The sequence below is a fragment of the Carnobacterium sp. ISL-102 genome (genome assembly GCF_018612935.1).
In the GTDB taxonomy this organism is placed as follows: domain Bacteria; phylum Bacillota; class Bacilli; order Lactobacillales; family Carnobacteriaceae; genus Carnobacterium_B; species Carnobacterium_B alterfunditum.
This window is the reverse complement of the sequence record NZ_JAGGRF010000003.1, coordinates 152,771-268,113: the sequence shown is the minus strand read 5'-3', so window position 1 is coordinate 268,113 and position 115,343 is coordinate 152,771. Positions and strand designations below refer to the sequence as shown.

The 115,343-nt window shown below is 35.1% G+C and carries 102 protein-coding genes, 1 other RNA gene, 1 pseudogene and 1 riboswitch (1 of these 105 cut by a window edge); of the genes and pseudogenes, 93 read left to right on the top strand and 11 right to left on the bottom strand.

The features are described from left to right. From dnaE to J7E16_RS02760, 24 genes are all read left to right on the top strand, one after another. Positions 1-1,247: the end of a DNA polymerase III subunit alpha gene (gene dnaE, locus J7E16_RS02875; RefSeq protein WP_214888461.1), read on the top strand. 2,092 nt of this gene lie to the left of the window's left edge; only the last 1,247 of its 3,339 coding nucleotides appear in the window; its start codon lies beyond the left edge, outside the window; its stop codon occupies positions 1,245-1,247. Positions 1,248-1,459: 212 nt separating this feature from the next. Continuing rightward, positions 1,460-2,422 carry a 6-phosphofructokinase gene (pfkA, locus tag J7E16_RS02870; RefSeq protein WP_214888457.1) on the top strand — a complete coding sequence of 321 codons (963 nt, stop codon included), beginning with the start codon at positions 1,460-1,462 and terminating at the stop codon, positions 2,420-2,422. A gap of 56 nt (positions 2,423-2,478) precedes the next feature. Continuing rightward, entirely contained in the window at positions 2,479-4,236 is a 1,758-nt protein-coding gene (pyk, locus tag J7E16_RS02865) for a pyruvate kinase (RefSeq protein ID WP_214888454.1), read from the top strand. Between the two features lie 234 nt (positions 4,237-4,470). Beyond that, positions 4,471-5,355, top strand: coding sequence for a CvfB family protein (locus J7E16_RS02860; RefSeq protein ID WP_214888451.1), 885 nt, complete (start codon positions 4,471-4,473; stop codon positions 5,353-5,355). 108 nt (positions 5,356-5,463) lie between these two features. Beyond that, positions 5,464-6,354, top strand: a complete 891-nt coding sequence (gene xerD / locus J7E16_RS02855; protein WP_214888447.1) for a site-specific tyrosine recombinase XerD — start codon at positions 5,464-5,466, stop codon at positions 6,352-6,354. A 92-nt stretch (positions 6,355-6,446) separates the two neighbouring features. Further along, a complete protein-coding gene (gene deoB, locus J7E16_RS02850) occupies positions 6,447-7,616 on the top strand; it encodes a phosphopentomutase (protein ID WP_214888444.1) in 1,170 nt (389 codons plus the stop codon). A 28-nt stretch (positions 7,617-7,644) separates the two neighbouring features. Then, entirely contained in the window at positions 7,645-8,466 is an 822-nt protein-coding gene (locus tag J7E16_RS02845) for a purine-nucleoside phosphorylase (RefSeq protein WP_214888441.1), read from the top strand. Positions 8,467-8,693: 227 nt separating this feature from the next. Continuing rightward, positions 8,694-10,007, top strand: a complete 1,314-nt coding sequence (gene lysA / locus J7E16_RS02840) for a diaminopimelate decarboxylase (RefSeq protein WP_214888438.1) — start codon at positions 8,694-8,696, stop codon at positions 10,005-10,007. Positions 10,008-10,068: 61 nt separating this feature from the next. Next, the gene (locus J7E16_RS02835) at positions 10,069-10,476 is read left to right on the top strand and encodes a GNAT family N-acetyltransferase (protein WP_214888435.1); all 408 of its coding nucleotides are present in this window, start codon (positions 10,069-10,071) and stop codon (positions 10,474-10,476) included. Next, positions 10,477-11,241: a segregation/condensation protein A gene (locus J7E16_RS02830; protein WP_214888433.1), complete on the top strand. Its 765-nt coding sequence runs from the start codon at positions 10,477-10,479 to the stop codon at positions 11,239-11,241. A gap of 1 nt (position 11,242) precedes the next feature. Continuing rightward, positions 11,243-11,821 (top strand): SMC-Scp complex subunit ScpB, encoded by a 579-nt coding sequence (gene scpB, locus J7E16_RS02825; RefSeq protein WP_214888431.1) that lies wholly within the window; start codon positions 11,243-11,245, stop codon positions 11,819-11,821. Positions 11,822-11,846: 25 nt separating this feature from the next. After that, complete coding sequence (locus tag J7E16_RS02820) at positions 11,847-12,581, top strand: pseudouridine synthase (RefSeq protein WP_034548525.1); 735 nt, start codon at positions 11,847-11,849, stop codon at positions 12,579-12,581. Between the two features lie 243 nt (positions 12,582-12,824). Next, positions 12,825-13,550: a response regulator transcription factor gene (locus J7E16_RS02815; protein ID WP_214888429.1), complete on the top strand. Its 726-nt coding sequence runs from the start codon at positions 12,825-12,827 to the stop codon at positions 13,548-13,550. 8 nt (positions 13,551-13,558) lie between these two features. Next, positions 13,559-15,355: a sensor histidine kinase gene (locus J7E16_RS02810; RefSeq protein WP_214888427.1), complete on the top strand. Its 1,797-nt coding sequence runs from the start codon at positions 13,559-13,561 to the stop codon at positions 15,353-15,355. Between the two features lie 80 nt (positions 15,356-15,435). After that, positions 15,436-15,559, top strand: a riboswitch (FMN riboswitch). A 140-nt stretch (positions 15,560-15,699) separates the two neighbouring features. Next, complete coding sequence (locus J7E16_RS02805; protein WP_214888425.1) at positions 15,700-16,281, top strand: ECF transporter S component; 582 nt, start codon at positions 15,700-15,702, stop codon at positions 16,279-16,281. A 275-nt stretch (positions 16,282-16,556) separates the two neighbouring features. Next, positions 16,557-17,627 carry a YpbB family protein gene (locus tag J7E16_RS02800; RefSeq protein ID WP_214888423.1) on the top strand — a complete coding sequence of 357 codons (1,071 nt, stop codon included), beginning with the start codon at positions 16,557-16,559 and terminating at the stop codon, positions 17,625-17,627. Further along, positions 17,620-19,065: a RecQ family ATP-dependent DNA helicase gene (locus tag J7E16_RS02795; RefSeq protein ID WP_214888420.1), complete on the top strand. Its 1,446-nt coding sequence runs from the start codon at positions 17,620-17,622 to the stop codon at positions 19,063-19,065. The genes J7E16_RS02800 and J7E16_RS02795 overlap by 8 nt, the downstream gene beginning before the upstream one ends. Positions 19,066-19,129: 64 nt before the next feature. Next, positions 19,130-19,771 carry a LysM peptidoglycan-binding domain-containing protein gene (locus J7E16_RS02790; protein WP_214888417.1) on the top strand — a complete coding sequence of 214 codons (642 nt, stop codon included), beginning with the start codon at positions 19,130-19,132 and terminating at the stop codon, positions 19,769-19,771. Positions 19,772-19,860: 89 nt separating this feature from the next. Further along, positions 19,861-20,538, top strand: coding sequence for a (d)CMP kinase (gene cmk / locus J7E16_RS02785; protein WP_214888414.1), 678 nt, complete (start codon positions 19,861-19,863; stop codon positions 20,536-20,538). A gap of 103 nt (positions 20,539-20,641) precedes the next feature. Then, positions 20,642-21,862, top strand: coding sequence for a 30S ribosomal protein S1 (gene rpsA / locus J7E16_RS02780; RefSeq protein WP_214888412.1), 1,221 nt, complete (start codon positions 20,642-20,644; stop codon positions 21,860-21,862). Between the two features lie 189 nt (positions 21,863-22,051). Beyond that, positions 22,052-23,365 (top strand): ribosome biogenesis GTPase Der, encoded by a 1,314-nt coding sequence (der, locus tag J7E16_RS02775; RefSeq protein WP_034548536.1) that lies wholly within the window; start codon positions 22,052-22,054, stop codon positions 23,363-23,365. 283 nt (positions 23,366-23,648) lie between these two features. Next, entirely contained in the window at positions 23,649-23,924 is a 276-nt protein-coding gene (hbs, locus tag J7E16_RS02770; protein WP_013710665.1) for a non-specific DNA-binding protein Hbs, read from the top strand. A 140-nt stretch (positions 23,925-24,064) separates the two neighbouring features. Beyond that, positions 24,065-25,330: a tetratricopeptide repeat protein gene (locus tag J7E16_RS02765; RefSeq protein ID WP_214888410.1), complete on the top strand. Its 1,266-nt coding sequence runs from the start codon at positions 24,065-24,067 to the stop codon at positions 25,328-25,330. A gap of 47 nt (positions 25,331-25,377) precedes the next feature. Beyond that, positions 25,378-25,953: a ReoY family proteolytic degradation factor gene (locus J7E16_RS02760; protein WP_034548539.1), complete on the top strand. Its 576-nt coding sequence runs from the start codon at positions 25,378-25,380 to the stop codon at positions 25,951-25,953. A 52-nt stretch (positions 25,954-26,005) separates the two neighbouring features. Here the strand turns inward: J7E16_RS02760 and J7E16_RS02755 are convergent, their stop codons facing one another. Further along, the gene (locus tag J7E16_RS02755) at positions 26,006-26,896 is read right to left on the bottom strand and encodes a YitT family protein (protein WP_214888407.1); all 891 of its coding nucleotides are present in this window, start codon (positions 26,894-26,896) and stop codon (positions 26,006-26,008) included. 215 nt (positions 26,897-27,111) lie between these two features. On the opposite strand from J7E16_RS02755, the gene dapB reads away from it, so the two are divergent. The 9 genes from dapB to nth all read left to right on the top strand — a co-directional run bounded on the left by dapB (position 27,112) and on the right by nth (position 37,118). Continuing rightward, a complete protein-coding gene (dapB, locus tag J7E16_RS02750) occupies positions 27,112-27,903 on the top strand; it encodes a 4-hydroxy-tetrahydrodipicolinate reductase (protein ID WP_214888405.1) in 792 nt (263 codons plus the stop codon). Next, a complete protein-coding gene (locus J7E16_RS02745; protein WP_214888403.1) occupies positions 27,900-29,105 on the top strand; it encodes a CCA tRNA nucleotidyltransferase in 1,206 nt (401 codons plus the stop codon). Before dapB ends, J7E16_RS02745 begins: the two co-directional genes overlap by 4 nt. 103 nt (positions 29,106-29,208) lie before the next feature. Continuing rightward, on the top strand, positions 29,209-29,811 hold the full coding sequence (locus J7E16_RS02740; protein WP_214888400.1) for a nitroreductase family protein: 603 nt from the start codon (positions 29,209-29,211) through the stop codon (positions 29,809-29,811). A 210-nt stretch (positions 29,812-30,021) separates the two neighbouring features. Then, the gene (locus J7E16_RS02735; RefSeq protein WP_034548547.1) at positions 30,022-30,498 is read left to right on the top strand and encodes a hypothetical protein; all 477 of its coding nucleotides are present in this window, start codon (positions 30,022-30,024) and stop codon (positions 30,496-30,498) included. Positions 30,499-30,630: 132 nt separating this feature from the next. Further along, on the top strand, positions 30,631-33,441 hold the full coding sequence (dinG, locus tag J7E16_RS02730) for an ATP-dependent DNA helicase DinG (protein WP_214888397.1): 2,811 nt from the start codon (positions 30,631-30,633) through the stop codon (positions 33,439-33,441). Positions 33,442-33,562: 121 nt separating this feature from the next. Next, entirely contained in the window at positions 33,563-34,039 is a 477-nt protein-coding gene (locus J7E16_RS02725) for a cell wall elongation regulator TseB-like domain-containing protein (protein WP_214888394.1), read from the top strand. A 104-nt stretch (positions 34,040-34,143) separates the two neighbouring features. Next, positions 34,144-35,442: an asparagine--tRNA ligase gene (gene asnS, locus J7E16_RS02720; RefSeq protein ID WP_214888391.1), complete on the top strand. Its 1,299-nt coding sequence runs from the start codon at positions 34,144-34,146 to the stop codon at positions 35,440-35,442. Positions 35,443-35,748: 306 nt separating this feature from the next. Next, positions 35,749-36,465, top strand: a complete 717-nt coding sequence (locus tag J7E16_RS02715) for a DnaD domain-containing protein (RefSeq protein WP_214888388.1) — start codon at positions 35,749-35,751, stop codon at positions 36,463-36,465. Positions 36,466-36,479: 14 nt separating this feature from the next. Then, the gene (gene nth / locus J7E16_RS02710) at positions 36,480-37,118 is read left to right on the top strand and encodes an endonuclease III (protein WP_214888385.1); all 639 of its coding nucleotides are present in this window, start codon (positions 36,480-36,482) and stop codon (positions 37,116-37,118) included. Between the two features lie 260 nt (positions 37,119-37,378). On the opposite strand, the gene J7E16_RS02705 is transcribed toward nth, so the two are convergent. After that, positions 37,379-40,003, bottom strand: a complete 2,625-nt coding sequence (locus J7E16_RS02705; RefSeq protein WP_214888382.1) for a transglycosylase domain-containing protein — start codon at positions 40,001-40,003, stop codon at positions 37,379-37,381. Between the two features lie 79 nt (positions 40,004-40,082). Continuing rightward, positions 40,083-40,712, bottom strand: a complete 630-nt coding sequence (gene recU, locus J7E16_RS02700) for a Holliday junction resolvase RecU (protein WP_214888379.1) — start codon at positions 40,710-40,712, stop codon at positions 40,083-40,085. A gap of 71 nt (positions 40,713-40,783) precedes the next feature. On the opposite strand from recU, the gene J7E16_RS02695 reads away from it, so the two are divergent. From J7E16_RS02695 to J7E16_RS02680, 4 genes are all read left to right on the top strand, one after another. Further along, on the top strand, positions 40,784-41,329 hold the full coding sequence (locus tag J7E16_RS02695) for an SLOG family protein (protein WP_214888376.1): 546 nt from the start codon (positions 40,784-40,786) through the stop codon (positions 41,327-41,329). Between the two features lie 152 nt (positions 41,330-41,481). Then, positions 41,482-41,829 carry a cell division regulator GpsB gene (gpsB, locus tag J7E16_RS02690; RefSeq protein WP_034548561.1) on the top strand — a complete coding sequence of 116 codons (348 nt, stop codon included), beginning with the start codon at positions 41,482-41,484 and terminating at the stop codon, positions 41,827-41,829. A 58-nt stretch (positions 41,830-41,887) separates the two neighbouring features. Next, an RNA gene (gene rnpB / locus J7E16_RS02685) (RNase P RNA component class B) lies at positions 41,888-42,264 on the top strand. A gap of 92 nt (positions 42,265-42,356) precedes the next feature. Next, positions 42,357-43,502 carry a THUMP domain-containing class I SAM-dependent RNA methyltransferase gene (locus J7E16_RS02680; RefSeq protein ID WP_214888374.1) on the top strand — a complete coding sequence of 382 codons (1,146 nt, stop codon included), beginning with the start codon at positions 42,357-42,359 and terminating at the stop codon, positions 43,500-43,502. A gap of 43 nt (positions 43,503-43,545) precedes the next feature. Here J7E16_RS02680 and J7E16_RS02675 read toward each other — a convergent pair whose 3' ends face one another. Next, complete coding sequence (locus tag J7E16_RS02675) at positions 43,546-43,953, bottom strand: ribonuclease HI family protein (RefSeq protein WP_214888371.1); 408 nt, start codon at positions 43,951-43,953, stop codon at positions 43,546-43,548. Positions 43,954-44,043: 90 nt separating this feature from the next. Here J7E16_RS02675 and J7E16_RS02670 point away from each other — a divergent pair, with 90 nt between their 5' ends. After that, positions 44,044-44,472, top strand: coding sequence for an EbsA family protein (locus J7E16_RS02670; RefSeq protein WP_214888369.1), 429 nt, complete (start codon positions 44,044-44,046; stop codon positions 44,470-44,472). A 100-nt stretch (positions 44,473-44,572) separates the two neighbouring features. Here J7E16_RS02670 and J7E16_RS02665 read toward each other — a convergent pair whose 3' ends face one another. Then, on the bottom strand, positions 44,573-44,779 hold the full coding sequence (locus J7E16_RS02665) for a cold-shock protein (RefSeq protein ID WP_034548566.1): 207 nt from the start codon (positions 44,777-44,779) through the stop codon (positions 44,573-44,575). Positions 44,780-45,476: 697 nt separating this feature from the next. Here J7E16_RS02665 and J7E16_RS02660 point away from each other — a divergent pair. From J7E16_RS02660 to rnhB, 13 genes are all read left to right on the top strand, one after another. Next, the gene (locus tag J7E16_RS02660; protein WP_214888367.1) at positions 45,477-47,378 is read left to right on the top strand and encodes an ABC-F family ATP-binding cassette domain-containing protein; all 1,902 of its coding nucleotides are present in this window, start codon (positions 45,477-45,479) and stop codon (positions 47,376-47,378) included. 18 nt (positions 47,379-47,396) lie between these two features. Continuing rightward, the gene (locus tag J7E16_RS02655) at positions 47,397-48,344 is read left to right on the top strand and encodes a thymidylate synthase (protein ID WP_214888365.1); all 948 of its coding nucleotides are present in this window, start codon (positions 47,397-47,399) and stop codon (positions 48,342-48,344) included. A 26-nt stretch (positions 48,345-48,370) separates the two neighbouring features. Beyond that, entirely contained in the window at positions 48,371-48,865 is a 495-nt protein-coding gene (locus J7E16_RS02650) for a dihydrofolate reductase (RefSeq protein ID WP_214888363.1), read from the top strand. A gap of 95 nt (positions 48,866-48,960) precedes the next feature. Beyond that, positions 48,961-49,803: an SGNH/GDSL hydrolase family protein gene (locus tag J7E16_RS02645; RefSeq protein ID WP_214888361.1), complete on the top strand. Its 843-nt coding sequence runs from the start codon at positions 48,961-48,963 to the stop codon at positions 49,801-49,803. A gap of 33 nt (positions 49,804-49,836) precedes the next feature. Next, positions 49,837-50,445 carry a YpmS family protein gene (locus tag J7E16_RS02640; protein WP_214888359.1) on the top strand — a complete coding sequence of 203 codons (609 nt, stop codon included), beginning with the start codon at positions 49,837-49,839 and terminating at the stop codon, positions 50,443-50,445. Between the two features lie 30 nt (positions 50,446-50,475). Continuing rightward, complete coding sequence (msrA, locus tag J7E16_RS02635; RefSeq protein ID WP_214888357.1) at positions 50,476-50,991, top strand: peptide-methionine (S)-S-oxide reductase MsrA; 516 nt, start codon at positions 50,476-50,478, stop codon at positions 50,989-50,991. A gap of 4 nt (positions 50,992-50,995) precedes the next feature. Beyond that, positions 50,996-51,217, top strand: coding sequence for a YozE family protein (locus J7E16_RS02630; RefSeq protein WP_214888355.1), 222 nt, complete (start codon positions 50,996-50,998; stop codon positions 51,215-51,217). Positions 51,218-51,255: 38 nt separating this feature from the next. Further along, positions 51,256-51,963 (top strand): purine-nucleoside phosphorylase, encoded by a 708-nt coding sequence (gene deoD / locus J7E16_RS02625; protein ID WP_034548578.1) that lies wholly within the window; start codon positions 51,256-51,258, stop codon positions 51,961-51,963. 84 nt (positions 51,964-52,047) lie between these two features. Beyond that, a complete protein-coding gene (locus J7E16_RS02620) occupies positions 52,048-53,541 on the top strand; it encodes a S41 family peptidase (RefSeq protein ID WP_214888353.1) in 1,494 nt (497 codons plus the stop codon). A 158-nt stretch (positions 53,542-53,699) separates the two neighbouring features. Beyond that, positions 53,700-54,245, top strand: a complete 546-nt coding sequence (lepB, locus tag J7E16_RS02615; RefSeq protein ID WP_214888351.1) for a signal peptidase I — start codon at positions 53,700-53,702, stop codon at positions 54,243-54,245. 23 nt (positions 54,246-54,268) lie between these two features. Next, complete coding sequence (lepB, locus tag J7E16_RS02610) at positions 54,269-54,922, top strand: signal peptidase I (protein ID WP_214888349.1); 654 nt, start codon at positions 54,269-54,271, stop codon at positions 54,920-54,922. A 66-nt stretch (positions 54,923-54,988) separates the two neighbouring features. Then, the gene (gene ylqF, locus J7E16_RS02605) at positions 54,989-55,843 is read left to right on the top strand and encodes a ribosome biogenesis GTPase YlqF (RefSeq protein WP_034548584.1); all 855 of its coding nucleotides are present in this window, start codon (positions 54,989-54,991) and stop codon (positions 55,841-55,843) included. A 10-nt stretch (positions 55,844-55,853) separates the two neighbouring features. Then, positions 55,854-56,627 (top strand): ribonuclease HII, encoded by a 774-nt coding sequence (gene rnhB, locus J7E16_RS02600; RefSeq protein ID WP_214888347.1) that lies wholly within the window; start codon positions 55,854-55,856, stop codon positions 56,625-56,627. A gap of 77 nt (positions 56,628-56,704) precedes the next feature. On the opposite strand, the gene lexA is transcribed toward rnhB, so the two are convergent. Further along, positions 56,705-57,328, bottom strand: coding sequence for a transcriptional repressor LexA (lexA, locus tag J7E16_RS02595; RefSeq protein WP_034548586.1), 624 nt, complete (start codon positions 57,326-57,328; stop codon positions 56,705-56,707). Between the two features lie 164 nt (positions 57,329-57,492). Between lexA and J7E16_RS02590 the strand changes: the two genes are divergently transcribed. The 3 genes from J7E16_RS02590 (at position 57,493) to J7E16_RS02580 (ending at position 60,265) form a co-directional block, all read left to right on the top strand. Further along, complete coding sequence (locus J7E16_RS02590; protein ID WP_034548588.1) at positions 57,493-57,732, top strand: DUF896 family protein; 240 nt, start codon at positions 57,493-57,495, stop codon at positions 57,730-57,732. 130 nt (positions 57,733-57,862) lie between these two features. Further along, entirely contained in the window at positions 57,863-59,866 is a 2,004-nt protein-coding gene (gene tkt / locus J7E16_RS02585) for a transketolase (RefSeq protein WP_214888345.1), read from the top strand. 162 nt (positions 59,867-60,028) lie between these two features. Then, complete coding sequence (locus J7E16_RS02580) at positions 60,029-60,265, top strand: YneF family protein (protein WP_034548590.1); 237 nt, start codon at positions 60,029-60,031, stop codon at positions 60,263-60,265. Positions 60,266-60,754: 489 nt separating this feature from the next. On the opposite strand, the gene J7E16_RS02575 is transcribed toward J7E16_RS02580, so the two are convergent. Beyond that, positions 60,755-61,381: a lysophospholipid acyltransferase family protein gene (locus J7E16_RS02575; RefSeq protein ID WP_034549169.1), complete on the bottom strand. Its 627-nt coding sequence runs from the start codon at positions 61,379-61,381 to the stop codon at positions 60,755-60,757. Positions 61,382-61,649: 268 nt separating this feature from the next. Here J7E16_RS02575 and J7E16_RS02570 point away from each other — a divergent pair, with 268 nt between their 5' ends. The 29 genes from J7E16_RS02570 to J7E16_RS02430 all read left to right on the top strand — a co-directional run bounded on the left by J7E16_RS02570 (position 61,650) and on the right by J7E16_RS02430 (position 100,035). Then, the gene (locus J7E16_RS02570; RefSeq protein ID WP_214888343.1) at positions 61,650-64,877 is read left to right on the top strand and encodes a DEAD/DEAH box helicase; all 3,228 of its coding nucleotides are present in this window, start codon (positions 61,650-61,652) and stop codon (positions 64,875-64,877) included. A 187-nt stretch (positions 64,878-65,064) separates the two neighbouring features. Further along, positions 65,065-65,853: a 30S ribosomal protein S2 gene (rpsB, locus tag J7E16_RS02565; protein WP_034548592.1), complete on the top strand. Its 789-nt coding sequence runs from the start codon at positions 65,065-65,067 to the stop codon at positions 65,851-65,853. A 155-nt stretch (positions 65,854-66,008) separates the two neighbouring features. Next, positions 66,009-66,890, top strand: a complete 882-nt coding sequence (gene tsf, locus J7E16_RS02560) for a translation elongation factor Ts (RefSeq protein WP_034548593.1) — start codon at positions 66,009-66,011, stop codon at positions 66,888-66,890. 405 nt (positions 66,891-67,295) lie between these two features. Next, entirely contained in the window at positions 67,296-68,018 is a 723-nt protein-coding gene (pyrH, locus tag J7E16_RS02555; protein ID WP_034548595.1) for a UMP kinase, read from the top strand. A 2-nt stretch (positions 68,019-68,020) separates the two neighbouring features. After that, entirely contained in the window at positions 68,021-68,578 is a 558-nt protein-coding gene (gene frr, locus J7E16_RS02550; protein ID WP_214888340.1) for a ribosome recycling factor, read from the top strand. 577 nt (positions 68,579-69,155) lie between these two features. After that, a complete protein-coding gene (gene uppS / locus J7E16_RS02545) occupies positions 69,156-69,932 on the top strand; it encodes an undecaprenyl pyrophosphate synthase (RefSeq protein ID WP_214888337.1) in 777 nt (258 codons plus the stop codon). A 21-nt stretch (positions 69,933-69,953) separates the two neighbouring features. Next, positions 69,954-70,739, top strand: coding sequence for a phosphatidate cytidylyltransferase (locus tag J7E16_RS02540; protein WP_214888334.1), 786 nt, complete (start codon positions 69,954-69,956; stop codon positions 70,737-70,739). A 202-nt stretch (positions 70,740-70,941) separates the two neighbouring features. Beyond that, positions 70,942-72,213, top strand: a complete 1,272-nt coding sequence (gene rseP / locus J7E16_RS02535) for an RIP metalloprotease RseP (protein ID WP_353049853.1) — start codon at positions 70,942-70,944, stop codon at positions 72,211-72,213. Between the two features lie 57 nt (positions 72,214-72,270). Beyond that, entirely contained in the window at positions 72,271-73,977 is a 1,707-nt protein-coding gene (locus J7E16_RS02530) for a proline--tRNA ligase (RefSeq protein WP_214888328.1), read from the top strand. A 135-nt stretch (positions 73,978-74,112) separates the two neighbouring features. Continuing rightward, entirely contained in the window at positions 74,113-78,453 is a 4,341-nt protein-coding gene (locus tag J7E16_RS02525; protein WP_214888325.1) for a PolC-type DNA polymerase III, read from the top strand. A 203-nt stretch (positions 78,454-78,656) separates the two neighbouring features. After that, on the top strand, positions 78,657-79,130 hold the full coding sequence (rimP, locus tag J7E16_RS02520; protein WP_214888322.1) for a ribosome maturation factor RimP: 474 nt from the start codon (positions 78,657-78,659) through the stop codon (positions 79,128-79,130). A 35-nt stretch (positions 79,131-79,165) separates the two neighbouring features. Further along, on the top strand, positions 79,166-80,443 hold the full coding sequence (gene nusA, locus J7E16_RS02515) for a transcription termination factor NusA (RefSeq protein WP_214888319.1): 1,278 nt from the start codon (positions 79,166-79,168) through the stop codon (positions 80,441-80,443). A 15-nt stretch (positions 80,444-80,458) separates the two neighbouring features. Beyond that, positions 80,459-80,743, top strand: coding sequence for an RNase P modulator RnpM (gene rnpM / locus J7E16_RS02510; protein WP_214888317.1), 285 nt, complete (start codon positions 80,459-80,461; stop codon positions 80,741-80,743). Next, positions 80,740-81,045 (top strand): L7Ae/L30e/S12e/Gadd45 family ribosomal protein, encoded by a 306-nt coding sequence (locus J7E16_RS02505; RefSeq protein WP_051910489.1) that lies wholly within the window; start codon positions 80,740-80,742, stop codon positions 81,043-81,045. The genes rnpM and J7E16_RS02505 overlap by 4 nt, the downstream gene beginning before the upstream one ends. 15 nt (positions 81,046-81,060) lie before the next feature. After that, positions 81,061-83,385, top strand: coding sequence for a translation initiation factor IF-2 (gene infB / locus J7E16_RS02500; RefSeq protein WP_214888315.1), 2,325 nt, complete (start codon positions 81,061-81,063; stop codon positions 83,383-83,385). Between the two features lie 23 nt (positions 83,386-83,408). Further along, the gene (rbfA, locus tag J7E16_RS02495; protein WP_034548609.1) at positions 83,409-83,756 is read left to right on the top strand and encodes a 30S ribosome-binding factor RbfA; all 348 of its coding nucleotides are present in this window, start codon (positions 83,409-83,411) and stop codon (positions 83,754-83,756) included. 203 nt (positions 83,757-83,959) lie between these two features. Continuing rightward, the gene (locus tag J7E16_RS02490; protein ID WP_214888313.1) at positions 83,960-85,321 is read left to right on the top strand and encodes a LysM peptidoglycan-binding domain-containing protein; all 1,362 of its coding nucleotides are present in this window, start codon (positions 83,960-83,962) and stop codon (positions 85,319-85,321) included. Between the two features lie 132 nt (positions 85,322-85,453). Continuing rightward, positions 85,454-86,008, top strand: a complete 555-nt coding sequence (locus tag J7E16_RS02485; RefSeq protein WP_214888311.1) for a DUF421 domain-containing protein — start codon at positions 85,454-85,456, stop codon at positions 86,006-86,008. A 412-nt stretch (positions 86,009-86,420) separates the two neighbouring features. After that, positions 86,421-87,338 carry a tRNA pseudouridine(55) synthase TruB gene (truB, locus tag J7E16_RS02480; RefSeq protein ID WP_214888853.1) on the top strand — a complete coding sequence of 306 codons (918 nt, stop codon included), beginning with the start codon at positions 86,421-86,423 and terminating at the stop codon, positions 87,336-87,338. A gap of 15 nt (positions 87,339-87,353) precedes the next feature. Further along, entirely contained in the window at positions 87,354-88,316 is a 963-nt protein-coding gene (gene ribF, locus J7E16_RS02475) for a riboflavin biosynthesis protein RibF (protein WP_214888310.1), read from the top strand. Between the two features lie 276 nt (positions 88,317-88,592). Continuing rightward, entirely contained in the window at positions 88,593-89,807 is a 1,215-nt protein-coding gene (locus J7E16_RS02470; RefSeq protein WP_034548614.1) for an argininosuccinate synthase, read from the top strand. A gap of 25 nt (positions 89,808-89,832) precedes the next feature. Further along, positions 89,833-91,212, top strand: a complete 1,380-nt coding sequence (gene argH, locus J7E16_RS02465; RefSeq protein WP_214888308.1) for an argininosuccinate lyase — start codon at positions 89,833-89,835, stop codon at positions 91,210-91,212. Between the two features lie 287 nt (positions 91,213-91,499). After that, a complete protein-coding gene (gene hrcA, locus J7E16_RS02460; RefSeq protein WP_214888306.1) occupies positions 91,500-92,537 on the top strand; it encodes a heat-inducible transcriptional repressor HrcA in 1,038 nt (345 codons plus the stop codon). Positions 92,538-92,555: 18 nt separating this feature from the next. Then, a complete protein-coding gene (grpE, locus tag J7E16_RS02455; protein ID WP_214888303.1) occupies positions 92,556-93,119 on the top strand; it encodes a nucleotide exchange factor GrpE in 564 nt (187 codons plus the stop codon). A gap of 52 nt (positions 93,120-93,171) precedes the next feature. Then, positions 93,172-95,016, top strand: a complete 1,845-nt coding sequence (gene dnaK, locus J7E16_RS02450) for a molecular chaperone DnaK (RefSeq protein ID WP_214888300.1) — start codon at positions 93,172-93,174, stop codon at positions 95,014-95,016. Between the two features lie 132 nt (positions 95,017-95,148). After that, positions 95,149-96,309: a molecular chaperone DnaJ gene (gene dnaJ, locus J7E16_RS02445; protein WP_214888849.1), complete on the top strand. Its 1,161-nt coding sequence runs from the start codon at positions 95,149-95,151 to the stop codon at positions 96,307-96,309. Between the two features lie 443 nt (positions 96,310-96,752). Beyond that, positions 96,753-98,576, top strand: coding sequence for a translation elongation factor 4 (lepA, locus tag J7E16_RS02440; RefSeq protein ID WP_214888297.1), 1,824 nt, complete (start codon positions 96,753-96,755; stop codon positions 98,574-98,576). Between the two features lie 508 nt (positions 98,577-99,084). Then, positions 99,085-99,279 (top strand): hypothetical protein, encoded by a 195-nt coding sequence (locus tag J7E16_RS02435; protein ID WP_214888295.1) that lies wholly within the window; start codon positions 99,085-99,087, stop codon positions 99,277-99,279. Positions 99,280-99,891: 612 nt separating this feature from the next. Then, positions 99,892-100,035, top strand: coding sequence for a hypothetical protein (locus J7E16_RS02430; protein WP_034548628.1), 144 nt, complete (start codon positions 99,892-99,894; stop codon positions 100,033-100,035). 140 nt (positions 100,036-100,175) lie between these two features. Here the strand turns inward: J7E16_RS02430 and J7E16_RS02425 are convergent, their stop codons facing one another. From J7E16_RS02425 to J7E16_RS02415, 3 genes are read right to left on the bottom strand one after another with little or no spacing between them, the layout of a single operon-like run. Then, complete coding sequence (locus J7E16_RS02425; protein ID WP_214888292.1) at positions 100,176-100,487, bottom strand: single stranded DNA-binding domain-containing protein; 312 nt, start codon at positions 100,485-100,487, stop codon at positions 100,176-100,178. Between the two features lie 20 nt (positions 100,488-100,507). Next, positions 100,508-100,879, bottom strand: a complete 372-nt coding sequence (locus J7E16_RS02420) for a hypothetical protein (protein WP_214888289.1) — start codon at positions 100,877-100,879, stop codon at positions 100,508-100,510. Further along, positions 100,876-102,174 (bottom strand): Y-family DNA polymerase, encoded by a 1,299-nt coding sequence (locus J7E16_RS02415; RefSeq protein ID WP_214888287.1) that lies wholly within the window; start codon positions 102,172-102,174, stop codon positions 100,876-100,878. Before J7E16_RS02415 ends, J7E16_RS02420 begins: the two co-directional genes overlap by 4 nt. A gap of 343 nt (positions 102,175-102,517) precedes the next feature. On the opposite strand from J7E16_RS02415, the gene J7E16_RS02410 reads away from it, so the two are divergent. Genes J7E16_RS02410 through J7E16_RS02400 form a run of 3 tightly spaced genes read left to right on the top strand, consistent with a single transcriptional unit; the run spans position 102,518 to position 106,598 of the window. After that, positions 102,518-102,967, top strand: coding sequence for a MarR family winged helix-turn-helix transcriptional regulator (locus tag J7E16_RS02410; protein WP_251006032.1), 450 nt, complete (start codon positions 102,518-102,520; stop codon positions 102,965-102,967). Between the two features lie 18 nt (positions 102,968-102,985). Further along, positions 102,986-104,722 carry an ABC transporter ATP-binding protein gene (locus J7E16_RS02405; RefSeq protein WP_214888285.1) on the top strand — a complete coding sequence of 579 codons (1,737 nt, stop codon included), beginning with the start codon at positions 102,986-102,988 and terminating at the stop codon, positions 104,720-104,722. After that, on the top strand, positions 104,712-106,598 hold the full coding sequence (locus J7E16_RS02400; protein WP_214888284.1) for an ABC transporter ATP-binding protein: 1,887 nt from the start codon (positions 104,712-104,714) through the stop codon (positions 106,596-106,598). Before J7E16_RS02405 ends, J7E16_RS02400 begins: the two co-directional genes overlap by 11 nt. Positions 106,599-106,978: 380 nt before the next feature. On the opposite strand, the gene J7E16_RS02395 is transcribed toward J7E16_RS02400, so the two are convergent. After that, entirely contained in the window at positions 106,979-108,052 is a 1,074-nt protein-coding gene (locus tag J7E16_RS02395; protein ID WP_353049850.1) for a type I restriction endonuclease, read from the bottom strand. A gap of 282 nt (positions 108,053-108,334) precedes the next feature. Between J7E16_RS02395 and J7E16_RS02390 the strand changes: the two are divergent. The 7 genes and pseudogenes from J7E16_RS02390 (at position 108,335) to dtd (ending at position 115,094) form a co-directional block, all read left to right on the top strand. Beyond that, positions 108,335-108,970 (top strand): annotated as a pseudogene (locus J7E16_RS02390) (DNA-3-methyladenine glycosylase). After that, positions 108,967-109,464, top strand: coding sequence for a DUF3013 family protein (locus J7E16_RS02385; RefSeq protein ID WP_251006031.1), 498 nt, complete (start codon positions 108,967-108,969; stop codon positions 109,462-109,464). Before J7E16_RS02390 ends, J7E16_RS02385 begins: the two are co-directional and overlap by 4 nt. Positions 109,465-109,510: 46 nt before the next feature. Beyond that, the gene (prmA, locus tag J7E16_RS02380; RefSeq protein WP_214888282.1) at positions 109,511-110,464 is read left to right on the top strand and encodes a 50S ribosomal protein L11 methyltransferase; all 954 of its coding nucleotides are present in this window, start codon (positions 109,511-109,513) and stop codon (positions 110,462-110,464) included. Beyond that, positions 110,465-111,226 carry a 16S rRNA (uracil(1498)-N(3))-methyltransferase gene (locus J7E16_RS02375; RefSeq protein WP_214888280.1) on the top strand — a complete coding sequence of 254 codons (762 nt, stop codon included), beginning with the start codon at positions 110,465-110,467 and terminating at the stop codon, positions 111,224-111,226. It abuts the gene before it with no gap. A gap of 78 nt (positions 111,227-111,304) precedes the next feature. Beyond that, complete coding sequence (gene deoC / locus J7E16_RS02370; protein WP_034548644.1) at positions 111,305-111,955, top strand: deoxyribose-phosphate aldolase; 651 nt, start codon at positions 111,305-111,307, stop codon at positions 111,953-111,955. Between the two features lie 287 nt (positions 111,956-112,242). Then, positions 112,243-114,453, top strand: coding sequence for a RelA/SpoT family protein (locus tag J7E16_RS02365; RefSeq protein WP_214888278.1), 2,211 nt, complete (start codon positions 112,243-112,245; stop codon positions 114,451-114,453). Between the two features lie 194 nt (positions 114,454-114,647). Then, complete coding sequence (gene dtd, locus J7E16_RS02360) at positions 114,648-115,094, top strand: D-aminoacyl-tRNA deacylase (RefSeq protein ID WP_214888275.1); 447 nt, start codon at positions 114,648-114,650, stop codon at positions 115,092-115,094. Positions 115,095-115,343: the final 249 nt, after the last annotated feature.

Genomic DNA, 115,343 nt, shown 5'->3' with positions numbered 1-115,343 from the left:
ATTTTATCTCCGGTGCCGACAAACTTGGCTATACTGAAGAGGTGGTAAAGCAGGTCTATGATTACATCGAACGATTTGCAAATTATGGTTTCAACCGTTCCCATGCGGTTGCGTACTCTTTTATTGCCTACCAGATGGCCTATTTAAAAGCTCATTACCCTAATGCTTTTTTTGTAGCGTTATTGAATTCTGCTTTAAATAATTCGACTAAAATGAAGGAATACATCATTGAAGCAAAAAAAAGAACCATCAAAGTTCTTTCACCTGATATCAATGATAGCTTCAGCGGCTTTACACTAACTGGGAACAATATTTTGTTTGGATTCAATTCAATTAAAGGATTAAGAAGAGATATGATCGTCGAAATGATCCAAAAGCGAAAGAACGATGGAAATTATTTAGATTTGATCGATTTTCTTAAAAGAGTAGATAAAAAATGGTTGAAGCTTGAGTATATCAAACCGTTGATTTATGCTGGAGCATTTGATCGATTTGAGTATTCGCGAGGAACGCTCTTAGCTTCAGTTGAAGGAATCGTTCAAAGCATAAAAATGAGTGGGAATAATAGTGATTTGTTTGAATTATTAAAACCTAAATATGAATTTGCTCCGGATCTGACAATAGAAGAAAAGTTGGAAACAGAAGAGCAATATTTAGGCACCTATTTATCCGGTCATCCAACAGAAAAGTACGATCAACTCCGACAATGGAAACAAGTTGACTACATGAGTGAACTGACAGTTGGGAAAACAAGCAGAGTAATAGGAATGATAAAAAATGTTCACAAAATCCGAACAAAAAAAGGCGAATCGATGGCCTTTGTGACCATCAGCGATACTTCTGGAGATTGCTCACTCACCCTTTTTCCAATAAAATATCGTCAGTTTATTGATCTGCTTACAAATGGAACGATTGTATATGTATCGGGAAAAGTGGAGACGAAGCAGGAAGGACCGCCTCAAATGATTGTCAATCAAATGGATGACGCTGCTAAGATTGCTGACAACCATACAACTAAGAAATGTTTTATCCGGATACAGGCAGAACAAAATAATAATGAAACTTTAGGGCAGATGAAAAAGCTGATGATAAAATCAAAAGGGAATATTCCAGTTGTTTTATACTATATGCAAACGAATAAGAAAATTGTTTTAGCGGAAGAAAATTGGATCGAGGACACTACTGAACTTCTTGAACAATTAAAAAAACTTCTTGGAAAAGAAAATGTTGTGATCAAAAACAATTAAATATAATTATTTTTTCGCGAAATCCGATTTTTAAAAGGACAAAAAGTTATAAAAGTGGTAGAATAACAGGTGAGCTTATGTTAGCAGGTTAAAAAAAGAATATGTGTGCTAAATTATTAAGTGTAATGAGTAAAAGATTTTTTAGATAATGCTAGTTATGAATTGTTTAGAAAAGCTGTTTACTTTAATCTATTTTATGAGGTGAAGTCAATATGAAACGCATTGCTGTTTTAACAAGTGGTGGAGATGCTCCAGGAATGAATGCAGCTATTCGAGCTGTTGTACGTAAAGGTCTTTATGAAGGTATGGAAGTATATGGTATCAACTATGGCTATGCTGGTTTGGTAGCTGGGGATATACGCAAATTAACTCGTAAAGATGTAGGCGATAAGATTTCAAGAGGTGGAACTTTTCTTTATTCTGCTCGTTATCCTGAATTCGCTACTGAAGAAGGTCAATTAAAAGGTATTGAACAATTGAAAAAATTTGGGATCGAAGGTTTAGTCGTTATTGGCGGAGATGGTTCTTACATGGGTGCTGCAGCGTTGACCAGACATGGCTATCCAACAGTCGCTTTGCCAGGTACGATCGATAATGATATACCAGGTACTGATTTCTGTATCGGATTTGATACTGCTATTAATACAGTATTAGATTCTGTTGATAAGATACGTGATACGGCAACAAGCCATGTGCGTACTTTCATTATTGAAGTTATGGGACGTAATGCAGGAGATATCGCATTATGGACTGGTGTAGCAGGAGGAGCAGAACAAATTGTCATTCCTGACATAGACTTTAATATGGAAGAAATTGCTAATACGATTCAAAAAGGCCGTGAACGTGGTAAAAAACACAGCATCATTATCCTAGCTGAAGGCGTAATGAATGGGAACGAATTTGCAGAAGAATTATCAAAATTTGGAGATTATCAAGCCCGTGTTACTGTTTTAGGACATGTTCAACGTGGCGGTTCTCCAACAGCTCGCGACCGAGTTCTATCAAGTGTTTTTGGTGCTAGAGCTGTAGATCTATTAAAAGTTGGCAGAGGTGGCCTATGTGTAGGTATCGTGGACAATAAAATTGTTGAAAATGATATTATTGAAACTTTAAATACAAAAAAACACATGCCAGATGTCAGTTTATACAAATTAAATCAAGAAATATCTTATTAAATTGATTACAAACTTTAAAAATTGTAATAAAAAATGCTGTTAGGAGCGATAATAGAATGAAAAAAACAAAGATTGTATGTACGATTGGTCCAGCAAGTGAAAAAGTTGAACAATTGGTTCAAATGATAGATGCAGGTATGAACGTAGCCCGCTTAAACTTTTCACATGGGGACTTCGAAGAGCATGGTGCACGCATCATAAATATTCGTGAAGCTTCAAAACGTACTGGCAAAATGGTAGCTATTCTATTAGATACAAAAGGTCCTGAAATGCGTACACACAACATGAAAGATGGTCTTGTTGAATTTGAAACAGGAGACGTTGTTCGTATCTCAATGACAGAAGTTGAAGGAACAAGAGAAAAATTCTCAATCACTTATCCTGAATTGATCAATGATATAGAAGTAGGTACTCACATCTTACTAGATGATGGTTTAATAGATCTTGAAATAACAGAATTAGACCATACAAACAATGAAATTGTTGTTTTAGTTCAAAACCCAGGAACACTAAAAAATAAAAAAGGTGTTAACGTACCAGGCGTATCTGTGAATTTACCAGGAATTACTGATAAAGATGCTGCCGATATTCGTTTTGGTCTAAAAAATGATATTGATTATATTGCAGCAAGTTTTGTACGTCGCGCATCTGATGTATTAGAAATCACTCAAATTCTTGAAGAAGAAAACATGACACATGTTCAAATCATTCCTAAAATTGAAAACCAAGAAGGCGTAGATAACATCGACGAAATCTTGAAAGTTTCAAATGGAATAATGGTTGCACGTGGAGATTTAGGAGTTGAAATTCCTACAGAAGAAGTTCCTATCGTTCAAAAAGCACTTATCCAAAAATGTAATCAAGCTGGTAAACCAGTTATTACTGCTACACAAATGTTAGACTCAATGCAACAAAACCCACGTCCAACACGTGCCGAAGCAAGTGACGTAGCAAACGCTATTTTCGACGGAACAGATGCTATCATGCTTTCTGGAGAAACAGCTGCTGGAGATTACCCTATTGAAGCTGTACAAACTATGACTCGTATTGCTATACGTACTGAAGAAGCATTAGTAAATCAAGATGCTTTTGCATTAAAAGCATACAGCCAAACAGATATGACTGAAGCAATTGGTCAATCAGTAGGACACACTGCACGTAATTTAAATATCCAAACGATTGTTGCAGCTACTGAGTCTGGACATACTGCACGTATGATCGCAAAATACCGTCCAAAAGCTAATATCGTTGCTGTTACGTTTACAGAACGTCAAATGCGTGGTCTTGCATTAACTTGGGGAGCTTACCCAGTTGTTTCTGAAAAACCAGCTTCAACAGATGATATGTTCCATTTAGCAACTAAAATCGCTCAAGAAACTGGATTTGCAACTGCAGGAGATCTAATTATCATTACTGCTGGAGTACCAGTTGGCGAACGTGGCACAACTAACCTAATGAAGATCCAATTGATTGGAACTAAATTAGTTAGCGGACAAGGCGTTGGGACAGATGCTGTTATTGGTAAAGCAATTGTTGCAACAAGTGCTGAAGAAGCAAATAAAAATGCTGTTGAAGGTGGAATTTTAGTTGTGAAAACAACGGATAAAGACTACTTGCCAGCAATTGAAAAATCATCAGCTTTAGTAGTAGAACAAGGCGGCTTGACTAGTCATGCAGCTGTCATTGCGATTGCAATGAACATTCCTGTTATTGTGAATGTTGAAAATGCTACAACTCTTATTAAAAATGATGAATTGATCACTGTCGACTCACGTCGTGGAATCGTCTACCGTGGAGCAACAACAGCTATCTAATAGAACCTAAAATTTTAATGAACAAAACTCTCTTGAGGATTGATTTTGGATCTGATAGAGAGTTTTTTTTTTTTGATTAATTGAAAGTTCTAGTTTACATAAAAAATTATGGTAAACTTATAGTGGATTCTTTTCTACTTTCTTTTTATTCTTTGCTTTTTCGTATAAAATGGAGAGAATGGATCGATAAATCAAAAAAAGATGGCTATTTCTAAACTTATGGAGGAAAAAAATATGAATCAATCACTAGGAAAAATTATTACTGGACTTGTTACAGACGTAAATGACACCTCATTTTTTGTACAAAAAGATGGTGTAACGTATAAACTAACTAAAACTGAAGGAATGGATTATAAATTAGGTGATACTGTTGAAGGCTTTGCCTATATTTCTATGGATAAAGACTATATGTTGACACAAGAAATACCTAAAGTACAAGTAGGTTATTTCGCGTGGGGAACCGTTATAGATACTAGAAAAGATTTAGGCGTATTTGTTGATATTGGGTTGCCTGATAAAGAATTGGTTGTGTCACTTGACGAACTTCCTACAATTAAACATTTGTGGCCTAAAAAAGGTGACCGTTTACTGATAACTATTCGAGTAGACGATAAAGATCGTATGTGGGGAGAACTAGCTAGTGATGAAGTGTATCAATCGCTAGCAATAAAAGGAACAGAAGAATTGATCAATCAAAACATTAAAGGAACAGCTTATCGTTTGAAAGTCATTGGGACTTTCATTTTGACGGAAGATAATCAAATAGGCTTTGTTCATCCTTCAGAACGTAAAGATGAGCCTCGTTTAGGCGAAGTTGTATCTGGACGTGTTATTGGGGTAAGATCAGATGGTGTGATAAACGTCTCTTTAATGCCACGGGCTTATGAAGCTATTGGCGATGATGCAGCAATGCTGATGGCCATATTAGAACGAACGAAAACAGGTAGTTTTCCATATACCGATAAAAGTTCTCCAGATGATATTGCAGATCGCTTTGGAATCAGTAAAGGTCAATTTAAGCGTGCAATTGGGAATTTAATGAAACAACGTCTAATCGTGCAGGAAGATGGCGAAACAAAACTTGTTGAATCTTCAACTAAACTTGAAGAAGAAGAATAAAAATTTAATCATTCAATTATATGAAAGAAGGCAGTTCACAAAGTGTTCTTGCCTTCTTCTTTTTTTAAAAGAACATACTAATGATGATTTGATCAGAGGTGAAAGAATATGAATGAAGACGTTGAGGAGTATCTTCGTTTTCTTACCATTGAACGTGGCCTTTCAAAAAATACAATCGAAAGTTACAAGAGAGATATCAGCCAATACCTTGCTTTTATTTCAGAGAGTAAGATAACCGAATGGAGTCAAATCGATCGCTATGTCGTGCTGTCTTTTTTACAAAATTTAAAAGAACAAAAAAAATCTGCTGGGACTATTATTCGAATGGTCTCTTGTTTGAGACGGTTTCATCAATTTTTAAAACAAGAACAAATATCCAAAGGCGACCCTATGTTGCATATCGATACACCAAAGAAGGCTCAAAAATTACCAAAAGTGTTATCTATGAAAGAGGTCGATCGATTAATCGAAACGCCAAATACCGGTGAAACATTAGGTTTAAGAGATCGAGCAATGCTTGAAGTACTTTATGCAACTGGGCTTCGTGTTTCTGAACTAACGGACTTGAAATTGGATGATTTACACTTATCACTTGGACTGATCCAAACAATTGGTAAAGGAGATAAAGAAAGAATCATACCTTTAGGCGATATGGCAATTGAATGGATCGAAAAATATCGGCGGTATAGCCGGTCAAAATTAGAAAGAGAAGGTCAGCGTTCGCCTTATTTATTTCTTAACCATCATGGACGAAAATTGACCAGACAAGGCGTTTGGAAAAATTTGAAAATAATAGTAAAAAAAGCTGGGATAGAAAAAGAAGTGACACCCCATACTTTGCGGCATTCATTCGCCACACACTTGCTAGAAAATGGGGCTGATTTAAGAGTGGTGCAAGAGTTGTTAGGCCATTCAGATATCTCCACAACTCAAATTTATACACACATTACGAAACAAAGAATGTCTAGCGTTTACAAAACCTATCATCCTAGAGCTTGAAAATGGGCAGAATGCAGAGTTTTACTCGCTTTATTGTGTACTTTTTATTATAATGAAAATGTAGAAACCTATATTTAGGAGGATGAAAACGAATGTCATACAAAAGAGTGCATTTGATAGTTATGGATTCAGTTGGTATCGGGGAAGCTCCTGACGCTGATAAATTTAATGATTTAGGGAGCGACACACTTGGTCACATTGCTCAAGAAGTAGAGCTGACGATACCGCATCTTGAACAATTAGGGTTAGGAAATATCAAACCTTTAAAAGGTGTCCGCAGTGTTGTAGACAATTTAGGTTATTATACAAAACTTGAAGAAGTATCTGTTGGTAAAGATACTATGACTGGGCATTGGGAGATCATGGGGCTGAACATTCAAACACCATTCCGCGTCTTTCCCGACGGATTTCCAGATGAATTGTTGAAACAAATTGAAGACTTTTCTGGTCGCAAAATTGTAGGAAATAAACCTGCGAGCGGAACAGCCATTATTGACGAATATGGAAAACACCAATTAGAAACGGGAGATATAATCATCTATACTTCAGCAGATCCAGTTTTACAAATTGCTGCACATGAAGATGTGATCCCATTAGAGGAATTATACCGTATTTGTCAATTTGTAAGAGATATAACGAAAGACGATCCTTATATGATCGGCAGAATTATTGCGCGTCCATATGTTGGTGAACCAGGTAATTTCACAAGAACAAGCGGACGACACGATTATGCATTAGATCCTTTTGGTAAAACGGTATTGGATTACTTAAGTGAAGCTGGCAAAGACGTTATTGCAATCGGTAAAATCAATGATATTTATAATGGAGCAGGAATTACGGAGTCCGTGCGTACGGAACACAATATGGATGGCGTGGACAAGTTGTTAAGTGTCATGGATAAAGATTTTGAAGGTATCAGTTTTTTAAATCTAGTTGATTTTGATGCTAAGTTTGGACACCGCCGTGATGTCGTTGGGTATGCTCAAGCATTAGATGAATTTGATGCTCGTATTGAAGAAATCGTCGGTAAATTAAAAGAAGACGACTTATTATTGATCACAGCTGACCATGGAAATGATCCAACAGCTCCTGGAACAGATCATACAAGAGAATACGTTCCTTTACTCGCTTATTCTCCATCTATGAGAGGGCAGGGCGAAATATCTCAAGGGCATTTTGCAGATATTGGGGCTACCATTGCAAATAATTTCGGTGTTCAAGATACAGGTCTCGGTAAAAGCTTTTTAGAAGAATTGAAGTAAAAAAAGGATAAGCAACTGGAGGAAAATTATGACTATAACACTTTCAAAAAAAGTTGATGAGGCAAAAAGTTACATCATAGAAAATGGGGTCCAAGATATAGAAATTGGTTTGATTTTAGGATCAGGCCTGGGTGAGTTAGGAGAAGAGGTTGAAAATCCGATTGCTATTTCTTACAGCAAAATTCCTCATTTCCCAGTTTCTACAGTAGAAGGACATGCTGGACAACTAGTATATGGTACACTTGGTGGTAAAAAAGTACTAGCTATGCAAGGTCGTTTTCATTTTTATGAAGGCTATTCTTTGGAAGAGGTAACTTTTCCAGTTCGCGTAATGAAAGCTCTTGGTATTCATTCATTGATCGTTACGAATGCAGCTGGCGGCATCAACACTGATTTTACCCCAGGTGAATTAATGATGATCACGGATCAAATCAATTATACAGGAACAAATCCATTGATTGGTCTTAATGATGATTCAATGGGTCCGCGTTTTACAGATATGAGTCATGCGTATGATCCGGCTTACCAAAAAATCGTTCGTTTGGTGGCTAAAAATATGGCTATTGATTTAAAAGAGGGCGTATATATCGGGTTTTCTGGTCCGACGTATGAAACACCTGCTGAAATAAAAATGGTTCGATTATTTGGTGCTGATGCCGTGGGAATGTCTACCGTTCCTGAAGTTATTGTAGCAAAACATGCAGGTATGAGAGTGATCGGTATTTCATGTATTACCAATTTAGCAGCGGGGATGCAAGCTAATTTAAACCATAAGGAAGTTGTAGAAACAACACAACGCGTTAAACATACATTTAAAGCTCTAGTAAAAAATATTCTTTCAGAAATATGATCAATCATATATTAAAGAGAAACTGTGAAAAAGCTATGGTTTACTAGCCGTACTTTTAAATAGTTTCTCTTTTACTCATGATTCATTTTTAGGTTAATACAAATCGTATTTTCAAGGTATTTACGGGCACACACTTAAGGTGTAAGCCTATATTGAGAAAAGCATTTTTTTGTGTTAAAGTAAGTAAAGCAAAAAACAAGAGAACCTGAAATGGGGATAGCCGATTTATGGACAAAAGATTATTGACCGGGACAATGAAAATAAATAAAGCCAACCATTTAGAAATTGGGGGTATAGATACCGTTTCATTAGTTGAAAAATATGGAACACCCTTATATGTCTATGATGTTTCTCAAATTAAATACAAAGTTCGAACTTTCAAAAAGACTTTTCAAGATAGAAATATTGCTGCTCAAGTTGCCTATGCAAGCAAAGCCTTCTCTTGTTTAGCCATCTATCAATTGATGGCCAAGGAAGAGTTGTCTTTGGATGTAGTTTCTGGAGGAGAACTTTATACAGCGATCCAAGCAAATTATCCGAGAAAAAAAATACATTTTCATGGGAATAATAAATCCGATTCAGAAATTATTGCGGCGTTAGATTATGATATTGGCTGCTTTGTGGTCGATAATTTTCATGAATTAAAAAAATTAAATGAGTATACAATACAACGCAAACAAAAAGTATCGATTCTGTTACGGGTGACGCCTGGCGTTGAAGCTCATACCCATGATTATATAACCACTGGTCAGACCGATTCTAAATTTGGATTTGATTTAAATAACGGACAAGCACAACAAGCCTTACAATCAGCTTTGGAAATGCCATATATCGATACGATGGGTTTGCATTGCCACATTGGTTCACAAATTTTTGAAACTGACGGTTTTAGATTAGCTGTGGATAAGTTACTGACGGAGTCAAAAAAATGGCAAGAGCTGTTTGGCTTTCATTTGCGTGTTTTAAATGTCGGCGGCGGTTTTGGTATTAGGTATACAGCTGAAGATGAGCCATTGCCAATCGAGGATTATGTGAATAATTTGATTGATGAAGTTCAAATCGTTTCAGCAAATGTTCAACTGCCGATGCCTGAAATTTGGATCGAACCAGGACGTAGTTTAGTAGGGGATGCAGGGATTACTTTGTATCAAGTCGGTTCGCAAAAAGTAATCCCAGATGTTCGAAATTATTTGGCGATTGATGGGGGAATGACGGATAACATTAGGCCTGCCTTATACGATGCAAAATATACTGGTGTCTTAGCTAATCGTATGGAGGATAAAGTAGAAGAAACCTATTCTATTGCTGGAAAATGTTGCGAGTCTGGCGATATGTTGATATGGGATCTGCCGTTGCCAAAAGCAGATGATAAAGATATTTTGGCCGTTTTTAGTACCGGAGCCTATGGGTATGCTATGGCTAGTAATTACAATCGTATACCACGACCACCGGTAGTATTTGTTGAAAATGGGCAAGCTTTTTTAGCTATTAAGCGGGAAAGTTATGCAGACTTGATGAGATTAGAATGCTCTCTTTATTAAAGTAAATTAAGATAGGGGCTAACATCAAGCAGTTGCAAACTTATAGTACTAGGAGGATAATATGTTACTCGATTACAAAAATGATTATGAAAAAATTTCAATGGGTTTACTTTCATTTGATCCTGATTTAAAAGATTTTTCACGTTTGCAAGATGAGATGGATTGGTATCAAAGTAAAGAAAATCATAAACTTTATTTATGGAAAAGCGAAGAGACTGAAGATATCATAGCTGTAATAGGCGTAGAGATCGGAAACGATATGATATTGTTAAGACGCATCTCAATCAATCCTTCATTTAGAAATGAAGGAATCAGTTATAAAATTTCAGAGGCGTTAGAGCAACGGTACCCACAAAAAAAAGTAATGGGAACGTTGGAAACAGCATCTTTGATTATCAAATGGGAGCAAGAAAAAAGTAAAAAAAACGCACAGCAAAATTTAATAGCTGATGAAAAAGGCGAGGGTTAAATGTCATCCGACATAAATATAAAAATTGATGCATTTGAAGGACCACTAGATTTATTGTTGCAATTGATCAAGCATTTAGAAATTGATATTTATGACATTCCTATTGCTGAAGTGACTGCTCAATATTTAAATTATATTCGAGCTATGAAAGTATTGCAGTTAGATATTGCAGGTGACTATCTAGTTATGGCAGCTACTTTAATGGCAATTAAAAGTAAACTGCTACTGCCTAAGCAAGAAATAGAACTAAATCTAGAGGATGAAGGATTTTATGAATCTGGTGAGGATCCTAGAGATGCATTAGTAGAACAATTGTTGGAATATCGGAAATTTAAAACAGCAGCGGCGATATTAAAAGTAAGAGAAGAAGAAAGAAGTCAATACTTTTCCAAGGAGCCAGCTAATTTAGAGCTTTTACAAGAAAATGTTCCTCTAGAGCCACTTCAAATCAGTACGTTTGATTTAGTTGCTGCTTTTCAAGATATGTTTAATAAAAAAGCAAAAAAAGTACCTTTACAAACAAAAATCAAAGCAGAAGAAACATCTATTAATGAAAAGATGGATTTTATTATGGGAAAATTGAGAAGTGTAAAAAAAAATCAAGGTGTTTTATTTACGGGTCTTTTTGATACTCCAACAAAAAATGAGATGGTAACGACTTTCATGGCTTTACTTGAATTGATCAAAGAAAAAAATGTATTTATTCAGCAAAAAGTAACCTACGGAGATATTATCGTCTATCCATCAGAAACAGGTGATGAGTAGCATGGATGAATTAGCAACAATTGAAGCGCTCCTTTTCGTAGCTGGAGATGAAGGCCTCTCATTAGAAGAAATCTCTGTTTTACTGGAGTGTTCAACTCAAGAGGTTTATCAATTTCTTATGCAACTCCAAAAAGGATACGAAGATTCAACGTCCAGAGGATTAATGCTTCTCGAGATAGGGAATCAGTATCAATTAGCAACCAAAAAAGAGTATGCTGATGTCATAAAAAAATATGCGGTTTCACCGTTGACAACGAATCTTTCACAAGCCGCGTTAGAGACGCTTGCAATTGTTGCTTATAAGCAGCCTTTAACACGAATGGAGATCGATGAGATACGTGGTGTTCAAACAAGCGGAGCACTGCAAAAATTAACGCTCAGAGGTCTTGTTGAACCAAAGGGACGCGTAGAAGGTCCTGGAAGAGCTATTTTATACGGGACATCAGCGTATTTTATGGATTATTTTGGACTCAAAGATTTAAATGATTTACCTAAAATAACCGATTTAGAAACAGAAAATAATGAAAAAGAGTCCGATTTATTTTTTGAACGTTTTAACCAGCAATTTGAAAATGAATAAAAATAGAGTGTATTAAGGAGAAAATATGGAAAGATTACAGAAAGTTTTAGCACATGCCGGAGTAGCTTCACGACGTAAATCAGAGGAACTTATTTCTATGGGTCATGTTAAAGTAAATGGAAAAGTTGTTAAGGAAATGGGTATTCAAATTGGGAATTCTGATGTAGTGGAAGTCGATGGAGTACCAATTTATAGAGAAGAACCAGTTTATTTTTTATTGAATAAGCCTAGAAATATGATCACGGCAGTTTCAGATGATAAGGGACGTCCAGTAGTGACCGATTTGTTTACAAATATCGAGCAACGTATTTACCCAGTTGGGCGCTTAGACTATGATACAACAGGAGCGTTAATGTTGACAAATGACGGAGAACTTTCCCAATTGTTGATGCACCCTAAGCACCAAATAGATAAAACATATGTTGTTAAAGTAAAAGGCTTAGTAGACAAAAAATCACTGAATAGACTTGAAAAAGGTATTGTTATTGAAGGTAAAAAGACAGCACCAGCAAAAGCAAAAATCCTTTCATCAGATCGTACTAAGGATGTTACTATGGTGGAATTAACTATACATGAAGGCCGTAATAGACAAGTTAAAAATATGTTTCAAGTTATTGGACACCCAGTAGAAAAATTAAAAAGAGAGTCTTATGGTACGTTAACTTTAGATGGATTACAACCTGGTGAATGGCGTGAATTAAAAACGTTTGAAATCTATCAGTTACGTAATTCAGCAATACAAGAAGAGACAACTAAATAAATGAAAAAAACTTGGGAGCACTGAATCCAAGTTTTTTTTTTGAAATTTAAACAAAATAATGTTTATTTGAGTACACCGATAAGTGCTTTTTTATCTTACTAAAGGATTATTTTAAGAATGTTCCATATTTTAAGCATAGAATCATTTGAATTAGTTGAAAACTAGAACAATTGTTGTGTATACTAAGATTAGACTAGGCATCTTATAAGTAAGACCTAATGTAGAATAATGGGGTGTAAATAAATGGAAAATGAAGTTATATATCTGCTAGTAGTAGATGATGAGGATCGAATTCGCAGACTATTAAAGATGTACTTAGAAAGAGAAAATTATCTTGTCTTTGAAGCAGATAATGGAGAAGATGCCGTTAAAATGGCTTTAGAAAAAGATTATGATTTAATTTTGTTAGACTTGATGCTTCCTAAGATGGATGGGATCGAAGTGGCTGAAAAAATACGTGAAACTAAAAACACTCCTATTATGATGTTAACTGCTAAGGGAGAAGAGATAAGCCGTATAGAGGGATTTGAAGTTGGTGCGGATGATTACATTGTGAAGCCATTTAGTCCTAGAGAAGTTGTTTTAAGGGTATCGGCTATTTTAAAAAGAACACAAAGCAACAAGCCGAAAGAAAAAGCAAATCCAAATTTGATTGAAATGCCGCATTTTGAAATAGATGACCAATCTCACCGTGTGCTAGTAGATGGAAATCCAGTTAATTTAACGCCTAAAGAATATGATTTATTAGTTTATTTAGCACAATCCCCTGATCAGATTTTTGGAAGAGAGCAGTTATTGCGCGAAGTATGGAAATATGAATTCTTTGGCGATCTAAGAACGGTAGATACTCATATTAAACGACTGAGAGAAAAATTAACGAAATACTCAGAGCCAGCTGCCAAAATGATTGTAACCGTTTGGGGCCTGGGATATAAATTTAATTCTTTTCCAGAAGAATCTGAAAAGTAGGCAAAAATATGTTTAAACTAAGTAGTTTAGTTACGCGTACATGGCTGGCAACGATGTTAGCTATAGGTTTTTTTTTATTTACTGCCACGCAAGTATATGGAATAATTTATAAAAAAAATATAGAAGAAAATTATATGAACGATTTTGAAAGTTCAATTAACTCTCTAGTTAGTATTCTAGAAGAAGATCCAGGTTTTTTAATAGAAAATATCAACAAATCAAGAGCTTATGATCCTCACTTGTCTTTGATCGTGAAATTAGATGATAAACCCTTGATTTATTCTTCAAATATTTATTTGGAGGAACAATTAAATAACTTTAATCAAATCAAAGCAACTAGCAAGTTCGAAACTGCGCTAGCGAGTGATGAAAATTTTTTAATAGTAGATAAAACCAGTTTTAATGGAAAGATAAACACACCGTATATCTTAAAAAAACAAGATTTTAATTTTAATGATCAAGAGGGTCAGTTATATATTTATGGAGATTTGTCATTTTTAAACAGCACATATAGTAGAATGAAAACATGGTCAGCCATCAATGCTATTCTTTATATTATTATAGGTATTTTACTATTTTACTACCTCCAACGCAGGCTTGGAAAACCTTTAAAACAATTAAGAGATATAGCTTATGATTATGCTAAGAACGATTTCTCAAAACAAGCCCAATCGAATTATAAAGATGAATTAGCTCAATTGGCTTTAGCTATGAATAAAATGGGTAAGTCATTGGAAGTTACGGGAGCAGCAACTAGACAAGAGAAAGAATTATTGGAAAATATTGTGACCTCTATTTCTACCGGGGTGTTGTATTACAACCAAGATAAAACTTTATTAATGTCTAATCCACTTGGAGATGAGTTTTTACAACATTTATACCGATCAAATCAAGTAATGAAAACGGTTATACCTGAAGTGTTAGAGCATCGAATCGATTCTGTTATAAAATTTCCTGAAAAAGTAATTTATGAAAATAATATCGAAGAGTACTATTATAGAATAACCTTGATACCGCTTTTTGATGAAAATCTTGAAAGTGTACGTGGTGTATTAGTATCCATTCAAAATATAACAAAAGAAAAACGGCTTGATATTATGAGAAATGATTTTATAAATAATATTTCTCATGAATTGAGGACCCCTTTAGTTATGATACAAGGATATAGTGAGGCTATTTTAGATGATGTGGCTGAAACGCAAGAAGAAAAAAAAGAAATGGCTAAAATAATTGGAGAAGAATCGATTAGAATGAATCGGATGGTAAATGAAATGCTCGATAGTTCTAGAATGGAAGCCGGGTTTATCAAATTGACAAAAATGGATGTTTATTTTGAAGATTTTTTCAAAAACTTATTCACTCGGTTTGCTACTATGTCCGAAAAAAATAATATCCAAATGGAATTAAAGCTCGATTCAAATTTGAATTCATATTTTATGGATGAAGATAAAATGAATCAAGTGTTCGTAAATTTGATCAATAATGCTATCAGACATACTAGTTTGACAAAAAAAGAAAAGAAAAAAGTAGAAATTTGGGTACACTTAGATAAAATTATGGATGAAGTTTTAATTGAAGTCATCGATAATGGAACAGGAATTTTAGAAGAAGATATTCCTTATGTATTTGATCGTTTCTATAAAGCAGATAAATCTCGCATGGTAATGAAAGAGAATAAAACGGGAACAGGCATTGGGTTATCCATTGTAAAGAACATAGTAGAAGCGCATAATGGTTTTGTTGAAGTAAAAAGTGTGGTAAACGAACAGACAAAATTTATTATTCATTTACCTTATTTAGATTGATTTACTAATTAAAAGTAAATAGAATCATTGATTTTTATTCTTTTATGGTATACAATGAAAGTGTTAAAAAAAATATAAAGATTCGTCTTCAGGGGCAGGGTGTAATTCCCGACCGGTGGTAAAGTCCACGAACTAAATAGCATTATTTAGTTGAACTGGTTAAATTCCAGTACCGACAGTAAAGTCTGGATAAAGAAGATGGAGTTTATTTGAATAGGTATCATTGTTCAAGTGCTCTGTTTAGTTATCTACCTAAAGATAATTAGAACGAGCATTTTTATATTGTTTTTATTTAAATAAACTCAGAAATGCCTAGGCTGATGAATCCTTTTAGGAGGATTTTTATGCAAACTAGTAACACAAAAAAAATGGTGGGAATAGCTATGTTAGCCGCTTTTGCAACCATTTTGATTTCATTTGGTTTTCCAATAATTCCAGGAGTTACTTTTCTAAAAGTAGATTTTAGTGATATTCCTGTTTTGGTTGGTATGTTTTTATACGGTCCAGTTGGAGGGATAATGATCGCGTTTATTCGTTCATTGCTTCACTACATCCAAACGGGCGGTGATGCAGGATATCCGATTGGGGATACTGCAAGTTTTATCGCTTCGGTCGCTTATACGTTACCGATTTATTTGATCATGAAGTCTAAAATTCATGATACGAAAAATATTATCTTTGCAAATGTGATTGGAACTGCATCATTGACAATTATTCTATCATTTGTAAATTATTTCTTATTACTTCCTTTATACTTAAAAGTATTAAACTTTAGTGTAGGATCTATTAGTGATTATTTATTAATGGGTGTTATACCCTTTAATATAGTAAAAGGGGCAATAGTAAGCACAGTATTTATCTTACTCTTTGCAAAATTAAAAACTTGGTTATTCCGTAATCAAATGACAAAAGTTAGTTTTAAATAAAAAAAGAAACCGTAGAAATTGCGGTTTCTTTTTTTTTTTTTTGAAATATTGGCTGAATGATTTTTAGTATAAGTAGGTAAGTGTGCTCTATCATAGTTGATGACGTATTCATACTATTTGTCAAATAATCCAGCTATTTAACCTTTTCGTTATTAATATTTTTTTAAAATTAGAAAAGAATACCCTAAAAATAGTTATTTTTGGTATATTAGATTTAACAATATATATGTTTTACAATCAATTTTTTAAATGCAATCAGAATGTGGGTGGATATCTTGGAACAATCGCTATATATTCAGTATTTCTGTCTCTCATTATATTCTAAAAAGCATCCTGTTAAACCTTCAACGCTTTACCATATTTTAGTTGGAAAAAGAACAGCCTCGATTTTGTTTAAGGCTCATTCTTATCATGCGATAAACTTTTTTTCAATTTTCCCATATTTACAGCGTGAACAGTACGATGAAATGATGCAGCTTTTTATTAGCAAAGGATGGATAAAAGCAAAAAAAGCAGATGAGGATTTTTACCTTTGTGAGAAAGGAAAGAAAGAAATAGAAAGTTATTTTTCAAAACATTTTTACCCAACTCGTTTAAATCAATTAACTCAAGGGAAGGCTACCAAGGAATTTTGGAAAAAAATAATATTTTTGACCCAAGTTCTTTCGGAGTTACGGTATAAAAATAATCACTATTTACCAATTGAAAAAGAGTTTAAAACACAGCTTTGGGTAAAAAAATGGTTAAAAAGAAATCAATTAGAAAAACAAGAGCTTGCTATTTCTTATGGAAAAGAATGGATCCAAGTATTAAAAGAAATGGATACGATCGATGCCGAAATGATCGTATCACAATTAACAGGACATGAAAAAATTGGTAAAACAAGTACTCAATTAGCAGCCAAATATGGTATTGAGCCAATTGAAATAGCCTTTTTACTTCAAAATGCCATTATTCAGTTGATGGAAAAAGTTGCTGAAAATAAAGAAAAATACCCATTTTTTTATCTCGTTTATCAAGAATGTGTAGGGGATCGTTTCAGCAGTCTTAGTCAAAGTACTAAAATAACGGCCCATTATTTGGAAAAAGGACTTTCTGTTGAAAAAATTGCTGTGCAAAGGAAATTAAAGCTGAACACGATTTCAGAACACATTATTGAATTGGCTATTATTTTTCCAGATTTTAAGGTATCTAGTTTTATGCCTCAGGATGAGTATGAACGATTGAATGGACTATTTAATAGTCATGAAGAAATAACGTATGAGGAATTAACAAGCAGAATGCCATCTGCCCCCTTCTATTGGTACCGCTTAATTCAGGTTGAAAGGAGTCGTGTCCGTGGATAATAGAGAGCTCATAAAAAAAAATTTAGAGAACTATTTTGGCTATACCTCTTTTAGGGACGGGCAAGAAGAAGTGATTTTATCAGCTTTAGATGGTAATCATACATTGGTTATGCTGCCAACAGGGATGGGGAAATCCCTTTGTTATCAACTGACCGGATATTGTTTAGATGGTCTTGTGGTGATCGTTTCTCCCTTATTATCTTTGATGCAAGACCAAGTTGAACAATTAAAGTTGACCGGTGAAAAAAGAGTTGCTGCTATTAACAGCTTAATGGATGCACGTGAAAAAGAATGGGTGCTAAACCATTTATCTGATTATAAATTTATTTTTCTCTCACCAGAGATGCTCCAACAGGAATATGTCATGTCTTATCTTAAAAAAGTTTCCATTAGTCTTTTTACAATTGATGAAGCTCATTGCATTTCTCAGTGGGGATTAGATTTCAGACCTGATTATTCAGACTTAGGTATCATTCGTCAGCAACTAAACTTTCCTTTAACAATGGCTTTAACAGCTACAGCTACAGAACGGGTCAGAGAAGAAATTTTAACGTCTCTGCAGATAGATCATGAAAAAACAAAGCAAGTTATTTATTCCGTCGATCGGTCAAATATTGCTTTTTCTACTTTGATTTGTGATCATGATAAAAAACAACAATTAATAAATCAAATTCAAAAATTAAAGAAGCCGGGAATTATTTATTTTTCTAGTAAGAAGATAGCTGAAGAAGTTGCTGGATTGATTCGAAATAAAACGGCTATGGCCGCTGAAAGTTATCATTCAGATATAGCAGCGGAAGATAAAATTAAAATACAACAGCAATTTATTCATGATGAGATCGATATCATTTGCGCGACAAGTGCTTTTGGAATGGGAATAAATAAAAGTAATATTCGATTTGTGATCCATTTTCATTTGCCAGGCAGTCCAGAGGCTTATTTACAAGAGGTTGGAAGATGTGGTAGAGATGGAGAACCTAGTCTTGCACTTTTATTATACGAACCAGGAGATGGTATGATCCAACTCCGTTTACAAGAATATACTTTACCAACTATTGACATGTTAGAATATAGTTATAAAAAAGGTGAAGTATTAGAAGGCAGTTGCAGCCCTACGCAAAAGCAATTGATAGAAAATTATTTGAAATCTGATTTATCTGTTGAAGCAGCCAAAAATCAAGTGAAGAGCAGAACGATTTATAAACAGCAACAATTATATTACATGGTAGATTATGCTGAAACATCAAGCTGTAAGAGAGCTTTTCTTTTACACTATTTTAATGAAAAAGCAAGTGGAAAACCAACTCTCTGTTGTTCTAACTGCAATATGGAAATCAATGAATGTTATAAGGAAACTGATTTGAAACAAAAAAAAATAGCGGAAAAAGAAAAAAATCCAGAAGAGACCTTAAAGGAATTATTTTTAATTGGAAATTAATAAGACAACTCTATGTAAAAATGATACAATAATAGTGATTTTGGTTTAGGAGGAGTACTAAAAAATGAGTAAAAAAAATTCTAAAAATAACCCTAAAAAAGAAAATGCATGGAACCGTAAATTTGATGATGATGATAATTTTGTAGATGATAAGTTTTCTAGAACGGCAAGAAAAAAAGCTAAAAAAAGTGTGCATCCTGTTATAACCTCATTACTTATTTTTTTAGCATTGATCTTTATCTTACCAACATTGGCGTATTTTTGGTGGTCTAATGAAGATGCCGGAACCAATAAAACGCTTAGCTCTTCTGAAGAAAGAATGATTATTACCGAAAATAGCAGCAGTGAACTGAGCAGTTCAAAAGAATCTGAATCAGAATCAAAAGTAGAATCAGAAGCTTCATCTGAAAGTGATAGCGTCAAAGGGGATTCATCCGAGTCTGAGAGTGAAGCGACAAAAGTAGAAGAACCAGAGTCACAAGTGGCAGAAGAACCAATCATTGAGGAAATAGAAAGTATTGAAGAAGAACCCGAAACTGAACCAGAACCAGAAACAGAAGAAGCAACGAATACTTACACCGTTCAAGCAGGAGATAACTTTTATCGAATCGCGTTGGATCATAATATGACGACTGATGAATTAAAATCTTTAAACGGGGTGTCAGGTGATTCAATCAGTATAGGAACTGTTTTAAAAGTAAAATAGATATCATGTTAAGCCTTATTTCCATAATCAAAACGGAGGCTAGGGTAAACCTAGCCTTTTTAATATGAATAAGAAAGTAGGACGAAAAGTTGGAAAAGACAATAAGAATCGCAATTGACGGTCCGGCATCTGCTGGGAAAAGTACAGTTGCTAAAATAGTGGCAAAGGAATTGGGCTACATTTATTGCGATACTGGAGCGATGTACCGTGCGTTGACGCATCAAGCAATTGAAAAAAATATTGAAGTAACAGATGAAAAACGACTAGTAGAATTATTAAAAGAAATGACGATTTCCTTTGAGGCAAATGGAGATAGTCAAAAAGTATTTGTCAATGGTCAAGAAGTCACAGAAGCGATTCGCTTACCAAATGTAACAAATTTAGTTTCTGCTGTTTCAGCACATGGAGAAGTCAGAAGCGAATTAGTTAAACGCCAACAAGAAATAGCTGCACAGGGCAGAGTCGTTATGGACGGACGAGATATTGGGACGGCTGTATTGCCAACAGCAGAAGTTAAAATATTCCTTATAGCGAGTGTTGATGAACGTGCTCAAAGACGTTATACAGAAAATATGAGTAAAGGTATAACAACTCCATTGGAAGTTTTAAAGCAAGAGATAGCTGATCGGGATTACAAAGATTCTCATCGCGAGGTATCGCCGCTCATCCAAGCTGAAGATGCCATTCTTTTAGATACAACTAGTTTATCTATTGAACAAGTTGTTGAAAAAATTAGAGAAATGATTCATATTAAGCTTTCAAAATAGCGTTCTTTTTATTTTCTAAATCGTTTTTGTGGCAATATTTTTAAATATTGGTTAAAATATAAGGAGAAAGAATTTTATTGGCTAGTTATAGGAGGGCAAACATATGACGGAAAATGAAAAAAACCATGAAGTTGACGAACAAGAATCAATGATGGAAGCAATGGATAATGTTCAAGAAATTAATATTGGTGATACTGTCAGAGGTGAAATTTTAACTATTCAAGATAATAAACAAGCTATAGTCGGTATTATCGGTGGTGGGGTTGAAGGGGTCATTCCTAACAATGAATTATCAGCTGCACCATTTGAAAACGTTACAGATATTGTAAATGTTGGAGATATCGTTGACTTGGTAGTAATCAAAGAAATCAAAGAAAAAGAAAATGGCAGCTTTTTACTTTCTAAGCGTCGTGTTGATGCTAAGAAGGTTTGGGAAAAAATCCAGACGGAGTTTGATGAAGGATCAATTATTGAAGCGCCAGTTACAGAAGTAGTAAAAGGTGGTTTGGTGGTAGATGTCGGCGTTAGAGGATTTGTGCCTGCTTCTATGGTGGATGTCCATTTTGTAGAAGATTTTTCTAGTTACAAAGGACAAACCTTAAAATTTAAAATTGTTGAAATCGAACCAAGTGAAAACCGCTTGATCCTTTCTCATAAAGCGGTTGTTGAAGCTGAAAATGAAGAAAAGAAAAAAGATTTGTTGAGTCATTTGGTTGAAGGCGAAATTGTAAAAGGGGAAATTGCTCGTTTAACAAATTTCGGAGCATTTATTGACCTTGGTGGCATAGATGGACTTGTTCACATTTCGCAGATTGCGTATGAACATGTTAAAGATCCTGCAGATGTATTAACTGTTGGGAAAGAGATCGATGTTAAAGTTCTTTCTGTAAATGAAGAAGAAGGGCGTATTTCGCTCTCTATCAAAGATACACTACCTGGACCATGGGATGGTATTGAAGAACGTGCTGCAGTAGGTTCTGTTTTAAATGGCTTAGTTAAGCGTTTAACAAGCTTTGGAGCTTTTGTTGAAGTATTCCCAGGTGTTGAAGGACTCGTTCACATTTCGCAAATTTCACACAATCACATCGCAACACCGCATGAGATTTTAAGTGAAGGTGATGAAATTAAAGTGAAAGTCTTAGAAGTAAATCCAACAGATCAACGTCTGTCTTTAAGTATTAAAGCACTAGAAGAAAAGCCCAACCATTCGAAAGAAAAGCAAGAAGAAACGAACTACGATATGCCTGAAGAAGATACCGGGTTTACGTTAGGCGATATTCTTGGCGATCAACTATCTGATATCACAACAGATGAAGACAAGTAATTACGAATTTTAAAAAAGGGCATGCGAGCAATTTTTGTTCTCGTGTCCTTTTTTATGTGTTATTTAATAAAAATAAATCAAATAAATAAGGTATTTATGAGATTTTGCCTTATTCCTTAAGCAAAAGCTTGCATGTTTTAAGGTATTTCTATAAACTGACAAGAGAATAAAAAAAAGGAGGCAAAAACAATGGCAAAACCAGTTGTAGCCATCGTTGGTCGCCCTAACGTAGGAAAATCAACTATTTTTAATCGTATTGTTGGAGAACGTATCTCAATTGTAGAAGATGTATCAGGGGTAACTCGTGATCGTATTTATGCGCCAGCAGAATGGTTAGGGAAAGAATTTAATGTGATTGATACAGGCGGGATCGACTTAGGTGACGAACCATTTTTGGAACAAATAAAACATCAAGCTGAAATAGCTATGGATGAAGCAGATGTGATTATTTTTATCACAAGCGTAAAGGAACACATAACTGATGCGGATGAGAATGTAGCAAGAATTCTTCACCGTACAAAAAAACCAGTTTTGTTAGCAATAAATAAAGTAGATAATCCTGAAATGCGTAATGATATTTTTGACTTTTACGCTTTAGGATTAGGGGAACCTTTCCCAATTTCAGGAAGTCATGGTCTAGGAATTGGAGATCTATTAGATGCAGCTATTAGCCATTTTCCAGATGAATCAGAAGAAGAATATGATGATTCTGTTATAAAATTCAGTTTGATCGGCAGACCGAATGTTGGAAAATCATCTATTATAAATGCCATGTTGGGAGAAGACCGAGTAATCGTTTCAGCAATCCCTGGGACAACTCGTGACGCTATTGATACTAAGTTTATGGGTGAAGACGGTACTGAGTTTGTTATGATCGATACTGCTGGAATGCGAAAAAAAGGTAAAGTCTATGAAAACACTGAAAAATATAGTGTTTTAAGAGCTCTTAGAGCAATTGAGCGTTCAGATGTTGTCTTGTGTGTGTTGAATGCTGAAGAAGGTATCAGAGAGCAAGATAAGAAGGTTGCCGGGTACGCTCACGAAGCTGGAAAAGGGATCATCATTGTTGTAAATAAATGGGATACTCTTGATAAAGACAACCACACAATGAAAAAATTTGAAGAGCAAATTAGAAGCGAATTTTTATATTTGAGCTATGCACCAATTATTTTTGTATCAGCTTTAACGAAACAACGCCTAAATAAGCTCCCTGAGATCATTGAGCGAGTAAGTATGAATCAAAATCTACGCATTCAATCTGCTACTTTGAATGAAGTCATATTAGATGCAGTAGCTATGAACCCGACACCGACAGATAAAGGGAAAAGATTGCGTATTTATTATGCTACTCAAGTGGCAGTTAAGCCGCCAACTTTTGTTGTATTTGTAAATGAACCAGAAATGATGCATTTCTCTTATGCTCGTTTCTTAGAAAATCGTATTCGTGATGCCTTTACTTTTGAAGGAACACCTATTCATCTTATTATAAGAAGAAGAAAATAAGAGTGAAGAGTTATTAATAAACGGAGCATTTTAACATAACTCTTAAGGGGTTTCAAATAATTTTTTGAATATTTGAAAAATGCTTAAAAATATCGCTTAATGCATTGAAAATCATTGCAGTATCAGTATTTGTATGATATCTTTTTAAAAGAAATGTCATTTAGAACTACTAATTTTACATTTCGCAATAATTCATTTTTGGGCCACTCAAAAATGTCTAAATGATGTTTATTTGCTTATAAATAATGCATCAATTCTTCTTTCCGAGGGAGGTGAAATACACATGGCTAACAAAGCAGAATTAATCGAAAATGTTGCAACTTCAACAGGTCTTACTAAAAAAGATGCAACTTCAGCAGTAGATGCTGTTTTTGAATCAATTCAAACTTCATTAAGTGAAGGAGAAAAAGTTCAAATTATTGGTTTTGGTAACTTTGAAGTGCGCGATCGTGCTGCACGTAAAGGTCGTAACCCTCAAACAGGGGAAGAAATCCAAATTGCTGCAAGCAAAGTGCCTGCATTCAAACCAGGTAAAGCTCTTAAAGACGCAGTTAAATAAATCACAAATAAAAAAGAGCCAGTGCTTTGCACTAGCTCTTTTTTATTTGGATCGTAAACAAGCTGCTGTGGGTTTTAATCCTCTTAATGTATGGTAAAATGAAGCAAGTAGAAGATTATTAAATGAAAGAGGTTTTTGACATGTCATACGGACAAATGATGATTGATTCACTTAAAGAAAATCAATTAGATGAAGCGATGAATTATTTTGAAAAAGCTATAACTCAAGATACAGATGAAGAGCTCTATATTTTGGCTGATTCTCTATACCAACTCGGCTTTTTAAATGAAATAAAAAAAATAAATTTACACTTACTTGAAAAGTATCCTGAAGATGATGAATTGAGAGTAGGTCTGGCAGAAATAGCTATTGAAGCGAACGAATTAGAAACAGCGATGGATTGGTTAATAGAAGTTTCAGAAGAAAGTCCTGTTTATCCTCAATCTTTGCTTGTTTTAGCTGATTTGTATCAAGTTCAGGGTCTTTATGAAGTGAGTGAGCAAAAGCTTCTCAAAGCGAAGGAAATCGTACCTGATGAGAAGGTCATTGATTTTGCATTAGCAGAATTACATTTTTCAATGGGAAAATATGCTCAAGCGATTCATGGATACGAAGAATTGATGGCCCAAGGTCTTGCTGAATTTTCTGGAATCAATCTTGCAGCTCGTTGCGGTAGTTCTTATAGTTCTCTAGGTGATCTAGAACAAGCTATTTTATATCTAGAACAAAGTTTAGAAGAAAAGGAAAATATCGATGTATTATTTCAATTAGGATTTTCCTATTTGCAAGACAAACAATACCGTCGTTCAATCGAAACGTTGAATACACTAAAAGAATTAGATCCGAGTTATACAACTTTATATCCCTATTTAGCTAAAGGATTAGAAGAAGAAAATGAACTAGATAAGGCTTTAGAAGCTATTAAAGAAGGTTTGAGAGTCGACCAATACAATTATGAACTGTTTTATTATGGAGCTGATATAGCAATTAAATTAGAGAATGAGACGTTGGCAGAAAATTATTATTTAAATGCTATTCAACTTGCCCCGGAAAATTCAAGTATCCAGTTGGCCTACACTAACTTATTGTTGCAGCAAGAACGTTATGATGAAACAGTCGAGCTGATTCAAAAAATTCTGATCCAAAATGAAGTCGATCCTCAATTCTATTGGAATTTAGCTTTAGCAAATGAAGGATTGGAAGAATATCCTGCAGCAGGAACGGCTTATCAAAAAGCTTATCCAGCTCTTCGAGGAAATAAAGATTTCTTGAAATCGTATATCTATTTTCTACGAGAAGAAGGAGAGCGTATAGTTATCAAAGACGCAATAACTGATTATTTACTTCTGGAACCAGCAGATGCAGAAATATTAGAAATGCTAGAAGAAATTAATAGCAACTATTAATTTATTAAGTTATAATGAGAGAAAGGGTAAGACAAGGAGGTTTTTACATGAGCATCCAAATTTCTTTAGAAGCTAAAAAGATTTTTCTTAGCTGGTTTTTAGATAGACATCAATTGAAAAGAAGAGAATCTATGTGGATCCTAAACTACCTATTAAATCATGACATTGTATTAAATAAAGTCCATTTTGTTGAAGCTGCAGAAAAAACTCCAAGAGGTATGATGATGTCTACAACGGGGATGAGTAACGAACCTTTTCTATTTTATAAAAATGGGACAGTGTTTAGTGATCCGGAACAGGCTTTCCATGAAGTTAGATTAAATTGGCAAGAAGAGATGTATATTGAGTTGATTTTTTCAAATCCTTGGAAATCTGCCGAATATCTTACCGTATTAGAAGACAACCCTTATTTTAAATGGAATGAAACGATTAGCGAGAAACTCATTGAGGAAGTTGAACTAGCACTTGAAACTTTGTCATTAACTGAACGCAAACAGAACACATTACATCAAATCGATTTATCTTTAGAAGAAGAAGACCGAGAAAAATTTATTCAATTATCTAATCAATTAAAAAAAATTGAAGATGACTTAAAAAATGAACAAAAAAAGCCAAACCATTGATTTACACCCCAAAATTCAGAAGAATAATCGGTCTTTTGGGGTGTATTTTATATCAAAGGGTGGCTTTTTTTTTGAAAAGAGGTTGTTTAGGTTTAGGATCAAATGAAAATCCTTCACCTAAAACTTCGTGTACCGTCAAAAGAGAAAGAAAAGCCTTTGGATCCGTTTCGTGAATGATTCGTTTAGCTGTTACTATTTCATGACTGCCCAAGACACAATACAAAACTTTTTTTTCTTCTTTTGAATAAGCACCTTCGGCTTTAAAGAAAGTTACTCCTCGTTCCATCTCAAGCATAATATTTTCAGCTATCGTATCATTTTTATCTGAGATAATTAATAATCCTCTTGCGGCATAAGAACCATCTTGCATAAAGTCAACGATCTTAGAAAATACATAAGAAGCAAGCAACGTATACATCATATGAGGCAGGTCTATATAAGTAAGAGATAAGGTTAGAATGAAAACATCAAAGACCAGTAATGTTTTGCCCATCGAAATACCTTTTTTCTTTTCAAGAATTCGAGCAAGAATATCGCTCCCACCAGTTGTTCCACCAGAACGATAGATCATACCACTGCCTACTCCACCACACAAACCAGCTAATATTCCAGCTATGAAAAGATCATTATCGATATTGATTGCAATAGACGTTCTTTGCCAAATGTATAGAAAGAAAGATAACATGGTCGTTCCGTATATTGTATAGATCAATGAACGATTGCCTAATAATTTCCATCCAATCAAAATAGTTGGGATATTTAATAATAATGTAGAAAGTGCTGGGTCAATTTGAAACCAATACCTTAATAGAAGTGAAATCCCGGTCATACCACCTTCAGCTAATTCATTTGCAATGTTGATATACACTAATCCAAATGCATAAAGTGCACAGCCAATTGTTATAATAAATAAATCTTTTATTGCTATCTTTTCGTTTATCATACCGTCACTCCAGACTTTATTTACTTTATAAAGAATACATTTTTTTTTTTAAACAAGCAACAGGTCTTGCAACCTTCTCACTTTTTGGTAGACTTAGAGGGTAAGATACCGGTTAAATGAAGAGGTGGATAGTCATTTAGCCTAGGCGATCAATAAGGTAAAATAAAATAAAATTTAATTAGCGGTTGAGAAACCGATTGAGAGGAAATAATAAAATGATCAATATCGTAGTTGCAGGTTTTAAAGGTAAAATGGGTTTAACAGCCACAAAGATGGTAATAAAGAATGAAAAATTTACATTAGTGGGGGTATTTGACCCTCATTCTGTTGAAAAAAACTTAAATGAGATAAGTGAGTTTTCGAATACAGATGTACGTGTTTTTCAAGATAAAGAAGACTTGGTAAAAGAAGTTCAGGCAGATGTATGGATCGATTTCACTATTCCTGCAGTTGCTTTTCAAAATACTTATTTTGCTTTAGAACATGGGATTCGACCAGTGGTTGGCACAACTGGTTTTACAGAAAGTGAAGTAAAGGAAGTTCAGAAATTAGCACAAGAAAAAAAACTTGGTGGCTTGATTGCGCCTAATTTTGCAATCGGAGCTGTCTTAATGATGGAGTTTGCTGCTAAAGCATCTAAGTATTTTCCCGATGTTGAAATAACTGAAATGCACCATGATAACAAATTAGATGCGCCAAGCGGAACGGCAATAAAAACGGCTGAAATGATCTTTGCAGAACGTGGATATCATGCTCAAGGCAATCCAGAAGAAAAAGAAACAATCAAAGGGGCTCGTGGAGCAGATTACGAAGGCATGAAAATTCATAGTGTACGCTTACCTGGTCTGGTTGCTCATCAACAAGTTCAGTTTGGGAGTGTCGGTGAAGGTCTGTTGATTCGCCATGATTCATTTGATCGGTCTTCCTTTATGACGGGTGTTGCTTTGGGCTGTGAAAAGGTAATGTCATTAAATGAAATAGCCTATGGATTGGAAAATCTTTTATGATTTTTTTAGACCATCAGTTTAGACAAGCCTTACCGATTATTGATAAAATAAAAGAAGCAGGATTTGAAGCTTATTTTGTAGGTGGAAGTGTCCGTGATACGTTATTAAAAAAGACGATCAATGATGTGGATATTGCTACTAGTGCAAAACCAGATGAAATCAAGCTCATATTTCAAAAAACGATTGATGTAGGAATTGAACATGGGACTGTAATGGTTTTATGGAAAGATGAGTCCTATGAAATTACTACTTTTAGAACGGAATCAACGTATCAGGATTTTAGACGCCCGGATAACGTTGAGTTCGTCCGCTCATTAAAGGAAGACCTGAAACGTCGTGATTTTACCATTAATGCATTGGCAATGGATAGAGATGGTAAAATTATTGATTATTTTGATGGTCAGAATGATTTAGAAAATAAAATAATCAAAGCTGTTGGTATCCCGGAGGAACGTTTTTTTGAGGATGCATTGCGTATGATGCGTGGGGTACGTTTTGTTAGTCAGTTAGATTTTGATATGGATAGCAAAACAGAACTAGCCATCCAAAAAAATCATTCATTACTTGAAAAAATAGCTGTTGAGCGAATTCAAGTTGAGTTTATAAAGCTTTTATTAGGTAGCGGGAGAAAAAAAGCATTAGCATTATTTATTCAAACTAATTTATTTCGTTATTGCCCAGGACTGAAGCTTCATAAAAAAGAGTTAGAAGAATTGGCTAAACTAGACTGTGTGATCGATAATCGAATCATTGCTTGGACGTTGTTGATCCATTATCTAAATATACCAACGGAAGAAGCAGAATTATTTTTAAGAGAGTGGAAATGCTCAAAAAAAGAAATCAATTTAGTGAAATCAGCTCTATTTGCATTAAGACATCGTCTGAAAAATAACTTCAATCGCCAAGTCCTCTATCAGGTTGGACTACAAATAGCTTTGGATGTTGAGACCATGATGGAATGTCTAGGACGTCCAGTTGATTTTGATTCTATTCACTCGATATATGAAGAATTACCAATTTACAGCAAAAAAGAAATAAAGATAAACGGCAATGATTTAAAAGAAGTACTAAACAGAAAACCTGGCAAATGGCTAGGGGATTTGATGATCGAAATAGAGATGGCTATTTTAGTAGGAGATATACTTAATGAGAAACAAGCTATTTTTGATTGGGTTTCGCTCTATTACGAAGAAAAAGATTGAAAAATTGTTGCGGCGGTTAAAATAAGTAATAAAAAGGTTTACTAACTAAAAATAAGTTGTTATACTTAAAAAGTAAGTTATTTTTAAGGAGGAATTTTAAATTATGGAAAATCAATACACAAAATTATTAGAAGAACGCCGTTCAATTTATTCTTTAGGAAAGAATGTTTCTTTATCTGAAGATAAAATCGTTGGATTAGTAGCAAAAGCTGTTAAAGAAAGCCCATCATCATTTAATTCACAAACATCACGTGCAGTAATATTATTTGGAGCTGCTCATAATAAACTTTGGGATATTACTGAAGAAGCTTTACTTAAAGCAATTCCAGAAGGACAAGATCTAACTCCAACTAAAGAAAAATTAAATAGTTTCCGTGCTGCATTTGGAACAATTTTATTTTTTGAAGATACTAGTATTGTTAAAGCTTTACAAGAACAATTCGCGTTGTATGCAGATAACTTCCCTGTTTGGTCTGAACAATCTACTGGGATCGCACAACACTCTGTATGGACAGCATTAGCTATTGAAAATATTGGAGCAAGTTTGCAACATTACAACCCACTAATCGATAGTGCTGTTCAAAAAGAATGGAACCTTTCTGCAGACTGGAAATTAACTGGACAAATGCCTATTGGTTCTATTGAATCACAAGCTGGTGAAAAAGAATACATGGATGATGATACAAGAATTCTTGTATTTAAATAATATTAACCAACTAAAATCGAGCAATAACTAAATAAATAAAGGAATAGAAAAAATGGTGAATTTTCTATTCCTTTATTTATTTATCAGATTGTTAAAAAAATCACAAATTATAAACTTAATTATTTACATTCATTTATTTTATGGTAAAATGAATTTATCGAAAGAATCACAAACTTTTCGTTTAAGAAAAGTAAAAGGGGAGAATGTATAATGAAGAAAGAAGTTATGGCATTAAAAATAATGTTTAAAAATGGTGAAACTTGGACAATCAATAAAGGTTTTATAGGCGATTTATGGATCAAACAAATCTCAAAAAGTTTTGGACGAATTGGCGATAGTGATTTCCAAGAAATCTTCCCGTGTGAGTCTCTAAAAGTAGAAATTTTTCCAGAAGCAGATAAAACAAATTCAAGTGACATCAATCTTGGTGGTTTAGAAACAGGCATGTTTGAACGTGCAGTAAAAAATCCAGATATTGAAAAAATGGATATTTTATATAAAGACAGTGAAAAAACAAATTCTACAGATGTTATTGCTAAAGAGACTGTTTATTTCCCTTATGAAGCAATAGATTCTGATCGAATCGATAATGCTTATCAAAGTTCATTTATTTCTAAAGAAAATAAATTGTATATTGTGATTGATAAAAATAAAACAGCAGAAGAGATTTATAAAGAAAAACTTTAAGATTTTCTAATAGATATCAAACTCAAGAAAAATTGGAATCTATCTAATTTTTCTTGAGTTTTTTTGTTTTTTTTTAAGCTTCATAGTATGATGGTAAAGAGAATATTATGTCTAAAGAATTAGGTGAAGAGAGTGAAACATAAAGATACATACGCTGTGGTCGATATTGAAACGACGGGCGGTAACGTGGCCAGCGGAGATCGTATGATCCAATTTGGATGCGTGTTGATAGAAGACGATCAAATCGTTCATCGTTTTGCTACAAATATAAACCCTTTGATCAGTATCCCAAAGCAAATAGAGCATTTAACGGGTCTTTCAAATAAATCTGTAGCACTTGCGCCGTATTTTGAAGATATTGCAGCAACAATTTATAATTTATTAGATGGGTGCATTATAATTGCACACAACATCCAGTTTGATTATGTATTTCTTTCAGGTGAACTGCAAAGATGCGGGATGCCGCCATTGAAAAACAAAGGCATAGATACGGTTGAACTAGCACAAGTTCTATTGCCTACTGAATCTAGTTACCGACTAAATGATTTAGTCAGCAAATTTAATATTGAACACACTAATCCACATCAAGCAGATAGTGATGCAGCTGTTACAGCTGAACTTTTTCTTGTATTAAAACAGAAGTTAAAAGAATTGCCGTTAGTTACTGTAGAAAAAATGGTTGAACTATCAGAAAATCTTACAATGGAAACGACTTATTTTTTCAAAACGACTTTAACTGAAATGAAAAATAGACCTATACCGCTTTCTAAATTGCTTATGATAAAAAATGGGTTAGCTGTAAAAGTAAAACAACCGATCTTTGAGCAAAAAAATTACCGCGAGGATGCTCGTTATCCAGCGAATTTAGATCATAAAGAACAATTGTTTCAAACAAAACTGACAATCCGAAATCAACAAATAAAAATGATGGATGCTGTCTATGATTATTTTAGCAGCAATGAACCGAATCATTTTGCGATCGAAGCAGCAACAGGAGTTGGGAAAACATTAGGGTATTTACTGCCCTTAGCTTATATCGCAACAGTAGAAGATCCAGTAGTCATCAGCACATATACTACATTGCTGCAAAAACAATTATTAGATAAAGACATGGTTCAATTAAACACGATTTTGCCTTTCACAGTACAGGCTGCTATTTTGAAAAGTAAAAATCATTATATCCACTTAACTAAGTTTGAAGAAGCATTAAAGGATCCTGCAGACCAAAAAGTAGAAGTGATCTATAAAATGAAACTTTTAACTTGGTTGACTGAAACTGAAACAGGAGATTTAGATGAATTAAATTTAACTAATTATAACCATTTATTTTGGAATAAAATCAGGCATCGCGGTTGGTTGACTAAACCTGAAGAAGATCAATGGTATGACGAAGATTTTTATTTACATGCGCAACATAAAATCAAACATGCTAGTGTGATCATTACCAATCATTCTTTTTTATGCCATGATTTAAACCGTAAAGAAAAAGAATTACCAAGGATCGGAAAATTGATCGTTGATGAGGCACAACATTTGCCGGATGTAGCAATGGAAGCCTCAAGTGAAGTTTTTGGGTATTACCGGATGCAGCAGGTAATCAAACTGATTGGTCATGCTTCGGATGAAAAAAGCTTTTTAGGAAGAATCACTCAGTTAAGCCAACAGCTTTCTAAAATAGAACCTTCTCATATTGAAAATATGGAAATGAATCTTTTTTCTTTAGAAGATGAATTGACGGATTTCATTTATCAATTGCTGATCTATTGCAAAAATACAGCTGGTAGTGAGCTTTATCAACAAGAGCAGTTGGATATTCAATTTAATAGGGAAACGCAGTGGAACTTAACATTAAGGAAGTCTTCAAAAAAAGTTCTCGCATTGATGAATGAGATCAGCTATCTAGGATTTGAATTGGTTAACCAAGGATTAGATGAAAACCATCAGTTAACGCAACGAGAGCGTTATCTATTAGAAGATTTTTTTGATATGATCAAAATCTTTGAAGGCCAGAAAGATATTTTTTATGCTGTTTTTCAAGAAAATGAAGATAATGAAGTAACTTGGTTTTCATATAAAGAAAAAAGTCCTAAAAATAGCTTTATGATCAAGCGCTCAAAAGTAAATAGCAGTAAGTTTATAAAAGAAAATCTATTAGATAAAACAGCGTTGATTTTATATACAGGGGCTACATTAGAAATTAACGGTTCGTTTAGCTATTTTGAGACACAATTAGGGGAAGAAAATTTAAAGCAATTAATCATTGAATCGCCTTATGATTATAAAAAACAAGCAAGACTTTGGGTTCCTAAAGAACTGAGGCCAATCAAAGACCTATCAAGGAAAGACTATGTTCATATGATTGTTGAACAAGTAGAAAATATTATTAAAAATTCAGTAGAAAATACGATGGTTTTGTTTAATTCTTATGAGATACTTCAAGAAGTGTATTTTGCATTGCAACAAAAACCTTCAGCTTCTGGCCGAGAATTGTTGGCACAAGGATTTTCAGGAAGCCGTGAACGGATCCTAAAACGCTTTTTCAGATCTACAGGAGGCATTCTGCTAGGGGCAGACAGTTTTTGGGAGGGTGTCGACCTACCAGGGAAATCACTGAGTATTATTGTCATAACTCGTTTGCCATTTGAATCTCCAGATAGGCCATTTGTAAAAGTAAAACACCGTTACTTGGAACAGAAGCATTTAAATCCTTTTACAATCGACTCATTGCCAAAAGCTACCTTACGCTTAAAGCAAGGTTTCGGAAGGCTCATTCGTTCTGAGAATGATAAAGGTATAATGATCGTATTAGACAATCGACTGATCCAAACGAGTTACGGAAAACAAATTATAAGGTCACTTCCAAAAGGTTTGCCAATCGAAGAAGTAACTACAGAAAATATAGGTAAAAAATTGAAAAATTTTCTAAATGCAGCAGAGAAATAATACAACTGAAAAAAAATTATAATGAAAATTTTAGAAAAAAGAATGATTTTCTGTTATAATGAGCTATTGAAAGTAACAATAAAAAGGTCGCTAAAACAATAAATTATAAGTAGGGATACTCATGAAAAAAGGAATACTTATCACTTTAGCAGTTGTCATGTCTGTTGTGCTTGTATGTTCAATTACTCTTTTAACAATTAGCCAAAAGCCAATAAAAAAAGCCGAAAAAGAAACGATCATCATTGCGAAAGAGGCTGCGGGACTAGTAACAGTATCAGATTTTTACTGGTATAATCGTGATAAAACTTATTTTTCAGTTGTCGGAGCGAATAAAGACGATGAAGAAATTATGGTAATTGTTACTAAAGACGGTGGAGCTACAACTATTCTGAATCAGGATGAATTCATTACAGAACAACAAGCCAAAGAGTTGACGAGAGAAGCTAAAGGGTCTGTCGATATTCTTGAAGCTCGTATTGGTCTTGAAGGAGATATTCCTATCTGGGAGGTATCCTATAAAGAAGAGAATGGACGACTTGGTTATTATGTTTTGACCGCTAAATCAGGTGAATGGGTGAGTGATATCGAGAATATTTAAAGATTCTTGAAAAAGAATGATATATAGTCCTTTTTTCTTGTATAATAATTAGGGCAGTAAATAATGAGTGAACCATCAAAATTTATTTAAAGGAGTTTTAAACTGTGAATCATATTACAATTGTAGAATCCAAAAATCATGTTGGAGAAGAAGTAGAAATTGGAGCGTGGGTAGCTAATAAACGTTCAAGCGGAAAAATTGCATTTTTACAATTACGAGATGGCTCTGGATTTTTTCAAGGGATCGTTGTAAAAAGCGAAGTTGAGGAAGAAGTATTTCAATTAGCTAAATCATTAAATCAAGAAACGTCTATTCTTTTAACTGGTGTTATTCAAGAAGACAGCCGTTCAAAATTTGGTTATGAAATAGTTGTGAAAGCAATTAAAGTTATTGGAGAAAGTCATGATTATCCGATCACTCCAAAAGAACATGGAACAGAATTTTTAATGGATCATCGTCATTTGTGGTTGCGTTCTTCTAAACAACATGCCATTATGCATATTCGTAATGAACTTATTCTTGCTACTTATAATTTTTTCAATGAAGAAGGCTTCATTAAAGTTGATCCACCAATCTTAACAGCTAATGCTGCAGAAGATTCGACAGAATTATTTCATACACAATATTTTGATCAAGAGGCTTTTCTCTCACAAAGTGGTCAATTATATATGGAAGCAGCAGCAATGGCATTTGGAAAAGTCTTTTCTTTTGGCCCAACTTTTAGAGCCGAAAAATCAAAGACCCGTCGTCATTTAATTGAATTTTGGATGATTGAACCAGAAATGGCTTTCATGGATCACGAACAAAGTTTAGAAGTACAAGAAAAGTACGTAGCCTATATCATTCAAAGTGTCCTTGATAACTGTAGTGATGCTCTAGATGCATTAGAACGTGACAAAGAAGTACTAAAAAAATATACTGAATTGCCTTATCCTAGGATCTCATATGATGATGCTGTTAATTTATTGAATGAAAATGGATTTGATGACATCACTTGGGGAGATGATTTTGGTTCGCCCCATGAAACCTTTATTGCAACTCAATATGATAAACCAGTCTTTATCTTAAATTACCCTAAAGCAATAAAACCTTTTTATATGAAACCACATCCAGATCGTGATGATGTTGTACTGTGTGCGGATCTAATCGCTCCTGAAGGATATGGAGAAGTTATTGGCGGAAGCGAACGTGAAGTTGATTTTGAGGCTTTAACACAAAGAATTAAAGACTTCGGCTTAAAAGAAGAAGATTATGCATGGTATATGGATCTACGCAAATATGGTAGTGTGCCACATTCAGGTTTTGGTCTAGGATTAGAACGGGCTGTAACTTGGATTTGCGGGACTGAACATATCCGTGAATCGATTCCATTCCCACGTTTATTAAATCGTATTTATCCATAAAAAAAGTAGTGCAGCAACTTGAGCTTTTCTTAAGTTGCTGTTTTTTTAATCGTATCAGCGTCAGAGAAAAAATGCTTTTATTATGGTTGTATGATAGTTGGTGGTTGATTTATTAAAGCAATTTATAATTTTTTTAGAGGAACAGGAGTTGTTTATGACTTGGAAATCTGAAGGTTTAAAAACTTCAGACGATCTGTTCGACATCAATAAGCAGACTCGTCGATTCCAAAATGATTTTTAGGTTGCTACACCAACACGATTTATCAAATAACCTGTACTTAAAAGCAGCAAGGAGGATAAAATCGTATGAATAATCATCTTTTACAAAAATGGCTCAAAGCTGGGGATACAACTGTATCAAATATATTATTGACTCATTATAGAGAAGTTGGCTTAACCAGTGAACACTTAATTCTAGTTTTACAATTGAAATCATTTATTGACGTAGGAAATGATTTCCCAGACACAGAAATCATTTCAAAACGGATGCAAATTTCTTCTGCGGAGGTATTCCAACTGATCCATGACTTGATCAATAAAAAGTTGATCATAATTGAGACAGAAAAGAATGATGATGGGAAAACACGTGATAGTTACCGTCTAGATTTATTATGGGATAAATTGGGTTTAGTCATATCACAACAAGAAAATCAACAGCGTTTTGAAAAACAGCATTTATCGGAGCAAGAATTATTTCAATTGTTTGAAGCTGAGTTTGGCAGACCATTATCACCAATCGAAATTCAAACGATCGGTATGTGGTTGGATGACGATCATTATGCCATTGAATTAATTGAATTAGCTTTAAGAGAAGCTGTGTTGAACCAAGTATATAATTTAAAGTACGTTGACCGCATCTTGCTAAACTGGGAAAGAAAAAATATTCGAACGAAAGATCAAGTTGACAAAGAAGCAAATCGCCGAAGACAGGGGAATGCTAAGCCGACAACTTATTCAGTATCTAAAGAACAGACAACGAAAGTACCCTTGCATAATTGGTTGAATAATAATGATAATCCTTAATAAGGAGGAAAGTTATGCTATCTAAAAAACAAACGATACAGATGGTTGAAGCAATGGGTGAATTATTTCCTCAAGCTACCTGCGAACTGAACTATAAGAACGCTTTTGAATTATTGATCGCCGTTATGCTGAGTGCTCAAACGACAGATATTGCTGTCAATAAGCTCACTCCAGCACTCTTTGCAAAATACCCTACACCTGAAGCATTTAAAGATGCACCAGTAGAAGATATTATGGAACGACTTAGGACGATTGGCTTATACCGTAATAAAGCTAAATTCATTAAAGGATGTTGTCAAAAATTAATGGTTGAATTTAATGGGGAAGTTCCTCAGGAGCGTCATGAATTAGAATCTTTACCGGGAATAGGAAGGAAATCAGCAAATGTAGTCTTAAGCGAGGCATTTAATGTGCCTGCTATTGCTGTTGATACTCATGTTGAACGTGTAACTAAACGATTGGGTATTTGTCCACCAGATGCTACCGTTCGTGAAGTAGAAGAGATTTTAATGAAGCAATTGCCTAAAGATATGTGGCGTATTGCTCATCACTGGATCCTTTTTTTTGGGCGCTATCAGTGCATAGCAAGAAACCATGATCATAATATATGTCTCCAACTATTAAAAGAAAATAGCCCAATAAAAGTACAGTAAAAAAGCGGTTCTACATCAAATGGTGTGGATACTTCAAAAAAAATTCTTCTGGAATGGGCGTTATTTGCCCACAGTGCTTCATTGTAGGATACAATCAACCCTATTCCTCAATGAATTTTGGGTAGGTAATGCAATTAGATTAAGTCTATCAACACCAACTATTATACAGCCCAAAAAAGCAAGATGAGACGCGTCTAATGACGATATGTCTCATCTTGCTTTTTTGAATTTAAAATCTGAATTTCTAATAGGAGATGTTTTTATTCTGCTGGAGCAGAACTAGAAGCTTTTGATTTAGCAGTTGGAGCGCTGCTGTTTGGAGCAGAACTAGAACTACCGCTTGGGGCAGAGCTAGTACTTGAAGAACTTTCACTGCTTTCCTTTTCAGGTTCTTCCTCAACAGATTCTTCCTCTACTGGCTCTTCTTCAGGTTCTTCTTCAACAGGTTCTTCTTCAACAGATTCTTCCTCTTCAGGTTCTTCCTCTTCTTTAGGAGGAATGAGAACACTTATTGAATTAGCGGGACCAGTATCACCGTCAGCTTGTACAGCGAGAGTGATCGGAATTTCACCTGCAGGAGGACTTTGTATAATATATGAAAGATCATTAGTTGAATAAGACTCAGAGCCTACAGTCAAAATGTAAGAGATGCCTTTTTGTGAATAAGCATTCCATTTGATTGATAAAGCATCTGTCTCTTCATTGTAGGTAGCTGTTAATCCTGATGGAGCTTTTAATTCGATTGATTCTTCCTCATCTTTTTTACTTTCTTTTTCGGGAATTTTTGGTGCTACAGTAGTAGGTTCCGTTCCTTTAACAAATAATTCGTTAACAATTTTGTCTGTAGGAGTATCTGGACCTGCAAGTTTTGCAGGCATCGAGCCTTTTTCAACTGCAACTTCCACAACAGAACTTGGTTTTTTCCAGTCACTAGATTCAACAGATTCTGAAACGTACGACATCAATGCTTGATAGATTTGTTGAGGTAATAATCGTTCGCTGCCTGAATTGTCGATCGAATCATAATAGTTATCTTTTCCGACCCAAACAGATAAGGCATAGTTCGTTGTATAACCAGTATACCATTTGTCAGGTACGCCATTCTCTGGAATATTATGCTCTTGCTTTTTTTCATCCTCGTAGTTAGTCGTACCTGTTTTTCCAGCTTGTGGAATTCCATTTAATCCCACTCGAGCAGAATTATTTGAAGCGACATCTTTTAACATATCCGTGATCATATATGCTGTTGAATCAGCCATAGCTTTAGTAGATTCAGGTTGAAGATCGATTTCTTCACCATCTGCTAAAACGATTTTTGAAACGGTGTAGGGTTCAGTATACGTTCCACCGTTTGCAAAAGTAGCATAAGCACCAGATAATTCAACTGGAGTAATATTCCCAGTGAAACCATTTGACTGAACTAGACCATCTGATCCGGGGTTTAAAGTAGATGTATTTATTCCTAGATTTGTTAAAAATTCATTGACTTGATCTGTGGGTACGTCTTTATAAATCTTTGTTGTAGGAACATTACGTGAATCAACCAATGCTCGACGTAAGCTGATTTGACCTTCGTAGTTATTATCATAGTTATTGATCGGCGTTCCATCATCAAAGGTATAAGGTTCATCTACTACTTGTTCATAAGTCGAGTACTGTAAATATTCAATTGCCGGACCATAAGCAGATAATGGTTTGATATTCGATCCAACACTTCGTTTTAATTCAGTAGCGTAGTTTGTCCCTAATTGGACTTCTTGATTCCGTGCGCCGCCTAAAGCTTTTAGTTGGCCAGTATTGACGTCTACTAAAGAAACGCCGGTTTGAATATCTTCATCTTCAATTGTGACGTATTCATCAGAATTTACAACATCGTATAGGCGTTGTTGTGCATCCATATCTAAATTAGTGTGGATAGTCAATCCAGATGTATAGGGATCTAAATTTGTTTTTCTTTCAACTTCAGCTAGAACTTCTTTAACATAGGGGTCAAAAACAAGTTGATTCGTTTCTTCACCAGAATGTTTGACCAATCCTTCTGAGACATCGACTGATTTAGCTTCTTGGGCTTCTGAAGCAGTAATAGCTTCAGTCTCCAACATCATGTCTAAAACTAGATTGCGACGTTTTGTTGCATCTTTCGGATTGGTGATGGGGTTGTAGGCATTTGGAGCTTGTGGCATTCCAGCAAGCAATGCAGCTTCTGGTAAAGTTAATTCAGCTATCGGTTTACCAAAATAGTATTCGCTAGCAGTACCCATTCCATATTTATTGTCGGACATATATACTTTATTAATATAAAAAGTTAAAATTTGATCTTTAGAATAGTCTCGTTCTAATTGAAGGGATAACCACGCTTCTTGAGCCTTCCGTTTTAACGTTTGGTCTTCAGCACCTGTAGAGAAAACAGAAAGTTTAATTAATTGTTGGGTAATAGTACTTCCGCCTTCAGAAGCAAAACCATCTGTTACGTTTGCTACAACTGCACCAGCGATACGGATAGGGTCGATACCGATGTGAGTGTAAAAACGTTGATCTTCAATGGCGGTAATGGCGTTTTTTAAGACTTGAGGAACGTCATTCTCTGTGACTAATTCACGATCTTCACTAGCAAGAGTTAAAAATTCGTTTCCATCTGAATCAAGCAATGTTGAAGAGACCGTATCGGTCAATTCAGCTTCGGTTATTTCGGGTGCTGAGGAGACGTAATAAGCAAATAGACCCATACCTCCAATTAAAATTGCTCCAATTAAGATCAGTATTCCAATAAGTGATTTTTTCCAAATTGGAAGAGAGGATTTCTTATTTTTGCTCCTTTTTTTTGAATGGTTTGCCTTTTGCGTTTGTTTTTTTGACACACGTGACATTTCTTTTTTTTCTGGCATAATTAAATCTACTCCTTATTTCTCTTGTTGGATAAAAATTATAAACTAGTTCTTCCATAAATGAACGGAATAATTATTTTTATGTTGATTTATCCTTATTCTTAATAATTAAATAATCCACGATTTTTAGATATGGGACACGTGGCGATAATCCATAATACATTTCGTATCCTATTTTTTCAAGCTCTTTTAATGGAATCGATTTTCTTCCATCATTTTGTTGGTTATTCCAATAAACGAGTAACTGTTCTGCTTCTAATAAAAAAAGACGCTCACTTGTAGCAAAACGCATGATCACAAAACAAATGGCTTGTTGCTGGATACACTGCTGCATGTGGACAATTTGGTGTTCATGGAAATTTTTTAATGGAAAGGAAAGCTTGTTCTGTGTTTCTTTTGCCTCGAAATCCAAATAATGCCCTCGGTAAACGCCATTATAATCTGTTGTAGATGCATGTCTAAAGTAAGCTTCTTTAATAACGGCTGCACTTCTTTTAGGATAATCTACTTTGACGATCTGAACAGGGGTGGGCTTTTTATGGACAACAGCAATTCCTTTTGCTAAATAATATTGATTGCTTGCATTCAAATCTTCTTCTAAAGACATACCTCGCTTGCTGAATGAAGTCAACTGATTGTTTAGTTGCTTTTTTGGTGAAGTTTTGTCACTATGGATATAGGTTTTACCATTAGGATATCGTATAGCCAATTGCAATCACACTCCTGAGTACTAGTATATCAAATAAAGACCTTTAAAGAAAAGGAGAATCAAATGAGTTTATGAGAAATTTATACATTAGTGGTTATCGGACATTTGAACTTGGTGTATTCAAGGAAGATGATCCAAAGGTAGCAGTAATAAAAAAATGCTTAAAACAAGAAATCAGTCAATTTATTGAAGAAGGAATCGAATGGATCTTAACGAGTGCTCAATTTGGTACAGAACAGTGGGCAATCGAAGTAGTCGATGACCTAAAAAAAGAGTATCCAACAATTAAAATTGCTATTATTTTTCCTTTTCTAGAATTTGGTTCAAACTGGAATGAAAAAAATCAAAGTAAGCTTACTTCATTAAAACAAAAGGCTGATTATGTTGAAGCTACTTCCCATAAGACTTATCAAGATCCATCCCAATTAAAAAATCATCAAGCTTTTTTGTTAGAGCATTGTCAAGCGGCATTGTTAGTGTATGACCCCGAGTTTGAAGGGAAAACAAAGTTTGTTTATCAAGCACTAAAAAAGAAACAGGAAACAATGGAATTTGAGTTGAGATTGATAGATGTAGACCAGTTGCAAAACAGCAGTATTGAAGAAGAATACGATTGATCCTTTCGATTTTACGACCTATTTATTCTCGGAGCAGCAAGATAATATAAAAATAAGTTTTTTTTTCTCATTATCTTTGGTATAATAAGAATCATTAGCAGAAACGAGAATAATGTTTTGTTAGAAGATGAAGCAAACAAAGAGGTGTGAACATGGCAAATAGATCACTAACAACAAAAGATATTCTTCAAAAAGAATTTAAACAAAGTATGCGTGGGTACAATCCAGCTGAAGTAGATGAGTATTTAGATGAAGTGATTCGTGATTACGAATCATATAATAAAGAACTTACTCAAGTAAAAGCTGAAAACAATCGTTTATTGAGTAAAATTGATGAATTAGCAAAACAAGCATCAATTGCTAAACCTAATTATTCTTCTTCTCAACCTAATAGTACGGTAACCAATTTTGATATTTTAAAACGTTTATCGAATTTAGAACGTCATGTATTTGGCTCGAAATTAGATGAAACAGAAGATGAAATGGAAGATGAAATTTAAGCTTCTTTAGTTAAAGAACGATTTAAAATAGATGACCTGTAACAAAAAAACATTTGTAAATTTCGGGTAATTGCGGTTTAGCTTGACTAAACTGAGGAAAGTCCATGCTCGCACAAGCTGCGATGCTTGTAGTGTTCGTGCCTGGCGAAATCATAAGCCAGGGCCTTCATTTAATTATGAAGAGACGGCAGAAAAAAGAGCTAAGGCTGTAAAGCTATGCTTGAGTATTCTTGAAAGTGCCACAGTGACGAAGCAATACGGGAAACGGTATTGGTGGAACGCGGTAAACCCCTCGAGCGAGCAACCCAAACTTTGGTAGGGGCACTTTTCCTAGGGAATTGAACCGATGGAAGAGGCAGTAATTGCAGACAGATAATTACCTCCGGATAAAACAGACCCTGACTTTTTATCTGAGACAGAACATGGCTTACAGAAATTTACAAATTCAGGTATAGAACCCTCCTTTTAGGAGGGTTTTATATTTATTTAAGATACTAATTAAATAAGAAAAGAATTGGAGAAAATACATGAAAACTTTTAAACTCGTTGCAACGGCGGCCAGTGGGATAGAGGCCTTAGTAGGAAAAGAAATCAAAGATTTAGGATATGAATGCCAAGTAGAAAATGGAAAAGTCTTCTTTGAAGGAACCGAAAAAGATATTGCTAAGACAAATCTTTGGTTAAGAACGGCTGACCGGGTCAAAATCATTGTTGGTGAATTTAATGCGTATGAATTTGATGAACTATTTGAGAAAACAAAAGCCTTGCCATGGGAAGACTTATTACCAATGGATGCTAACTTTCCTGTAGCAGGAAAGTCGATAAAATCAAAATTATACAGTGTATCAGATTGTCAATCAATTGTGAAAAAAGCAATTGTTGATCGTTTAAGTGATGTTTATCACCGTAATACACGTTTACCAGAAACGGGTTCTTTGTACCAATTAGAAGTAGCATTATTAAAAGACAAGGTTACATTAACATTAGATACAACAGGACCAAGTTTATTTAAACGGGGATACCGGACTGCTAAAGGTGGAGCACCATTGAAAGAAAATATGGCTGCGGCTCTGGTCCAATTAACCAATTGGCGTAAAGATCGTCCTTTCTATGATCCAGTTTGTGGTTCAGGTACAATCGTTATTGAAGCAGCATTGATTGGACATAATATTGCTCCAGGATCTAATCGTTCATTTAGCTGTGAGGAATGGGAATGGTTTGATCAAAGCGTCTTTGAAGAAGTTCGTGCTGAAGCTGAAGCTGCTGTAGATCACGATATCGAACTTGATATTATGGGAACAGATATTGATGGCACTATGATCGATATTGCTAAGGTAAATGCGGATGAAGCAGGAGTAGGCAGCAGCATTACATTCAAACAAATGCAGTTAGCTGATTTTACGACTGAAAAAGAATATGGTGTTATTTTAGCTAATCCTCCTTATGGGGAAAGATTAGGCGAAGAAGAAGAGGTTCAAAAGTTATACAAACAAATGGGCCAAGTATATCGTCCGTTAAAAACTTGGAGTAAATATATTATTACAAGTGACTTAGCTTTTGAAACATTTTACGGAGAAAAAGCTACTAAAAAACGTAAACTATATAATGGAGCCTTAAGGACTGATTTATTCCAATTTTGGGGCGAACGTCCTCCTAGAGCACCGCGTAAATAAAAATAAAAAATAACAGTTCCAAGAAAAAAATTTCTTAGGACTGTTATTTTTTTGAAACTATTTTTTGTAAGGCTTGTTTAGCTAAATGATCTGCCCCTTTATTATGCGATTCTGGAATCCATTGAATAAAAAAAAGAGGAAAATAGTTGAGTTTTTCTTGAATAAGAGTTAAATAACCTTTGAAAACATCTTTTTTTACGTAGCTTTTATTAATGGCAGAGGCTAATAGTTTACTATCTGTGTACATCATTAAAGTTTCGTCGTTCAACTTGTATTCGATCAAGTAAGTGAGGCCCTTTAAAAGAGCTTCAAATTCAGCTTCATGATTGCTTATTTTATTCTCAAGCGGAATAGATAATTGATTGTATCTATGATCAGAGCTGATTACAATTCCTACACCACTAGGACCAGGGTTGTTTTTTGTTGAAGCATCGGTATACATTTTAATCATACTTGCTTGGCCCCTTTCATTTAAATGGGTTTTTAATTTAAGGTATGTTAAAATAGCATTACTTTTGTATAGTATAAGGAGCGTAATATATTGGATGATAATTCTCGTGTAAAATTTTCGCTTTCATTAGAACCTGCTTTTCAAATCATTTATTGGTCAGTTTGCTGGCTAGTTTTTTTTTCAGTGCTTATTTTATTTTTGGAAACCCAAACGATTGATCTAATCATAATTGTTTTGCTTATTTTTTTGGGAGTTCTTTTATTTTATGGCTTTGGTTCTACTCTAAGAATGAAAAATGATAATTTGGAAAGTAGTTATTTTAGAGGTATTAAAAAAAAGAGTATCCCTTTAACAGAAATAAAAAAAATAGCATTTTCCGCTAAGAGAAAGATTGTTTTATTTACTGATCAAGGTAAATCAGTTTCTTATATTTATTTAAACACAAAGAATAAAAAGAAATTTCATGAGTATATTAAAAATAAAGCACCGTCGATTCAGTTAGAAGAACTAAATAGTTAGACAGAATTATCCAGATATGAGAACCTAAAAGACGATACCCTTAAATGAGGTGTATCGTTTTTTAGGTGTCTCTGTTAGCAATTAAGTTGAGTGAGTTACACTAGTCAAGGACGATGACGTTAGTCGCTTGAGGGCCATGGTTGCCTTCCAAAATTTCAAATGAAACATGTTGCCCACCATTCAAATATTTAAATCCTTCATCACTAACTATACCCGTGAAGTGAATAAAAATATCTTCGGTTTCGTTATATTCAATAAATCCGTACCCTTTTTCATTACTGAACCATTTGACTGTTCCATTTTCCATTTACGAAACCCTCCTTAGTGAAGTTCTCAATTGAGATCCATTCGCTTTTTTTAAAAGGATTAAAAACAAATGACCTACTTCTATTATAGGAACAATCTAGCAATTCGTCAATTTTGTGCAGCCTAAAAAGTTGTTATCGGAATAATTTGTTGGTTCTTAAGAAGATAGACAAATTTTTTGGATGAATTGTTCGAAAGTTAGCTCGTAGTAAAACTATTTCCTTATGTTGCCCTTATTATTATAAAGAAAAATAAGTTGTTCAATGGAACGATAATCGCTCATTAATTAAAAAAGGGAGTTAGTTAAACATATGCTTTTATTGGCTTATTATATGGAAATAACCTAAATGTATTCTACAAATTAACTATGGGGCTATAGATTTTTAAAAAACTGAGTGATCCGAACGAAAAAATCAGAGCAATAAAGTTAACCTTACCATGGACTAAAGGTAAAATTAAGTCCTATTGAATAGATTATTTACGTGTGAACTGAAAAGCAACATGCTTTTTTGAACTTTTCATTCGGCAGCTATCTTCTATAATCGATAATCAAGCGAAACCAGCGATAGGGTATTTAAGGTAATTTAAAAAGTGACGAATAAAACTTAATTGGACCAACTTACAGATATTATCGATAAAAAATGGTAGAATGTTTAAGATGAATTAAAATGTTTGATAGAGGAAAGTGGAGATAAACGATGAAAGAATTAAAAGTACAGAATTTAACAAAAACCTATGGCGAAAAAGTATTATTCGATGAAATCAACTTCTCAATTATGGAAGGTGAAAGAATTGGTCTAATTGGCGTGAATGGTTCTGGAAAAACGAACCTTCTAAATGTGATCACTGGAAAAGATAGTGGTGAAAAAGGCAGTATCCAGAAGCCGAAAGATTACACTATCAGTTATTTGATGCAGGAACCAGATCTAAATCCTGATAAATCAGTTTTTGATGCTGTTTTTGAAGGAGACTCACCTATTTTAGTAGCCGTTAGAAACTACGAGAAAGCATTAGACTTATTGATAGCAGACCCAATGGATGAAAAATACCAAAATAGATATTCTAGAGCTGAACAAGCAATGAATGATGAAAATGCTTGGATCGCTGATACAAACGCAAAAATGATTTTGAGCAAATTGGGAATCATTGATTTAGAGCAATTGGTAGGAACGTTATCTGGTGGACAGAAAAAACGAGTTGGCATAGCGCAAGTGTTGATACAAGAACCTGATTTGTTGGTTTTAGATGAACCAACCAACCACTTAGACTTTGAGACGATCACGTGGTTAGAAGGCTATTTAAGTTCTTATAGAGGAGCATTATTACTTGTAACTCATGACCGTTATTTCTTGGACCGGATCGTTAACCGCATGGTCGAATTGTCCCATGGTAGTGCGACATTTTATACAGGGAACTATGAACAATACGTTATCGAAAGAGCCGAAAGACAAGAAGCCGCAGTGGTCGCTGACCATAAGAGAAAACAAATGTATACGAAAGAATTAGCATGGATGCGCACAGGTGCAAAGGCACGTTCAACAAAACAACAAGCTAGGATCGGACGATTTAAAGATTTAGAAGACAATTTGAATCAATCTAATTTAGACGAATCAGTTGAAATGAATTTAGAAGGTTCTCGCTTAGGAAAAAGAGTATTCGAGTTAAAAGATGCATCGCTTAATTTAGGTGGAAAAGTAATTTTGGATCACTTCAACATGATGATCCAAACGAAGGATCGAATTGGGATCAGTGGTGAAAATGGAGCTGGTAAATCAACTTTCTTAAATACTTTAGCAGGAAGATTCCCATTAGATTCAGGGGAAATAGTTGTAGGAGAAACGGTGAAAGTTGCTTATTTCACGCAAGTCATTGAAGAGATGGATCCTACTAAACGGGTTATTTCCTACCTACAAGAAGTTGGAGAAGAAGTTGAAACATCTAATGGTGAAAGAATCAGTGTGACAAACTTACTGGAACAATTCTTATTTGAACGCCAAACGCATGGTACGCTTATCGGTAAATTATCTGGTGGAGAAAAAAGACGATTGTATCTATTGAAGTTATTGATGCAACAACCAAATGTATTGCTGCTGGATGAACCGACAAATGATTTAGACATCGCAACGTTGACGGTATTAGAAGATTACATCGAAACTTTCCCTGGAGCGGTGATCTCAGTTTCCCATGACCGTTACTTCTTAGATAAGACAGTGGAAAAATTACTGATATTTGATGGTAATGGAAAAATCAGACCATTTTATGGAAGTATTACAGACTATATAGAGGAAGAAAAAGAAAAAAAACAAGGCCGTTCTGTCCAAAGCAGTGAGCCAAGTGAAAAATCTAACACACAACCGGAATCACCCACTGAGGATGGAAAAGTGAAATTAACATTTGCAGAACAAAAAGAGTGGAGCACAATTGAAGAAGAAATGTTCAATCTTGAAAATAAAATAGAAGCTATAAAAAAAGAAATGTCGAAATCGGGCAGTGATTTTAGCTTACTACAAGAACAACAAGAACGATTAGCGGCTTTAGAAAAAGAGCTGGAAGAAAAAATGAATCGTTGGGAATATTTAAGTCAATATTCAAATGATTAATTTATAGGAGGTAAAGTCGTGGAGTCAGAATATTTAAATTTAGGAAAAAAAGTCTTAGAAGAAGGTCACGAAAAGACCGATCGAACAGGAACAGGAACGAAAAGTCTTTTTGGTTATCAAATGCGCTATGATCTTCAGAAAGGTTTTCCTTTGCTAACAACTAAAAGAGTGCCATTTAGTTTGATCAAAAGTGAACTACTATGGTTTATTAAAGGCAATACAAATATTCAATATTTGTTGCAGCATAATAATCATATCTGGGATGAATGGGCTTTTGAACGTTTTGTAAAAAGTGACGATTACTCAGGACCAGACATGACTGATTTTGGTAGAAAAGCTTTAACTGATTCTGACTTTAACGCTGTCTATCAAGGAGAAAAAGAAACTTTTTGTAATCGTATTTTAGAAGATGAAGCATTCGCTGCTAAATACGGTGAACTTGGCAATGTGTATGGAGCTCAATGGAGAAAATGGAAAACGACCCAAGGGGAAACAATTGATCAATTAAAAGAAGTTATCCAGCAAATCAAAACGACGCCAGACTCAAGGCGTTTGATCGTATCAGCATGGAATCCAGAAGACGTTCCTAATATGGCGTTGCCTCCTTGTCATACGCTATTTCAATTTTATGTTGCTGATGGAAAATTAAGCTGCCAATTGTATCAACGAAGTGCAGATATCTTTTTAGGTGTGCCATTTAATATTGCGAGCTATGCACTATTAACACATTTAATAGCGCGTGAGGTTGGTTTAGAGGTTGGAGAATTTGTTCATACGTTAGGTGATGCACATTTGTATTCAAATCATTTTGAACAAATGAAAAAACAACTAGCAAGAGAGCCTAGGAATTTTCCGACGATTGCATTGAATAAATCAAAAACGAGTATCTTTGATTTTGAGATGGAGGATATACAGATTGAAGGATACGATCCTCATCCGGGTATAAAAGCTCCAATAGCTGTTTAATTAAAAAAAGAAAGTAGGGTAATGACATGATTGCTTTTTTATGGGCTCAAGATGAAAATGGAGCGATTGGATACCAAGGAACGTTGCCTTGGTATCTGCCAAATGACTTGAAGTTTTTCAAACAAATGACATTAAATAACGCTGTTGTAATGGGCAGAAAAACATTTGAAGGAATGAATAAACGCCCTTTACCTAACCGTATCAATATCATCCTTACAACTGATCGCAGTTATCAAGCCGAAGGGGTCAAAGTCATGCACAGTCGAGAAGAAGTACTCGATTTTGCTAAAGAGTACCCAGGAGATACCTTTATTACTGGCGGAGCAAATGTATTTAGTTTCTTTATGGAAGACGTGGATGTATTACACCGCACTTTGATAGAAGGCGAATTTAAAGGAGATACGTTCATTCCTGAAATAGACTGGAAAAAGTGGAAACTAGTTGAAACAGAAGAAGGTATTGTTGATGACCGCAATAAATATCCTCACGTTTTCGAAACGTATAGACGAAATGACAAGTAAGTAAATACGTTAGGCACCTCATATGAAGATGTATACGAAAAATGGAGAATCTGGTATACTATTTTCATATATTAACAAGTAAAGGAGTTTTTCTCATGAAAAAAGGACGGTTAATTGTCATTGTCTTCCTTTTTTTAAGTATAGGCAGTATTTTCATTGCAAACACACTAATAGACCCATTTCAAAGCAATTTATCTAACGACAAAGATGGGAAAGACATGGAGATAAAAAAAGAATCTCTTCATATTGTTGCAATCGGAGATTCTTTAACAGAGGGTATCGGAGATGCTACTAAAAGTGGAGGGTACGTCCCAATAGTTGCTGACTTGTTAGAAGAAACAGATGGTTATAAAGAAGTAACTACTAGCAACTATGGGAAAAATGGAGATCGAAGCGACCAAGTCTTGGAACGATTTCATGAAAATAAATCCATTCAAGAAGATATCGCATCTGCCAACATTGTTGTTCTAACAGTAGGTGGAAATGACATTGTACAAACCCTTAAAAAAATTTTTTTAACCGCTAATGAGGAAAGTTTTACCCTTCCCGAAAAAACGTATAGGGTAAATTTAAAAGCCCTTTTAGCGGACTTTAAGAGACTAAACCCTGAACTTGAATTATATGTTTTCGGCATTTATAATCCCTATTATGTCTACTTTCCTGAGATAACTGAAATGCAAAATATAGTAGACAAATGGAATCAAACAACTCAAGAAATAGTAAATGAAACGGATAATGCTACCTTCATTTCTACCGTGGACTTATTCAATCCGACAATAAAGCAAGATGAGGTAAAAAATTTATTAATGGATGAAGAAAATTCTGATGGATCAGAAAGCGTTAATCCATATTTGTATGAAAAAGATTTATTTCATCCTAATGAAGCTGGGTATGAATTGATGGGAAAGGTACTGTTTCAAGCTATTGAGGCTGAGTAAAGAGGAATCTGAAGAAAGTAGAAGGGCGTTTTTATGGAAATAAAAAGAGACCAAAAAAAGAGCAAATTGAATGGATGGAAGTGGGCTTTTCTTGTGCTGCTTACGAGCATTATTGGAATAGGTCTATGGTTTTTTACGCAGTTGACACCGGTTATAATAGGAGAACCAAACCTTGAGACAAGAGATAGTAATGAAGAAGTGATGTTTCAAGTATCCACAAAAAAAGATGATATTAATCAATTGGTAGCCTCGTATCTTAAGAATGAAAAAGTAGTAGAAGGCCCGGTCAATTATCAGTTTAGATTAGAAGATCAAGCTCAATTAGTTGGAACATTTCAATTGCTTGGTCAAGATGTACAATTTCAGTTGTTTTTGGAGCCTTATGTAATGGAAAATGGCAATCTCCAATTTAAAGCAACAAGTCTTTCAATTGGAAAATTACGTTTGCCTATTGCATTTGCGCTGAATCAAATCGAAGGTCAATTGAATATTCCAGATTGGGTAGCCATCAATAGTGAGCAAGAGACGATCGTATTCAATCTAAATGAATTTAATTTAGAAAGCGGTATGCATTTTTCGGTCGATAAAATCAACTTAGCCGAAAACGATATTCGAATCAATGTCTATCTGCCAACTGATTAGGTATAGAGATAATAGGAAAGGGTGAGTTTAGTGAAAGATACTGCGGTATTTGCGGGAGGATGTTTTTGGTGCATGGTTTCTCCGTTTAATGAACAGCCTGGAATTGAAAAAGTCGTTTCAGGTTACACGGGAGGACACACTGTAAATCCTACTTATGAAGAAGTTTTGACTAAAACAACAGGGCATACTGAAGCTGTTGAAATAACCTTTGATCCATCTGTTATTTCTTATGAAGAATTGGTAGAAATCTATTGGAATCAAACCGACCCAACGGACGCTATGGGTCAATTTCAAGATAGAGGAGATAATTATCGGCCTGTTATTTTTGTGCTAAATGAGAAGCAAAGAAACATCGCGGAAAAATCAAGGAAAGAATTAAGCGAAAGCGGAAAATACAAGAAGCCTATTGTTACCGTGATCGAAGAGTCCCAACCTTTTTATCCAGCTGAAGAAAAGCATCAAGAATTTTACCAAAAAAATCCAGAAAAATATGCTCAAGAGCAAGAAGAGCGATTGCACTACCAACAGAGCAAAGAGAGGAATTAGGTCAATGCAACGTCCATTTTATCATTATTTAATGACTGAAAGAGATCCACATAAAAGAGATGTTGTTACCTTATTTGCAAATGCTGTTTATTTAGATGACAGTTTTCCTAAACAGTCAGAAGATTATCATGAAATCAGTCATTATCTAGAATTAAATGGCACATACTTAGAAGAAATGACAACTTTTGACAAAGCTTGGGAAATTTATTTAGATAAAGACAACTAAAAGCAATCAACTTACAAAACAACTAGGAGGAAATAATCATGAGTGTACACATTGAAGCTAAAGAAGGACAAATCGCAGAAACGGTCTTGCTGCCAGGAGATCCATTAAGAGCAAAATACATTGCAGAAACTTTTTTAACAGATGTAGAACAATACAATCGTGTGAGAAATATGTTCGGCTATACAGGAACTTATAAAGGCCGACGTGTTTCTGTTCAAGGAACGGGTATGGGCATTCCTTCTATGATGATTTATGCTGAAGAATTGATCACGGGTTACAATGTGAAAAATTTAATACGCGTAGGGACTGCTGGTGGAATGCAAAAAGACGTCAAAGTGCGTGATGTTATCTTAGCTCAGGGTGCGACAACTGATTCTGCTATTGTAAAAAATACATTTAATAATCAAGTTCAATTCGCTCCAATTGCTGATTTTGATTTACTAAGAACAGCCTATGAAATTGCTGTTGAACAAGGAATGAAAGTTAAAGTAGGAAATATCTTATCGGCTGATCGTTTTTATAATGCTGAACTAGATAAAAAGAAATTAGCTGATTATGGCGTATTAGCTACCGAAATGGAAGCAGCTGGTCTATATACATTAGCAGCTAAATATAATCGTCGAGCTCTAGCAATCCTAACAATAAGCGACCACTTGATTACTGGAGAAGAAACTTCTTCAGATGAGCGCGAAAAAACGTTTAATGATATGATGATCGTTGCGTTAGAAACAGCTTTAAAATTTTGATAGAAATCAAAATCTGATTTTTAGTTGGATGGTTGAACAATCACAAACCTTGAATTAAATTGAAAACAGAGAGGAACCTTACAATTGGAGAATGAACCAAAAAAAGATGAAAAACAAAAGGGAATCAAACCTTGGGCCTATGGCGCTTCTCTCATAGTAGTTGCTGCACTTTCAATTGGTGGGACCGTTGCTGTTACGAATGCAAATGATGGTAAAGATGAACAAGTTCAAAATCAACTAAATTCCTCAGAAGCTAGTGTAGAAATGAACGCGGAAGATTTTGAAAAAATTCAAGCAGTTTATGACACTTTGATGACGGATTATTATCAAGGTGTTGAAGAAGAAACCTTAATTGAAGGGGCCATCACTGGTATGACCGAAGCTGTCGGAGATCCATACACACAATATCTTGATGTAGAAGAATCCTCTTCCTTAGATGAAAGCATCTCAGCATCGTTTGAAGGAATCGGTGCAGAAGTGATGAAGCAAGGAGATAATGTTATGATTGTTTCTCCTATTGCAGGATCACCAGCCGAAAAGGCAGGATTACAACCTAACGATATTATTTTAAAAGCTGATGATCAAGAATTAACGGGTATGACTTTAAATGAGGCTGTCTCGCATATCCGAGGGGAGAAAGGTTCCGAAGTTACATTGACTATTAGGCGTGGCGAGTCTACTTTTGAAGTGAAAGTAGTCCGCGATACGATCCCAGTTGAAACAATTATTTACCAGTTAGACGAAGAAAATCCGACGATTGGGTATATTGCGATCACTAGTTTTTCTTCACCAACGTACGATGATCTGGTGGCAGCTATAAAAGACTTAAGAGAGCAAGGTGCAGAATCCTTTGTTTTCGACGTCCGACAAAATCCAGGTGGTTTATTGAATGCAGGATTGAATATTTCTAATCTATTTCTAGAAGATGGAGATATTATTTTACAAACTCAAGAAAAAGATCAAGAACCGGTTTCAATTGTCGCTGATGATGCTACAATGGGTGATTTTAAAGTTGCTGAGCCATCCGTTCTATTAGTAAATGAAGGAAGCGCCAGTGCCTCTGAAATTTTAGCAGGTGCGGTCAACGAATCTGGAAATATTAAATTAATCGGAACACAAACGTTTGGTAAAGGAACGGTCCAAAATGTAGCTGCATTCGATGACAGCAGTGAACTGAAGATAACGATTGCCAAATGGTTAACACCAAGTGGTAAATGGATCAATGAAAAAGGAATTACGCCCACTATCGAAGTAGCCTTACCGGAATATTCAAATTTATTGATAATCGATGGTTCAAAATCCTATCAATTGGGCGATGTTTCTGAAGAGGTTGAAAATTTAGAGAAAGTACTAGATGCATTAGACTATTCTACAGGCGCCATTGATGGATACTTCGATGAATCGACACAGGATGCTGTCCGACAATTTCAAACTGACAAAAATCTAACTATTGATGGTAAAGTAACAGGTGAGACGGCTACTCAACTGATCGAATCATTAAGAAAGCTGATCGATGAAAATGATACCCAATATGAAGCAGCGATAAAAGAGTTGCAATCAACTAAATCTAGTAAATAAGATAATAGGGATCAATAAACTAGAACTCCTAGAACTTACTAAGGAAGAGAGGTAGGAATTTTCTATCTCTCTTTCTTAGTAAATGTGGCCTTAAATAAATAGTTATTTTTAAAAATTTCTTGTATGATAGAATAAATAGATAGTTTGGAGCGAATAACATGGAAAAAAAGTCTTGGGAGGAGTTTTCTTGGGAATGGTTTAAAGCTCTAATATTAGCCGGATTGATTACTGTTTTATTGCGAAATTTCATCTTTATTCCCATGACTATTGAAGGTTCGTCTATGATACCGACATTTCAACAGAATGATCAAATTATTGTCAATACAATATTTGATGTAGAAAGATTTGATTTAGTTGTATTTTATGATTCATCAAACCGAACGCTTGTAAAAAGGGTCGTTGGTTTGCCGGGTGAAAAAATCCGATATGAAAATGATCAACTTTATATAAATGATGAAGAAATTGAGGAAGAATTTTTAGATAATAATTTAGTTAACAATGCTGGAGGTATTTGGACATCGGATTTTACTTTAGAAGAATTGACCGGTACTCAGGCGATATCAGAAGGTGAATATTTTGTGTTAGGCGACAATCGTAGATCAAGTAATGATAGCCGGTACTTTGGGAGTATTCCAGTAGATTCGATTATTGGAGAAACGTCTTTTATTTATTATCCCTTTGATCGCATGAAGACTGTCCAATAAATAAAGAAAGTGGGGAGAAACAATTGAGTAAAATTAATTTTTCTGATGGTCAAAATCAGCCAGAAACATCTTTTGAACCAAGAAAGTCACGTCATACTTCTCCAAGTCAAAAACGCAAAGAAAATAAAAGTCGTGGGAGTGAATTTTTAAGTACATTACTATATTTTGTAGTAGCATTGATTATTTTTCTACTCATTCGATATTTTTTATTTGCTCCAGTAAGTGTGGATGGTGAGTCTATGGTTCCTACTTTAGAAGATCGAGATCGGTTGATTTTAAATAAAATAGACTCTATAGATCGTTTTGATGTTGTTGTTTTTCCTGCTCCTGATGATCCTGAAAAACAATATATTAAACGAATCATAGGACTTCCAGGCGACACTATTCGTTATCAAGATGATGCTTTGTATATCAATGGAGAAAAAGTAGAGGAAGAGTATTTAAAAAGTTCCGTAAAAGAAATGTCTACTGGAGGCAACTTTACAGAAGACTTTTCACTAGCCTCTAAAACAGGTGAAGAAATGGTTCCTGAAGGCAGTTATTTCGTGATGGGCGATAACCGTCAAAATTCAAAGGATAGTCGCGTTTTTGGATTTGTAGATGCTACTACCGTCAGTGGAACAGCCATTCTTCGTATTTGGCCGCTTGAAGAATTTGGTACAATAGAAAACGATTAAAAGGAAATAAGAAAAAGACTATAAGCAAGCTGTTCTTTTTTTGTGTAAATAGAAAGGTGAAAAAATATGAATATTCAATGGTTTCCAGGACATATGGCAAAAGCGAGACGCCAAGTAACAGAAAAAATAAAACTAGTAGATATTGTGTTTGAACTCGTTGATGCAAGAATTCCGCTATCAAGCCGCAATCCAATATTAGATGAAATAATCGGAGAAAAACCTAGGGTCATTATTTTAAATAAAAGTGATTTAGCTGATCCTATTCAAACAAAAAAATGGGTAGCTTATTTTAATGAACAAGGAATAGCAGCAGTCCCTATTGTTGCGCAAGAAGGTAAGGGCATGAAACAACTTATGGAAAAAGCAAAAGAAATTTTGCAACCAAAATTTGATCGAAGAGCTGCTAAAGGAATTAAGCCTCGTGCAATTCGAGCAATGAGTATTGGGATCCCTAACGTTGGGAAATCAACCTTAATTAATCGCTTTATAAAGAAAAATGTTGCGATAACAGGTAATAAACCCGGAGTAACAAAAGCACAACAATGGTTAAAACTAGGCAAAGAATTGGAATTACTCGATACTCCAGGTATTCTTTGGCCAAAATTTGAAGACCCAGCAGTCGGAGAAAAATTAGCGTTGACAGGTGCAATCAAAGATACTATTTTGCAGATGGATGAAATTGCGATGTATGGAATAGGTATAATGAAGACTTATTATCCAGAAACATTTGCTAAACGATTCCTTTTAACTAAAGAAGAATTAGAATTAGGAACACCGGAACTGCTAATGCTGATCAGTGAACGAAGAGGTTTTCGAGAGGACTACAGCCGTGCAGCAGAAATGTTGATCTATGAAATTAGAAGTGGTAAAGCAGGACGATTCACGCTAGATATTGCTCCGGTTTCTTTACCTAAAGAATAGGAGAACGAGAGTGGAAAAACCAATAACTATTACGGCAATAAAAGATCTTTTGACATCAATTACAAACCCAGCTGATGAACGATTGGTCCAGATCAAAAATGATTCACGTAAAGGTGTTATAAATGCTTATAAGGCTTGGGAAAATAGGTTGAAAAAGCAGCAATCGATTCTTGAAAAACAACAAGAGATGCTTCAAATCGAGCACTATTTTTGGGGAAATGGAACACAATATATTGCTGGAATCGATGAAGTAGGAAGAGGGCCATTAGCTGGACCTGTTGTGGCAGCTGCTGTTATATTACCGATTGATTTTGCTGTGTTAGGGATCAATGATTCTAAGCAATTATCTAGTGCAAAACGAGAATCATTATTCGACCAAATCCAAGAATCAGCGATAGCTATTGGTGTTGGGATAAAAGACCATCAAGTGGTTGATGAAGTAAATATATACCAGGCAACTAAATTAGCAATGATCGAGGCTGTACAACAATTACCTAAACAGCCAGAACAACTGTTGATCGATGCCATGCATTTGCCTGTTAGTATACCCCAAGAAAGTTTTATTAAAGGAGACGCCAAAAGTTTGTCTATTGCTGCAGCCAGTATTATTGCTAAAGTAACAAGAGATAGAATGATGGCTGACTATGATGAGTTATATCCTGGATACGGTTTTTCTGAGAATGCTGGTTATGGAACTAAAGTTCATTTAGAAGGTTTACAAAAACATGGCGCATGCCCAATTCATAGGAAAACATTCGCCCCTGTAAAAAATATATTGAAGTAAATAAAACTTTTAAAGTTACCAAGAATATAAACAAAAAACGAATGAATAGGAGTTTGCTCCTGTCCATTCGTTTTTTATTATTGGATATGGCTACGATATAGGCCAATGACTTTGCCTAAAATAATAACCTCATTAAGTAGGATAGGGCTCATTGTGTCATTTTCAGGTTGTAGTCGATAATGATCTTCTTCTTTGTAAAATCTTTTACAAGTCGCTTCATCGTCAACAGTCATAGCTATGACAATATCGCCATTATTAGCAGTGCCTTGTTTACGAATGATCACCTCATCACCATCAAAAATACCTGCGTTGATCATGCTTTCTCCTCGAATAGTCAACATAAACAATGATTCATTTTCAAATTGTAAGTTTGGAGGAAGAGGGAAATAATCTGTTGCTTCCTCTACCGCTAATATAGGTTCGCCAGCTGTTACAGTTCCCAATAAAGGAATTTTATCTAACGCAATGCCCAATTTAGTTAAACCTGATGCTGTTAATTCAATTGCTCGCGGTTTACTAGGATCCCGTTGGATATAACCATTTTTTTCTAAGCGGGAAAGATGGCCATGAACTGTTGAGGTAGAAGATAATGAGACAGCCGTTCCGATTTCTCTAACAGTTGGAGGATAACCTTTTAATTTAACTTGATTATATATATATTGCAAGACTTCAACTTGTCTTGATTCCGGATTTTTACCCATGATAGATACAAACACCTCGTTTCTTTTTTTATCATTTTAAGATTACCATATATGGCACAACAAATCAAACAAACGTTCGTAGATGAAGATGATAAAAGAATGTTTTTTTTTAAGAAGTTTGTTATAGTTGAACAAGAAAATAAAAATAATGTTGGAGTGATTAAATGTTGCCAAAAGAACAAATTGAAAGAATAAATGCTTTAGCTAATAAATCGAAAACAAAAGGCTTAACTATACAAGAACAAGTTGAACAAAAGAAATTGAGAGATGCTTACATTGAAGCCTTTAGGGGTGGAATGAAAAAAACAATTGAGGGTGTAAAAATAGTCGATGAAGAAGGTACTGATGTAACTCCGGAAAAATTGAAAGAAATACAAAAAAATAAAGGCCTACATGGGAGATAAAAAAGTTGTTCGTCAGTGTGGTGAGCAACAAATTATCCCAATTAGTACCATTCGCTCCGTGAAAGCGTTGCACTTGGAGTGAAATAATAGTAAACTAATAGGGTACTATAAGATAGTTCAAATTGAAAGGATGATTTTTTTGTTTGATAACGTAGACCAATTAGCAGTAAATACAATAAGAACACTAAGTATGGATGGCATACAAAAAGCCAACTCCGGACACCCAGGTTTACCTATGGGAGCTGCTCCAATGGCTTACACATTGTGGACAAAACAATTAAAAGTGAATCCAAAAAGCTCAAAATGGTTCGATCGTGACCGTTTTGTATTATCAGCTGGACATGGTTCAATGTTATTATACAGCTTGTTACACTTAGCTGGATATGACGTTAAAATAGATGATTTAAAACAATTTCGTCAATGGAACAGTAAAACACCTGGACATCCAGAAGTTAATCATACTGATGGAGTAGAAGCGACAACTGGCCCCTTAGGACAAGGAATCGCAAATGCTGTAGGTATGGCTATGGCAGAAGCTCATTTAGCTGCTACTTATAATAAAAAGGGACACTCAATTGTTGATCACCATACATATGCTTTGTGTGGAGATGGCGATTTAATGGAAGGTGTTTCAGCTGAAGCTGCTAGTTTAGCTGCTCATTTGGGACTTGGAAAATTGGTTGTTCTGTATGATTCAAATGACATCTCTTTAGATGGACCAACATCTAAATCCTTCACTGAAAATGTAGGAAAACGTTTTGAAGCTTATGGTTGGCAACATATTCTTGTAAAAGATGGCAATGATCTAGATGAGATCAACACAGCCATTGAAGCTGCAAAAACTGAAACAGAAAAACCTACTTTGATCGAAGTTAAAACTATTATTGGATTTGGTGCTCCTAATGCGGGAACACATAAAGTTCATGGTGCACCACTTGGAGCAGAAGGAATTGAAGCTGCTAAAAAAGCATACGGATGGGAAGGCGAAGATTTCTTTGTTCCTACTGAAGTAGCTGACCGTTTTAAAGAAACAATGATTGAAAAAGGCGCTAAAGCTGAAGAAGAATGGAAAGCAGCGTTTGAAGCTTACCGTACTGATTATCCAGCACTAGCAGAACAATTTGAATTAGCTTTAAGCAATGAATTACCAGCTGATTGGGATGCTGAATTACCATCTTATGATGTTGAAGATAATGCATTAGCTTCTCGTGTTACAGGTAGCCAAGCGTTGAATGCTATCGCTAAAAAAGTTCCCTATTTCTGGGGCGGATCTGCCGATTTATCTTCATCTAATAATACAATGATAGCAGACGTTAAAGATTTTAAAGCTGGCCAATATGAGGGGAGAAATATTTGGTATGGTGTTCGCGAATTTGGTATGACAGCTGCTATGAACGGAATCGTCTTGCATGGTGGTACTAGAACTTATGCTGGGACATTCTTCGTATTTACTGATTACCTGCGTGCTGCCGTTCGTTTAGCAGCTATTTCTAACTTGCCTGCAACCTATGTGTTCACACATGATTCAGTTGCAGTTGGGGAAGATGGTCCTACTCATGAACCAGTTGAACAATTATCTAGTTTACGTGGTATGCCTAACCTATCGATCATCCGTCCAGCAGATGGAAATGAAGTTGTCGCTGCTTGGGAATTAGCCGTAACATCAAATGATCACCCAACAATGTTAGTCTTATCTCGTCAAAACTTACCTGTACTGCCGGGAACTAAAACTGGAGCGCGTACGAATGTTGCTAAGGGAGCCTATGTTATTTCAGCTCAAACTGGCGAAAAACCAGAAGGTATTTTATTGGCATCTGGTTCAGAAGTTGCTTTAGCTATTGAAGCTCAAAAAGCTTTGAAAGAAAGCGGACAAGATGTTTCAGTTGTTTCGGTCCCAAGTTTTGATCTATTCGAAAAACAAGATCCAGCATACAAAGAAAGTGTTTTACCAAAAGAAATTCGTAAACGTGTGTCTATTGAAATGGGAGCGACATTTGGCTGGGAGCGTTATGTTGGCCTAGATGGAGCTACAATAGGTATCGATAAATATGGTGCAAGTGCACCCGGAGCAACCGTTATTAAAAATTATGGTTTTACAGTCGAAAATGTCGTAGAAACATTTATTAACTTATAAAATAGGGCCCTGTAAGTTGAAATTTTTACTTACAGGGCTTTCTTTTGTTTATATTTGTCATGAATTATGACTTTTTAGTGTAAGAAATAGAATTTTAGTTTATTTTTTTACTATTATTTAGTACAATTAAGTCTTGAGAGGTTTGAAAGGAGTGAATAAAAAATGAATTTAGGTCTTGCTATTTTTTTAATTATTTTAGCTTTGGTTGGTGGAGCTGTCGGCGGATTCTTCATCGCTAGAAGATACATGATGGATTATTTCAAAAAAAATCCACCTGTTGACGAAAATATGTTGCGTATGTTAATGATGCAAATGGGACAAAAACCATCAGAGAAGAAAATTAAACAAATGATGTCGTCAATGAAAACACAAACGACAAAAACGAATAAAAAAAAATAAGCGTACATCAAAGCTTATGGTAAAAAATTGTGAGCAGGTGATTATCTGCTCGCAATTTTTTTGTTAAATAGGAGCAATCAAAGAAGTGGGGAAAAGATAAAAATCTACCAAAAATCAGCTTTTTTAAAACAGTAGATGAAAGCGCTTGTTAATGAAGACACAGCGATAAGGACTACAGATGTAGTGTTAGCTAGAAATTGTCCTTGATTGCTTTAATTCAATTGTTAGATCTCTTGTTTTAGGTTTTAAGCTGTGTCAGCAGTCTAAAGGAAAATAAGTGGCAATTTTAGTATAAATGATCGAGGCCAATGGAGTATCTTAGAGTTAAAGGTGAAAAAATAGTTGATCAGTAAAATCATGAGATTAAAGGATTTAGTAATAAAAAAGCAATCCGAAAATTGATATCCACTATGATAGGCGTGGATTATAAAATAAACGTTTCAATTAATAAAAAGAAAGCAAAAGTCATTAGCGACTTTTGCTTTCTTTTTATTTCATATTAGGGTAATCGTACTTAAATGAAGGATCTATTTCTAAATCTAATTGATCAAAGGCTTGTTGAATCTGTTTGTCGATCAAAGCTAAATTTTCTTTTGAAAGTTTAATTTTAGGATCTATATTGATTGGATCACCAAAACGAATCGTTACTTTTTTTCGTTTTAAAATTCCGCCTAACTTCGTAGGTCCTTGATAGACTGCTGGAACGATCGGAACACCGCTTAATTTAGCAATTGTGGCTGCTCCACCTTTTATTTCGTTAGAATGTCTTGTTCCAGTTGGGAAAATCATCAAACTTAAATGTCCGTTCTTCAGGATTTTAACAGGCGTTTTAATAGCACTGGGTCCTGGATTAGCACGATCTACCGGAAAGGCGTTTGCATGTCTAATGAACCAACTTAGGATAGGATTTTGGAACAGTTCTTTTTTTGCCATAAATGTAAATTGTTTAGGGCTAGCAGCTATAGCTAAATACACAGGGTCGATCCAAGTTCTATGCGGTGCTACTAAGATATAAGATGTATCAGTTGGCAGCTTGTTACGATTTTCGTAATGTGCATTGCCATTTAAAATAGCTAATAAAAAGCGTAAAGTACCACGTAAAATTTTATAAAACAAATTCATTCAACCTCTCATTAGTTCGTTTTTCTGGAGCATTTTTATAATAATAGTATGATTCATATCTGGTATTTTAGCAAGTTATTTCTGATCTATCAAATACAGAAAAGAAATAAGGAGAAAACTTGCCGGAATGAAACGACAGAATCGATTAGGTTTAAAAGAAAAATTTTCTTTTTTAGCTATAATGACGTACAATAGAGAGATAGAAAAAAACGTGCTTTTAAAAAAAAAAATTATAAAAAGCAAGAAAGTAGGGGAATGTTGAATGAAATGGAGTATACCAGAACGCGTTATTGAGCAAGGAAGAGAATATGTTGCAGAAAAACGCGTCCTTTCAGTCAACTCATTTTTAGATAAGAAAATATGGTCTGCCGAGGTTATGGGGAGTGATATTTTTCATGTTGAATTAGATGGTTCTACAAAAGAAGATGATTTTTGTGAATGTCTTTATTGGAAAAATCACGGATACTGTAAACATACAGTTGCTGTTGAGTTGGAGTTGAGAGATAGAAAAATTAGTCGGGTCATGACAGCTGAAAATGCTAAACAAGTTGCTGTTGATTCTCCAAATCCAGGCCAGGAACTAACGGAATCATTTACTCGTATATTTTTGAATGAAAACAGAAAAAAAACGACTGTTTCTAAACAAAAACAGTCGTTGAAATTAGAATACAGAGTTGAAATCAAACCAATGACTACAGCGCTCATAAGATCTTCATTTGACGTGTTTGCTCTTAGTCTTAAAGCCGGAATAGATAAGATGTATATCGTAAAAGATTTACCTTTATTTTTAGAAAGCTTTATCAAAAAAGAAACTATTGAGTTGAAATCGGGTCAAGAAATCAATTTTAAAGATATTTCTATTGAACAAGAAGACAGTGAGATTCTGGCAGATTTGTATAAGCAACATAGATCTATCCAATTGATTTCTGGAGAGCATAAAGATGCAAAATCTCTGTTAACAAATAACCGCTATTTGGTCCTAATGACTGCTTTAGCAGAAGAAACTATCCAAAAGCTGCAAGATAGTGGAAATTTACAATTTGCTGCAAAAACAATCACTTATAAGTCAATGATGTTTGTAGAAGAAAAAATGCCTTTTTCTTTTGATATCTCACAAAAAAGCGGCACTGTCACTTTATCTATAACCAGTTTAGCAGATAGTCATTTGAAAGAATACGATTGGTTTGTTTCTGACAATATCGTTTTTAAACCTTCTCTAGAACAGATGCGTGCATATCGTCCACTACAACAATTTTTGCAACGGTATGATGGTGATAACATCACCATAGAATCTGCTGACATGCCTGATTTCACTGCGTATGTTATGCCATTACTTGTGAAAATAGGGAACGTCTCTATTGATGATCAATTGAAAGAATCTTTTGTGCAAGAACCCTTACTAACATCTGTTTATTTTGAATACCATGATGAGGCAGTACATGCCACCGTTGAGTTCAATTATAAATATATGATCTTATCTACAGATCCTTCTAAAAATCAGCTGCCAGAAGAAGGCGTTCAAATTATTAGAGACAGTGAAAAAGAAATGAAAATCATTAATCAACTAACTGGATTTGATTACCACCGAACAGAAACTAATTATACTAAACGAATGGTTCGGGATGATGAATTTTATACATTATTTACGAAAGAAATTCCAACTTTAGAGTTAGATGCTACGGTTTATGTGGATGACTTGTTAGATAGTATGTTCTTAAACCAGATAGATCCAGAAACGATCATTGACGTGCAAAAAGAAGGGTCATTTTTAGATGTCCGTTTTGATATCAAAGGAATCACTCCTGAAGAAGTAGATGATGTATTAAAAAGTTTAATGGAAAAAAAAGCTTTTCATAAATTTGATAATGGGACTATTCTTTCATTAGAATCAGAAAGTTTTAAACAGGTTAATGATGTATTAAACGAATTGAGAGTTACTAAAAAATTTCAAAATGGTGGGATTCAATTACCGAGTTATCGAGGACTTGAGCTAAATGAAAAATTTTCAATGGATGAAAAAACAAAAGGTACGGTTTCAAAAAAATTCAAAAATTTGATTCATGATTTGAATTTTCCAGAAGAGTTTGAAGTCGATGTTCCTAAATCGTTGAATGCAGAGTTGAGACTTTATCAAAAAACTGGATTTCAATGGTTGAAAATGCTATCTAAATATGGATTTGGCGGCATTTTAGCAGATGATATGGGGCTTGGAAAAACGATTCAGGTGATTACTTATATGTTATCTGAAATTGAGGAAAAAGGGCAAAATGATCCTTTCCTTATCGTTGCTCCAGCTTCGTTGATTTATAATTGGCATTATGAAATTGAAAAGTTTGCACCATCTATTGAAAGTATCGTTATTTCAGGTACAGCAGAAGAAAGAATGCAATTAATTGAAAATGTTAAACCAAATCAGGTTTTGATCACATCTTATCCTAGTTTTAGACAAGATGTCATCCACTATAAGCGATTTGCTTTTAGTACATTGATTTTAGATGAATCGCAAATGGTTAAAAATCATAATACCAAAACTTCCCAGGCGTTAAGAGATCTAACTATTAAAAAGCGATTTGCTTTGAGCGGAACACCTATAGAAAATAAAATAGAAGAATTATGGGCTATTTTTCAATTGATCATGCCTGGATTTTTCCCTTCAGTCAAAAAATTTAAAACACTGCCAAATGAACAAATCGCTAAAATGATTCGTCCATTTGTATTGAGAAGAATCAAGAAAGATGTTTTAAAAGAATTGCCTGATAAAATTGAAACTAACTTGTACAGTCAAATGACTAAAGAACAAAAAACAGTCTATCTTGCTTACTTACAAAGGATTCAAGAAAGTGTAAATAGCATGAATGGAGCAGAATTTAAAAAGAATCGAATCGAAATTTTGGCTGGCTTAACTCGTTTAAGACAAATTTGTTGTGATCCTAAATTATTTATTGATGATTATGAAGGCGACTCTGGAAAACTTGAACAGTTAAAAGAAACGGTCCAGACTGCGAGAGAAAATGGCAGACGTATTTTGATCTTTTCTCAGTTTACTTCGATGCTTGCAATCATCGAGAAAGAATTAGCTGAACAAAAAGTTGAAACATTCTATTTGAGCGGTCAAACAAAACCAAAAGAACGCATTGAAATGGTCAATCGATTCAATGCAGGAGAAAAAGATGTCTTTCTTATCTCTCTTAAGGCTGGTGGCACAGGTTTAAATCTTACAGGTGCGGATATGGTCATTCTTTACGATCTATGGTGGAATCCGGCAGTTGAAGAACAAGCAGCAGGAAGAGCTCATAGGATCGGACAGAAAAAAGTTGTCCAAGTTTTACGGTTAATTGCTGAAGGAACAATTGAAGAGAAAATCGATCAATTACAGCAAGAGAAAAAAGCATTGTTTGATCAGATCATTACTGAAGATGGCTCTATTCAAAAAGAGGCAAGTCAATTATCAGAAGATGATATTCGTGAAATATTGAATATTGGAATATAATAAGAAATAAAAAACGAAGGTTAGGCTTGATATTTTTAAATATATGGTATACAATTATTCACAGTGCTAATAGCACTAAAAATTATTTCACACTTCAAAGGATGTAAAGGACGGTGCTTGATTAATCAAGTCTCCTTACAGTTGAATTTGAAGGAGGAAAATAAAAAACCAATGGAGGAAATATATCATGGCAGTAATTTCAATGAAACAATTGCTTGAAGCAGGAGTACATTTTGGTCACCAAACACGTCGTTGGAACCCAAAAATGAAACGTTATATCTTTACAGAAAGAAATGGTATCTATATCATCGACTTACAAAAAACAGTTAAGTTAGCTGATACAGCATACAACTACATGAAAGAAGTATCTGAAAATGGCGGAATCGCTTTATTCGTTGGTACTAAAAAACAAGCACAAGAAGCTATCAAAGATGAAGCAACTCGTGCTGGACAATACTTTGTAAACCACCGTTGGTTAGGTGGAACATTGACAAACTGGGATACTATCCAAAAACGTATCAAACGTTTGAAAGCAATCAATAAAATGGAAGAAGACGGAACTTTTGATGTCCTTCCTAAAAAAGAAGTAGGGATCTTGATCAAACAACGTGACCGTCTTGAAAAATTCTTAGGTGGTATCCAAGATATGCCAAGAATTCCAGATGTAATGTTCGTTGTTGACCCTCGCAAAGAACGTATCGCAATCCAAGAAGCACACAAATTAAACATTCCAGTAGTAGCAATGGTTGATACTAACTGTGATCCAGATGAAATCGATGTTATCATCCCATCAAACGATGACGCTATCCGCGCTGTTAAATTGATTACTTCAAAAATGGCTGATGCTATGATCGAAGGAAATCAAGGTGAAGATGAAGTTGTTGAAGAAACATTCACACCTGAAGCACCTGTAGCTTCTGAAACTGCTTCAATTGAAGAAATTGTTGAAGCTGTTGAAGGAAAAAACGCTGAATAATTAAATTAGCAACACTATACAAGGCTGTCTCGAGTAAGGAGAAGTGAAAAGCGACTTTTTGCGAAGCGGCGTCATTTCTTTCTTGACGGGTCAGTCTTTTTTTGTGAAATTTTATCTAAAAAAGAATAATGTAATTTATTAGGAGGAAATATAGAATGGCAAAAGTATCAGCTCAACTAGTTAAACAATTACGCGACATGACTGGCGTAGGAATGATGGACGCTAAAAAGGCATTAGTTGCTGTTGATGGAGACATCGACGCTGCAGTAGATCATTTAAGAGAAACAGGTGTAGCAAAAGCTGCTAAAAAAGCTGACCGTATTGCTGCTGAAGGTTTAGCTGGCGTATACGTAAACGGAAATGTTGGTTCTATTACAGAAATCAACTCAGAAACTGACTTTGTTTCTAAGAACGTACAATTCCAAAAATTAGTTAAAGATGTAACTGAAGCAGTTGCTGAAGGAAATCCAGAAACAGTTGAAGACGTTAAATCTCTTAAAGCAGGAGACGGTACGGTAGAAACTGAAATATTAGCAGCAGTAACTAAAATCGGTGAAAAAATCGAATTACGTCGTTTTTCACGTGTTGAAAAAACTGACGCAGACGCTTTTGGAGCTTACATCCACATGGGCGGACGCATTGCTGTATTAGTCGTTCTGGAAGGAACAACTGATGAAGATGCCGCTCGCGACGTTGCTATGCATATTGCAGCTAGCAATCCAAGATACGTTTCTAGTGATCAAGTTTCTCAAGAAGAAATCGACCATGAAACAAAAATCTTAACTGAACAAGCTTTAAATGAAGGTAAACCAGCTAATATCGTTGAAAAAATGATCAAAGGCCGTATGAACAAATATTTAGCAGAAATTAGTTTAGTAGATCAACCATTTGTTAAAGATCCAGATCAAACAGTTGGTCAATATATTGAATCAAAAGGCGCTGTAGTTAAATCGTTTGTACGTTTTGAAGTTGGCGAAGGAATTGAAAAACGAGAAGAAAACTTTGCTGAAGAAGTTATGAATCAAGTTAAAAAATAGAAGATTCATAGAAAAAGGAACGCAACAATTGCGTTCCTTTTTTTCTAGCGATTTTATTGGGCTGTAGGTCAAATGGTATGGATACTTCAAAATGAAATTTCTTCTGGGATGATTAGGTTTGTTTACCTAGAGTACTTTCTTTAAAGCTGCAATCAACCCTATTCTTCAAAAAAATTGGGTGAGTAATTAAATCAAAACTATCAGCACTAAAAATTATAGACCCTTTTTATTAGAATCGGTCAGTTTTAGAAGCTAATCAATTGGTGAGATAGATGTACAGTCCAGAAAGATTTTCACTTAGTAATTTCAATTAATAGAACCAGTACAAGGTCTATCTTTTAATGAAGTTTTCGTCAGAGTATGGTAAAATAATAAAAGTGAATGAGCCAATGGAGGGAAATTTAAATGATTGAACCAAAATATAAACGTATTGTTTTAAAACTAAGTGGTGAAGCCCTAGCAGGGGACACAGGATTTGGAATAAAACCACCAACAATAAAAGAAATTTGTCGCGAAATTAAAGAAGTAAAAGAATTAGGTGTAGAAATTGCTATTGTTGTCGGAGGCGGAAATATTTGGCGCGGTCAAATTGGTTCTGAAATGGGCATGGAACGAGCACAAGCAGACTACATGGGTATGCTAGCTACAGTGATCAATGCTTTGGCATTACAAGATTGTCTTGAAAACGAAGGAGTACCAACGCGAGTACAGACATCAATCGAAATGCGTCAAATCGCTGAACCGTATATCCGTAGAAAAGCAGTGCGTCATTTAGAAAAAGGAAGAGTTGTCATTTTTGCAGGTGGAACGGGAAATCCTTATTTTTCAACAGATACAACATCTGCTTTAAGAGCAGCAGAAATTGATGCTGATGTGATATTAATGGCTAAAAATAATGTTGATGGTATTTATTCAGCAGATCCAAAATTAGATAAAACAGCTACGAAATTTGAAGAATTAACGCATTTAGAAATTATCAATAAAGGTTTGCAAGTGATGGATACGACAGCAAGTTCATTGAGCATGGATAATAATATCCCATTGGTTGTGTTCAATTTAAATGAAACAGGAAATATAAAACGTGTTGCATTAGGTGAAACTATTGGAACAACTGTTAGGGGGAAATAACGATGACAAATGTAATTTTACAAACAGCAAAAGAAAAAATGGTTAAAACAGAAGCCGCTTTACAACGTGAATTGGGAATGATTCGTGCAGGCCGTGCCAACGCAGGTCTATTAGACAGAATCAACGTGGTCTATTATGGAGCGCCTACACCCTTAAAACAATTAGCTCAAATTTCAGTTCCAGAACCTCGTGTTCTAATGATCACACCGTTTGATAAAACATCGATCCCTGATATTGAAAAATCAATTATGCAAAGTGATATCGGAATTAATCCTGCAAATGATGGAAATGTCATTCGCTTAGTAATTCCACAGTTGACTGAAGAACGCCGTAAAGAAATGGCGAAAAAAGTTGGTAAGGAATCTGAAAATGCTAAAGTTTCAGTTCGTAACGTTCGTCGTGAAGCAATTGAAGAATTAAAAAAAGCTGAAAAAAATAACGAGATCACTCAAGATGATTTACGTACTCTTGAAGAAGATATACAAAAAATCACTAATGAGAGTGTTAAAAATCTTGATGTTATAGCTACTGAAAAAGAAAAAGAATTATTAGACGTATAATTAAAGGATAAGCAAGTAAAGGATTGGGGCCTATTGTTCCAATCCTTTTTTTGTATTTTTGACTGACTATGTAATAGGATAGTTTGAAAATAAACTGATTTTTTTATTTGGATCTTCACAACATAGAAGAGCGCTAAGGAGAAAAAGGACAGTGAAAAAGGGTTACTGCCCTTAGATGAGGAGACAATAACCCTTTTCTTATAAAAATCCTTGATTAAGCTTCTTCTTTATTTTCACCCATCAATAAACTAGTTAATTTGGTTACTACAGCAGAAATAATTAAACCGACGATAAACTTTTTGATCATTCTTTTCATTTTTAGTGTCCCCCTTAAGTAGCTAATAGAATATGTTTCATTATAGCATTTTTCGTTTTTCGAGCCTAATAAAAGGCTTCTTTTGATTATAAGTGCTAAACAAAGGAATAAAAAGAAATAGTATAAATAAAGTATGGAAATCAAAATTTGTATATTTCTTAAATATTTACTAAAAAAGTTGTTTCTTAGTAAATTTGATAGGTTTTTACACCCTTTTTTGCTACAATGAATAATGTTGAATTACGAAGTGGAGGGAAATACTTGAAAGGCTTATTTAATAAAAGAAATCAAAAAATAAAAGAAATGACGACTGTTTCTTTTAACATTGATGAAACGATTCCACAACATATCGCGATTATTATGGATGGAAATGGACGCTGGGCTAAAAATAAATTTATGCCTCGAATTGCTGGTCATAAAGAAGGCATGAATACTGTTAAAAAAGTAACCAAAAGAGCAAGTCAGATTGGTGTTAAAGTATTATCGCTTTACGCATTTTCGACTGAAAATTGGAAACGACCAGATGATGAAGTGAATTTTTTAATGCAATTACCCGTTGATTTTTTCGATACTTTTGTACCTGAATTGATGGAGCAGAATATTAAAGTACAAGTCATAGGATTTATAGACCAACTTCCAAAACATACGCAGGAATCAGTCGAACAAGCAATATCTGTTACCGAAAAGAATACCGGTATGGTATTAAATTTTGCGCTCAATTATGGGGGACGCAGTGAATTGCTTGAAGCTTCGAAAGCTCTTGCAAAAAAAGTTAAAGCAGGAGAAATCGATGTAGAAGACATTACAGAATCTTTATTTGAAGAATCTTTGATGACTCGTGACTTAAAAGAATATCAAAATGTTGATTTCATGATTCGCACAAGTGGTGAAGAACGGATCAGTAATTTTATGTTATGGCAAAATGCTTATAGTGAGTTTTACTTCTCTCAAGTTCTTTGGCCAGACTTTAATGAGCAAGCTTTAGAACAAGCAATAGGGGTTTATCAAAAAAGACATCGACGTTTTGGAGGATTATAATCAAGATAGGGGGAAATAAAAGTGAAACAACGTATTATTACAGCAATTATCGGTCTTATTCTTTTTGTTCCAGTAGTTTATATGGGTTCTTGGATTTTAGAGCTTGTGGTTGCTGTACTGGGAATAATCGCATTATTTGAACTATTTAGAATGAAGGGTAATAAGATTTTTACAGTTGAAGGCATTATTTCGATCATAGCTTTATTGGGGTTATTGTTACCGCAATATGCAGCAATGATTTTACCAGAATATATGGACACTCAAATGATTTTGTATCTTTTTGTATTATTATTATTAGTCTGTACCGTATTCTCAAAAAACAACTTTACATTTGATGATGTCGCGGTTTCAGTTCTAGGGATAATGTACATAGGATTTGGGTTTAGATTCTTGTTATTAACAAGATATTCAGGGTTAGACTTATTATTATTTGTTTTATTTGTTGTCTGGGCAACAGATATTGGAGCTTACTTGATTGGCAGAAAATTAGGTAAACATAAGCTTGCTCCATCAATCAGTCCAAATAAAACTATTGAAGGAGCTTTAGGTGGCGTAGTCATGGCACTGATCGTAGCATTTGTTTATTTGACGTACTACCCGCAAAATTACAACATAGGATGGATGTTAACTTTAACTTTCATCCTCTCAATAGCCGGTCAGTTAGGTGACTTAGTTGAATCTGCATTTAAGCGGTATTACGGTGTAAAAGATTCTGGTAATTTGTTGCCAGGACATGGCGGTATTCTAGACCGGTTTGACAGTTTGTTATTTGTATTGCCGGTCATCTATTATTCAGGTCTGATTTAAGCTGCATATCGAATGAAAAAGTAGTTATCCTTTATTGCGATGGCTGCTTTTCTCATATAGCCAATAAATCGATAAGTCGATTGGTCATTACACTTAAATTATGATAGAATTAAACTTGTTTTATATACAAGATCGATCATAAAAAATTAAAAGAGATTTTTAGAATCAGTTCTTTAAAAGCAAACAAAGGAGAGAGTATATGATCACTACTATTATTACCTTTATTATAGTGTTTAGTATCTTAGTAATTTTCCATGAATTTGGACATTATTATTTTGCAAAAAAAGCAGGCATCTTAGTTAGAGAATTTGCGATTGGATTTGGTCCGAAAATATTTTCTTATCGAAAAGGGGAAACGACATTTACTATTCGTATCTTACCTATAGGCGGATACGTTCGCATGGCTGGATATGAAGAAGAAGCAGACATTAAACCGGGTACACCTATTGGTTTGCTGTTAAATGATATGAATGAAGTGACTTTAATTAATAATTATAAAAAAAAGCAATTATTAAATGCAGTCCCAATGGAAGTCAGTTCAATTGATTTAGAAAATAAATTATATGTTGAAGGCTATATAGCTGGAGATGAAACCAATCTAGTTCGCTATCCAGTATTAAGAAATGCAATGATTATTGAAGAGGATGGAACAGAAGTCCAAATTGCACCGCTTGATGTTCAATTTCAATCGGCTAGTCTGCCTAAAAGAATGATGACAAACTTTGCTGGACCAATGAACAACATTATTCTAGCGATAGTTGCCTTCATTGTACTTGCCTTCTTACAAGGTGGGGTAGTCAGCCAAGAGAATACTTTGGGTACGATCATGCCTGATAGTGTTGCAGAAGAAGCTGGTTTAAAAGCAGGCGATCGAGTGGTTCAAATTGATGATGAAAAAGTTACCAGCTGGTTTGAAATGGTAGAAATCGTTCGAGTCAATCCAGAGACTGAATTGACTTTTCACATTGAATCAACTGAGGGTACTGAAAAATTAGTGCCGATAACCCCCGTTGCTAATGAAGCAGCTGATGGAACAGAAGTCGGTCAAATCGGTGTCGAAGCTGCATTGAAAACGTCATTATGGGATAAAATCAGTTTTGGGTTTTCTCAAACTTGGTTTTTGATGATCCAATTATTTACAATACTCGGTTCGATGTTTACAAAAGGCTTTTCAATTGATATGTTTGGCGGTCCAGTTGCTATCTATGCAGCAACAGAATCAGTTGTTCAAGTGGGTCTAATAGCAGTAGTCAATTGGTTAGCAGTATTAAGTGTTAATTTAGGAATCGTAAACATGTTGCCTATTCCAGGTCTTGATGGTGGAAAACTGCTGTTAAATATCGTAGAAGGCATACGGAGAAAGCCGTTAAGCGAAGAAAAAGAAGGCATCATCACTTTGATCGGTATCGGTTTACTATTATTGTTGATGGTATTAGTTACATGGAATGATATCCAAACATATTTTTTTAATTAAGCATAAAAACTATTAGATAAAGATGAATTTAACGTATCAAAAAGGAGATAGCAAATAATGAAACAATCAAAAGTATTTATCCCAACTCTAAGAGATGTACCTAATGAGGCAGAGGTTTTAAGCCATAAAATGTTATTAAGAGCTGGATATATCAGACAAATTTCAAGTGGTGTATACAGCTACTTGCCATTAGCAACTCGCGTGATAGAAAAAATAAAAACTATTATGCGTGAAGAATTTGAAAAAATCGATGCGATTGAGATGCTGATGCCTTCTCTTTTACCTCGTGAATTATGGGAAGAGTCAGGACGTTACGAAACATATGGCGAAGACTTGATGAAATTACAAGATCGTCATGGTCGCGACTATCTCTTAGGACCTACTCATGAAGAGGCCTTCACAACTTTGATACGTGATGAAATCACATCATACAAACGTTTGCCGCTCTCTTTGTATCAAATCCAAACAAAGTTTCGTGATGAAAAACGTCCTCGTTCTGGATTGCTAAGAGGCAGAGAATTTATTATGAAAGATGCGTATTCTTTTCATGATAGTTTCGAAAGTCTAGATGAAACCTACCAAGAATTTGAAAAAGCTTATACGAGAATATTTGAACGTTGTGGTCTGGATTTCAGAAATATTATTGGAGATGCAGGCGCAATGGGCGGAAGCAATTCTAAAGAATTTATGGCACTATCAGACATTGGAGAAGACACTATCGTCTACTCAGATTCAAGTGACTATTCAGCTAACTTAGAAATGGCTACCAGTCTCCATATGCGTAAAAAATCACTCGAAAATGAAAAAGGATTGGAAAAAGTTGAAACACCTAATAGTAAAACAATTTCTGAAGTTTCAGCATTCCTAGAAGTTGAGCCCGAAAAAGTGTTGAAGAGCTTATTGTTTATTGCAGATGAAAAACCTGTTTTAGTTATTGTTCGAGGCGATCATGAAGTAAATGAGGTCAAGTTAAAAAATCATCTTGATACAGCCTTTTTAGAATTTGCAACGGAAGAAGAAACGGTAAACTATTTAGGCGTAAATACTGGTTCGATAGGACCGGTTGGGATCAGTGAAGAGTTCAGGGTCATTGCAGATGTTTTTGTCCAAGATATGGTGAATGCTGTTGCTGGAGCTAACGAAAATGGACAACACTACTTAAATGTAAACCTAAAACGTGATTCACATGTTGAAGCATATGTTGATTTACGATTTGTTCAAGAGGGCGAACTATCTCCTGATGGACAAGGGGTATTGAAATTTGCAAAAGGGATCGAAATTGGTCATATTTTCAAATTAGGAACACGTTATTCTGAAGCGATGAATGCTACAGTTTTAAATAATAACGGACGTTCTATTCCAGTAGTTATGGGATGTTATGGAATTGGTGTCAGCCGTTTACTGTCAGCTATCACAGAGCAGCAGTCTAATGAGGAAGGTCTTAATTGGCCAAGACATCTCTCACCATATGAACTTCATTTGATCCCTATCAATATGAAAGCAGAAGATCAAGTTAGTTTATCAAATGAATTATATGATTCTTTACAAAATGCTGGATTTTCTGTTTTACTTGACGACCGTAATGAACGAGCAGGTGTGAAATTCAAAGATTCAGATTTAATTGGATTGCCTATCCGTATAACAGTAGGTAAAAAAGCTCAAGAAAATATCGTTGAATTAAAGCTTAAAAAAACCGGAGAAGCTTTAGAGGTACGTACAGACGAATTAATCGATACGTTAAATATCCTGCTAAGTTCTATCTAATAGCATAAAAATATTACTGTGAAAGGAGTTCAAACAAGTACGTTTATACACTTGTCTGCACTCCTTTTGCAATGGTTTATTCTATTGATGATGGTGTTTCTTTAATTGTACCTTAGCAAGTGAAAGGAGTTTCTCATGAGTTTAAACCAAGAAGAATTATTTCAAAAATTATTGGAACAAGTAGGGTTACAGCATGAAGAACGCTATAAATCTTATTTTTCTCAAGCAAAAATCTTAAAAGTCACCGTTCATAAATTGTCAAAATCTTGGAATTTCCATTTGCAATTTCAAGATATTTTACCTTTTGAAATATATCAAAATCTTTCAGAAAAAATGCAATTGGCTTTTCATTCAATTGCAAGTGTCCAAGTAACTATTGATACGTTACAGCCAGTGCTGACGATTGAAAAATTGGAACATTACTGGTCAGCTGCAGTAAAGTTAAGCGAAGTTTCTTCACCAATCTGCGACAGACCGTTCAGAGAGCAGTTTCCGCTTTTAAACGGAAAAAAAATTCAATTCCATGTTGAAAATGAAGTTGTAAAAAGTCATTTGATGAATCAATATCTTCCCCCTGTTGAAGAAGCTTATGCTTCTTTAGGATTTCCAAAATTTAAAATCGAACCGGTTATTGATGAAGAAGCGCATTTGAAAAAGATAGCAGAGTTCCAAGCGAAAAAAGAAGAATCTGAAACACTTTTGGCGATTCGTGCGAATGAAAATATCCAAAAAGCCGAACAAGAAAAAAAACAAAATAAAAATCAAGTTCAAGCTCATAAAGGTCAAGTCGTTTTAGGGCGAAAAATCACAGCAAAAGAAGAAATCAAATTGATGGATCAAATTATCGAAGAAGAACGCCGCGTAACCATAGAAGGCTATGTATTTGATGTCGAAGTGCGTGTATTAAGATCTGAAAGACAGTTGCTGATCCTGAAAATGACTGACTATACGTCTTCTTTTTCAGTGAAGAAATTCTCGAATACTCCTGAAGACGAATCCGCATTTGCAGCAATCAAGAAGGGGATGTGGATCCGAGCAAGAGGAAGCGTCCAAGAAGATAACTTTATGCGGGATTTAGTGTTGAATGCTCAAGATATTACTGAATGGGAGCATGAAACGCGTAAAGATACAGCCCCAGAAGACAACAAACGCGTAGAGTTGCATTTGCACAGCAACATGAGCCAAATGGATGCAATCGATACTGTTACAGATTTGGTTGATCAAGCAGCTAAATGGGGACATAAGGCTGTTGCGATAACCGATCATTTTGGTGCTCAATCTTTTCCAGATGCTTTTCATGCAGGTCAAAAAAACGGGGTGAAAATTCTTTATGGAATAGAAGCTAATATTGTTGATGACGGCGTGCCTATTGCATATAATGCTGAGCATATTGAATTGACTGACGCTACATACGTTATTTTTGACGTAGAAACGACCGGTCTTTCAGCTGTATACAACACCATTATTGAGTTATCTGCAGTTAAAATGCATAAAGGGAATGTCATTGAATCATTCGAGCAATTTATTGATCCTGGACATCCATTATCACAAACTACGATTAATTTAACCGGTATTACCGATGAAATGGTCCATGGTTCAAAATCTGAAGAAGAAGTTTTGAACTTGTTTAAGGCCTTTGCTGGAGACTTAATTTTAGTTGCTCATAATGCTAGTTTTGATATGGGATTTCTAAATACGAGTAATGCTAAATACGGTATACCAGATGCTGTAAATCCGGTAATCGATACGCTAGAGTTGTCACGTTTTTTACATCCGCAATTTAAAGGTCATCGTTTGAACACATTAGCAAAAAAATATGGTATTAATTTAGAACAACACCATCGCGCCATTTATGATGCTGAAACGACTGGACAATTATGCTGGCTTTTTCTAAAAGAGGCTAGAGAAGAGCATGACATGTTTTATCATGATCAATTAAATGATCATATTGGAGAAGGCGATACCTATAAACGGGCTCGGCCATTTCATGCAACTATTATTGCAACCTCTCAAGCAGGATTGAAAAATCTTTTTAAATTGATTTCTTCATCTATGGTCGACTACTTCTTTCGAACGGCACGGTTGCCGCGTTCTGAATTGAACAAACTACGAGAAGGCTTAATTATCGGGACAGCTTGTAGTCAAGGAGAAGTTTTTGAGGCCATGATGCAAAAAGGATACGATGAAGCAAAAAATAAAGCAAAATTTTATGATTACATTGAAGTTATGCCAAAAGAAGTTTATGCTCCTTTGATTGAAAAAGAATTGGTGAAAGATGAATCAGATTTGGAAGAAATTATTCGTAATCTCGTTAAAATTGGTGAGGAACTAAATATTCCAGTAGTTGCAACGGGAAATGTACATTATTTGAATCCTGAAGACCGTATTTATCGTAAAATATTGATCAATTCTCAAGGTGGAGCTAATCCTCTGAATCGTTCTGAACTGCCTGAAGTTCACTTTAGAACAACAACGGAGATGTTAGAGACTTTCTCATTTTTAGGAGAAGAAACAGCACAGCAAATCGTTGTCAAAAATACACATAAAATTGCAGATATGGTGGATGAGTCTATCACACCAATAAAAACGGATCTTTACACTCCAAAAATTGAGGGCTCAGAAGATGAAATACGTCAATTGAGTTATGATGAAGCGCATCGATTATATGGCAATCCATTACCGGAAATCATTGAAAAAAGAATTGAAAAAGAACTGAATAGTATCATCGGAAATGGCTTCTCGGTTATTTACTTGATTTCGCAAAAATTGGTTCATAAAAGTATGTCAGATGGCTATTTGGTGGGTTCTCGGGGTTCTGTAGGTTCTAGTTTTGTTGCAACAATGACCGGTATTACAGAAGTAAATCCAATGCCGCCGCACTATAGTTGTCCTAAGTGTCAGTATTCCGAGTTTTTTACAGACGGTTCAGTAGGTTCGGGATATGATCTTCCAGATAAAAATTGCCCAGCATGTGAAGCTCGTCTGCACAAAGATGGACATGATATCCCATTTGAAACATTCTTAGGATTTTATGGAGATAAAGTACCAGATATTGATTTAAATTTTTCAGGCGATTATCAATCGAAAGCACATAATTACACGAAGGAACTGTTTGGTGAAGAATATGTGTTTCGTGCTGGAACAATTGGTACTGTGGCTGACAGAACGGCATTCGGTTATGTAAAAGGATATGAACGAGATAACAATTTAACCTTACGCGCTGCAGAAATCGATCGCTTAGCAAAAGGATTTACAGGAGTTAAAAGAACTACTGGCCAGCATCCCGGAGGTATTATCGTTATCCCAGATTATATGGATGTATATGACTTTACACCTATTCAATTTCCAGCTGATGCACAAGATTCAGAATGGAAAACAACGCATTTTGATTTCCATTCTATTCACGATAATGTCTTGAAATTAGATATACTTGGTCATGATGATCCAACGGTTATCCGAATGTTGCAAGATTTATCTGGGATCGATCCTAAAACTATTCCTACTGATGATCCGGAAGTAATGAAAATTTTTGGTGGGACTGAAGTTCTTGGAGTAACTCCGGAACAAATCCAATCGAAAACAGGTACGCTAGGTATTCCAGAATTTGGTACACGTTTTGTTAGAGGAATGTTGGAAGAAACGTTGCCGACAACGTTTGCTGAATTGCTGCAAATATCTGGATTATCACATGGAACGGATGTATGGTTAGGAAATGCGGAAGAGTTGATCCGAATGAATGATATCCCTTTGTCAGAAGTTATCGGTTGTCGTGATGATATCATGGTTTATCTGATTCATAATGGGTTAGAAGATGGTTTAGCTTTCAAAATCATGGAATCCGTTCGTAAAGGAAAAGGAATTCCTGATGATTGGCAAAAAGCTATGCGGGATGAAAATATTCCCGAGTGGTATATCGAATCTTGTTTGAAAATCAAGTATATGTTCCCTAAAGCTCATGCTGCAGCTTATGTTTTAATGGCTTTACGTGTAGCTTATTACAAAGTCCATTTTCCAATTCTTTATTATGCTGCCTATTTCTCTGTACGTGCAGATGATTTTGATTTAGTGGCTATGGCAAAAGGGAAAGATAGCATAAAAGAAAAAATGAAAGAAATTGCCGACAAAGGATTAGATGCTTCAACTAAAGAAAAGAATCTCTTAACTGTTTTAGAATTGTGTAATGAGATGATCGAGCGAGGTTTTCAATTTGAAATGGTGGATTTAGCAAAATCAGATGCATCTGATTTTGTTATTGAAGGCAATTCGCTGATTGCACCGTTAAGGGCCGTACCAAGTTTAGGAGCCAACGTTGCTAAACAAATTATTGAAGCAAGAAAAGATAAACCGTTCCTTTCAAAAGAAGATTTAGCTAAAAGAGGCAAAGTTTCTAAAACAGTTATTGAGTATTTAAATGAGAACGGAGTATTAAAGGGATTGCCTGATGAAAATCAATTGTCATTATTTGATCTCTTCTAATGATCCACGCTCGATCCATCTGGATCAGAATATTTTTCTAGTTGAAAATCAACTAGAAAGACTTACTTGATAGTGTTTTGTTGCTTATTACTTGATTTTATGGTATCATTTATTTGGATTTAGATATTCTGTTGAGAGTGAGCGGTAACGCTCACTCTTTTTCGGCAGTAAGTTAGAAAACTAACTATAAGGAGGCGAAAAAGTTGAGTAATGTTGTAGAAGCACTAACTGAAATCGTGCAACCTATTGTTGAAAGAAATCAGTTTGAATTAGCAGATATAGAGTTCATAAAAGAAGGCAAAAATTGGTTCTTAAGGGTTTATATTGATAAGCCAGAAGGAATTGATTTAGAGGATTGCGCACTAGTTAGTGAACAAATAAGCGAACATATGGATAAAATCAACCCAGATCCTATCCCACAAGCATACTTCTTGGAGGTTTCATCTCCTGGAGCTGAAAGACCATTAAAAAAAGAAGAAGATTATATAAATGCAGTTGGAGAATACATCCATATTTCTTTATATGAACCTGTAGATGGTGAAAAAACATATGAAGGTACATTAAAAGAAATTAATGATGAAACGTTAATATTGACTATTCGCATTAAAACAAGAGTAAAAGATATTGAGTTCAACCGAAAAATAATTGCGAAAGCTAGAAGAGCCATTCAATTTTAATTAAATGATTGTTAGAGATAGGAGAGAAGTGAAAAATGAGCAAAGAAATGTTAAATGCTCTTGATGCTTTAGAACAAGAAAAAGGAATTTCTAAAGAATTCGTTGTTGAAGCGTTAGAGATTGCTTTAATTTCAGCTTACAAAAAAAATTATGGCCAAGCACAAAATGTTGAGGTCGAATTTGATTTAAAAAAAGGAAATATTCATGTTTATTCTGTGAAAGAAGTTGCAGATGTCGTTTATGACTCTCGTCTTGAAGTAGGCATTGAAGAAGCTTTAGAGTTAAATAAAGCTTATGAATTAGGTGATAAAATTCGTTTTGAAGTGACACCAAAAGATTTTGGAAGAATTGCTGCTCAAACCGCTAAACAAGTTATCATGCAACGCGTAAGAGAAGCAGAAAGAAATATTATCTACAATGAATTTATTACTTATGAAAATGATATCATGCAAGGTATTGTTGAGCGACAAGATCATCGCTATATCTATGTTAATTTAGGGAAGATCGAAGCTGTTTTATCTAAGCAAGAACAAATCCCTAATGAAGTATATAAACCTCATGATCGGATAAAAGTTTACGTGACAAAAGTTGAGAATACGTCAAAAGGACCGCAAATATTTGTTAGCCGCAGTCATCCCGATTTATTGAAACGACTATTTGAACAAGAAGTTCCTGAAATCTATGATGGAGTTGTTGAAATCGTTTCTATTGCTAGAGAAGCTGGAGACCGTGCTAAAGTAGCTGTTCGTTCTAGAGATGAACACATTGATCCAGTTGGAACATGTGTTGGGCCTAAAGGACAACGTGTGCAAGCTATCGTGAATGAGCTGAAAGGTGAAAACATGGATATAGTAGAATGGAATTCTGATCCTGCAACTTATATCGGAAATGCTTTGAATCCTGCTCAAGTTGTCAATGTCACCTTTAACGAAGCTGCTGGCAGCTGTTTGGTAGTTGTTCCAGATTACCAATTATCTCTTGCTATCGGTAAGCGAGGCCAAAATGCTCGACTAGCGGCTAAGCTGACCGGGTACAAGATCGATATCAAATCTGAAACAGACATGAATGCTATAAATATGGCTAAAGAAGAAGCTGGATTAGAAAAAGATGTTGAGTATGCTAAAGTCATTGAAGCTATTGAAAGTCAAGAGCAAGAAATGGATGAAGAAAAAATCATTGAATCTGTTGAAGACTTAGACACTCAATTTGACGAAATCCTGATTGATGCTGATGTTGAAGAAGGCAATTTAGATCCTGAAGCAACTGAAGAATTGATTGAATTAGCTGAAGAACGAGATAACAAGGAAGACTAACAAGAGGTGAAGATAATGCCGAAACGTAAAATTCCTATGCGGAAATGCGTCATTTCCAATGAAATGAAACCTAAAAAAGACATGATTCGAATTGTTATAAATAAAGAAAATCAAGTAACTATCGATCCAAGCGGGAAACTGCCAGGACGAGGAGCGTATGTTTCAATAGAACCTGAAATCGTGCAATCTGCATGGGAAAAACATGTGTTAGATAAAGTATTAGGGACAACTTTGAATGATGTTTTTTATCAAGAACTATTAGATTATGTTACACATCAAAAAGCTAGGATGAGTTTATGATAGAGGAACAAAAGGTATTGAATCTTTTAGGCATGGCAATTAGAGCTGGAAAGCTTACAACTGGAGAAGATTTAAGCCTAAAAGAAATTAGAAATTTGTCTGCAAAAGTTGTTATTGTAGCAACTGATGCAAGCGAAAATACTAAGAAAAAAATCTCGGATAAGTGCAATTATTATCATATTCCTTTTATAATTCACTTTACGAGAAGTGAGTTAAGCCAAGCAATAGGAAAAGAACGAACAATTTGTACCATCACGGATAATGGCTTTGGAAAAAAATTCCGAGAATTATTATCAATTTAATTGGAGGGGAATATCATGGCTAAAAAACGTGTATATGAATATGCCAAAGAATTAGATGTACCAACTAAAAGTGTTATTGATAAAGCAAAACAACTTGGCATTGACTACAACAGTCACATGTCTTCAATGGAAGATAAACAAGTTGAACAGCTAAATAACTTTTTTGTTTCAGATAAGAAAAGTAGTATAGCTCCTAGTAAGAGTGTCCAAGAAAAATCAACAGGTACTTCAAATATAAAAAATCAAAAAGGTGGTAATCCTATAACGAATCAGAAGAATCAATCCAATCAACCAAACCGTCCAGCGGCGAAAGAAAATCAAACTGCAGCAAACAAACCAGCTGCAACAAACAAACCAGCAGTAAGCAAACCAGCAACAAGTACTCCAGTAGCTCAAACAGGGGCAACAAGCCAGGCGCCACAACGCGCAGCACAAGGGGCCAATAAGAACAAACGCTCAGGAAACAGACCTTTTAACCGCGGAAGTGTAGGAACGCATGGTGGATTTAATAAACGTAAGAGAAAAGGTAAAAAAGGTGAAACTAAACCGGTTGCACCTCCAGTAGCGCGTAAATTCAAAGAATTACCAGAAGTACTTTCTTATACGGATGGTATGACTGTAGCAGATATTTCTAAAAAGATTTACCGTGAACCTGCTGAAATCATCAAAAAATTATTCATGCTAGGTGTTGTAGCAACTTTGAATCAAAGTTTGGGTAAAGAAGCTATTGAATTATTAGCTGAAGAGTATGGAATTAAAGCAGAAGAAAAAATACAAGTCGATGCTTCTGACTTAGATATTTATTTTGATCAAGAAGTTGTTGAAGAAAATCTTACAGCTCGTCCACCAGTAGTAACGATCATGGGTCACGTTGACCATGGTAAAACAACATTATTAGACACCCTTAGAAATACGAAAGTAACTCAAGGCGAAGCCGGCGGAATCACACAACATATTGGTGCTTATCAAGTCAATGTTGATGGAAAAATCATTACTTTCTTGGATACACCAGGTCATGCTGCGTTTACAACAATGCGTGCTCGTGGAGCAGATGTAACGGATATCACAATTATCGTTGTAGCTGCAGATGATGGCGTTATGCCGCAAACAGTTGAAGCTATCAATCATGCTAAAGCCGCAGAAGTTCCAATTATCGTAGCGGTCAACAAAGTTGATAAACCGGATGCAAATCCTGAACGCGTAATGCAAGAATTAACTGAATATGGTTTAGTTCCAGAAAAATGGGGCGGAGACACTATATTCGTTGAAATCTCAGCATTATTAGGTCAAAACTTAGAAGAATTATTAGAAATGATTTTACTTGTTGCTGAAGTTGAAGATTTAAAAGCAGATACTAAACGCTTAGCAATCGGTACAGTTATTGAAGCAAGATTAGATAAATCAAAAGGTCCAATTGCAACCTTGCTTGTTCAAGGGGGAACACTGAATGTAGGAGATCCAATCGTAGTCGGAAATACTTACGGACGTGTTCGTGTAATGGTCAACGAAAAAGGTCGTCGCGTAAAACATGCTGGACCTTCTGCTCCAGTTGAAATCACAGGATTGAATACTGCTCCTCAAGCAGGAGATCAGTTTGTTGTCTTTGAAGATGAAAAAACTGCTCGTGCAGCAGGAGAAACACGTGAGAAGAAAGCAATGGCTGAGCAACGTTCAGTAACGAATCGTGTAACGATCGACAATTTATTCTCTAGCTTGCAAGAAGGAGAACTAAAAGAAGTCAATGTTATCATAAAAGCAGATGTACAAGGTTCTGCAGAAGCATTAGCTTCAAGTTTACAAAAAATTGATGTAGAAGGTGTACGTGTGAAAATGATTCACACTGCAGTTGGAGCAATTAATGAAAGTGATGTTACTTTAGCAGCAGCAAGTAATGCGATCATTATTGGTTTTAACGTTCGTCCAACTCCACAAGCTAGAGTTCAAGCTGATCAAGAACAAGTTGATATTCGTTTGCACCGTATCATATACAATGCAATTGATGAAATTGAAACAGCTATGAAAGGTCTATTAGACCCTGAATACGAAGAAAAAATAACCGGACAAGTTGTTGTTCGTGAAACATTTACAGTATCTAAAGTAGGTACGATTGCTGGTGGATTCGTTACAGATGGTACTATCAAGCGTAGCAGTAGTATCCGATTAATTCGCGACAATATCGTAATCTTTGAAGGCGAATTGGCAAGTTTGAAACGCTTTAAAGATGACGCTAAAGAAGTAAAAAAAGGTTTTGAATGTGGCTTTATGATTAAAGATTATAACGAAGTTAAAGTGGATGACATTATTGAAGCTTATGAAATGGTTGAAATTAAACGTAAGTAATACGTAAGAAAGAAGGGTTAAATATGGCAAATCATAGAATTGGCCGTGTTTCACAAGAAATTCAAAAAGAAGTAAATGATATCTTGCAGAAACGCGTGAAAGATCCCCGAGTTGCCAATGTAAATATAACCGATGTACGTGTAACCGGTGATCTTCAACAAGCAACTATTTTCTATAGTATTTTATCTGACAAAGCTAGTGATCGTGAAAGAACACAATTAGGCTTAGATAAGGCTTCTGGATTAGTTAGAAGCGAATTAGGCAAGCGTTTGACACTCTACAAAACACCAGAAATAAGTTTTGAGCGAGATGCATCTGTTGAATATGGAAGTCATATCGATGAATTATTGCGTAATTTAAATAAAGACTAATAAAAAATCTCATTTTAAACCTCCAAAGGGCAACCCTTTGGAGGTTTTTTTAATTGAAAAATCAAAATATAACAGGGAGAAAAGTCTTTTAAAAATCAAATAGTTATCCGAGGTGGTATAATAAAAGTGAAAGGAGAGCTGAGAACCTAGAGGGAAAAATGCATTGAAAAAACTTACTTAAAAAAAATAAAGGGGTGAGTAACATGCGTTTAAAAATTGGATTGGCTAGTCTTCTACTGACACTATTGCTTTTATTCAGTTTAACTTTCGCTTTACCGGTCACTGCTTCCAGCTCTCAATATATAACTAAAGGGAATACAACATCTAAAATGGTCGCTTTTACGTTTGATGATGGTTCAGATGGCAAAAATACTACTAAAATTTTACAGGTTTTAAACGCAAATAAAATCAAAGCTACTTTTTTCGTTACTGGTAAAGCAGCAGAAAATCATCCGCAATTGATCAAAAATATTGCTGACCAAGGGCATCAATTTGGCAATCACTCATACTCTCATCCTGATTTTACTAAAATAAGTGCAGCTCAGATCAAAACAGAATTAGATAAAGGGGAAGCTGTTATTAAAAATATTAGTGGAAAGACTACTAAACCCTATTTTCGTGCACCTTTTGGCTCAATGAATGCAGCTTCATTGTTAGCGGTTGGTAATTTGGGCTATACAAAAACGATTGGCTGGACGATTGATACAGTCGATTGGAAAGGGGTCTCTTCTAGTGAAATCACGAATAAAGTTGTAAATAATGCAACTCCAGGAATGATTGTTTTGATGCATACAGGAGAAGGTGCTACAGGTACTCCAGGAGCACTCCAAAATATGATCAACCAATTGAAGGCTAAAGGATACACCTTTGTTACGATCAGCCAAATGCTGTCTACTAGCACGCAAACAGCTACTAGTGGCCAACACATTGTCAAATCAGGTGAGACTTTAACTAAGATCGCCAGTCTTTATGGAGTGACTGTTCAACAATTGGCAACAGCTAATAAATTAACCAATGTAAACGTGATTCGTGTCGGCCAAATTCTTATCATTCCGACTACTAACTATACCGTTAAAGCAGGTGATACCTTAACTAAAATTGCTAATGCATATAATGTAACCGTACAACAGTTAGTGGCTGCCAATAATTTGACCAACCCTAATATACTGAAAATTGGCCAAACGATAAAAATTCCTGCTAAAACTGGTACGATTGTTCCACAACCGGTACCAACGACAATCAATTACACCGTTAAGGCTGGAGATACTCTTTACAGCATTGCTAAAAGATATGGCGTGACTGTTCAATCGATCGTCACAGCAAACAAATTAGCCAGTGCGAATGTTATAAGAGTCGGTCAAGTTCTGAAAATTCCTGTTAGTACCGGTACGATTGTTCCGAAACCGGTACCAACGATAATCAATTATACCGTTAAGGCTGGAGATACTCTTTACAGCATTGCTAAAAGATACGGCGTGACTGTTCAATCGATCGTCACTATAAATAAATTGGCTAGTGCGAATGTAATAAAGATTGGTCAAGTCTTAAAAATACCCACAGTCTAATACTGCTAGGCAATAGAATATGCTAAGGCCAAAGTGTACAACTGATTTTTGCTTGTATGCTTTGGCTTTGATTTGAATTTCTTTACTCTTTGCTTTTTTTCTTTACACTAAGTGTGTAAAGGAGGTTTTTAAATGTCGGATTTTTTGATAAACATACAAACAGAAATGGGAACGCCAAATCTTTTATTTGATAGTTGGACGCCTGTCATTAGAATCTTTTTTTCAACCATTATAACCTTTATATTGTTACTGGCCAGCTTAAGAATTTTTGGAAATAGAAGTGTTTCAAATATGAGTATACAGGATGTTATCACTTCATTTACTATAGGGTCAACAGTATCATCTACTATGATCTTAAAAGATGTTACTATAATAAATGGGTTTTTAGCAATCACATTACTTTTGTCCTTGCAATTCCTTGTTTCAAAAATCATCAGCAAATGGTCCTACTTTTCAAAATTTATTAATCCAGCTCCAAAAGTTTTATTTTTAAAGGGTGCTTTCTTAGAAAATACAATGAAAAAAAGTCGCGTAACTAAAGAAGATATTTATTCTGCTATTCGAATCCAAGCTAGATGTTCTTCAGATAAGGTTTTTGCAGTTGTGTTAGAATCTAATGGAAATCTTTCAGTCGTTACTGATGTAAGTACAGACTATGAGGAAGAAATCAGGAAATATCTAGACTAAAGAGACTGGGACATAGTTCTTGGTCTCTGATTTTGTATTCTTGACCTTTTCTACATATCCAATCCTTGTAAAGAAGCTTTCGTTTAAGTTTATTGATTCAACAGATGACAAATAAAAATCTTTTTGACTAATAAAGTAGAATTAATGTTTAAACGAGCATTGAAACAAATTTCCATTTAATTAATAAACTGATATTATTGATTAAACGAGTATAAAACAAGTTTCCATTTGACTAATCATACAGACTTATCCATTAAACAAGTATAAAATGATGTTTTATTTAGTAAAGGTTGATTTCAATTCTCTCACTAAAACAGATAATTGAACTAATATACGGTTAATAAATGGATGACGTCATTTTGGTAATTATGGTATACTTGAAGAGTTGAAAAAGGAAAGTTGGGATCAAGCAATGGAAGGTATTCTCCCTTTATGGAAAGAACGCGGCATGACTAGTCATGATTGTGTATTTAAACTTAGAAAAATTTTAAAAACAAAAAAAATTGGACATACAGGTACGTTGGATCCAGATGTCGACGGTGTATTGCCTATATGTGTTGGAAAAGCTACAAAAGTTGTCGAGTACATGATGGAAACAGGTAAAGGTTACATAGGCGAAATTACACTTGGCTATTCGACAACAACAGAAGACCGAAGCGGTGAAATTGTTGAGCAAGTCGAAGTAGAAGAAGTACCGACGCTTGAAGCGATTGATGCTGCCATGAAAAACATGGAAGGAAAAATCACTCAAATACCGCCAATGTATTCAGCAGTAAAAGTGAATGGGAAAAAATTATATGAGTATGCTAGAGCTGGTGAAACCGTTGAACGACCAGAAAGAGTTGCGGAGATAAAACAATTCAAACGGACTTCAGATGTGGTCGTAGATAAAGAAAGAGGGACGGTCTCTTGGAAGTTTGAGGTGGCGTGTGGAAAAGGGACTTACGTTCGTACGTTGGCTGTAGACTTAGGTAGACAACTTGGATACCCAGCGCACATGTCTGATTTAACGCGTGTGCTTAGTGGTACGTTTAAAGCTAGTGATTGTTTAACGTTAGCCCAAGTTGCTGAAAAAATGGAACAAGAAGAAATTGACGAAGTTTTATTTCCTCTAGAATTTGGTCTAAAAGACTTAGCTTCATTCGATATTGATGAAACCTTATGGGATAAAGTGAAAAATGGAGCTGTGTTGCCAATCGATACTATTCCAGCTGATTTGTCGATGCCAGTTGTTTTCATTTATTTGCAAAAAGCGGTTAGTATTTATGCTGTCCATCCACAAAAAAAAGATTATTTGAAACCAATCAAAGTATTAAGGAATAATTTGTAGAGGAGTTTTTACACTGTGGAAATCATTAAACTGCATCATCCGTATCTAGCAGATGAAATCCCTGAAGACAAAGTAGTGTTAGCTTTAGGTTTTTTTGATGGCGTACATAGAGGCCATCAAGAAGTGATTTTTAGGGCAAAAAGTCTTGCTGATAAAAACAATTTAAAATTAGCAGTCATGACATTCAATCAACATCCCTCAATTGTTTTTAAAAAATTAAATTCGGATCAGCATAAATATCTTTCAACTGTATCTCGCAAAGAGGAATTGATGGAGAAAATTGGTGTCGATTATCTTTATGAAGTCGACTTTACATCTGCGTTTGCTAGTTTAGCACCACAAGATTTTGTGGATCAATACATTGTTGGATTACATGCACAAACAGTCGTAGCAGGTTTTGACTATTCATTTGGTAAAAAGGAAGTTGCTTCAATGGTACATTTGCCAAAGTACGCTAATAATCGTTTTGAGATAGTTGTAGTGGAAAAACAAACATTAAGAGAAGAAAAAATTAGTTCTACACGGATTCGTTCAGCTTTAGAAGTTGGAGATATGCCTGTTGCTAATAATCTCTTAGGTTATATCTACGCTACTCCTGGAAGAGTCATACATGGAGACGCCAGGGGAAGGCTGTTAGGATTCCCAACAGCGAACATCGAAGTTGAGAATCTTGTTAAGCTGCCTCGTAAGGGTGTATATGTTGTTGAAATAGTAGTGGGTGGAAGAACGTATAAAGGAATGGCTTCAATTGGACACAATGTAACGTTTGAACCAAATCGTCCATTAACGGTCGAAGTTTACATTCTTGATTTTAGTGCTGACATCTATGGTGAAGAAGTAAAGGTATTATGGCATGATTATTTACGAGATGAAAAAAAGTTTGATTCGATTGACGCTTTAATTGCGCAACTTAAACAAGACGAATTGGATACGGCACAATTTTTTGAACAGACTAATAAATCAAACCAGAATAAGTAATGGACCTTATCCGAAAGTAATTGAACAGAGTAAACAAGAGACAATTGTTTCTTGTTTTTTTTTGCATAAAATGATAAAACAATAAGGGCTCTTGCTAAAAGCGTTCTTCTGATTTATACAACATTTATGAATAAAGTGGCTTAATATACAATAAAATTTCAAAAAAAAGCTATAAAATACATAATAAAGCATAAAAAAACAATATAAGCTTGTTTTAATCTTTTTGCCATGTTAGGATACGTTCATGCAATAAAATTAATTGGATGAGGTGTTTTTATGAATAAAGGAAAAGTTGTTTTAGCTTACTCAGGAGGATTGGATACTTCGGTATCCATTAAATGGTTAATAGATGAAGGGTATGAGGTCATCGCTTGTTGTTTGGATGTAGGAGAAGGAAAAAACCTGGATTTTATTAAAGAAAAGGCGATACAAATTGGTGCTTCTGCTTCATATACGATTGACGCTAAAGTAGAATTTGCTAATGACTTTGCATTGATCGCGTTACAAGCGCACACATATTATGAAGGTAAGTATCCGCTAATATCAGCGTTATCTCGTCCTTTAATTGCTAAAAAATTGGTTGAAGTAGCTATAAAAGAAAAAGCGGTAGCAGTAGCACATGGTTGTACCGGAAAAGGAAATGATCAAGTTCGTTTTGAAGTTGCCATTCATTCTTTAGCTCCAGATTTAAAAGTAATCGCACCGGTTCGTGATTGGACATGGTCAAGGGAAGAAGAGATCAACTATGCTATTGAACACTCTATTCCGGTTCCAATTGATTTAGACAATCCTTTCTCTATTGATCAAAATCTTTGGGGAAGAAGCAATGAATGTGGCGTCTTAGAAAATCCTTGGATCGCACCACCAGAAGTAGCCTATGAGTTAACAGCGAGTTTAGAAAATACTCCTGATAGCCCAGAAATGATTGAAATTGAATTCTTAGCGGGAGTTCCAGTAGCTCTTGATGGTTCAAAATACGAGTTGTCTGATTTGATCCAACAGTTGAACAGCATTGCTGGAAAACATGGGATTGGACGGATCGATCATATTGAAAATAGATTGATCGGTATCAAATCTCGTGAAATCTATGAAGCTCCTGGGGCAGTAACACTTATGACCGCTCATAAAGAATTGGAAGATCTTACATTTGTTAAAGATACTGCACACTTTAAACCAATAATTGAACAGAAAATAACAGAAATGATCTATAACGGATTATGGTACAATCCATTAACCGAAAGCTTGATTGCTTTTTTGAAATCAACTCAAAAGTATGTAAATGGAACGGTAAGAGTGAAATTATTTAAAGGCCATGCAATCGTGGAAGGCAGAAAGTCTCCAAATTCACTTTATGATGAAGATTTAGCAACTTATACTTCTGCAGATACATTTAATCAAGAAGCCTCTGTTGGATTTATTAAGTTATGGGGTCTGCCTACAAAAGTTCATGCAGAAGTTAATAAACCAAAAGTTACTATCAAGAATAAGTAATCTTAAATAAGGATAGGATGACAACATGAAAAAATTATGGGGCGGTCGTTTTGAAGGAGAAAGTCAAAAATGGATCGATGAATTTGGTGCTTCGATTGAAGTAGACCAAGTTTTAGCGGAAGAAGATATTATAGGAAGTTTGGCACATGTTAAAATGTTAGCTAAGACGTCCATTATTCTTCAAGAAGAAGCAGATGAGATCATTAGAGGATTAGAAATTCTTTTAGTAAAAGTCCAAAAGAAAGAGTTGGTATTCTCTATTGCGAATGAAGACATTCATTTAAATATCGAAACGCTTCTTCATAAAGAGATTGGACTGGTCGCAGGGAAACTACACACTGCAAGAAGTCGAAATGATCAAGTAGCCACCGATATGCATCTTTATTTAAAACGTCAAGTCGGTGAAATTTCTGAATCACTTATGGATCTAGAAAAAGTTATTCTGCTAAAAGCGGAAAAACATGTTGAAACCATTATTCCTGGATATACGCATTTACAACATGCGCAGCCTATCTCTTTTGCTCACCATTTGCTAGCGTATTACAACATGTTTAAACGTGATTTAGAAAGATACCAAGATAGTTTGAAACGCATCGATTGTTCCCCTTTAGGAGCAGCAGCTTTGGCAGGAACGACATTTCCAATCGATCGTTTGGATACCGCAGAACAATTAGGCTTTAGTTCCGTTTATTCAAATAGTATGGATGCCGTTAGTGACCGTGATTTCATCTTAGAATTTTTGTCGAATAGCAGCATACTGATGATGCATCTTTCACGTTTTTGCGAAGAAATAATTCTTTGGACAAGTCATGAGTATCAGTTTGTTAGTTTAACGGACGCCTTTTCAACAGGTAGTTCAATCATGCCGCAAAAGAAAAATCCAGATATGGCAGAATTGATTCGTGGGAAAACAGGCAGAGTGTACGGCAATTTATTTTCACTGTTGACGGTAATGAAAAGTTTGCCTTTAGCTTATAATAAGGATCTGCAAGAAGATAAAGAAGGTATGTTCGACACAGTAAAAACCGTCAAAGATTGTTTGAACGTATTTGCTGGTATGTTGGATGATATGATCGTGCACGAAGAAAAAATGAGTGAAGCAACAACTAAAGATTTTTCCAATGCGACAGAGTTAGCTGATTATCTTGCCTCTAAAGGTACTCCGTTTAGAGAAGCACATGAAATAGTTGGAAAACTTGTTTTAAAGTGCTTGAAAAACGGCAATTATTTACAAGATATTTCATTAGCAGATTTTCAAGCAGCAGCTCCTATTATTCAAGAAGATGTGTATTCTTTGTTAGAATCTCGTGTGGCTGTTGAACGCAGAAATTCTTTAGGCGGTACTGGTTTTGTCCAAATAAGAACTGAACTAGAAAAAGCAAAAAAAGAATGCCAGTTAAATTAGGTTTGGTTAACAAATGGTGTTGATATGAACAACAAAGCTACGAATATTAAAAAATTCAGACCTAAAATCAATGAGAAGAAAAAGTATTAAAAATGAATTATTTCATTTTTAATACTTTTTTTCTAGGCTGAAAATGGATAAATCAAGCGGGAAATCAATGTTTTTAATAAACGTCAAAATTAGTCAAAAAATAAGCAAAAATTATTGACAGGAACAATTATATTTGGTAAATTAATAAATGTATTAGCACTCAATAGTTTCAAGTGCTAAAAAAGAGGTGATGCAACATGTTAACTGAAAGACAGATTTTAATCTTAAAATCTATCATTCGCTTATACACTTCACACGAGACACCCATAGGATCTAAAACCTTGATGAATGAAGCTGAGATCAATTTTAGTTCAGCGACTATTCGTAATGAAATGGGACGTCTTGAAGAATTAGGCTTCATTGAAAAAACACATTCCTCATCAGGTCGTGTTCCGTCATTAAAAGGCTATCGTTTTTATGTGGACTATCTGGTACATCCAGTGAAAATTCAGAAAAAAGATCTTGCAGTCATAAAGAATGCTTTAGGAAATCAATTTAGACAGTTGGATGAAATTGTTTTCCAATCTGCTGAATTGCTTTCTCAATTGACCAGTTATACGGCAATAACATTAGGTCCTGAAATCAAAGAGAGTATTTTAACCGGTTTTCGTTTAGTACCATTGAATGATTATCAAGTCATGGCTATTCTGGTTACAGATAAAGGCCATGTAGAAAACCAAGTTGTTACTATCCCGAGATCGATGGACGTTAATGAGCTGGAAAAAATTGTTCGTATTTTTAATGAACAATTAGTTGGTCTTACGTTAATGGAAGTATTTAAAAGACTCAAGACTGAAATTCCTTTATTGCTAAATAAGTACGTCAAGACAAATGAAGGAATTTTAGATATCTTTGAAAATGTCTTTTTGAAGGCTGGACAAGATAGGATGCACGTAGGTGGAAGAATGAATATATTAGATTTTTCGAATGAATTAAATGTCGAAAAATTTAAGTCTATTTATTCGTTAATGGATGGTACTCATGACTTATCTTCTCTAGTGATCCCAAGTACTACTGGAATCACCGTGAAAATTGGTACGGAGTTAAACAATGAGCTTTTCAATGAGTTCAGTTTAATTACGGCAAGCTATGACATTGAAGGATACAGTTCAGGTGTTATTGCATTGTTAGGTCCAACGAATATGCCGTATTCTAAAATGATTGGCTTGGTGGATGTATTTCGAAATGAGCTTTCAAAAAAAATAATCGACTACTACCATTCTGTAGAAGATTAAGCAAAAGGAGCTGTTGATGTGTCTAGAAATAAAGACAAGAAGCAAGAACAAGAAGTAGTAGAAGAAACAACAACAGAATCAGTAGAAGAAACGGTAATCAAACCAGAAGAAACAACTGAGTCTGTAGAAGTTGATGAACTTGCTGAAGCAAAAGCTGCTTTAGAAGAAATGGAAAATAAATATTTGCGTGTCCAAGCTGAAATGGCAAATATCCAAAAACGCAATGCAAAAGAACGTGAAGATGCTGCTAAATTCCGTGCTCAATCTTTAGCACTCGAATTGCTTCCAGTCGGTGATAACTTAGAACGAGCTCTAGCTATTGAAGTAACAGATGAGCAAGGCAAAAGTTTGAAAAAAGGAATCGAGATGGTGAAGGAAACGTTCGCTGCAGCATTAAAAAACGAAGGAATCGAAGTTATCGATCCTTTAAATGAACCATTTGATCCAAACTTCCATCAGGCTGTTCAAACGGTTCCTGTTGAAGAAGGTCAAAAAAGTGAAATAGTTGTACAAGTTTTACAAAAAGGGTATGATTTAAAAGGACGAGTCTTACGTCCAGCAATGGTCATCGTTGCTCAATAAAGCTTAAATAAATAAATAATAAAAAAATAATAAATAAATGAGGGATTTTATAATGGGAAAAATGATAGGTATTGACTTAGGAACAACAAATTCAGCAGTTGCAGTATTAGAAGGCGGAAAAGCAAAAATTATTCCGAATCCAGAAGGTAACCGTACGACTCCATCAGTAGTAGCTTTTAAAAATGGAGAAATGCAAGTTGGAGAAGTTGCAAAACGTCAAGCTGTAACAAACCCAAATACAATTAGTTCAATCAAACGTCATATTGGCGAAGCTGGTTTCTCAGTTGAAGTTGACGGCAAAAAATATACTCCACAAGAAATTTCTGCAACGATTTTGCAATACTTGAAAGGTTATGCTGAAAGCTATTTAGGAGAAACAGTTGATAAAGCTGTTATTACGGTTCCTGCTTACTTTAATGATGCACAACGTCAAGCTACTAAAGATGCTGGTAAAATTGCAGGCCTTGAAGTTGAACGTATCGTAAATGAACCAACTGCTGCAGCGTTAGCATATGGTTTAGATCAAACACATAAAGAAGAAAAAATTCTAGTATTTGACTTGGGTGGAGGTACTTTTGACGTTTCTGTTCTTGAATTAGGAGATGGCGTTTTTGATGTATTGTCTACTGCTGGTGATAACAAATTAGGTGGAGATGATTTTGATAACAAAATCATGAACTATTTAGTAGCTGAATTCAAAAAAGAAAATGGTGTCGACTTATCTAAAGATAAAATGGCCGTTCAACGTTTGAAAGATGCTTCTGAAAAAGCTAAAAAAGATTTGTCAGGCGTAACTTCAACACAAATCAGCCTACCATTTATCACTGCTGGTGAAGCTGGACCGTTACACTTGGAAATCAACTTAACTCGTGCTAAATTTGATGAATTAACTTATGATTTAGTAGAACGTACTAAAGGACCTGTTCGTCAAGCTCTTAAAGATGCTGGTTTAGCTACATCTGAAATTGATGAAGTTATCTTAGTAGGTGGATCAACACGTATTCCATCTGTTGTAGATGCTGTACGTAAAGAAGCAGGAAAAGAACCAAACAAATCAGTTAATCCTGATGAAGTAGTAGCTATGGGTGCTGCGATCCAAGGTGGAGTTATTACTGGTGATGTTAAAGATATCGTCTTGTTAGATGTTACTCCATTATCATTAGGTATCGAAACAATGGGTGGGGTGTTTACAAAACTGATCGAACGTAACACAACGATCCCAACAAGCAAATCACAAGTATTCTCAACTGCTGCTGATAACCAACCGGCTGTTGATGTACACGTAATGCAAGGTGAACGTCCAATGGCAGCCGACAACAAAACATTAGGACGCTTCCAATTGACTGACCTTCCTGCTGCACCTCGTGGAATCCCACAAATCGAAGTAACATTTGATATTGATAAAAACGGAATTGTTAACGTTAGTGCTAAAGACTTAGGAACGCAAAAAGAACAAACAATCACGATCAAATCATCTTCAGGTTTGACTGATGAAGAAATCGAACGTATGGTTAAAGATGCAGAATCAAATGCTGAAGCAGATAAAGTTCGTAAAGAAGAAGTAGAATTACGTAATGAAGTGGATCAATTATTATTCCAAGTTGATAAAACAATCACTGAACTTGAGGGTAAAGTTGATGAAGCTGAAGTTAAAAAAGCTGAAGAAGCTCGTGATGAATTAAAAGCAGCTGTTGAAGCAAATGATATCGAAGAAATGAAAACTAAACGCGATGCTTTAAATGAAATCGTGCAAGCTCTAACAGTTAAATTATATGAACAAGCTGCTCAAGCTCAAGCAGAGGCAAACCCAGAAGATGCACAAGAACAAGGAGCACAAGGTGGATCTGAGGATGTTGTTGATGCTGATTTTGAAGAGGTAGATGACGAAAATAAATAATCTTTAACATTAGAGGATGAAAGGGAAAAGCCAAGGCAAATTGCTTTTGGCTTTTTCTTCTAGATATGCTATGCTCATTAAGGCGAATTTGAGGATACATTAAAAAATTTTTATTCGTAACGATGGAGGGAAATCATGGCTAAAAGAGATTTATACGAAGTATTAGGAGTATCAAAAGGTGCTTCTGATGAAGAAATAAAAAAAGCATACAGAAAACTATCAAAAAAGTTCCATCCGGATATCAATAAAGAAGCTGGTGCTGAAGACAAGTTTAAAGAAGTTGCAGAAGCGTATGAGGTATTAAGTAGTGCTGATAAACGTGCAGCTTATGATCAATATGGTCATGCAAGTACGGATCCCAACTTTGGAGCAGGTGGTGGCGGTTACGGCGGTGGTGGCTTCGGCGGCGGCTTTGGTGGCGGCGGCTTTGAAGATATTTTTGAATCATTCTTTGGTGGCGGCGGTCGTTCACAAAATCCAAATGCTCCTCGTCAAGGAGATGATTTACAATACACGGTCAATCTTGAATTCGAAGAAGCTATTTTTGGAAAAGAAACCACAATCAGCTACAATCGTGAAGAAGAATGTAAGACATGTCACGGTGATGGAGCTAAACCAGGTACTCACCCTGTGACCTGTTCTAAATGTCATGGTACAGGTTCATTGAACGTTGAGAGAAACACACCACTTGGACGAGTAATGACACGACAAACCTGTGATGTTTGTCATGGTACGGGTAAAGAAATTAAAGAACCTTGTCCAACTTGTTATGGTTCAGGCCATACTAAAGACAAACATACGGTTAAAGTAACGGTTCCCGCAGGTGTTGAAGATGGCAATCAAATGCGCTTAAACGGACAAGGGGAAGCTGGTAAAAATGGTGGACCTTACGGAGATTTATACGTTGTTTTCCGTGTCAAAGCCAGCAATCAATTTGAACGAAATGGATCAGAGATTTATTATGAATTGCCAATTAATTTTGTCCAAGCTTCTTTAGGGGATGAAGTTGAAGTTCCGACTGTTCATGGTAAAGTGAAACTAAAAATACCTGCTGGAACACAAACAGGAACGAATTTCCGTCTGAGAGGCAAAGGAGCACCAAAATTACGTGGCACAGGTACTGGAGACCAACATGTGAAGATTAAATTGATCACTCCGAAGAATTTATCTAAAGAACAAATGGACTTGTTGAGACAATTTGCTAAAGCTAGCGGCATGGAAGTTGAAGAACAAGATGGTTCTATTTTTGATAAAGTAAAAGATGCTTTTAAAGCAGATAAGAAAAGGAAATGAACTGATTTCTTTAAATAAGCGGGTACTTTATTTAAAGTACACAGAAATGTTATATGACAAATAGTGTTGATGCTTCAAAATAAAATTTCTTCTGGAATGGACGGGTTTGCTTGTGGAGCCATTGGACCGCCTGTAAGCCTGTAGTCTTACAGACTTTCAAGCTTCAAACAAAACCTAATCGCTGAAGCGCCAACGTTTTGTAATTCTCATTGAATCTTATACATGGCTACAAGCAACCCTATTCCTTCAGAAATTTTGGATTAGTAATTTAATTAATTTATCAACACTAAAATTATAGACCCAAAAGAAAGCCTGAGCACTAGCTTAGGCTTTCTTTTGTCTTAAGAGCTGGTTCCCTCTAAGTTTATTGTAATTCAGGGGTTTCACTGGTATAATTTACAATGACACTTTTCGGAATAAATAAAGAAGGTAGGCACGACTAGATGAATAAACAGGAATTAATTGAAAGACAAAAACGTATTCGAAACTTCTCCATCATTGCCCATATTGACCATGGGAAATCAACCTTAGCCGATCGTATCCTACAAATGACGAATACCGTTGCTGATCGCGATATGCAAGCACAATTATTAGATTCGATGGATCTTGAACGTGAACGAGGCATTACGATCAAATTAAATGCAATTGAATTGAACTATACAGCAAAAGATGGCGAAACGTATACACTACATTTAATCGACACACCGGGACACGTCGATTTTACGTATGAAGTTTCAAGAAGTTTAGCAGCCTGTGAAGGAGCGATTTTGGTTGTTGATGCAGCACAAGGCATTGAAGCCCAAACACTGGCAAACGTTTACCTAGCTCTAGATAATGATCTTGAAATCATACCCGTTATTAATAAAATCGATTTACCAGCGGCAGATCCAGAACGTGTCCGCACGGAGATAGAAGATGTTATTGGGATAGATGCTAGTGAAGCCGTTTTTGCAAGTGCTAAAGCTGGTATCGGCATCGAGGAAATCTTAGAGCAAATCGTTGAAAAAATTCCAGCTCCAATAGGCGATACAGATAATCCTTTAAAAGCGTTAATATTTGATTCAGTTTACGATGCTTATCGTGGAGTGGTCTTGAATATTCGTGTGATGGAAGGGATGATCAAACCTGGAGATACCATGAAGTTGATGAGTAACGGAAAAACGTTTGAAGTAGCTGAAGTAGGAGTCTTTTCACCTAAAGCGATCAAACGCGAATTTCTAATGGTTGGGGATGTTGGATACGTTACTGCAAATATCAAAACTGTCCAAGATACTCGAGTTGGAGATACCATTACTCTAGCGAATAATCCTGCTACAGAAATATTAAAAGGATACCGTAAAATGACGCCAATGGTCTATTGTGGGATGTACCCAATTGATTCTTCTCGTTATGGCGATTTAAGAGACGCGTTAGATAAATTACAATTAAACGATGCAGCACTGCAATTTGAAGCTGAAACCTCTCAAGCGCTTGGATTTGGGTATCGTTGTGGATTCTTAGGCTTGTTACACATGGATGTGATTCAAGAGCGCCTTGAACGTGAATTTAACTTAGAATTGATCACAACGGCTCCATCAGTTATCTACCACGCAAACTTAACGGATGGCACTCAAAAAATCGTAGCTAACCCAGCTGAAATGCCTGAACCAGGTGTGATCGAATCGATTGAAGAACCTTATGTAAAAGCAACAATTATGGTTCCAAACGACTATGTCGGAGCTGTAATGGAGATTTCACAACGCAAACGTGGCGACTTCTTAACGATGGCGTACCTTGATGATAACCGAGTAAACGTGGTTTATGAAATTCCACTATCAGAAATCGTATATGATTTCTTTGATAAATTAAAATCAAGTACTAAGGGATATGCTTCTTTAGATTATGAATTGATTGGCTACAAACAAAGCAATTTATCTAAGATGGATATTTTATTGAACGGCGAAAAAGTAGATGCACTAGGCTTTATCGTGCATAAAGACTTTGCTTTCCATCGTGGAAAAGCAATTGTTGATCAATTGAAAACTATTATTCCAAGACACCAATTTGAAATTCCTGTTCAAGCAGCAATCGGACAAAAAATTGTGGCTCGTTCAAACATCAAAGCCTTACGTAAAGACGTTACAGCGAAACTTTATGGTGGTGACGTAACCCGTCGTCAAAAACTATTGAAAAAACAAAAAGCCGGTAAAAAACGGATGAAACAAGTTGGATCAGTAGAAGTACCGCAAGAAGCCTTCATGTCTGTTCTTAAGATGGATGACGAGTAAAACTTTGATATAACAATATTCTTATAATTGAATAATGGCTAAATAGGCCATCCTTCCGGCGAACCTTCCGACGAAAATAATTTTTATGTTGTTTTTGTCGGAAGGTTTATTTTCTTTTTATCGCGCTTTTGAAAATATCGACAGCTTCACGATTCGTTTTTTTGGTCACATGAGAGTAGATATCCATTGTTGTGCGGATTCTTGAATGTCCTAAACGTACCTAGATAGCTTTCATACTGACCAGCTTCCAATAATAAAGAGGCATAGGTATGCCTAAACATATGAAAAGTAAAGTTCACACCGCTATCTTTTTGAGCTTTTGTTTATGGCAGAATAAATGTACAGAACTTTGCAGCGTAAACGTGCAGAGTTTTGCATAAAAAAATCATTGTCATTTACATAAGTTTAGTGTAAAAGCATTCTGTTATTTGGATTTTTTAGCAAGCTAACTGCATCGAGTTAAGATTACTTTCTGGTATACTGTAGTCACCAGAAAGGAGGGAGAAATATGATGTATAACTATAGAGTTTTAACTGTTACGAGTAATCCTATTGGAGAATTTGAAGGACGCGAAACTGTACAAAACGATCTAGAAGTGTTGTTAGGAGAAGTAAGTGAGAATGAAGGAGAAATTTTTTCTATCAACCAAGTGCTGACTGAACCGCATGTTTTACTTACAACAGTTGTTTATAAAGTGAAATAAATTTCAAGACTCCTTTTGGGGGTCTTTTTTTTATTAAGCTAATTCATTAATGTCATAATTGATAATGGGACTACTATTAAAATAATTATTATAATAAGTAATTGCCCTAAATGTCATGTGTAGGGCAGTCAATGAGTCTATTAGTTAATTCAGTTAGGCTACTATTTCATAAGTACTATCCTTATAAACTTTATATATACCAGCAGTTCTAGAACCGGCTTGCTCTTGTAAGGATCAGCTTATTAATTTCAAATCGTAAGAGTCTTCATCTGATTCTAAAACTTCATATACGATATCTGTGTTATCAGCTTCAATTCCAATTACCAGTTTGTCCTTTTATTAGTGGTATTTTTTAATTGGATAAGTTTTACTACCGCATTAGAGTATAGCACTACAAAAATTGTATTGAAAATCGTAGGTTAATCAATGGATAAAAATATTTTGTTTGTTACTTCAAGGTTTATCCTGTATTATTATTCGAGAATGTAAATTTAATTATTGTGAAGATGGATTGAAAACACGGTAAAAAGAGGTTTCCATCAATGTAGCAATTATTTACAACCTCTCAACGCACTTAGAGTGTGTATTAGTAGTGACAAGGTGGTGGGAAAAGTGAACTCAAAAGAAAAGATGTTAGAGTTAATTAAAAAGAAACAAGCAGGTGGCGGAAGATCTAACCAAACCAGCGCACCAAAAAATGACTTTAAAAATATGCGAAAAGGTCCAAAGATTTTTAATAAGCAAACTGGTTTATAATTAAAAATACACACCCAAATAGATAGCACCCTTAAAAGGTTAGAGTAAGCTCTAACCTTTTAAGGGTGCTTTTTTAGGACGAAATACAGTGAAGAATTTAAGTTAGAGTTTGTTCACTATCAGTAACAATAAGATAAGCATTAAAATAATACTTTCTTATGAGGCATTCGGTGACCTTTGTAATCAAATACCTGGCCAAAATAATTTGGAGGGTTTAATACGTTAAACTTTTGTACGACTAATTGATTGCGCTCATTAATGGCTGATTCGATCGTAATTTCTGAACCCATTTGTACCTCATAAACAAAGCCAAAAGCTTTTTTACCAGCAATCAAACAATTAAATTTACGGCCATCTGATAGTAGAGTGAATCTGCATAAGGGTGTGCCGTTTTTTGTGTTGAGCACTTTGACATCTGATTCAACTTTTCCTGTAATCACAACAGTGTTCATAATTTTCCCTCCATTCATGATCAATTATAATCAGTAAGATGAGTCCATTTTTTTAGACTTATGAATTGAACATTGCGAATTTCATCAAAATCAACTTTGGTATCATTTATATAGATACCCAATTCATCTCCACCAGCAACAAGACCGACGATATCATCTTTATAACAGGCATTTTGATCGACTGCTTCAATTTGGACAGCAACGGATCTGTTCTTTAAAATCGCTTCATTTATTACTAAAGCGATCTCTTGTGGATCTAATTGTTGTTTTTGTGGATTGCTTTTCTGTCTCTCATCTGTTAACTTTTCTTGTGCAACTGTATGCTCTGATAAATAAAATCCTGCCCATTTCTTAATGCCACGATCGTGGTATTCTTCATTTAAATAGTTCATTTTATACCCTCCATTCCGCCAGCATGACCACCGACAAGCGAGCTACGGTCGATAGCTGTTGCGCCATCCATAAGACTACTAGCATGCACTAGTGATTGGAAACCATATTTATCTCTTATTTTATCCACTAGCGAATCTAATTTTTCGTTTGTAATTTGTTCAATAGGATTTTCAAATAAATCCAATTGGATGTCGCTTGTATAGGTTAATTTTGAATAAGTTATTCCTATGCGCCGAACGGCTTTATCATCTTCGTAATATTTATTGAATATCTCAAAGCAGTAGCCAACTAACTTTTTTGTATTAGAAGTGACTGGTATTTTTAGTTGCCGAGAAAAACCAGATTGCTCCTCGTACTTAGAGTAACTTATAGCAAGACTGATAGATCCCGTCTGACAATGGTGCTTTCTAATTCGCGTAGCAACTTGTTCAGCCATTTCACGAATAACAATTTTGATTTCTTGTCTTTTGAAGTAATCTTTTTTTAAGATTTGGGAATTCCCGTAACTTTTTTCTAAAGGTCGATACGAATCTCTAATATCGCTGCGATCGATACCCCAAGCGTTAGCATAAAGTTGTTCACCAATAAGACCCAAAGAATCTCTCAATTGATAGAAGTTTGCATGAGCTAAATCATAGACTGTCTTAATTCCTAAGCTATTTAATCTTCGCTCTGTTCGACTTCCAATACCCCACATGTCCGTCAGATTTTCGATTTTCCAAACCGTCTTTGAAACGTCTTCATACCGCCATTCGGCTATAAAATCTGAATTATGTTTGGCTTCATTGTCTAGAGCAAGTTTAGCCATTAGCATATTATCGCCAATACCAATCGTTACGTATAAACCAGTCTTCTTAAAAATATGGTATTGGATCATTCTGGCCATATCATAAGCATTTTTTCTTTTAAATAGTTTTAAGCTCCCTCTGACAGATACAAATGATTCATCGATACTGTAAATATGTAGATCCTCATCGGAAACGTACTTACGAAAAATATCGTTTATTTCAGTGTTTTTCTCAATATAAAAGCCCATTCTAGGGGGTACGATAATCAAATCAGGATGAGGAGGAATCTCCCATTTTCGAGAAACGTTACTGATACCTAGTATTTTCTTAGCCATAGGTGAAGCAGCCAAAACGATGCCACCAGAATTTTCTGCATTACTCATGACAACAAGTAAAGCTTTAAGGGGATGCAGACCACGTTCAACACATTCAACAGAAGCGTAAAATGATTTAACATCGACACAAAAAATATCACCACTTTTTTCTTCAGAATAATTGAACGACATCATAACCCCTCCTTTCTATCCTATTATACGAACGTACGTTCGTTTTGTAAAGTAAATACTCCAGAAAAAAATATTTGCACTAAAGTGAAGCGTAAAAAATTAGATTTTATTAAAAGCTTTCCGACATGATTTATTGGTTTTTCTATATTCATTAGCTTTGATCAGCGGGTTTGAAAGAAGTAAAATGATTTTTAGGTCTCTATATAATAAAAAAAGAATAAAATTAGTATTATAAAATTACTTTGAAAGAATAAGTAAATTTCACTATCTATTTGGGCTTTTTTTTGCTATTATAGTTACCTATAGTAATTATACTAGGTAACTTAATTTAAAGGAGGAAAGAATGATGGATAGTCAACTATCTGAAGAATATATTGATGCCTGTTTGAGCGCAAAACAAACGTTACGTTTTTTGCCTGAACCGCCTCCTGAAATACAAAAGAGACACATTTATATCATTAAAATTTTGTACAATTTGTCAAAGGAGTTAACAGAAGTGCGTGTAAGTGACATTGCTGGGAAGATTGGTGTAACACTGCCGAGCATTACAAAAAACATAGCCTTATTGGAAAATTTAGGTTACATCAAAAAAGAATCAAATGCAGAAGATAAGCGAGTAGTAAACATTCAGTTAACCGAGAAAGGGTTGTTTTTGCATCAAAAAATCGTTTATGATTTTCATCATAAAAATAGTCAAATTTTAAAAGATATTCCGGAAGAAGATATTCGCTTGACGATAAAAACGATTTACCGGATATATGCTTTAATGGAGCAGGCGCATTCGCTTGATTAAAAGGAGAGAAATTTAATAATGTATAAAACGTTAATAAAGTCATTACGACAATACAAGAAACCTTCATATTTAACGATGCTGTTCATGGCATTGGAAGTTGCGGTTGAGATTTTTATACCCTTTCTGATGGCGAAAATTATTGATAATGGATTAATAGCAGGAGATCTCAGTTATGTTTTGAAAATAGGGTCACTAATGTTTGCATTGGCTTGTTTTTCTATGCTGTTTGGCGTACTAGGCGGAAAGTTTTCTGCGGATGCTGCAGTAGGATTATCAACGAATCTCCGCCAAGATATCTACAAGAACATTCAGACATTTGCCTTTGATAATATTGACAAATATTCCTCATCAAGTCTGATCACGAGGCTCACAACTGATATTACAAATATTCAAATGGCTTTTCAAATGGTGTTGAAAACCATTATTCGAGCACCTTTTATGATCGCATTTGCATTTGCGATGGCAGCCTATACAAATTTAAAATTATCTTTGACCATTTTAGTCATTGTTCCTATTGTGGGTTTTATTTTAATCGGTCTTATCTATCTTGTGCATCCTTACTTTATAGTCGTTTTCAAAAAATATGACCGATTAAATCAGACCGTACAAGAAGATATTAACGGCGTACGCGTTGTAAAATCATTTGTTCGTGAAGAGAAAGAAATCGAAAAATTTAAAGTGGCTTCTTCAGATATTAAAGATTTATTTACAAAAGCCGAAAAAATCACTGCCCTAAATGCTCCAATTATGCAGATCGCCATTTATTCTAGTTTGCTTCTTGTTTACTGGTTTGGGGCAAAATATGTTGTTAGTGGAACAATGAGTACGGGTGAATTGACGAGTTTTATTACGTACATTATGCAGATTTTAACCAGTATTATGATGATCTCTATGATCTTTATTATGGTCGTTATTTCTGAAGCTTCAGTAGGACGAGTCGCTGAAGTTTTACAAGAAAAAGCAACGTTAACAAATCCTAAGAATCCAATTACGACAATTGAAAATGGCGAAATTGAGTTTAGAAATGTTCAATTTAAATACAATGAATTATCCGAAGAGGCCGATTTGAGTCAGGTCGATCTCACAATCAAATCTGGTGAAACGATTGGTATCATCGGTGGAACGGGTAGTGGTAAAACTTCACTGATCCAACTGATTCCTAGGTTATACGATACGACTGAAGGAGAAGTATACGTTTCAGGACATAATGTGAAAGAGTACGATTTAGTGGCCCTGCGTGATCAAATTGCAATGGTGCTGCAAAAAAATACGTTATTCTCTGGAACGATCAATACCAACTTGAGATGGGGAAATAAAGCAGCCACGGAGGAAGAAATTCAACGGGTTGCTAAGTTGGCCCAAGCAGTTGATTTTGTCCAGTCCTTTCCGGATAAATATGAAACGGTGCTAGATCAAGGTGGTTCAAATGTATCTGGCGGTCAAAAACAGCGTTTGACGATTGCACGGGCCTTATTGAAACAGCCTAAAATTTTAATTCTAGATGATTCTACAAGTGCAGTGGACACGAAAACAGATGCGTATATTCGAAAAGCATTTATAGAAGAAATTCCGAATACAACAAAAATCATTGTGTCGCAACGCATTTCCTCTATTCAAGATTCTGACCGCATCATCGTATTAGATGAAGGGAAAATCAATGGAATTGGGACACATGAAGAATTGCTGGAAAACAATATAATCTATAAAGAAGTATATGATTCTCAAGTAAAGGGAGGGACGATAGTTGAAAAATAAACCAATCACGAGACCAACTGTTAGTCCATTAAAAATATTTAAAAGAATTCTTTCTTATGCGACTAAGCAATATAAATTAAGGATCATCGTCGTAACTGTCAGTATCATCATTAGTGCAGCAACTAATGCGATTGGGATCAGCTTTACTAAAACGTTGATAGATAAATATATCACTCCTCTCCTTACTCAAGAATCACCTGATTTTTCGGGTTTAGCACGCGTTATTGGGTTAATGGCGTTGTTATATTTGACTGGTGCTTTTTTCACTTATATTTTTAATCGAACAATGGTTACTGTATCGCAAGGAATCTTGAAAGATATCCGAGATGAAATGTTTACGCATATGGAGTCTTTACCTATCCGTTATTTTGATAGCAATGCAACGGGCGATATTATGAGTCATTACACGAATGATACGGACACGCTAAGACAGATGATCAGCCAATCGATCCCACAAATTTTTTCGGCGTTGGTTACGATTTTATCGATTATTATTGCGATGTTCATTATTAATATACCAATGACTTTAGTTGTTTTATTTATGTTAGGGATCATGGTTACGGTCATTCGTACGATTGGCAGTAAAAGTGGCCGTTACTTCTCAATACAACAAGCGGCATTGGGTACGTTAAATGGTTATGTAGAAGAGATGATCGAGGGCCAAAAAGTTGTGAAAGTATTTAATCATGAAGAAGAAGCGGTCGCTGATTTTAATGAATTAAATGAAGTGTTAAGAGAAAATGCTACAAAAGCAAATACCTATGCAAATATTTTAATGCCGATCATGGGAAATATAGGGAACTTTATGTACTTATTAACGGCTGTCATAGGATCTGTTCTTTCAATTACAGGGCTCACGGTTTTAACAGTAGGGAGTATCGCATCTTTTGTTCAATTCACCAAAAGCATCACCATGCCTGTATCACAAATTTCGCAACAGTTTAATGCGATCATTTTGTCATTAGCGGGTGCAGAACGTATTTTTAACTTATTGGATGAAAAACCTGAAGAAGATAGTGGAACGATTGAATTAGTAAATATCACTAAGCAAGTTGACGGAAAAATTGAAGAATCTGCTCAACGCACAGGTCAATGGGCTTGGAAACAAACGACAACTGCTAATGAAGTTGTGTACACGGAATTAACTGGGGATGTACGTTTTAAAGATGTGACATTTGGTTATAACGCCAATAAAACGATTCTTCATCACATTGATCTATTTGCAAAACCAGGCCAAAAAATTGCGTTTGTCGGAGCAACTGGAGCTGGGAAAACAACTATTACTAATTTGATCAATCGCTTCTATGATATCCAAAAAGGAACTATCACTTACGACGGCATCGATGTCAAAAACATCAAGAAAGATGCTTTAAGAAAATCCTTAGGTATCGTACTACAAGACACGCATCTATTCTCAGGAACGATCAAAGACAATATTCGTTACGGACGTTTAGATGCTACAGATGACGAAGTTGAAGCAGCGGCAAAACTAGTCAATGCCGACTTTTTCATCAGACAATTGCCACACGGTTATGAGACAGAGTTAACAGGAGATGGCGGTTCGCTCTCACAAGGTCAAAGACAATTATTGGCAATTGCCAGAGCAGCTGTAGCGAATCCGCCAGTACTGATTCTTGACGAAGCGACGTCTAGTATTGATACACGTACGGAGACGGTTGTACAGAGCGGAATGGACGCATTGATGAAAGGCAGAACGGTATTTGTAATTGCCCATCGCCTATCAACTGTTCGTAATTCAGACGCAATCATGGTGATGGACCAAGGACGCATCATTGAACGAGGCAATCATGAAGAGTTGATTTCGCAAAAAGGAGAATATTACCAACTGTATACTGGTGCCTTTGAAATGGACTAAACAGTGCCTTTTTCGGTCAAATTATATCTAAACGCATAAAAAGCTTTATTGAAGACGATAATGATCTTCAATAAAACTTTTTTTATTTGTTATAGAGCGTTATTAGTCGAATGGGAAACGATTCAGGTGCTCGTTTGATCAATAAATCTCGTTCATTAGTCAAACAGCAAGGTGACTTGCTGCTCATTTGATCAATAACTCTACTTTATTAATCAAATGAAACTCCAGTCCACATCTCATTTGATCAATATGGGATAGTTTACTTCATAAATAAGGTGATTTGTAGTTAGAATACAAAATAAAGTACTAGTAAATACTCTTTGAGTGCATGTTTCTTTATGAATAAGAAACAGTTCATCTAATAAAAAGAGGTAGTTCTTTTATAGGAATCGTTTACTGATTTCTATTATTCTGGCTTTGTATTTTAAAATATCAATTTCATTATCCAATACAATTTTTTCAGAAGAATCATCATTAAATTGTATTAACTTGCGATTAGTATTAAAGTTTAATCGGACAATCCATTTTCTTATACTATTATCTAGTAAAACATTAAAATAAGACTTATTATCACGATAGAAAATTCTTTCAGGATCTACAGTTTCAAAAAGAATGGCTTTTACTATTCCAAATCCTTGTATTTCTTCTTCTGTTGTTTCAATATCAGTATCAACCAACTCTAATGTTTCTTCTTTTTCTGGAATAGTATCAATAATAGTAGTTTCAATATGAGTTTCACTAGTAGTTTTTAAGGCATCGTTAATTTTAGAACTAACTTTTTCGGAAACGAATTGTTTTAATCCAGTTTGTACAATAGGAGTGAATTTATCTATTGTATTTCTAGTTGCTTTACCTTCATAAATCTTTCCAATAAAAAATTTAACGAAATCTTCACTGACTGTTTCGTATTCAGTCTCGAAATATTCTTTGAAGAGATTTAAGTATTTTAAATCTGAAGCAGTTGTAAAAATGCTTTCCAGATTAAAGCCATATTTTTTGAATTTGATAAGTTCAGAGAGAGAACTATCTTTGATTTTTTCTAAGTTAAAGGTAAAGAAAGGTTTCTGATCCATTTTATTTGGTTCATCTAAATCAGTAAAAAATTGATAAACAATCCCATTAGTTAGGATAGCGAACCGTGCACTGCTAGTATGAAAATAGCGGAATAGTTGAGAACCATGAGTTGTCAATTTATCATTGACTGATTTAGCCTCAATTAAAATAATCGGTTTATCATTAGACATGATAGCATAATCAATTTTTTCACCTTTTTTTATTCCAATATCAGCTATGTATTCAGGAACAAATTCTGAAGGATTAAAAACATCATAACCTAACATTTGAAAGAATGGCATAATTAATGAAGTTTTTGTTGATTCTTCTGTTAATAACTTTTCTTTTACTAGCTTAGACCGTTCGGCTAACATCATTACTTCTTGTTTGAATTTTTCCAAATTGACTCCCCCATATATGTATTTAACCCATTAATAATAAATAACATGCTTTATTATTAATTAGTATACCATTAAAGATTCTTAACTACATGCATTTATAGAAGTAATTATTTTTTGAAATAAACAGCTTTTTTTACAATATCGTCTATTCATTACACCAGGTTAGTTTCCCAAATATCTTTGGTTGAAATGACTTTCTTTTTATCTAATGGTTCTTTTATTGTATACTAGTAAATGAAGCAATAATCACTAAAAATGGAATACAGCAGAAAGAGGATTGAAATGGATTTTTGGACAGATCAGACAAAAACAACGGAAGAAATAGCTCAAGACTTACTTGGTTGTTTAGTGACTAAAGAAACAGATGAAGGTGTGACATCTGGTTGGATCGTAGAAACAGAAGCTTACTTAGGTGGGGTAGATAAAGCTGCTCATAGCTAAGGCTTAAAAAGAACTCCTCGTCTTGAATCCATGTATAAAGAACCAGGAACAATTTATGTCTATAGCATGCACACACACTTAATGCTAAATGTAGTTGTTCAAGAAAAAGGGGTACCAGAAGCCATTTTAATACGCGCCGTTGAGCCTTTAAAAGGTGTAGCGCTAATGTCTGAAAGAAGAGGGAAAGTTGGCTTTGCAGTAACAGATGGACCTGGAAAACTAACTCAGGCAATGAAAATCACTAAATTAGATGATGGGACATCAGTTGCAGAATCTCCCTTGATCATAGATGTTGCTACAAGGAAAGTGCCTAAAAAAATTCAATTATCTCCTAGAATAGGTGTCCCAAATAAAGGAGAATGGACAGACGCACTGTTACGGTATACTGTAGTGGGAAATCCATATGTATCAAGAAAAAAGGGTAAAATAGAAACAAATTTTGGTTGGGATGAACCAACTAATGGAGGCGAACAATGATGGCACAAGAAACCGTATTAGATTATTTAGGCGAAGCATTGGAAGAAAGTGATTTTGAATTTGATTGGAAATTAGAGTGGAATAAAAAACAGCACGCGATCGAAGTTTATTTTTCGATTTTTGCTGAAAAACAAGAAGAAAATATTGTGATCGAAGACATAGAAGGAACTACAGCTCAAGGCAACATTATCCAATTTGAGGATGCTATCTGCCTTTTTGATCCTAAAAAGTCAAAGATTCAAACAGATAACTACTTAAAAGCCTTTCCAGTTGATTTTAAAATGGGCATTGAAAAAGGGTATATTGATGCAATTCTAAAGACACTTCGTATAGTTGTTACAGAAGGACAATCCGATTTACTAGATTTTGCTACCGACCCAACGATCGAAGAATTTGAGTTAAACTGGAATGATACTAATTTTGACGGAACAATCAAAACGTTAAAAGATATCAATCGTTACGACGAAGAGAAACTTCCTTATCCAAAATATTAAACTGATCAAAACTAAATAAATGATTAAATGGAGGTAAAATAATAAGATGAAGTGGATTGAATTACAAATACAAACCTCAAATGAAGCTGTTGAAGCTGTTTCAAATATTCTTATTGAGTCAGGTTCCCAAGGAGTAGCTATTGAGGATAGACAAGATTTCTTAAATAACCCTGATGATGGCTTTGGTGAGATATGGGCGTTAGATGAAGCAGACTTTTCTAAAGAAGGTGTGATCATAAAAGCCTATTTTCCAGATACGCTATTTTTACCTGAATTGGTTCCAAGTATCAAACTTAGAATCGAAGAACTCAAGACATTTGGCTTAAATATTGCGCCAAATAATATAAAAGTAGACGAGGTTGCGGAAGAAAATTGGGCTACGGCTTGGAAAAAGTATTACCATCCTTTGCAAGTAACTCGATTTTTAACGGTCGTTCCAAGTTGGGAAGATTATGACCTGAAGCATTCAGATGAGCGAGTGATTCGGTTAGATCCTGGTTTAGCTTTTGGTACAGGTACTCATCCAACAACTATGCTTTCCTTACAAGCTCTTGAAACATACATTCGTGGAGATGAAACGATTTTAGATGTAGGGACAGGTTCAGGTGTATTAAGTATCGCCAGTAAAGCTCTAGGGGCCAAACATGTTCATGCCTATGATTTAGACGATGTGGCTGTAAAAGCAGCAGTTGAAAATATTGAGTTGAATGAGTATGCTAAAGATATTATTGTAAAAGCCAATGATTTGCTGAAAGGCGTAACGATCGAAGCTGATATTGTTGTAGCAAATATTCTAGCAGAAATCATTATTCCTCTTATACCAGAAGCTTTTGATGTATTGAAACCAGGCGGTCTATTTTTAACTTCAGGAATCATTGAGGATAAAAAAGAATTGATCCTTTCTGAGCAAAGAAAACAAGGCTTTACAATCATACAAGTGCAGCAAATGAAAGACTGGTGCAGTATCGTCGCTCAAAAACCTTTAGCGGAGGATGAGTAAATGCAACGCTATTTTTTAAATGAAGATTTAAAGGATTATCAAAATCAAACTATTTCGATTGGCGGAGACAGTTTCCATCACATGATAAAAGTAATGCGTATGAAAGTTGACCACCGTGTATACCTTGTAACAAAAAATCAGCAAGCTTTTATTGCTAAAATCAATGCAATTGAAGAAAATAAAGTTCTTTTAAACTGGGTCGAAGATGATCTTAGACAACAAGAATTGCCGATCGATGTGACGATTGCTAGCGGCCTTCCTAAAGGAGACAAGTTAGATCTGATCGTCCAAAAGGGAACAGAATTAGGCGCAAGTGCGTTCATTCCTTTTGCGGGGTCTTTTTCGATCACAAAATGGGATACCAAAAAAGCAGCTAAAAAAATCGAACGATTACAAAAGATTGCACAGGAAGCAGCTGAACAATCGCACCGTACAAAAATTCCAACACTTCAGCCACTTGCTTCGGTGAAGCAGCTGATTGAGATGAAAGAACAATTTGATGTCTGTTTAGTAGCATATGAAGAAAGTGCTAAAGCAGGAGAAGATCAAAATTTTGTTAAAGGATTAAAAATGCTGCCTGCTGGCGGAAAGTTACTCATTGTTTTTGGTCCAGAAGGTGGGTTATCTAAAGATGAAGTAGGCGCATTCATTCAGAATGGCTTTTTGCCCTGTGCACTGGGCCCAAGAATTTTAAGAACCGAAACTGCTCCATTGTATGCATTAGCAGCGGCTTCGTATCATTTTGAATTGATGCATAAATGAGAAATTTCTTTTTGTCCAAAACGGATAAATTAGGTATAATGAAAATGCTATCATCAATATAAGAAAGAGGGATATAATATGACAGTAGAATTAAACAAAACAATTGATCACACATTATTAAAACCAGAAGCAACGGAGGCACAAATCAAAATGCTTTGTGAAGAAGCAGCAGAATATGACTTTATGTCTGTATGTATCAACCCAACTTGGGTAAAAAAAGCTGCAGAACTGCTCAGTGGTACAGACGTAAAAGTATGTACGGTCATTGGTTTTCCTTTAGGAGCTAATACATCTGAAGTAAAAGCTTTTGAAGCAGAAAATGCAATTCAAAATGGGGCAACTGAAGTGGATATGGTCATCAATATTGGCGCTCTTAAAGGCGGGAATGACGCTTTAGTCCAAAGTGACATCGAAAGTGTAGTAAATGTTTCAAAAGGAAGAGCGTTGTCAAAAGTTATTATCGAAACAGCCTTATTAACAAATGAAGAAAAGATACGTGCGTGTGAACTGGCTAAAAAAGCAGGAGCTGATTTTGTGAAAACATCTACCGGTTTTTCAACAGGCGGAGCAACACTTGAAGACATTAAATTGATGCGCGCTACTGTAGGACCTGATATGGGTGTTAAAGCAAGTGGCGGCGTTCGTACAACGGAAGATGCTAAACAATTTATTGAAGCAGGCGCTACTCGTTTAGGTTCTTCAAACGGATTAGCAATCGTAAAAGGTTAAACGAATTTTAATCAGAATAACAAATAACTCACTAAATAAGTTGGAAAGAATACGAGTCTGATTGTGACTTGTATTCTTTTTTTTATAGAATCGTTTACAAAAGTAAAAAATAAAGCCTGTTTTGTTTGATTTTTTTGTTTATATTGAAATTCATCCTTAATATTAGTATAATGTAGTGTGAAGCAATAGTTAAAGCACCCATTTGGAGTGCTTATTTTGTATTAATCGATTTGAAATGAAGTAAAATATAAAAATTAATTAGTGATAAATGAAAAGAAGGTGACAATATGCCCAAAAATAAAGATTACACTGCACAAGAAGTAATTGCCTTAACCGTTACTTACATGAATAGCAGTCATGTGGCTTTTGTCAAAAAGGCTTGTGATTTTGCCACAAATGCTCATAGAGATCAGTTTAGAAAATCAGGAGAGCCTTATATCATCCATCCGATACAAGTTGCCGGTATCTTAGCTGAATTAAAGATGGATCCTGTTACAGTAGCGACTGGATTTCTTCATGATGTTGTAGAGGATACTGAATATACCTTTGAAGATATTTCAAGAGAATTTTCTCCCGAAGTGGCGATACTTGTAGATGGTGTTACTAAATTAGGAAAAATTAAATATAAATCACATGAAGAGCAACAAGCAGAAAATCATCGTAAAATGTTGTTGGCAATGGCAAAAGATTTAAGAGTGATCATGGTTAAATTGGCTGATCGCTTGCATAATCTTCGTACACTGAAATTTCATAGACCCGAAAAACAAAGACAAATTGCAAATGAAACACTTGAAGTGTATGCTCCGCTTGCTCACCGTTTAGGGATCAATTTAATTAAATGGGAATTAGAAGACACTTCATTGCGCTATTTGAATCCGCAACAATATTACCGAATTGTCCATTTAATGAACTCTAAAAGAGAAGAAAGAGAAGCTTATATCTCCGATTCCATTTCAAAAATTCAAGAATCAGTTGAAGAATTAAATATAACTGCAGATATCACTGGTAGACCAAAGCATATTTATTCCATCTATCGTAAAATGCGTGATCATAAAAAACAATTTGATCAAATTTACGATTTATTAGCGATTCGTGTCATCGTTGATTCAATTAAGGATTGTTACGCTGTATTAGGAGCGATCCACACTCGTTGGAAACCAATGCCAGGCAGATTCAAAGATTACATTGCTATGCCAAAATCAAACATGTACCAATCGATCCACACCACCGTTATCGGACAATATGGTAAACCTATAGAGGTCCAGATCCGGACAAAAGAAATGCACGCAGTAGCTGAATATGGAGTTGCAGCTCACTGGGCATACAAAGAAGGCATCACTAAAAAAATTGAAGACGATTCAGATGACAATAAATTAGCATGGTTTAGGGATATCATCGAATTACAAGATGACTCAAAAGATGCTAGCGACTTTATGGCGAGTGTTAAAGAAGATATTTTCAAAGATAAAGTTTACGTTTTTACACCAAAAGGAGATGTCAGTGAATTGCCTTCAGGGGCTGGTCCGTTAGACTTTGCGTTTAATATCCATACTGAAATAGGGAATAAGACGATTGGTGCTAAGATAAATGGTAAAATCGTGCCCTTAAATTATAAGTTGAAAACAGGAGATATCATTGAAATATTAACATCTCCAAATTCATACGGCCCTAGCCGTGATTGGATCAACTTAGTATCAACTAGCAAAGCCAAAAATAAAATCAAACGTTTCTTTAAGTTGCAAGATCGAGAAGTGAATATCATAAAGGGTCGAGATATGCTTGAAAAGCAGTTGAATGACATGCAATTTCAACCCAAAAATTTCTTGACGAAAAGTAACATCAAGATGCTCCTAGAACGCTTTAATTTTACTTCAGAAGATGATCTATATGCTGCAATCGGTTTTGGTGAATTAACAGCTCTTGTAATAGCTAATCGATTAACAGAAAAAGAACGTAAAGATCGAGAAAACGAAAAGAAAGTCCAAGAAGTTACATCAATTGAATTGAAACCTAAAAAAGAACCTGAGAAAATCAAAGTGAAACACGAAGGTGGCATTGTCATTCAAGGAATCGATAATTTGCTCATTCGTATTAGCCGCTGCTGTAATCCTGTACCAGGTGATGAAATTGTTGGATATATCACAAAAGGCAGAGGCGTTTCGATTCATCGTAAAAATTGCCCTAATGTTCTTGCAGCAAAAGATGCAGAAAATCGGTTAATTGAAGTCGAATGGGAAGAAGCTACTTCTAAAAGTCAAGATTACAATGCTGAATTACAGATCATTGGCTATAATCGTTCGGGCTTGTTGAATGAAGTCTTACAAGTTGTAAATAGTATGACAAAAAATTTAAATAACGTAAATGGAAAAGTAGATAAAGATAAGATGGCTACTATTACATTAACAGTGGGCATTCAAAATATCGCTCAACTAGATAAAATCGTTGAAAAAATTAAATCCATTCCTGATGTTTATAATGTGAGAAGAATGTCTTCTTGATCCTTAGCGATTAAAAGAAAACAGAAAATGGTCTGTCCTTTAGGGCAAATTTCTGTTTTCTTTTTTTTGAAATTACAAATATTCAAAGGATCTCTGGCAAACCCAGAAAAGATTTTATTCTGTTGCTTTAATTGATCAATTAAAGCAACAGAAATTAAAAGTTTTTTTTAGAAAATATAAGGTGGTTTTGGAAAATGAAGATTGTTATCCAGAGAACAAAAGAAGCAAGTGTCAGTATCGAAGGAACGATCATGGGAGAAATAACACATGGATTGGTATTGTTAGTGGGGATAGAAGAAGAGGATCAGCAAGAAGATATTGATTATCTGGTACGTAAAATCTGCAACATGCGTATTTTTGAAGATTCTCAAGGGAAAATGAATTTAAGTATAGAAGATGTCGGTGGAGAAATTCTTTCTATTTCTCAATTCACACTATATGCTGACACAAAAAAAGGAAATCGTCCAGGTTTTACCAAGGCTGCAAAACCAGAAACGGCTATTCCGATCTACGATGCATTCAATGCTCAATTAAAAGCAACGGGCCTAACTGTTCAAACGGGGATCTTTGGTGCGGATATGCAAGTATCACTTTTAAATGATGGTCCGGTTACCATTATTATTGACAGCAAACAGCATTGAAAAATTGCCTAAAAAAAGAGGACTGGCAATAGGAAGTAAGACTCCTATTGCCGGTCCTTTTTTTTAATGGATCTATAATTTTTAGTGTTGATAGGCTTAATCTAATGGCATTACTTACCCAAAATTTATGAAGGAATAGGGTTGCTTGTAGCTTAAAATGAAGCACTGTGGGCAAATAATGCCCAAGTGTATCATGTTTGTAAGCTGCTAAAGCAGCTTACAAACATGACAACTTTCTTTTAGGCTTCA

Excerpts from the sequence above, each read along its gene's own strand:
- J7E16_RS02860 (WP_214888451.1), top strand. The coding sequence starts at position 4,471 with ATGAATCAATCACTAGGAAAAATTATTACTGGACTTGTTACAGACGTA.
- J7E16_RS02810 (WP_214888427.1), top strand. The coding sequence starts at position 13,559 with ATGTTTAAACTAAGTAGTTTAGTTACGCGTACATGGCTGGCAACGATG.
- J7E16_RS02425 (WP_214888292.1), bottom strand. The coding sequence starts at position 100,487 with ATGAACACTGTTGTGATTACAGGAAAAGTTGAATCAGATGTCAAAGTG.
- J7E16_RS02715 (WP_214888388.1), top strand. The coding sequence starts at position 35,749 with ATGAATAATCATCTTTTACAAAAATGGCTCAAAGCTGGGGATACAACT.
- J7E16_RS02530 (WP_214888328.1), top strand. The coding sequence starts at position 72,271 with ATGAAACAATCAAAAGTATTTATCCCAACTCTAAGAGATGTACCTAAT.
- deoC (WP_034548644.1), top strand. The coding sequence starts at position 111,305 with ATGACAGTAGAATTAAACAAAACAATTGATCACACATTATTAAAACCA.
- J7E16_RS02695 (WP_214888376.1), top strand. The coding sequence starts at position 40,784 with ATGAGAAATTTATACATTAGTGGTTATCGGACATTTGAACTTGGTGTA.
- dnaK (WP_214888300.1), top strand. The coding sequence starts at position 93,172 with ATGGGAAAAATGATAGGTATTGACTTAGGAACAACAAATTCAGCAGTT.
- rpsB (WP_034548592.1), top strand. The coding sequence starts at position 65,065 with ATGGCAGTAATTTCAATGAAACAATTGCTTGAAGCAGGAGTACATTTT.
- J7E16_RS02680 (WP_214888374.1), top strand. The coding sequence starts at position 42,357 with ATGAAAACTTTTAAACTCGTTGCAACGGCGGCCAGTGGGATAGAGGCC.
- pyk (WP_214888454.1), top strand. The coding sequence starts at position 2,479 with ATGAAAAAAACAAAGATTGTATGTACGATTGGTCCAGCAAGTGAAAAA.
- J7E16_RS02835 (WP_214888435.1), top strand. The coding sequence starts at position 10,069 with ATGTTACTCGATTACAAAAATGATTATGAAAAAATTTCAATGGGTTTA.
- J7E16_RS02405 (WP_214888285.1), top strand. The coding sequence starts at position 102,986 with ATGTATAAAACGTTAATAAAGTCATTACGACAATACAAGAAACCTTCA.
- rpsA (WP_214888412.1), top strand. The coding sequence starts at position 20,642 with ATGACGGAAAATGAAAAAAACCATGAAGTTGACGAACAAGAATCAATG.
- J7E16_RS02705 (WP_214888382.1), bottom strand. The coding sequence starts at position 40,003 with ATGCCAGAAAAAAAAGAAATGTCACGTGTGTCAAAAAAACAAACGCAA.
- J7E16_RS02755 (WP_214888407.1), bottom strand. The coding sequence starts at position 26,896 with ATGATAAACGAAAAGATAGCAATAAAAGATTTATTTATTATAACAATT.
- J7E16_RS02740 (WP_214888400.1), top strand. The coding sequence starts at position 29,209 with ATGGAAAATCAATACACAAAATTATTAGAAGAACGCCGTTCAATTTAT.
- J7E16_RS02660 (WP_214888367.1), top strand. The coding sequence starts at position 45,477 with ATGAAAGAATTAAAAGTACAGAATTTAACAAAAACCTATGGCGAAAAA.
- J7E16_RS02525 (WP_214888325.1), top strand. The coding sequence starts at position 74,113 with ATGAGTTTAAACCAAGAAGAATTATTTCAAAAATTATTGGAACAAGTA.
- prmA (WP_214888282.1), top strand. The coding sequence starts at position 109,511 with ATGAAGTGGATTGAATTACAAATACAAACCTCAAATGAAGCTGTTGAA.
- J7E16_RS02365 (WP_214888278.1), top strand. The coding sequence starts at position 112,243 with ATGCCCAAAAATAAAGATTACACTGCACAAGAAGTAATTGCCTTAACC.
- hbs (WP_013710665.1), top strand. The coding sequence starts at position 23,649 with ATGGCTAACAAAGCAGAATTAATCGAAAATGTTGCAACTTCAACAGGT.
- J7E16_RS02790 (WP_214888417.1), top strand. The coding sequence starts at position 19,130 with ATGAGTAAAAAAAATTCTAAAAATAACCCTAAAAAAGAAAATGCATGG.
- tkt (WP_214888345.1), top strand. The coding sequence starts at position 57,863 with ATGATTTTTTTGTTTGATAACGTAGACCAATTAGCAGTAAATACAATA.
- J7E16_RS02580 (WP_034548590.1), top strand. The coding sequence starts at position 60,029 with ATGAATTTAGGTCTTGCTATTTTTTTAATTATTTTAGCTTTGGTTGGT.
- der (WP_034548536.1), top strand. The coding sequence starts at position 22,052 with ATGGCAAAACCAGTTGTAGCCATCGTTGGTCGCCCTAACGTAGGAAAA.
- J7E16_RS02665 (WP_034548566.1), bottom strand. The coding sequence starts at position 44,779 with ATGGAAAATGGAACAGTCAAATGGTTCAGTAATGAAAAAGGGTACGGA.
- rbfA (WP_034548609.1), top strand. The coding sequence starts at position 83,409 with ATGGCAAATCATAGAATTGGCCGTGTTTCACAAGAAATTCAAAAAGAA.
- lepA (WP_214888297.1), top strand. The coding sequence starts at position 96,753 with ATGAATAAACAGGAATTAATTGAAAGACAAAAACGTATTCGAAACTTC.
- J7E16_RS02830 (WP_214888433.1), top strand. The coding sequence starts at position 10,477 with ATGTCATCCGACATAAATATAAAAATTGATGCATTTGAAGGACCACTA.
- lysA (WP_214888438.1), top strand. The coding sequence starts at position 8,694 with ATGGACAAAAGATTATTGACCGGGACAATGAAAATAAATAAAGCCAAC.
- pfkA (WP_214888457.1), top strand. The coding sequence starts at position 1,460 with ATGAAACGCATTGCTGTTTTAACAAGTGGTGGAGATGCTCCAGGAATG.
- scpB (WP_214888431.1), top strand. The coding sequence starts at position 11,243 with ATGGATGAATTAGCAACAATTGAAGCGCTCCTTTTCGTAGCTGGAGAT.
- J7E16_RS02765 (WP_214888410.1), top strand. The coding sequence starts at position 24,065 with ATGTCATACGGACAAATGATGATTGATTCACTTAAAGAAAATCAATTA.
- frr (WP_214888340.1), top strand. The coding sequence starts at position 68,021 with ATGACAAATGTAATTTTACAAACAGCAAAAGAAAAAATGGTTAAAACA.
- gpsB (WP_034548561.1), top strand. The coding sequence starts at position 41,482 with ATGGCAAATAGATCACTAACAACAAAAGATATTCTTCAAAAAGAATTT.
- pyrH (WP_034548595.1), top strand. The coding sequence starts at position 67,296 with ATGATTGAACCAAAATATAAACGTATTGTTTTAAAACTAAGTGGTGAA.
- J7E16_RS02435 (WP_214888295.1), top strand. The coding sequence starts at position 99,085 with ATGATGTATAACTATAGAGTTTTAACTGTTACGAGTAATCCTATTGGA.
- J7E16_RS02410 (WP_251006032.1), top strand. The coding sequence starts at position 102,518 with ATGATGGATAGTCAACTATCTGAAGAATATATTGATGCCTGTTTGAGC.
- J7E16_RS02470 (WP_034548614.1), top strand. The coding sequence starts at position 88,593 with ATGAATAAAGGAAAAGTTGTTTTAGCTTACTCAGGAGGATTGGATACT.
- J7E16_RS02485 (WP_214888311.1), top strand. The coding sequence starts at position 85,454 with ATGTCGGATTTTTTGATAAACATACAAACAGAAATGGGAACGCCAAAT.
- J7E16_RS02760 (WP_034548539.1), top strand. The coding sequence starts at position 25,378 with ATGAGCATCCAAATTTCTTTAGAAGCTAAAAAGATTTTTCTTAGCTGG.
- J7E16_RS02375 (WP_214888280.1), top strand. The coding sequence starts at position 110,465 with ATGCAACGCTATTTTTTAAATGAAGATTTAAAGGATTATCAAAATCAA.
- J7E16_RS02745 (WP_214888403.1), top strand. The coding sequence starts at position 27,900 with ATGATTTTTTTAGACCATCAGTTTAGACAAGCCTTACCGATTATTGAT.
- rnpM (WP_214888317.1), top strand. The coding sequence starts at position 80,459 with ATGCCGAAACGTAAAATTCCTATGCGGAAATGCGTCATTTCCAATGAA.
- tsf (WP_034548593.1), top strand. The coding sequence starts at position 66,009 with ATGGCAAAAGTATCAGCTCAACTAGTTAAACAATTACGCGACATGACT.
- deoB (WP_214888444.1), top strand. The coding sequence starts at position 6,447 with ATGTCATACAAAAGAGTGCATTTGATAGTTATGGATTCAGTTGGTATC.
- J7E16_RS02505 (WP_051910489.1), top strand. The coding sequence starts at position 80,740 with ATGATAGAGGAACAAAAGGTATTGAATCTTTTAGGCATGGCAATTAGA.
- J7E16_RS02735 (WP_034548547.1), top strand. The coding sequence starts at position 30,022 with ATGAAGAAAGAAGTTATGGCATTAAAAATAATGTTTAAAAATGGTGAA.
- lexA (WP_034548586.1), bottom strand. The coding sequence starts at position 57,328 with ATGGGTAAAAATCCGGAATCAAGACAAGTTGAAGTCTTGCAATATATA.
- dapB (WP_214888405.1), top strand. The coding sequence starts at position 27,112 with ATGATCAATATCGTAGTTGCAGGTTTTAAAGGTAAAATGGGTTTAACA.
- J7E16_RS02415 (WP_214888287.1), bottom strand. The coding sequence starts at position 102,174 with ATGTCGTTCAATTATTCTGAAGAAAAAAGTGGTGATATTTTTTGTGTC.
- J7E16_RS02420 (WP_214888289.1), bottom strand. The coding sequence starts at position 100,879 with ATGAACTATTTAAATGAAGAATACCACGATCGTGGCATTAAGAAATGG.
- ylqF (WP_034548584.1), top strand. The coding sequence starts at position 54,989 with ATGAATATTCAATGGTTTCCAGGACATATGGCAAAAGCGAGACGCCAA.
- infB (WP_214888315.1), top strand. The coding sequence starts at position 81,061 with ATGGCTAAAAAACGTGTATATGAATATGCCAAAGAATTAGATGTACCA.
- argH (WP_214888308.1), top strand. The coding sequence starts at position 89,833 with ATGAAAAAATTATGGGGCGGTCGTTTTGAAGGAGAAAGTCAAAAATGG.
- truB (WP_214888853.1), top strand. The coding sequence starts at position 86,421 with ATGGAAGGTATTCTCCCTTTATGGAAAGAACGCGGCATGACTAGTCAT.
- xerD (WP_214888447.1), top strand. The coding sequence starts at position 5,464 with ATGAATGAAGACGTTGAGGAGTATCTTCGTTTTCTTACCATTGAACGT.
- J7E16_RS02805 (WP_214888425.1), top strand. The coding sequence starts at position 15,700 with ATGCAAACTAGTAACACAAAAAAAATGGTGGGAATAGCTATGTTAGCC.
- deoD (WP_034548578.1), top strand. The coding sequence starts at position 51,256 with ATGAGTGTACACATTGAAGCTAAAGAAGGACAAATCGCAGAAACGGTC.
- J7E16_RS02640 (WP_214888359.1), top strand. The coding sequence starts at position 49,837 with ATGGAAATAAAAAGAGACCAAAAAAAGAGCAAATTGAATGGATGGAAG.
- J7E16_RS02385 (WP_251006031.1), top strand. The coding sequence starts at position 108,967 with ATGATGGCACAAGAAACCGTATTAGATTATTTAGGCGAAGCATTGGAA.
- J7E16_RS02815 (WP_214888429.1), top strand. The coding sequence starts at position 12,825 with ATGGAAAATGAAGTTATATATCTGCTAGTAGTAGATGATGAGGATCGA.
- hrcA (WP_214888306.1), top strand. The coding sequence starts at position 91,500 with ATGTTAACTGAAAGACAGATTTTAATCTTAAAATCTATCATTCGCTTA.
- J7E16_RS02490 (WP_214888313.1), top strand. The coding sequence starts at position 83,960 with ATGCGTTTAAAAATTGGATTGGCTAGTCTTCTACTGACACTATTGCTT.
- J7E16_RS02845 (WP_214888441.1), top strand. The coding sequence starts at position 7,645 with ATGACTATAACACTTTCAAAAAAAGTTGATGAGGCAAAAAGTTACATC.
- J7E16_RS02570 (WP_214888343.1), top strand. The coding sequence starts at position 61,650 with ATGAAATGGAGTATACCAGAACGCGTTATTGAGCAAGGAAGAGAATAT.
- dtd (WP_214888275.1), top strand. The coding sequence starts at position 114,648 with ATGAAGATTGTTATCCAGAGAACAAAAGAAGCAAGTGTCAGTATCGAA.
- nth (WP_214888385.1), top strand. The coding sequence starts at position 36,480 with ATGCTATCTAAAAAACAAACGATACAGATGGTTGAAGCAATGGGTGAA.
- J7E16_RS02650 (WP_214888363.1), top strand. The coding sequence starts at position 48,371 with ATGATTGCTTTTTTATGGGCTCAAGATGAAAATGGAGCGATTGGATAC.
- J7E16_RS02725 (WP_214888394.1), top strand. The coding sequence starts at position 33,563 with ATGAAAAAAGGAATACTTATCACTTTAGCAGTTGTCATGTCTGTTGTG.
- lepB (WP_214888351.1), top strand. The coding sequence starts at position 53,700 with ATGGAAAAAAAGTCTTGGGAGGAGTTTTCTTGGGAATGGTTTAAAGCT.
- nusA (WP_214888319.1), top strand. The coding sequence starts at position 79,166 with ATGAGCAAAGAAATGTTAAATGCTCTTGATGCTTTAGAACAAGAAAAA.
- J7E16_RS02590 (WP_034548588.1), top strand. The coding sequence starts at position 57,493 with ATGTTGCCAAAAGAACAAATTGAAAGAATAAATGCTTTAGCTAATAAA.
- J7E16_RS02630 (WP_214888355.1), top strand. The coding sequence starts at position 50,996 with ATGCAACGTCCATTTTATCATTATTTAATGACTGAAAGAGATCCACAT.
- J7E16_RS02675 (WP_214888371.1), bottom strand. The coding sequence starts at position 43,953 with ATGATTAAAATGTATACCGATGCTTCAACAAAAAACAACCCTGGTCCT.
- J7E16_RS02820 (WP_034548525.1), top strand. The coding sequence starts at position 11,847 with ATGGAAAGATTACAGAAAGTTTTAGCACATGCCGGAGTAGCTTCACGA.
- J7E16_RS02645 (WP_214888361.1), top strand. The coding sequence starts at position 48,961 with ATGAAAAAAGGACGGTTAATTGTCATTGTCTTCCTTTTTTTAAGTATA.